The sequence below is a fragment of the Kovacikia sp. CALU 1929 genome, from assembly GCF_056784235.1.
Genome location: NZ_JBXBCF010000049.1, coordinates 1 through 115,343 on the forward strand (window position 1 = coordinate 1; position 115,343 = coordinate 115,343).

At 46.9% G+C, this 115,343-nt stretch carries 107 protein-coding genes and 2 pseudogenes (1 of these 109 running past the window's edge); 46 read left to right on the plus strand and 63 right to left on the minus strand.

What is annotated here, in order from left to right; genetic code table 11:
• Positions 1-40: 40 nt before the first annotated feature.
• From AC1S52_RS03735 to AC1S52_RS03765, 7 genes are all read right to left on the minus strand, one after another.
• Positions 41-325: a hypothetical protein gene (locus AC1S52_RS03735; protein ID WP_482027694.1), complete on the minus strand. Its 285-nt coding sequence runs from the start codon at positions 323-325 to the stop codon at positions 41-43.
• A gap of 148 nt (positions 326-473) precedes the next feature.
• The gene (locus AC1S52_RS03740; protein WP_482027695.1) at positions 474-1,172 is read right to left on the minus strand and encodes a hypothetical protein; all 699 of its coding nucleotides are present in this window, start codon (positions 1,170-1,172) and stop codon (positions 474-476) included.
• Between the two features lie 108 nt (positions 1,173-1,280).
• Positions 1,281-1,538: a hypothetical protein gene (locus tag AC1S52_RS03745; RefSeq protein WP_482027696.1), complete on the minus strand. Its 258-nt coding sequence runs from the start codon at positions 1,536-1,538 to the stop codon at positions 1,281-1,283.
• A gap of 102 nt (positions 1,539-1,640) precedes the next feature.
• Positions 1,641-2,462: a WGR domain-containing protein gene (locus AC1S52_RS03750; protein WP_482027697.1), complete on the minus strand. Its 822-nt coding sequence runs from the start codon at positions 2,460-2,462 to the stop codon at positions 1,641-1,643.
• A gap of 59 nt (positions 2,463-2,521) precedes the next feature.
• Entirely contained in the window at positions 2,522-4,207 is a 1,686-nt protein-coding gene (locus AC1S52_RS03755) for an AAA family ATPase (protein ID WP_482027698.1), read from the minus strand.
• Entirely contained in the window at positions 4,208-4,420 is a 213-nt protein-coding gene (locus AC1S52_RS03760; protein ID WP_482027699.1) for a DUF2997 domain-containing protein, read from the minus strand.
• Positions 4,421-4,431: 11 nt separating this feature from the next.
• Entirely contained in the window at positions 4,432-4,914 is a 483-nt protein-coding gene (locus AC1S52_RS03765; protein WP_482027700.1) for a hypothetical protein, read from the minus strand.
• Between the two features lie 446 nt (positions 4,915-5,360).
• Here AC1S52_RS03765 and AC1S52_RS03770 point away from each other — a divergent pair, with 446 nt between their 5' ends.
• The 4 genes from AC1S52_RS03770 to AC1S52_RS03785 all read left to right on the plus strand — a co-directional run bounded on the left by AC1S52_RS03770 (position 5,361) and on the right by AC1S52_RS03785 (position 8,278).
• A complete protein-coding gene (locus AC1S52_RS03770) occupies positions 5,361-5,519 on the plus strand; it encodes a hypothetical protein (RefSeq protein ID WP_482027701.1) in 159 nt (52 codons plus the stop codon).
• A gap of 118 nt (positions 5,520-5,637) precedes the next feature.
• On the plus strand, positions 5,638-7,011 hold the full coding sequence (locus tag AC1S52_RS03775) for a hypothetical protein (RefSeq protein WP_482027702.1): 1,374 nt from the start codon (positions 5,638-5,640) through the stop codon (positions 7,009-7,011).
• Between the two features lie 37 nt (positions 7,012-7,048).
• A complete protein-coding gene (locus tag AC1S52_RS03780) occupies positions 7,049-7,576 on the plus strand; it encodes a hypothetical protein (protein ID WP_482027703.1) in 528 nt (175 codons plus the stop codon).
• A gap of 33 nt (positions 7,577-7,609) precedes the next feature.
• Positions 7,610-8,278 (plus strand): hypothetical protein, encoded by a 669-nt coding sequence (locus AC1S52_RS03785; RefSeq protein ID WP_482027704.1) that lies wholly within the window; start codon positions 7,610-7,612, stop codon positions 8,276-8,278.
• Between the two features lie 95 nt (positions 8,279-8,373).
• Here the strand turns inward: AC1S52_RS03785 and AC1S52_RS03790 are convergent, their stop codons facing one another.
• From AC1S52_RS03790 to AC1S52_RS03800, 3 genes are read right to left on the minus strand one after another with little or no spacing between them, the layout of a single operon-like run.
• The gene (locus AC1S52_RS03790; protein WP_482027705.1) at positions 8,374-8,766 is read right to left on the minus strand and encodes a hypothetical protein; all 393 of its coding nucleotides are present in this window, start codon (positions 8,764-8,766) and stop codon (positions 8,374-8,376) included.
• Positions 8,753-9,007, minus strand: a complete 255-nt coding sequence (locus AC1S52_RS03795) for a hypothetical protein (RefSeq protein WP_482027706.1) — start codon at positions 9,005-9,007, stop codon at positions 8,753-8,755. The genes AC1S52_RS03790 and AC1S52_RS03795 overlap by 14 nt, the downstream gene beginning before the upstream one ends.
• 2 nt (positions 9,008-9,009) lie before the next feature.
• A complete protein-coding gene (locus tag AC1S52_RS03800) occupies positions 9,010-9,438 on the minus strand; it encodes a hypothetical protein (RefSeq protein WP_482027707.1) in 429 nt (142 codons plus the stop codon).
• A gap of 130 nt (positions 9,439-9,568) precedes the next feature.
• Between AC1S52_RS03800 and AC1S52_RS03805 the strand changes: the two genes are divergently transcribed.
• The gene (locus AC1S52_RS03805) at positions 9,569-9,811 is read left to right on the plus strand and encodes a hypothetical protein (protein ID WP_482027708.1); all 243 of its coding nucleotides are present in this window, start codon (positions 9,569-9,571) and stop codon (positions 9,809-9,811) included.
• 218 nt (positions 9,812-10,029) lie between these two features.
• Here AC1S52_RS03805 and AC1S52_RS03810 read toward each other — a convergent pair.
• Positions 10,030-11,141: pseudogene (locus AC1S52_RS03810) on the minus strand (ISAzo13 family transposase).
• 606 nt (positions 11,142-11,747) lie between these two features.
• Here AC1S52_RS03810 and AC1S52_RS03815 point away from each other — a divergent pair.
• A complete protein-coding gene (locus AC1S52_RS03815) occupies positions 11,748-13,847 on the plus strand; it encodes an AAA family ATPase (RefSeq protein ID WP_482027709.1) in 2,100 nt (699 codons plus the stop codon).
• A 138-nt stretch (positions 13,848-13,985) separates the two neighbouring features.
• Here AC1S52_RS03815 and topA read toward each other — a convergent pair whose 3' ends face one another.
• Positions 13,986-16,178 (minus strand): type I DNA topoisomerase, encoded by a 2,193-nt coding sequence (gene topA / locus AC1S52_RS03820; RefSeq protein WP_482027710.1) that lies wholly within the window; start codon positions 16,176-16,178, stop codon positions 13,986-13,988.
• Positions 16,179-16,318: 140 nt separating this feature from the next.
• Here topA and AC1S52_RS03825 point away from each other — a divergent pair, with 140 nt between their 5' ends.
• The gene (locus AC1S52_RS03825) at positions 16,319-17,248 is read left to right on the plus strand and encodes a cobalamin-binding protein (protein ID WP_482027711.1); all 930 of its coding nucleotides are present in this window, start codon (positions 16,319-16,321) and stop codon (positions 17,246-17,248) included.
• Here the strand turns inward: AC1S52_RS03825 and dinB are convergent.
• The 7 genes from dinB to AC1S52_RS03860 form a co-directional block, all read right to left on the minus strand.
• Positions 17,239-18,336, minus strand: a complete 1,098-nt coding sequence (gene dinB / locus AC1S52_RS03830) for a DNA polymerase IV (RefSeq protein ID WP_482027712.1) — start codon at positions 18,334-18,336, stop codon at positions 17,239-17,241. The genes AC1S52_RS03825 and dinB overlap by 10 nt on opposite strands.
• A 13-nt stretch (positions 18,337-18,349) precedes the next feature.
• Positions 18,350-18,955, minus strand: coding sequence for a hypothetical protein (locus AC1S52_RS03835; protein ID WP_482027713.1), 606 nt, complete (start codon positions 18,953-18,955; stop codon positions 18,350-18,352).
• 199 nt (positions 18,956-19,154) lie between these two features.
• Positions 19,155-21,050, minus strand: coding sequence for a hypothetical protein (locus tag AC1S52_RS03840; RefSeq protein ID WP_482027714.1), 1,896 nt, complete (start codon positions 21,048-21,050; stop codon positions 19,155-19,157).
• 845 nt (positions 21,051-21,895) lie between these two features.
• Positions 21,896-23,869, minus strand: a complete 1,974-nt coding sequence (locus AC1S52_RS03845; RefSeq protein WP_482027715.1) for a helix-turn-helix domain-containing protein — start codon at positions 23,867-23,869, stop codon at positions 21,896-21,898.
• Positions 23,870-23,956: 87 nt separating this feature from the next.
• On the minus strand, positions 23,957-25,060 hold the full coding sequence (locus AC1S52_RS03850) for a PDDEXK nuclease domain-containing protein (protein ID WP_482027716.1): 1,104 nt from the start codon (positions 25,058-25,060) through the stop codon (positions 23,957-23,959).
• 51 nt (positions 25,061-25,111) lie between these two features.
• The gene (locus tag AC1S52_RS03855) at positions 25,112-25,822 is read right to left on the minus strand and encodes a hypothetical protein (protein ID WP_482027717.1); all 711 of its coding nucleotides are present in this window, start codon (positions 25,820-25,822) and stop codon (positions 25,112-25,114) included.
• A gap of 89 nt (positions 25,823-25,911) precedes the next feature.
• The gene (locus AC1S52_RS03860) at positions 25,912-27,648 is read right to left on the minus strand and encodes a PAS domain S-box protein (RefSeq protein WP_482027718.1); all 1,737 of its coding nucleotides are present in this window, start codon (positions 27,646-27,648) and stop codon (positions 25,912-25,914) included.
• 314 nt (positions 27,649-27,962) lie between these two features.
• On the opposite strand from AC1S52_RS03860, the gene AC1S52_RS03865 reads away from it, so the two are divergent.
• From AC1S52_RS03865 to AC1S52_RS03875, 3 genes are all read left to right on the plus strand, one after another.
• Complete coding sequence (locus AC1S52_RS03865) at positions 27,963-29,285, plus strand: helix-turn-helix domain-containing protein (RefSeq protein ID WP_482027719.1); 1,323 nt, start codon at positions 27,963-27,965, stop codon at positions 29,283-29,285.
• A gap of 17 nt (positions 29,286-29,302) precedes the next feature.
• Positions 29,303-31,021, plus strand: coding sequence for a protein kinase domain-containing protein (locus AC1S52_RS03870; RefSeq protein ID WP_482027720.1), 1,719 nt, complete (start codon positions 29,303-29,305; stop codon positions 31,019-31,021).
• Positions 31,022-31,144: 123 nt separating this feature from the next.
• Positions 31,145-31,780: a hypothetical protein gene (locus tag AC1S52_RS03875; RefSeq protein WP_482027721.1), complete on the plus strand. Its 636-nt coding sequence runs from the start codon at positions 31,145-31,147 to the stop codon at positions 31,778-31,780.
• Between the two features lie 2 nt (positions 31,781-31,782).
• Here AC1S52_RS03875 and AC1S52_RS03880 read toward each other — a convergent pair whose 3' ends face one another.
• Complete coding sequence (locus tag AC1S52_RS03880) at positions 31,783-34,398, minus strand: CHAT domain-containing protein (protein WP_482027722.1); 2,616 nt, start codon at positions 34,396-34,398, stop codon at positions 31,783-31,785.
• Positions 34,399-34,698: 300 nt separating this feature from the next.
• On the opposite strand from AC1S52_RS03880, the gene AC1S52_RS03885 reads away from it, so the two are divergent.
• A complete protein-coding gene (locus AC1S52_RS03885; RefSeq protein ID WP_482027723.1) occupies positions 34,699-36,426 on the plus strand; it encodes a ShlB/FhaC/HecB family hemolysin secretion/activation protein in 1,728 nt (575 codons plus the stop codon).
• Positions 36,427-37,276: 850 nt separating this feature from the next.
• A complete protein-coding gene (locus tag AC1S52_RS03890; RefSeq protein ID WP_482027724.1) occupies positions 37,277-39,139 on the plus strand; it encodes a hypothetical protein in 1,863 nt (620 codons plus the stop codon).
• A 273-nt stretch (positions 39,140-39,412) separates the two neighbouring features.
• Here AC1S52_RS03890 and AC1S52_RS03895 read toward each other — a convergent pair whose 3' ends face one another.
• The 4 genes from AC1S52_RS03895 to AC1S52_RS03910 all read right to left on the minus strand — a co-directional run bounded on the left by AC1S52_RS03895 (position 39,413) and on the right by AC1S52_RS03910 (position 43,598).
• Positions 39,413-39,799, minus strand: coding sequence for a hypothetical protein (locus tag AC1S52_RS03895; protein ID WP_482027725.1), 387 nt, complete (start codon positions 39,797-39,799; stop codon positions 39,413-39,415).
• Between the two features lie 43 nt (positions 39,800-39,842).
• Positions 39,843-41,099: a ParB/RepB/Spo0J family partition protein gene (locus tag AC1S52_RS03900; RefSeq protein ID WP_482027726.1), complete on the minus strand. Its 1,257-nt coding sequence runs from the start codon at positions 41,097-41,099 to the stop codon at positions 39,843-39,845.
• Positions 41,100-41,117: 18 nt separating this feature from the next.
• On the minus strand, positions 41,118-41,963 hold the full coding sequence (locus tag AC1S52_RS03905) for a ParA family protein (RefSeq protein ID WP_482027727.1): 846 nt from the start codon (positions 41,961-41,963) through the stop codon (positions 41,118-41,120).
• Positions 41,964-42,467: 504 nt separating this feature from the next.
• A complete protein-coding gene (locus AC1S52_RS03910) occupies positions 42,468-43,598 on the minus strand; it encodes a tyrosine-type recombinase/integrase (RefSeq protein WP_482027728.1) in 1,131 nt (376 codons plus the stop codon).
• 173 nt (positions 43,599-43,771) lie between these two features.
• Here AC1S52_RS03910 and AC1S52_RS03915 point away from each other — a divergent pair, with 173 nt between their 5' ends.
• Positions 43,772-44,458, plus strand: a complete 687-nt coding sequence (locus AC1S52_RS03915; RefSeq protein WP_482027729.1) for a hypothetical protein — start codon at positions 43,772-43,774, stop codon at positions 44,456-44,458.
• A gap of 12 nt (positions 44,459-44,470) precedes the next feature.
• Positions 44,471-44,941 carry an SNF2-related protein gene (locus AC1S52_RS03920; RefSeq protein WP_482027937.1) on the plus strand — a complete coding sequence of 157 codons (471 nt, stop codon included), beginning with the start codon at positions 44,471-44,473 and terminating at the stop codon, positions 44,939-44,941.
• On the opposite strand, the gene AC1S52_RS03925 is transcribed toward AC1S52_RS03920, so the two are convergent.
• From AC1S52_RS03925 to AC1S52_RS03935, 3 genes are all read right to left on the minus strand, one after another.
• Positions 44,869-45,060 carry a HEPN domain-containing protein gene (locus AC1S52_RS03925; RefSeq protein ID WP_482027730.1) on the minus strand — a complete coding sequence of 64 codons (192 nt, stop codon included), beginning with the start codon at positions 45,058-45,060 and terminating at the stop codon, positions 44,869-44,871. The genes AC1S52_RS03920 and AC1S52_RS03925 overlap by 73 nt on opposite strands.
• Complete coding sequence (locus AC1S52_RS03930) at positions 45,057-45,392, minus strand: nucleotidyltransferase domain-containing protein (RefSeq protein WP_482027731.1); 336 nt, start codon at positions 45,390-45,392, stop codon at positions 45,057-45,059. Before AC1S52_RS03930 ends, AC1S52_RS03925 begins: the two co-directional genes overlap by 4 nt.
• 184 nt (positions 45,393-45,576) lie before the next feature.
• A complete protein-coding gene (locus AC1S52_RS03935) occupies positions 45,577-46,275 on the minus strand; it encodes a DUF4058 family protein (protein WP_482027732.1) in 699 nt (232 codons plus the stop codon).
• Between the two features lie 348 nt (positions 46,276-46,623).
• Between AC1S52_RS03935 and AC1S52_RS03940 the strand changes: the two genes are divergently transcribed.
• Together AC1S52_RS03940 and AC1S52_RS03945 are read left to right on the plus strand one after the other, a co-directional pair.
• Complete coding sequence (locus AC1S52_RS03940; protein WP_482027733.1) at positions 46,624-47,232, plus strand: Uma2 family endonuclease; 609 nt, start codon at positions 46,624-46,626, stop codon at positions 47,230-47,232.
• A gap of 222 nt (positions 47,233-47,454) precedes the next feature.
• Complete coding sequence (locus tag AC1S52_RS03945; RefSeq protein ID WP_482027734.1) at positions 47,455-48,039, plus strand: hypothetical protein; 585 nt, start codon at positions 47,455-47,457, stop codon at positions 48,037-48,039.
• 127 nt (positions 48,040-48,166) lie between these two features.
• Here the strand turns inward: AC1S52_RS03945 and AC1S52_RS03950 are convergent, their stop codons facing one another.
• A complete protein-coding gene (locus AC1S52_RS03950) occupies positions 48,167-48,595 on the minus strand; it encodes a hypothetical protein (protein ID WP_482027735.1) in 429 nt (142 codons plus the stop codon).
• Positions 48,596-49,286: 691 nt separating this feature from the next.
• Between AC1S52_RS03950 and AC1S52_RS03955 the strand changes: the two genes are divergently transcribed.
• From AC1S52_RS03955 to AC1S52_RS03965, 3 genes are read left to right on the plus strand one after another with little or no spacing between them, the layout of a single operon-like run.
• Positions 49,287-49,916 carry a hypothetical protein gene (locus tag AC1S52_RS03955; RefSeq protein ID WP_482027736.1) on the plus strand — a complete coding sequence of 210 codons (630 nt, stop codon included), beginning with the start codon at positions 49,287-49,289 and terminating at the stop codon, positions 49,914-49,916.
• Positions 49,903-50,664 carry a hypothetical protein gene (locus AC1S52_RS03960; protein ID WP_482027737.1) on the plus strand — a complete coding sequence of 254 codons (762 nt, stop codon included), beginning with the start codon at positions 49,903-49,905 and terminating at the stop codon, positions 50,662-50,664. The genes AC1S52_RS03955 and AC1S52_RS03960 overlap by 14 nt, the downstream gene beginning before the upstream one ends.
• Before the next feature lie 27 nt (positions 50,665-50,691).
• The gene (locus AC1S52_RS03965) at positions 50,692-51,759 is read left to right on the plus strand and encodes a Uma2 family endonuclease (RefSeq protein WP_482027738.1); all 1,068 of its coding nucleotides are present in this window, start codon (positions 50,692-50,694) and stop codon (positions 51,757-51,759) included.
• A 283-nt stretch (positions 51,760-52,042) separates the two neighbouring features.
• Here the strand turns inward: AC1S52_RS03965 and AC1S52_RS03970 are convergent, their stop codons facing one another.
• The 6 genes from AC1S52_RS03970 to AC1S52_RS03995 all read right to left on the minus strand — a co-directional run bounded on the left by AC1S52_RS03970 (position 52,043) and on the right by AC1S52_RS03995 (position 59,249).
• Complete coding sequence (locus AC1S52_RS03970) at positions 52,043-52,522, minus strand: ubiquitination-like system serine protease family protein (protein WP_482027739.1); 480 nt, start codon at positions 52,520-52,522, stop codon at positions 52,043-52,045.
• On the minus strand, positions 52,519-53,706 hold the full coding sequence (locus AC1S52_RS03975; RefSeq protein ID WP_482027740.1) for a ThiF family adenylyltransferase: 1,188 nt from the start codon (positions 53,704-53,706) through the stop codon (positions 52,519-52,521). The genes AC1S52_RS03970 and AC1S52_RS03975 overlap by 4 nt, the downstream gene beginning before the upstream one ends.
• The gene (locus tag AC1S52_RS03980) at positions 53,681-54,403 is read right to left on the minus strand and encodes a multiubiquitin domain-containing protein (protein ID WP_482027741.1); all 723 of its coding nucleotides are present in this window, start codon (positions 54,401-54,403) and stop codon (positions 53,681-53,683) included. The genes AC1S52_RS03975 and AC1S52_RS03980 overlap by 26 nt, the downstream gene beginning before the upstream one ends.
• Positions 54,404-54,467: 64 nt before the next feature.
• Positions 54,468-57,881, minus strand: coding sequence for a UvrD-helicase domain-containing protein (locus AC1S52_RS03985; protein ID WP_482027742.1), 3,414 nt, complete (start codon positions 57,879-57,881; stop codon positions 54,468-54,470).
• A 1-nt stretch (position 57,882) separates the two neighbouring features.
• On the minus strand, positions 57,883-58,464 hold the full coding sequence (locus AC1S52_RS03990) for a hypothetical protein (protein ID WP_482027743.1): 582 nt from the start codon (positions 58,462-58,464) through the stop codon (positions 57,883-57,885).
• Positions 58,461-59,249, minus strand: a complete 789-nt coding sequence (locus tag AC1S52_RS03995) for an RNA polymerase sigma factor (RefSeq protein ID WP_482027744.1) — start codon at positions 59,247-59,249, stop codon at positions 58,461-58,463. Before AC1S52_RS03995 ends, AC1S52_RS03990 begins: the two co-directional genes overlap by 4 nt.
• Before the next feature lie 343 nt (positions 59,250-59,592).
• Here AC1S52_RS03995 and AC1S52_RS04000 point away from each other — a divergent pair, with 343 nt between their 5' ends.
• Positions 59,593-60,396 (plus strand): N-formylglutamate amidohydrolase, encoded by an 804-nt coding sequence (locus AC1S52_RS04000; RefSeq protein ID WP_482027745.1) that lies wholly within the window; start codon positions 59,593-59,595, stop codon positions 60,394-60,396.
• Positions 60,397-60,539: 143 nt separating this feature from the next.
• Here the strand turns inward: AC1S52_RS04000 and AC1S52_RS04005 are convergent, their stop codons facing one another.
• Both AC1S52_RS04005 and AC1S52_RS04010 read right to left on the minus strand, forming a co-directional pair.
• The gene (locus AC1S52_RS04005; protein ID WP_482027746.1) at positions 60,540-61,142 is read right to left on the minus strand and encodes a TetR/AcrR family transcriptional regulator; all 603 of its coding nucleotides are present in this window, start codon (positions 61,140-61,142) and stop codon (positions 60,540-60,542) included.
• 6 nt (positions 61,143-61,148) lie between these two features.
• Positions 61,149-61,976, minus strand: a complete 828-nt coding sequence (locus AC1S52_RS04010; protein WP_482027747.1) for a class I SAM-dependent methyltransferase — start codon at positions 61,974-61,976, stop codon at positions 61,149-61,151.
• 85 nt (positions 61,977-62,061) lie between these two features.
• Here AC1S52_RS04010 and AC1S52_RS04015 point away from each other — a divergent pair, with 85 nt between their 5' ends.
• Genes AC1S52_RS04015 through AC1S52_RS04025 form a run of 3 tightly spaced genes read left to right on the plus strand, consistent with a single transcriptional unit; the run spans position 62,062 to position 64,121 of the window.
• The gene (locus tag AC1S52_RS04015; RefSeq protein WP_482027748.1) at positions 62,062-62,421 is read left to right on the plus strand and encodes a bleomycin resistance protein; all 360 of its coding nucleotides are present in this window, start codon (positions 62,062-62,064) and stop codon (positions 62,419-62,421) included.
• Positions 62,422-62,481: 60 nt separating this feature from the next.
• Entirely contained in the window at positions 62,482-63,960 is a 1,479-nt protein-coding gene (locus AC1S52_RS04020; protein WP_482027749.1) for an amidase, read from the plus strand.
• Positions 63,957-64,121, plus strand: a complete 165-nt coding sequence (locus AC1S52_RS04025) for a hypothetical protein (protein WP_482027750.1) — start codon at positions 63,957-63,959, stop codon at positions 64,119-64,121. Before AC1S52_RS04020 ends, AC1S52_RS04025 begins: the two co-directional genes overlap by 4 nt.
• Before the next feature lie 103 nt (positions 64,122-64,224).
• Here AC1S52_RS04025 and rppB read toward each other — a convergent pair whose 3' ends face one another.
• The 4 genes from rppB to AC1S52_RS04045 all read right to left on the minus strand — a co-directional run bounded on the left by rppB (position 64,225) and on the right by AC1S52_RS04045 (position 67,402).
• On the minus strand, positions 64,225-65,574 hold the full coding sequence (gene rppB, locus AC1S52_RS04030) for a two-component system sensor histidine kinase RppB (protein WP_482027751.1): 1,350 nt from the start codon (positions 65,572-65,574) through the stop codon (positions 64,225-64,227).
• The gene (gene rppA, locus AC1S52_RS04035; protein ID WP_482027752.1) at positions 65,561-66,265 is read right to left on the minus strand and encodes a two-component system response regulator RppA; all 705 of its coding nucleotides are present in this window, start codon (positions 66,263-66,265) and stop codon (positions 65,561-65,563) included. Before rppA ends, rppB begins: the two co-directional genes overlap by 14 nt.
• Positions 66,266-66,623: 358 nt before the next feature.
• Positions 66,624-66,980 carry a hypothetical protein gene (locus AC1S52_RS04040; protein WP_482027753.1) on the minus strand — a complete coding sequence of 119 codons (357 nt, stop codon included), beginning with the start codon at positions 66,978-66,980 and terminating at the stop codon, positions 66,624-66,626.
• Positions 66,981-67,024: 44 nt separating this feature from the next.
• Complete coding sequence (locus tag AC1S52_RS04045; protein WP_482027754.1) at positions 67,025-67,402, minus strand: hypothetical protein; 378 nt, start codon at positions 67,400-67,402, stop codon at positions 67,025-67,027.
• A gap of 313 nt (positions 67,403-67,715) precedes the next feature.
• Between AC1S52_RS04045 and AC1S52_RS04050 the strand changes: the two genes are divergently transcribed.
• Genes AC1S52_RS04050 through AC1S52_RS04060 form a run of 3 tightly spaced genes read left to right on the plus strand, consistent with a single transcriptional unit; the run spans position 67,716 to position 72,958 of the window.
• Positions 67,716-69,797, plus strand: a complete 2,082-nt coding sequence (locus AC1S52_RS04050) for a heavy metal translocating P-type ATPase (protein WP_482027755.1) — start codon at positions 67,716-67,718, stop codon at positions 69,795-69,797.
• 24 nt (positions 69,798-69,821) lie between these two features.
• Positions 69,822-71,735, plus strand: coding sequence for a copper resistance system multicopper oxidase (locus AC1S52_RS04055; protein ID WP_482027756.1), 1,914 nt, complete (start codon positions 69,822-69,824; stop codon positions 71,733-71,735).
• Positions 71,732-72,958, plus strand: coding sequence for a copper resistance protein B (locus AC1S52_RS04060; protein WP_482027757.1), 1,227 nt, complete (start codon positions 71,732-71,734; stop codon positions 72,956-72,958). Before AC1S52_RS04055 ends, AC1S52_RS04060 begins: the two co-directional genes overlap by 4 nt.
• 80 nt (positions 72,959-73,038) lie before the next feature.
• Here the strand turns inward: AC1S52_RS04060 and AC1S52_RS04065 are convergent, their stop codons facing one another.
• A complete protein-coding gene (locus tag AC1S52_RS04065; protein WP_482027758.1) occupies positions 73,039-73,332 on the minus strand; it encodes a PepSY domain-containing protein in 294 nt (97 codons plus the stop codon).
• 322 nt (positions 73,333-73,654) lie between these two features.
• Here AC1S52_RS04065 and AC1S52_RS04070 point away from each other — a divergent pair, with 322 nt between their 5' ends.
• Positions 73,655-74,029 (plus strand): response regulator, encoded by a 375-nt coding sequence (locus AC1S52_RS04070; protein ID WP_482027759.1) that lies wholly within the window; start codon positions 73,655-73,657, stop codon positions 74,027-74,029.
• 113 nt (positions 74,030-74,142) lie between these two features.
• On the opposite strand, the gene AC1S52_RS04075 is transcribed toward AC1S52_RS04070, so the two are convergent.
• Entirely contained in the window at positions 74,143-74,844 is a 702-nt protein-coding gene (locus tag AC1S52_RS04075) for a phosphatase PAP2 family protein (RefSeq protein ID WP_482027760.1), read from the minus strand.
• A gap of 439 nt (positions 74,845-75,283) precedes the next feature.
• Here AC1S52_RS04075 and AC1S52_RS04080 point away from each other — a divergent pair, with 439 nt between their 5' ends.
• The 3 genes from AC1S52_RS04080 (at position 75,284) to AC1S52_RS04090 (ending at position 77,257) form a co-directional block, all read left to right on the plus strand.
• The gene (locus AC1S52_RS04080; RefSeq protein WP_482027761.1) at positions 75,284-75,877 is read left to right on the plus strand and encodes a PepSY domain-containing protein; all 594 of its coding nucleotides are present in this window, start codon (positions 75,284-75,286) and stop codon (positions 75,875-75,877) included.
• Between the two features lie 219 nt (positions 75,878-76,096).
• The gene (locus tag AC1S52_RS04085) at positions 76,097-76,300 is read left to right on the plus strand and encodes a hypothetical protein (protein WP_482027762.1); all 204 of its coding nucleotides are present in this window, start codon (positions 76,097-76,099) and stop codon (positions 76,298-76,300) included.
• Positions 76,301-76,516: 216 nt separating this feature from the next.
• Positions 76,517-77,257 carry a COG4705 family protein gene (locus AC1S52_RS04090; protein WP_482027763.1) on the plus strand — a complete coding sequence of 247 codons (741 nt, stop codon included), beginning with the start codon at positions 76,517-76,519 and terminating at the stop codon, positions 77,255-77,257.
• A gap of 33 nt (positions 77,258-77,290) precedes the next feature.
• Here the strand turns inward: AC1S52_RS04090 and AC1S52_RS04095 are convergent, their stop codons facing one another.
• The gene (locus tag AC1S52_RS04095; protein WP_482027764.1) at positions 77,291-78,541 is read right to left on the minus strand and encodes a sensor histidine kinase; all 1,251 of its coding nucleotides are present in this window, start codon (positions 78,539-78,541) and stop codon (positions 77,291-77,293) included.
• Between the two features lie 28 nt (positions 78,542-78,569).
• Positions 78,570-79,244: a response regulator transcription factor gene (locus AC1S52_RS04100; RefSeq protein WP_482027765.1), complete on the minus strand. Its 675-nt coding sequence runs from the start codon at positions 79,242-79,244 to the stop codon at positions 78,570-78,572.
• A gap of 192 nt (positions 79,245-79,436) precedes the next feature.
• Between AC1S52_RS04100 and AC1S52_RS04105 the strand changes: the two genes are divergently transcribed.
• The 9 genes from AC1S52_RS04105 (at position 79,437) to AC1S52_RS04145 (ending at position 89,928) form a co-directional block, all read left to right on the plus strand.
• Positions 79,437-80,258 carry a squalene/phytoene synthase family protein gene (locus AC1S52_RS04105; RefSeq protein WP_482027766.1) on the plus strand — a complete coding sequence of 274 codons (822 nt, stop codon included), beginning with the start codon at positions 79,437-79,439 and terminating at the stop codon, positions 80,256-80,258.
• A 110-nt stretch (positions 80,259-80,368) separates the two neighbouring features.
• Positions 80,369-81,829, plus strand: coding sequence for a hopanoid biosynthesis associated radical SAM protein HpnJ (hpnJ, locus tag AC1S52_RS04110; RefSeq protein WP_482027767.1), 1,461 nt, complete (start codon positions 80,369-80,371; stop codon positions 81,827-81,829).
• A gap of 75 nt (positions 81,830-81,904) precedes the next feature.
• Positions 81,905-82,288 carry a peptidoglycan-binding domain-containing protein gene (locus AC1S52_RS04115; protein ID WP_482027768.1) on the plus strand — a complete coding sequence of 128 codons (384 nt, stop codon included), beginning with the start codon at positions 81,905-81,907 and terminating at the stop codon, positions 82,286-82,288.
• 47 nt (positions 82,289-82,335) lie between these two features.
• The gene (locus tag AC1S52_RS04120) at positions 82,336-83,187 is read left to right on the plus strand and encodes a hypothetical protein (RefSeq protein ID WP_482027769.1); all 852 of its coding nucleotides are present in this window, start codon (positions 82,336-82,338) and stop codon (positions 83,185-83,187) included.
• Positions 83,188-83,271: 84 nt separating this feature from the next.
• Positions 83,272-84,510: a bacteriohopanetetrol glucosamine biosynthesis glycosyltransferase HpnI gene (hpnI, locus tag AC1S52_RS04125; protein ID WP_482027770.1), complete on the plus strand. Its 1,239-nt coding sequence runs from the start codon at positions 83,272-83,274 to the stop codon at positions 84,508-84,510.
• 46 nt (positions 84,511-84,556) lie between these two features.
• Complete coding sequence (gene hpnK / locus AC1S52_RS04130; protein WP_482027771.1) at positions 84,557-85,471, plus strand: hopanoid biosynthesis-associated protein HpnK; 915 nt, start codon at positions 84,557-84,559, stop codon at positions 85,469-85,471.
• The gene (gene hpnI, locus AC1S52_RS04135) at positions 85,468-86,727 is read left to right on the plus strand and encodes a bacteriohopanetetrol glucosamine biosynthesis glycosyltransferase HpnI (RefSeq protein ID WP_482027772.1); all 1,260 of its coding nucleotides are present in this window, start codon (positions 85,468-85,470) and stop codon (positions 86,725-86,727) included. Before hpnK ends, hpnI (AC1S52_RS04135) begins: the two co-directional genes overlap by 4 nt.
• A gap of 96 nt (positions 86,728-86,823) precedes the next feature.
• Positions 86,824-88,854, plus strand: a complete 2,031-nt coding sequence (locus tag AC1S52_RS04140) for a BamA/TamA family outer membrane protein (RefSeq protein WP_482027773.1) — start codon at positions 86,824-86,826, stop codon at positions 88,852-88,854.
• Between the two features lie 99 nt (positions 88,855-88,953).
• Positions 88,954-89,928: an undecaprenyl-diphosphate phosphatase gene (locus AC1S52_RS04145; protein WP_482027774.1), complete on the plus strand. Its 975-nt coding sequence runs from the start codon at positions 88,954-88,956 to the stop codon at positions 89,926-89,928.
• A gap of 22 nt (positions 89,929-89,950) precedes the next feature.
• Here AC1S52_RS04145 and AC1S52_RS04150 read toward each other — a convergent pair whose 3' ends face one another.
• Genes AC1S52_RS04150 through AC1S52_RS04160 form a run of 3 tightly spaced genes read right to left on the minus strand, consistent with a single transcriptional unit; the run spans position 89,951 to position 91,404 of the window.
• Entirely contained in the window at positions 89,951-90,826 is an 876-nt protein-coding gene (locus AC1S52_RS04150) for an MFS transporter (protein WP_482027775.1), read from the minus strand.
• Positions 90,827-91,132 carry a hypothetical protein gene (locus AC1S52_RS04155; RefSeq protein WP_482027776.1) on the minus strand — a complete coding sequence of 102 codons (306 nt, stop codon included), beginning with the start codon at positions 91,130-91,132 and terminating at the stop codon, positions 90,827-90,829. It abuts the gene before it with no gap.
• Complete coding sequence (locus AC1S52_RS04160) at positions 91,126-91,404, minus strand: response regulator (protein WP_482027777.1); 279 nt, start codon at positions 91,402-91,404, stop codon at positions 91,126-91,128. The genes AC1S52_RS04155 and AC1S52_RS04160 overlap by 7 nt, the downstream gene beginning before the upstream one ends.
• 327 nt (positions 91,405-91,731) lie before the next feature.
• Between AC1S52_RS04160 and AC1S52_RS04165 the strand changes: the two genes are divergently transcribed.
• Entirely contained in the window at positions 91,732-94,386 is a 2,655-nt protein-coding gene (locus tag AC1S52_RS04165) for an efflux RND transporter permease subunit (RefSeq protein ID WP_482027778.1), read from the plus strand.
• Here the strand turns inward: AC1S52_RS04165 and lgt are convergent.
• A complete protein-coding gene (gene lgt / locus AC1S52_RS04170) occupies positions 94,364-95,230 on the minus strand; it encodes a prolipoprotein diacylglyceryl transferase (protein ID WP_482027779.1) in 867 nt (288 codons plus the stop codon). The genes AC1S52_RS04165 and lgt overlap by 23 nt on opposite strands.
• A 353-nt stretch (positions 95,231-95,583) precedes the next feature.
• Between lgt and crcB the strand changes: the two genes are divergently transcribed.
• Positions 95,584-95,967, plus strand: coding sequence for a fluoride efflux transporter CrcB (crcB, locus tag AC1S52_RS04175; protein WP_482027780.1), 384 nt, complete (start codon positions 95,584-95,586; stop codon positions 95,965-95,967).
• A 144-nt stretch (positions 95,968-96,111) separates the two neighbouring features.
• Here the strand turns inward: crcB and AC1S52_RS04180 are convergent, their stop codons facing one another.
• Positions 96,112-97,413 (minus strand): HhoA/HhoB/HtrA family serine endopeptidase, encoded by a 1,302-nt coding sequence (locus tag AC1S52_RS04180; RefSeq protein WP_482027781.1) that lies wholly within the window; start codon positions 97,411-97,413, stop codon positions 96,112-96,114.
• A gap of 333 nt (positions 97,414-97,746) precedes the next feature.
• Positions 97,747-98,211 carry a hypothetical protein gene (locus AC1S52_RS04185; RefSeq protein WP_482027782.1) on the minus strand — a complete coding sequence of 155 codons (465 nt, stop codon included), beginning with the start codon at positions 98,209-98,211 and terminating at the stop codon, positions 97,747-97,749.
• Between the two features lie 57 nt (positions 98,212-98,268).
• Here AC1S52_RS04185 and AC1S52_RS04190 point away from each other — a divergent pair.
• Positions 98,269-99,073 (plus strand): annotated as a pseudogene (locus AC1S52_RS04190) (IS5 family transposase).
• Here AC1S52_RS04190 and AC1S52_RS04195 read toward each other — a convergent pair.
• The 4 genes from AC1S52_RS04195 to AC1S52_RS04210 form a co-directional block, all read right to left on the minus strand.
• Positions 99,039-99,374, minus strand: a complete 336-nt coding sequence (locus AC1S52_RS04195) for a hypothetical protein (protein ID WP_482027783.1) — start codon at positions 99,372-99,374, stop codon at positions 99,039-99,041. The pseudogene AC1S52_RS04190 and the gene AC1S52_RS04195 sit on opposite strands and share 35 nt — an antisense overlap.
• 158 nt (positions 99,375-99,532) lie before the next feature.
• Positions 99,533-100,867: a glycosyltransferase gene (locus AC1S52_RS04200; RefSeq protein WP_482027784.1), complete on the minus strand. Its 1,335-nt coding sequence runs from the start codon at positions 100,865-100,867 to the stop codon at positions 99,533-99,535.
• A gap of 92 nt (positions 100,868-100,959) precedes the next feature.
• Positions 100,960-101,376, minus strand: a complete 417-nt coding sequence (locus tag AC1S52_RS04205) for a response regulator (protein WP_482027785.1) — start codon at positions 101,374-101,376, stop codon at positions 100,960-100,962.
• A gap of 220 nt (positions 101,377-101,596) precedes the next feature.
• Complete coding sequence (locus tag AC1S52_RS04210) at positions 101,597-102,271, minus strand: response regulator transcription factor (RefSeq protein WP_482027786.1); 675 nt, start codon at positions 102,269-102,271, stop codon at positions 101,597-101,599.
• Positions 102,272-102,386: 115 nt separating this feature from the next.
• On the opposite strand from AC1S52_RS04210, the gene AC1S52_RS04215 reads away from it, so the two are divergent.
• From AC1S52_RS04215 to AC1S52_RS04230, 4 genes are all read left to right on the plus strand, one after another.
• Complete coding sequence (locus tag AC1S52_RS04215; RefSeq protein ID WP_482027787.1) at positions 102,387-103,790, plus strand: sensor histidine kinase; 1,404 nt, start codon at positions 102,387-102,389, stop codon at positions 103,788-103,790.
• Between the two features lie 157 nt (positions 103,791-103,947).
• Positions 103,948-104,793 (plus strand): sulfite exporter TauE/SafE family protein, encoded by an 846-nt coding sequence (locus AC1S52_RS04220; protein WP_482027788.1) that lies wholly within the window; start codon positions 103,948-103,950, stop codon positions 104,791-104,793.
• 1 nt (position 104,794) lies between these two features.
• Positions 104,795-105,184, plus strand: a complete 390-nt coding sequence (locus AC1S52_RS04225; protein WP_482027789.1) for a DUF1634 domain-containing protein — start codon at positions 104,795-104,797, stop codon at positions 105,182-105,184.
• A 200-nt stretch (positions 105,185-105,384) separates the two neighbouring features.
• On the plus strand, positions 105,385-106,032 hold the full coding sequence (locus AC1S52_RS04230) for a DUF1345 domain-containing protein (protein WP_482027790.1): 648 nt from the start codon (positions 105,385-105,387) through the stop codon (positions 106,030-106,032).
• Here AC1S52_RS04230 and AC1S52_RS04235 read toward each other — a convergent pair whose 3' ends face one another.
• From AC1S52_RS04235 to AC1S52_RS04275, 9 genes are all read right to left on the minus strand, one after another.
• Positions 106,033-107,718, minus strand: a complete 1,686-nt coding sequence (locus tag AC1S52_RS04235) for a phosphatidylglycerol lysyltransferase domain-containing protein (RefSeq protein ID WP_482027791.1) — start codon at positions 107,716-107,718, stop codon at positions 106,033-106,035. It abuts the gene before it with no gap.
• Positions 107,718-108,686 (minus strand): alpha/beta hydrolase, encoded by a 969-nt coding sequence (locus AC1S52_RS04240; protein ID WP_482027792.1) that lies wholly within the window; start codon positions 108,684-108,686, stop codon positions 107,718-107,720. Before AC1S52_RS04240 ends, AC1S52_RS04235 begins: the two co-directional genes overlap by 1 nt.
• Before the next feature lie 69 nt (positions 108,687-108,755).
• Positions 108,756-109,526, minus strand: a complete 771-nt coding sequence (locus AC1S52_RS04245; RefSeq protein ID WP_482027793.1) for a COG4705 family protein — start codon at positions 109,524-109,526, stop codon at positions 108,756-108,758.
• A gap of 323 nt (positions 109,527-109,849) precedes the next feature.
• A complete protein-coding gene (locus AC1S52_RS04250) occupies positions 109,850-110,980 on the minus strand; it encodes a VIT1/CCC1 transporter family protein (protein WP_482027794.1) in 1,131 nt (376 codons plus the stop codon).
• A 23-nt stretch (positions 110,981-111,003) separates the two neighbouring features.
• On the minus strand, positions 111,004-112,839 hold the full coding sequence (locus AC1S52_RS04255; protein ID WP_482027795.1) for an APC family permease: 1,836 nt from the start codon (positions 112,837-112,839) through the stop codon (positions 111,004-111,006).
• Positions 112,840-113,001: 162 nt separating this feature from the next.
• Positions 113,002-113,571 carry a DUF1003 domain-containing protein gene (locus AC1S52_RS04260; RefSeq protein ID WP_482027796.1) on the minus strand — a complete coding sequence of 190 codons (570 nt, stop codon included), beginning with the start codon at positions 113,569-113,571 and terminating at the stop codon, positions 113,002-113,004.
• Between the two features lie 84 nt (positions 113,572-113,655).
• Positions 113,656-114,210, minus strand: coding sequence for a hypothetical protein (locus AC1S52_RS04265; RefSeq protein ID WP_482027797.1), 555 nt, complete (start codon positions 114,208-114,210; stop codon positions 113,656-113,658).
• A gap of 122 nt (positions 114,211-114,332) precedes the next feature.
• Positions 114,333-115,085: a hypothetical protein gene (locus tag AC1S52_RS04270; RefSeq protein WP_482027798.1), complete on the minus strand. Its 753-nt coding sequence runs from the start codon at positions 115,083-115,085 to the stop codon at positions 114,333-114,335.
• 67 nt (positions 115,086-115,152) lie between these two features.
• Positions 115,153-115,343 carry the 3' portion of a hypothetical protein gene (locus tag AC1S52_RS04275; RefSeq protein ID WP_482027799.1) on the minus strand. It continues 13 nt past the right edge of the window, so only the last 191 of its 204 coding nucleotides appear in the window; its start codon lies off the right edge, out of view; it ends in the stop codon at positions 115,153-115,155.

Below are 115,343 nucleotides of genomic sequence, written 5' to 3' on the forward strand. Positions count from 1 at the left end.
CATCATTTGTGCCAGAAACCCTATTAAAGTAGAGGTAGAGCTACTCATCCTCTTGTTGCAAAGTTGTCAGAGCATTTTGGATGAGTGATAGTGCGTCTTCGTCAGAAACAGGTACGAGTCGATAAATTCGAGTATTTTGGGCGGTGTAGCCAAAGTCTTCAATTAAGGATGCAACCAGTTCTGCTGCACGTTGAAGCGTACCGTAAGTGTGGGGTTCCTCTGTTGGCAAAATAGGATAGAAAGTTTCCTGCTCTGACCACGGCAAAGGTTCATCGACCTTAACCACTACGAAAGTTGGAGGATTTGAGTTTAGCGATTCAGGCATAGACCTCTCCAGATTAGTAAACGGGCGAGGGCATGTAGACACTGTTTAAAGTTGTCAGCCCGCCTACTCTGTCTAGAGCGGAAGCTCTACCGCGACGCGATAGCCTATCTGTGCTGCACCACTCATCCTCACCAACACCTCTGAGAATTCAGAACAAACTGACCTGCTCCGATTGACTTGATGCTTGAGTTGGATCAACTGCATTCGGCTTTGCCGTCTCGCAGAGAATCGATTTTTCTTTCGCCCGATTGCGCCGTTTTCCCCATCCCTGTTGAGCCGCGTGTTTCACCACACTTTGACGAATTGATCGGCTCAAGGTATGAAATTCAGTTTTGACAGTGTTGAACTCAATTACGTGACTACCAGTCAATTCGTAAAAATTGTCAGCTCCTTCTGGTAGTTTTTTATGCTTCCGCATTACCTCATTGCCTGCCCAGATGTAAAGGTCAGAATAGTCCCGGTGCATTGGAGCTTCAAAACTAGCAGGCATCATGTAGGTCAGCACTTCAGTGGGTGTCGCGTAATCCCCGACTTGATCTTGTTCATATTCATTAAGGATGAGTTCCAGGCGATCGTGAATGCAGGCAACCTTCAACCAACTTGGAGTCGCGTCACCCCACAAACTACGATGCAAAACCAATGGTCCTGCCAAATATCGGACGTGGTGAATCGAAAATTCTGCCATTTCCAACATACATGCTAATAGTTCTTTGGGAGTATCGAGGGATGCTAAAAGCCGCAACATTTCCAGAGTGCTGGTTGAGAAACGAGTATCTTGGTTAGCAGCCTCTTTACCGACTTGAATGGTTCGCACTAACTCTTCAGAAATCAAACTCAGTTGATCCATCGTGCAAATCTCCTATAGCAACATCGCTACAACCAGCAAGCAGGCTGGAGCAACGAACTTTTACAGCACTCGGTTTACAGAAATAGATTTGTTAGCAGAACAAACACATTAACGATTTTGTCTGCGATCTAAATTGCGGAGCTGTAATTCTTGCCACCAGGTTGTGCTCCTTTCTGTCAGTCCTTCTAATCGATATAGCCATTGATAGATTTGTTCTTCCGTTTGTACGCACCACATTCCTACAATGGTTCCAACTTCCTTAGTTGTTTTGACTTTAACGATTTGGAAGAATGAAAACTCCGGCATTGGAACCGTTGGATTCAACACTGGGACTGCGCGTGTAGAATCATTTGATTGCACTGTCATTAGTAGATGCCTCGAATTGTCTTAAATGCATCAATCAACCAGCCAGCAGGCTGGAGCGTATTGTCCATCTGGTCAAGGGTGCTACTGAGTCAAGCTTTGTTTTTATTCCCAAATAACACCAAGTGCGCGATCGTCGGTATAGCGAGTTGGATTTGAGGGATTTGCTGGAATAGATTCCATGTCTCCCCAAATAACCCAGGTACTGCGATCTTGTTTTTCAGCTTGTGTGAGATTGGTCAGTGCCGTCTGGATGAGCTGGCGAACCTGAGCAATTTGATCAAGCGCCCAGTCTAAGATTTCTAGCACTTGCTCTTGCTGAATGATTTTGCTAGAGGCTCCCAAAAGTTCGCTCGTGTTGAGCCTGCGTCCAACGGGCATTGGTATGAGTTGGATGTAGTTCAACACGCTTTCTGCAAAACGAGGATCTGAAATTTCCTGATGGTAAGCTACCCGTGCTAATACTTCCCGTGCCTGAGCGATCGCATGAGGGGTAATGGCTCCACATTGGCTTATGAACATGCCTCGGTGAACATCAAACTCAACACTGGTGTAAGGCTTAATCGTATCGAATCGAGCCTGAATTTGAGCAATCTGTTGCTGAATATCGGCTGCGATTGAGCCAAGGGCGGCATAATTGAGAGAGTCTTGTTGAGTGGGAGGCTTTCCTGGTTCATACCCTTTTCGGCTTTTCTCGCTAATTAGGGAGCGGAGCTTGTTCTGAGCGACTGAAACAGTTCCACACTCATAAACGTGAACACTGGGCTTCTTGCATCCAATCCGTCCGTACTCCACGTAAATGTATCCTTCTGATGCAACCCAAGCCGCCCAGAATTTGTAGTGGTTTTCACCTTCGTCCGCACAGCGTAAATAAACAGTTTCAATTGGATCGGTCGGTTTTGGGAGAGTTGGTTTTGATTTAGCCATGACTGGTTGAGGATTAAGCGAACTGAGGAGGCAATCAACCCACCTCCTCAGTGGATTGATTAGTTGTCGTCGGGGGTTTCGAGACTGCTGGCATCCCAGACAACTTCGCGATCGCCTGTTACAGCACTATGTTGCTGAAGGGCATCGGGGTCAACGAATGCTGCATGTCCTGCGGCTGCCCATTCTCGAAGCTGCTTGAGACGCGGTGGGTTGTTGCGGAACTGAGCCGGAGTCTGGTCAATTTCGGCATAGAATTCTTCCAATGACACTTGCCCTGGTCGTCCCTGAGCGTAGGCATTGGTGGCACAGATGGTCACGATTAGCTGAATCTCGTCACCACTGAAGTCAGCCGAGCGCCGGGAGAGCAGTTCCAATCGGGCTTCATCAAAGGGTTGCAGACGACGCTTTTGCATCTGGACTCTGAAGATATCCTTGCGGGCGGCGGTACTGGGCAAATCAATGTAGAACCGTTGGGTGAACCGTCGTAGGAGTTCGGGTTTGAATCCCCAAGGTTCGTTTGCGGTTGCCGCAACAAACACCTGGCGATCGTGGTTTTGGAACCATTGGATGAAGTAGCCAAACATCCGTCTGCCAGTATCGCCATCCCCAGAGCCAGATGGCAGCATTTTGTCGATCTCGTCGATAAACAAGATGCAGGGTGACATCGATTCTGCGGCGGCAATCGTGTCTCGCAGATTCTTTTCAGAGGCTCCTAACTCCTTCTGCATCAACTTGGACGTGTCTAGCAGGATGACCGGGAGTCCCCATACCTGGGCAACACACCGCACCGCTAACGTTTTGCCTGTGCCTGCTTCACCGACTAGAAGAGCACCGCGAGGGAAATCAAGACTCCACTCCTCTTTGGCACTGGGTTCAAGCAAACTGAGCTGCGTTCTTGCCCATTCTTCCAGGATTGGCATTCCCTGAACTGGAACGTCCGGGGGTTGGGCGTACTCAATTCCGCGGGCGGCAAACTGCCGCTTCTTGCGCTCCAGAATCTTGGGGATGAGGTCAGCATCAATCTTGCCATGCTGAATGGCTGCCAGTTGAATTGCATCATCCATGCCTTCGGGTGTCATTCCCCGCAGTGCACGGATCAGTTTCTTCGTATCGTCCTCAGAAAGCTGATTTCTCAACTTCCTGGAGCCTGCACTTTTCAGGAGAGCCGCGATTCGTCGTTCTAGAATATCGTGGGTTTCGGACTCTGAGGGGAGGGGGTTTTCTGTCTCTTCAACCAAGTCTCGAAATTGGGTTGGCAGCTTAATGTTTTCATGGAACAGGATCATGCGATGACGCGATCGCTTGAGTGCTTTGCAGGTGTTGATAAAAGCCCGTTCAATTCCGGTGTCTGTGTTGCGTTCTGCGATAAACGGGTAGAGGTCTTGAAATAGGAACAGGGTGGGAGTTGGAGGTGTGTGATCCGTGATAAATTTTTGGCACTGCTCGGTGACAAACCTCAAGACGCTGAGAACCGGATGTCCCTTGATTTCAAACGTAGAACCTTCGCTGCGGACGATTCTGCCTTGATCATCGAGTGCCAGTTTTTGTAGCCGTCCTCGGTTGTTCTGCCCCACATCCTTGGATAGATCTGCATCCCAAATCAACACGTCCATGTTGCGAGGTTTGGCGAACTCCATCAGCAGGTGGGCGATCGCCACATCTTCGGAAACCGTGCGGGTGTTAATGGCAATGGTTCCAAGTCCAGAGTTGGAAAGCTGGGCAATCTCTGTTGTATTTAGTGCCATCTACCAACCCTCCGCGTTGACGGATGTGGATTGGGGGACTGTTTCAGTGACTTCTCTGTAATAGTCAGCGGTGGGTGTCATTTCAACCTTACCCATCGCTTCTAGGGGTTTCGTAATTTGGGTGCAAGCGGCTCCTTGAACTCCAAAGACTTTCACCTGCATGGGTTTGCCGGGGGTAAAGGTGACTTCAACGGTTGGTCTTGTTGTTTCCATGATTCAACTCCTTACCAGGCTGCGACGGTTTCAATGTTGGGCTTACCATGCATCACCAGACGTATGGAGCCATCGGGCAGGTGCTCTAGCGCTTCGTAGTCCCAAAGCTGGACTGGAAACTGAGTTTCAACAAAGGCGCGTTCCGTTTCGATTTGCACTTGCTGCATGAAGGTTTGCAGGTCACCGAACTGCTGCCCAAGCAAGTTGCGCTGAAAGTCCCAGGCATCAATTTGAAGCTGGAAGATGCCGGAATCATCCTGTAAAAAGCCGATGTCGATCAGAGCTTGCCGATCTTCTGTGTTGAGGTACTGACGGCGAATTATCAGGTGTGCATATTTTTGATCGCGGCGATCATAGTGGTTGATCAACAGGGCAGGTGTTTCGTGGTCTTCAATTGGGGCTTGAATTTTGTAAGCTTCTAAAACACGAGTTAACCCCGTCTTGAGGCTGGCGCGATCGTTGAGAACGGTGCTGATGCTTGAGAAGTGACTCATGGGTAATGGGTTTGAAAGTAGATGTGATAAGTGGTTAGCACTGAATTGACAAACAAAGGTGTTAACCGTTTATCGCAAGCTGTACAGCCTAGCCCGACGGTAGTCGGGTCAGTTTAGGCAAATCTTGAATGTCTTTGTGCTACAAAGTGATCGCATTTAGAAATGCGCGAATTACTGAAATGAGAAAGCAACCGCAGAGTGAGAAGGCAAATGGCTGTTTTGCTTGTCGATTCTTGAAAAGAGCAAGGGTTTCTAATAAGAAATGTTAATGGCAGCACTGAGAAGGGAATAAGGGGGGCATTAAGTTGTATTGCTCTCTACCCAACTCATAGGAGGCGATTACGCTACGAACCTATAAGGCTGCCTTTTGGGCATGATTTAGGATTGCTGGTGGAACCATAACGTAGTATTCTCTCAATAGATTTATCTGCTTGGGTCTGCCCCCGATGTCTGATTCTGTGGAGGGTTTCCATGCGCCAGCCAGCCGCGATCGCCATTCTGATTCTCCTCACAGCCTTTCCTCTTCCTGTCCTCGCTCAGAACAGAAGATTGGTAAGTTCTGGTTGTCGGCAAGGATTCTGTTGGGAGACTTACGTTATTGGTAAGAAGGTTATCCGTCAAGATCAGTCGAACGGGAAACCACAAACTGTCTATCTAGTCGATTCAGAAAGCAAAACCTCTCGTGGAACAGATCAACGGCAAGACTGGGTACAGTGTTCTACCATGCAACCCTTTGTCGCTTTTACTTCACCTGTAATCGATCCAGATAAAGTTTATGTCAACTTTATTAATCCTGGTGATGATCAACTGCCTAACGCTGTAATTGGCTCTCATTTGATGTATTGGGCAATTTGCCATGATGAATGGGAACCAAACCTAAGCAGTATGGCAGGAAAGGCAAAGTTATTAGGGTATTCTTTGCAGTTGAGAACCGATTACCAACAAGTTGCTAAAGCAGAATTTATTGCTTCGATACCAGTAGCCTCACCAGTTCTTCCCAATTCTTCTGCCCAATCAGAATTATCCAGCAGTCAATCAAATCAAGGGAATTCCACTGGTGTTTCCGACACTCCGCTTTCGGGGGAAGTAGACGGTAAAGAAGTCACTGTGAGTGAAACTAAGGGGGAAGTAACAGTAGAAGTTCGATACAATGACTCTCCATCAAGGTGTAAACAAGCTGGACAAAAAATTACTGTAAAACATAGCGCATCCGGCTTTGTTGAAGGTGGTGTTAGCTATAGGCTCCCCGGTTGCTTTAAAGGAATTAGGATTGTTAATCTTGATTCCGACATTAAGGTTTTTGGTAAAGAATACAATGAAGTGATTCTAGATTATCAACACTTTGATGGCAGTACCGGAGTGATAATTTACGATGGGTGTGGTGACTGTAATAGTGTAGGAGCAATTCAAGTTCGTAATTTCGAGAAAAAGTTTAGATCAGGTTATTACTTGGAGGATGCAGATAATGATGGTGCCTTAGAAATTATTACTGATGACCTTCCAGTTGAAATAGGACAATTCAGCACAGTTCAAATAGAAGGGCGGAAATATCAAGCACAGGTAACTGATGTAACCAGAGATAAGTTTCCTGTTTGGTATGCGCGTGAGACAGCACGCCGACTACGAGAGGACTACCCTGGTTGGAGGGATAAACTTCTCGGCTGTCCTTGCACTGCGGACGTTGCTGCTAGAAAAACTGCTGCGTTCGTTGAATCAAATGCTGCTGAACGTTTAATTGAGGGTGACTACCATCCAGGAGCAGTAAGATTCTTTCGATCAGCCAGTCCGGAGACATACACAAGTCCAACAGGGAAAGAATTACAACCCGGACAACAGTGCGTCTATGATGCTACGGGGAAATTAATTACAGATGGAGCGGGGGCAGGAACGCCTGATGCATTTGCTCCTGTAGGTACTCCTTCGTTCTCCAACTTACACATGAACACAGATGTACATCCCTTTGATATTCTCAAGGAGCATTTTTTCGTTACCTATGAAAAGTTGGATGAAGGTTGGAAGGAATACCAACAAACTTGGAAGCCCGACAAAGGCAGGGATGATAAAGGTAATGTTTGTCCAACTAATAAAGTGCCTTAAGCCTTCAACAAAACAAAAGTAAAAGGAGATAGCAAGATTGCAATACGTAAAAAAGATTGGATTCATAACTAAATCATTTATCCAAAAGCAAAGTTCTATGATGCACAATACAGGAAAAGGATTTTCAGTTGGCGTAGCAGTTTTTTCATCAATCGTACTTGCCGCTTATCCCAGTCTTGCTGACCCAAGTAGTTCATCTGCTGGAGTGATTCAAGGCAAGTTGTCTTACCCCTCAGACTTTATTCCAGCAATGACTGTTTGCGCTCAGTCTGCCAGCAATTATCAACAACTGACTTGCATTCGCACAAAAGAAGGACAACGCACCTTTAAACTGCCTGTTAAGGCTGGAGAATACTTCGTCTTCAGTCAAGTAAAAGGAAGTTTCACCGACGGAGCTACTGGACAAGTTTACGATGCATTTTTCTACTATGCGAAGAACCGTGCTCCAATCCCCGTGCAGGTAACTGCTGGTAAAACAATCAGCGGTGTTTCTCTAAATAATCAAAGAGTTTGTCACTATGGTCTTCCCGCTGCCGCCTATTGCGTAACACCCTCCACTAATTAGGAAACCTTCTTTTAACTACCAGGAAAACCTCTAATGAGTGAAGAAGAAAAAGACAAAAAATCTAAGCTTGCTGGTTGGATAGCACTGATAGGAGCCATTGCAGCTTTGCTAACAGCGATAGGCTTCAATCAATTTTTTCCTGGTTTAGTGAATCGGTTTCTCTCATCTTCTCCATCTCCTTCACTTCCAGCAGTAGGAACAAGCCCTTCACCATCGTCACAACCTCCTCCAAGCACACCTAGTTCTCCTTCTCCACCTCCTTCCGCTGCGCCTCCCTCTTCTCCAGCACCTGCAAAAATCGCAGCAGTTGAAAAAGACTTTTTTAAGTTTCAACTGCAAGAGTGCCAGAGAAGCGGAGAAGATGTTCAATGTAGTCTTTTGGTAACGAATCTAGCCAATGGAGACAGAGAATTTGCATTGAGTGGCAATTACGGTAGCCTCAGTAGAGGCATTGATGTTTCTGGCAATGAGTATGCTGCTACGCCTTATTCTCAACTAGGTCAAGCGCAAGGAAGCCCAATGTATGGTTTTGCCAAGGTGAAATTAATTCCAGATATTCCGATCAAAGGAAATCTTTATTTTACTGGCATACCACAGAACGTTAGCAAACTCGCATTACTTGAAGTAGGCTACATTGTTTACGGTCCCTATGCTGATTATCGCAGTGTTAAATTTCGTGATATAGACGTTGTATCTAAGTAGAAATTTGGTGTGCTTATAAAGCTTTAAGGGTTTAACAACAAGCGATCGTCTCACTCTACAGAGCGATCGCCCCATCTCTGACTTCCACACGACCCTCAAATCAAATTTAGTTGTTCTGCCTCTGGTGCTGCTTCGGACTGCTCCTCCCATTCCTCAGCAAGGTCAGAGTATAACTCCACTAACTCCGTACCCTTTGCCTCCTGATAAGCCTCATACTCCTCACCAGGGTTCTCTGCAACGGCCTCCGCAGGTGAAATATCTCCCCAATCCACCGCATCATAGCCAGGAAAATCAGGCTCCCATCCCGTCAGCAGCTTCTCCTCGGCTTCCCAGAACATCAGCCCGTTCCGCATGATTTTGTACTCTCGGCTATCTCGCTTTGGTCGGGAGCTAAACACATCCCAGGCTTCAAGCGTGCCATTCAGGGTGTAGCGAAACGCGATCGCGCCACGCTCAAACTTTGAAATGTGGGGTTTAGCCGTTGTCATCGCTGTCACCGTCCCAATGGTGCAAACATTTACCCGACTTGTTACTCCGCTTGTCCTGATGCACGGCTTCCTCTGGACAACCTGGCTCCTGGCACTGGGAGTCTTCCCGCTTTTTGTACTCCTTATCCAACTCCTTCTTAGTTTTGGAGTCGGAACTATGATACTGCTTCCATTCTGCATCCGATCGCTCCGCTTTGTAATTAGAGCTTTTGGGAGACAGCTTTCGTTTTTCATCACTCATGGTTAGAAACCTCCCGGTTGTCGGTTATTGAATGTGAAGTCGTAGTGCTGAAAAGTTACTGCCCGGTCATACTCCAAGACCAGCCAGGTACTGGGATCAAACGCCATTGGATAGGCATCGCGACGAGGGGCATACATAGTGGGAGCGAGTTGGCAGTAAGGCGTACCAATCACTTGAACAACCTCCTCCCAGAGCGCTCCTCGCCACAGTTGCATGACGATTTCAAGTTGTTTACGGCTAATTCGGGCACTGGTTCGCCGCATCTGAACCCAAGGCTCTGCCTGTCCTGCCACAGCAGGGGCGGCAGGAATAAGGATGAAAAGCTGGGTTGCTAGGGCTAAACCTGTAGAGAAAAATGCGAACTTTTGACCGTTGAAAATGCCACAAACGTCCCAACCGTTGGAATTTGAACATGCTGAATTGACAGGCATAACGCCCTCCACAAAATGCGATAAGCAGGTTCAGCTACCTGTCATTGCAGTATAGCAAAACAGCAAAATAGCAATACTGTAATTTGGCTTTTCTTCTATGCCAGAATTAACCCTTGTTTTGGATACTGCAATGGCTGAAGGTAAACCAGTTCAGTTTCGGGCACAGGTTCCGCCGGAGATTGATTTCTTGATGCGAGCGATCGTGCCCCTGAAGAATACCGGAAAGGACTGGACGATTAGCGATGTGGCAACAGAAGCTTTTATTGACTGGTTGAGGAAGCCAGAAAACCGACAGTTAGTAGAACAGCACAATCTGTTGCAGGCGCTAGAGCGGCGCGGTCTCTCGACAGATATCTATGAGACGGAGGGTTAATCAAGTTAAGGAAAACTGAATGGGCTGCTTGGAGCCTCTAAACATCGCTTTCATTCAGCGAATGGCGGCAGCCACAGAACTGAGCCAATGTCACTTGCATGACGATTTAAGGGAATTGTGGGTGTGATGCTTAAAGGCTGTGCGATCGCCCGACGTGCCAAGCAAGTGCGGGATAGCTTGCAGCAGAGTGAGTCTTTAGGAGATTTCTGAGAACAAAACTACCCACAAATAGGTCGAATCAAGATGTCCCATTTGGGTAAATCTGGATTGCGCTCCAACCGATTCTCAACCTCACGCATGGCTGTCTTTGACAGAGAGATTCCCTTGGCATAGGGTCGTTGATTTAATACGACGATAGGATGAATACCTTTCCAGGTCATACTGGTTGCCCATTGCAGCATGGTGTTGACATCTTTGAGTTGAGTGCCATTCCAGTGTTGTTCTAATATTCCCCAACAGCGCTCAATTGGATTGTATTTACTGTGATAAGGCGGATAGTAAAGCAGTTGAATCGGCTTGCCAATCTGGTCACAAAACTCCACCATCCGCTTGAGAAATTGAGTGCGAACTCCACTACTTTCGGGTCCGTTATCGACTTTCAGTTGGAGCAGGGTGGTTTGGGCTTGTTGAGTTGCACTCAAGTTTGTCCACCAAGCCTCCAGGGTATCGACGATGAAGTCACTGGTTTTACACGAACTGCCAAAGTAGATGGACAATTGCCCACTATCCTCATCCACCATGCCACAAGGAATGTACTTTTCTTGGCAACCTAAATCATGGTCACTCGCCTGATTGTCCCCCCGGGTTCGCCCACCACGAGAATACTCACCGATGTTGACGGTGGCTTTGCAATCGATGCTCACTCGTTTGACACGGCCATCGTCTGACTTGCGGTCTTTGGTTTGAATGTTGGCAAAAATCGCATCCGTTTCTGGCAGTTTTTTTGTGGTTTGGCTTTGACCACCGCTTGCAGTCGATAACCCATGCGATTGAGAATCACAGCCATGGTGCTGGGTGCAGGCAATTGCTCACGCACAAATCCTTGCTGGTGCAATTGAGTAACCGCTTCTTGAGCAGTTAAGCGGGTATAGGCAATCGAGGTTTGAAACGTTGGATCTTGTTGAGCATGCGCCTCGGCTAGCGCTCGCAGGGCTGCTGCTGCTTCCGGTTGCCGCTCTTCCCAGCGTTTGGCTCCCCCATACCCTGATTGTGCTCCCACACACACAATCCCGGTTCGCTTTTCTGCCAGTCCCACTTCGACGCTCTCTCGTCCCCATCCAAACACCCGCTCAGCCATGCGAGCACTGCCATGACAATACTTCAGGGTCATCTGCGCTTGAAAACTGCGCCGTTCGACTCCACGCAGTTTAGATGCAGCCAAACACAGATCTGCGATCTGCGACGAGCTAAGGGGTCTTTCGACTTGAGGAGAGGGTTCCAATGTTCTACTTCCTTTCTTGTTGGAACAACTGGAAGAATTTTACCCTTGGGTAGTTTCTTTGTCAGAAATCTCCTTAGGATGTTTGATGTGAAGCATCTCTCATTCCGTCTTTTGCAGCTTTATCCGGTAGCTGATAGCGCTATTGGTTTTTGACCTAATGAATCGCCCTAACCATATCTGCATCACAAAACCTGGGCCAGATTAGCCGGATTAAATCAGCAGCCCAGATGGCTGAAGGAAAGGGAGATCGTCTAATGTCATAAATCTGCTTGTTAGAATAGAAACTGACCGTTGTTTACCTGAACGAAAGAGAAGAGGATTGGACTCAATCCAGCAAACACTTGCCAGAAAACAGTTGTGAGTTAAGCCTCAAAGATTTTGATAAAGGATAGCTGTTTTATATAAGTACTCTTATACTACTTAATTAAGGATAAGCCTCACCCTGATGAATCAGCGTCAATTTGATTAAATGTATCAATGATAAGTGGTGTAGAGATGTTAAAACTTATTGGCTTTCGAGTTACGAGCTTTCGATCTGTTGATGATAGTGGCTGGATTGACGTAAGTAAGGTGACCTCGCTTATCGGTACGAACGAGTCTGGTAAAACGAATCTTCTTCTTCCACTTTGGAAGTTAAATCCAGCAAAAGATGGAGAAATTAACCCAATAGCTGACTATCCACGAAAGCAATATAACGAAATCCGTCAGACAAAACCCAAACCAGTGTTTATCGAAGCTCGTTTTGAGTTAACAGATTATCTTGCAGAGAGGATCGCTAAGGTAACTGGTTCGGTAGCGTCTGAAGTCAAAATCGCTATTGTCAAACGAAACTTTAGTGGTGAACATCAGGTCAGCTTCCCAGATGCTATACCTAAACGCCATGTACCAAAGGCAGATGTTACGCAGCTTTTCTCTGAAGCCTTGACCGCAATCTCTGATTTAACGGTAGCAGGGAAAAGTGAGGAGCCATTGAAGGCTGAGATCCTCAATGTTCTTGAAACAGCAATAACGCGGGTGAAGGATGTAGACAAAGAGGTTGAAGAAGAATCACTCAAGAGTCTTAAAACCTTACTCGACGGTGTCAGTCTTGAAAACACACTCAAACGCTCAATCATAGTACCTCGTTTTGGACAAGTCATTGATTCGATTAGTGAAATGATTGGTAGTATCACAAAGCCACACCCGAAAGACTCTAAAGAAGCTAAAGACTGGGTTATCAATAACCTGCCAGCTTTTGTTTACTATTCCAACTATGGAAACCTAGACTCTGAAATCTACTTGCCCCATGTAATCGACAACATGAAGCGAACAGGATTGGGTAACCGTGAGGAAGCGAAAGCAAGAACGCTGAAAGTTCTTTTTGAATTTGTGAAGTTAAATCCTCAAGAAATTTTGGACTTAGGGCAGGATTTTCCAACCAATCAGGGACAGCCTAGTGAGCAACAGATTAAAGAAATTAGAGAGAAGAAAAAAGAACGAGAGATTCTCTTGCAGTCAGCAGGAACAAAGCTTACACAAAGCTTCCGAGATTGGTGGAAGCAGGGGGAGTATCGTTTTCGCTTTCAAGCAGATGGTGATCACTTTCGCATCTGGGTATCTGATGACAAGCGCCCTGAAGAAATTGAGTTGGAAGGACGAAGCACTGGATTGCAATGGTTCCTGAGTTTTTATCTAATTTTTCTAGTTGAAAGTGCTGATAGTCATGATGGGGCAATTTTGCTCCTTGATGAACCAGGAATGACATTACATCCAATCGCACAGCGGGATCTCTCTGATTTCTTCGCAAACTTGGCAGAAACTAATCAACTTGTTTACACTACGCATTCTCCATTCTTAGTGAATCCTGATCATCTTGATCGTGTAAAGGCAGTGTACATCAACGATGATGGAACGACAGCAATATCAGCTGACTTAAGGGCAGGCGAAAAAAATCCTGCTCAAACAAAATCTATTTATCCTGTCCATGCAGCTTTAGGTTTGAGTGTTTCCGAGACTCTTTTTCAAGGATGTCAAGCAATTGTTGTAGAAGGACCTGCTGATCAGCACTACTTAAGTGCTATCAAAAACTATTTGATTGGGAGAGGAGTAATTACACCAAAGCGAGAAATCATCTTCGTTCCCGCAGGAGGGGTTAAAGGTGTAAGTGCCGTTGTTTCACTGCTAACAGCAAAAGATGAGGCACTGCCCTACGTCATTTTTGATTCAGATACTCCAGGGCAAAATATGGCAAAGCAGCTTTCAAGCAACCTTTACAACGGAGCAAACGACCGAATTATTATGATCGGTGATATTTGTTCTATGGCAAATGCAGAGATTGAAGATTTGCTCCCCACTGACATTTTAGTTAAAATCCTTACGAGGCTTTATTTCAGGGATATTGATGACGATTTTGGAGATGCCATTGAGGAAGAAAGACCAATTGTTCCACAAATACAGGAGTATGCTCAGAAGCATGACTTAAGTCTTCAACTTGGTTGGAAGGTGGATGTTGCAATACAAGCAAAAACTCGTCTTCTTAAAGACAACGATCCGATGAAGAAGCATGAGAATCTTGTGGAAATTTGGAAACAACTATTTGAAAAAATACAACCGTAATGTGGTTGCTGTCCTGAATCTGCTCATTATGGCCCCTCTTGTTATAGACTGAACCGGAAGTCATCTCACGGGAAAGGCGAACACCGTTTTTGGAAGTTGTAATCGCCGAGGGAACATGAAGGTACGATCTCTCCCCCCTTACTTCACCAAATCCAACTTCAACGTCCCAAACTTCGGCGACCAAAACCCGTCCCGCCCCTCAAAAAACGCTACCTCCTTACACTTGCCCCGTCGATTCTCCAACAGCGAACATCGCAACATCACCTTCTCCTTCCCCTCCTTTGTGTAAGGATAACGCTCCAACAATGCCCCACATACCGGACAGGGAACATCTGTAAATGCCTCTGGATCAGGCGTGCGTTGAGCATAAGGCAACTCATAGCGCTTCCCTTGCGGATTCCAAAGCATCACCGTGCCACAGCCTGCCGCGCCACACTTGAGAAAATGATTTGCCTTCAGCTTCTTGGATTTCGAGGGAACCTTACTCATCGCCTCCCCACATTTGGGACAGGCGGTTTTCGTTACTGTTGCCTGGGACTTTGGCTTGCTTGAGTCAGGCGATCGCGTAACAGTCCCTTGGGAAGATCGCGCTTCACTCCCATTTATTTTTTGAACACCATTGGCTTGCAGCCGTTGACCCGCTTTCTCCAACGCTGGTGCAAAATAGGTGCGGTGCCAATCGAGCAGATACGATTCCCAATCTTGCTTTCCCTGAGCGATCGCGTCCAATGCTGACTCCATTTGCGCTGTAAACTCTGGTTGAATCAACTCTGGTAGCAACTTTTCCAATGCCCCATCCAATTCCAGTCCTAGTGCGGTTGGCTGGAGCTTGCCTTTCTCAACCTGCACATACTCCCGCTCCTTCAGCGTCTTGATAGTGGGTGCATAGGTGCTGGGTCGCCCTACTCCTTTGCGTTCCATCAACTGCACCAGTTTCGGTTCCGTATAACGCGGTGGGGGTTGGGTTTGCTTTTTGTCAGCAGCTGCCTGCTTCAGGGTGAGCGACTGTCCCTGCTGCAAAGTGGGAAGTTGGCTATCGGCACTTAAGTTGTTCCAGTAGCGGGTATAGCCAGGAAACTCGACTACCTGTCCGTTCGCTTCCCATTGCACGGCACCCGATTTCGTGACCACCCGCGTTTTCCGCAAGCGAGCAGGACAACATTGAGATGCCACGGCTCGATTCCAGATCAACTCATACAGTTTTACTTCCTCTGCACTTGCTTGCAACTGTTTGGGCGATCGCTTTACATCCGTGGGGCGAATCGCTTCATGGGCTTCCTGTGCTCCTTTGACGGCTCGATGTCGGGTTGTTTTGCTTGGCACATTGGTGGAATCATGTTCTTCCAGATATTGGCGCACCGCAAGACAAAATGGTTCGGCTAAAGTCACTGAATCAGTTCGCATGTAGGTGATGTGACCCGCTTCATAGAGTGCTTGCGCTACTTTCATCGTTTTATCGGGACTAAAGCGCAGTTTTGCCCCTGCTGCCTGCTGCAAGGTGGAAGTAATGAAAGGAGGGGGTGGCGATTGATGGGCAACTTTACCCTCAATGGCGACGACCTGATGCGGATTGGAACGAGCGATCGCCACTAACCGATCAGCTTCTGCTTGACTGCTCACGCGATCGGACTCTTGACTTTCTTTGCCTTCCGTTGCATCATCAGCGGCTTCAGTGGCGCTTGCTGGGTTAGCATTCAGTTTGGCACGGTAGAACGCCTTAAATCCTTCCTGATACTCCACCCAAACGCTCCAGTAATCTTGGGGTTTGAACGCTTGAATTTCTTTTTCCCGCGTACACAGTAGATGCAGCGTTGCACTCTGCACCCGACCCATTGACTTCGCCCCAATACCCAGTCTCCACACCACATGCTTACTGCCCTTGTAGCCCACCAGTTTATCCAGACAATCTCGCGCCCGTCCAGCGGCAATCAGAGATTGATCAAGCGATCGCGGTTGGGCGATCGCAGCTCTCACAGCTTGCGGTGTAATTTCGCTGTAGACCACCCGACGCGGATTTTTCAGTCGCAATTCCTGCTGTAAATGCCAACCAATGGTTTCCCCTTCGCGATCCGGGTCAGTAGCGATGTAGACCGCATCCGCTTGTTTCACGGCTTGCCGCAGGTCTGACAACACCTTCTTGCCTTTGGCTCCTCTCGGTTCATAGCGGCATTCGATGTGGCGATCGTGCAAATCAAAGCCCAACGCATCCTCACCATCGTCCGCCAATTCTCGCACATGTCCCATGCTGGCTTTCACAATCCAGCCCGAACCCAAAATCTGACTCAATTTTTTGGACTTGCCCGGACTTTCAATCAATAGCAGGTTTGCCATCGGTCAGTTTCCAACTCGTATCTTCATAGTACAGACGATCTAGAAAAGAGAAAACGGTACTCAGGCTGCCCCGCTGGAGAACCTCTGTTGATGATTCTCCTTTAGACTACAAACGGGTGGCTTTCGAGGACAGAAACCGTATGCCTGAATCATTGCCAAGAATTGTCTCGCTCTTGCCCAGTGCGACTGAGATTTTAGCCGCGCTGGGATTAACTGAGTATGTTGTTGGGCGGAGTCACGAGTGTGATTATCCACCTGGGATTGAAACTCGCCCCATTTGTACCGCTGCCAGACTCAAAGTTCAAAAGCCAAGTGTTCAAATTGATGCGGATGTGCAGACGCTGTTGCGATCGACCTTGAGCCTCTATGACATTAAGCTGGACGTGCTGGCAGCGCTCCAACCAACGCATATCGTGACGCAAGACCAGTGTGATGTGTGCGCCGTCAATTTCTCTCTGGTCGAAGCAGCGGTTGCCACTCTCAGCCACCCCCAGCCGCAGGTCATTTCGCTGCAACCCCAGACGTTGACCGATATATGGGCAGACATTCAACGAGTGGCTGATCGGTTGGAAGTTGATGCAACGCCTGTGCTGACGAAATTGCAAACTCGTATTGAGGCGTGTCAGCAGAAAACCTCTGCCATTCCATCGGACGATCGCCCAAAGGTGGCGGCGATCGAATGGATTGATCCGCTCATGGGCAGTGGCAACTGGATACCTGAATTAGTGGAGTTCGCGGGTGGACATAACCTGTTTGGAACAGTCGGGCAGCACTCCCCCTACCTCTCTTGGGAAGCCCTGATTGAAGCAGATCCGGATGTCATTATCGTCATGCCCTGTGGCTTTGATTTACCGCGCACTCACCAGGAGATGCACCAGGCAATGGCAACTCATTCGCAATGGCAACAGCTACGAGCAGTCCGGCAACATCAGCTTTACCTCACCGATGGCAATGCCTACTTCAATCGCCCTGGTCCTCGTTTAGTTGACTCACTGGAAATTCTGGCGGAAATTCTGCATCCAACTTTGTTTGATGCCAGGTACAAAGGCAGTGGATGGAATCAATACTGAGAGTAGGTGGGAAATTCAAAACACAACTGCACATAGCTCAAGGACGGGGATGGCTCCAGCAAGTTGGAAACCGTAATACCTAATAATCTGACTTTTCGCTGCGTATCAAGATGGAGCAACAGTAATTCCTTTGCCAGGTTGTAAATGACCTCCGCCTCCTGTAGCAGTCGATCTACGGTTCGACTCCGAGTGATTTGCTCATAATCGGCGTATTTCACTTTCAATGTAAGTGTATACCCATAGCGTTGATGCCGATCCATGCGCTCTTTGACCTGTCTGGAAAGATCCGCCAACTCGGTGGACATGGTTTCCAAATCACCCAAATCTTGGGCAAACGATTGCTCGGCTCCAATGGATTTACGGACCCGATTGGGATTTACCGCGCGATCGTCCTGGCCTCTGGCAACGCGATAATAGAATTGCCCTGCTTTGCCAAACCGCTCCATCAAATCTGCCTCTGACCACTGCTTCAAATCTGCGCCTGTATGAATCCCCAATGCCTTCATCTTGGTTGCAGTTGCGTCACCCACACCGTAAAACTTCTCAATCGGCAAGGTTTCCACAAATGCCTCAGCCCGATCGGGTGGAATCAAGGTGAGTCCATCGGGTTTATTCAGTCCAGAGGCAATCTTTGCCAGAAACTTGTTGATCGAGACTCCGGCTGAAGCGGTTAGATGAGTTTCTGACCGAATGGCTTGCTTGATCTCGCGGGCAATCGTGGTCGCCAGGGGAATGTCCGATTTGTTGCTCGTCACATCCAGGTAGGCTTCATCGAGGGACAGTGGTTCAACCAGATCGGTGTAGCGATGGAAGATGTCTCGAATCTGCTGCGAAACTTGCTTGTAAACCTCAAATCGCGGTTTGACAAAGATGAGATGCGGACACCGCTGCTTGGCGATACGGGAAGGCATGGCAGAATGAATGCCGTACTTCCGTGCCTCATAGCTAGCAGCCGCTACCGCGCCCCGCTGTTCAGGTCTGCCTCCCACCACAATAGGCTTGCCCTGGTACACAGGGTTATCCCGCTGTTCCACAGACGCGAAGAACGCATCCATATCAATGTGGATAATTTTGCGAGGAGCAAACATACAACCGTCAATTCTACTTCGCGGCTTCTGACTTTCTTCGTCCTCTCGTTGACGGTGATTTGGTAGTTGCTTTGGCTGTTGAGGATTTGCGGGTGCGGGATTGCCGAGTGCTAGTTTCGCTCGTAGCTTTCGTTTTAGTGGCAGCCGATTTCGCTGTCTCAGCCGACTGTGCTCGCCCCCTTCTTGCCTTAGTAGAAGCGGGTGTCGGTTCTGCCATTACCTCATTGGGAGGGGTTTCTAATGTAGAGGTTTCTGATGATTCTTGAGGAGAAATTGCTTCTTCTGAAGCTGGTGCGAAAGCATCTGCTTCACCAATGGATTTTTTGGCTCGTTTCGCTTTGGTTTTCGCTGTTTGCCGCTTACCGGATGGAACGTAGTTCTTGAGGGTCAAGGCGCTGATTTTGATGCCTTTCTCAGATAGCATTTTTGCCAAATCTTCATAGTTATATCCTTTAGCAAGTGCTGCCTTAAGGGGGTCTTGCATCTGCTTGACTGCTTCTCGTAAGGATAGGTCTTCCTTTTGCTTTTCCGGCAACTCTTGCAGGAAAGCACTTGCCGGTCCAACAAGTTCTTGATTTACAGCCGTTGCTCTCGGACGTTTACGAGTTGCAGTTGCCATCTTTAAAAAGTCTAAAATGCCAACCCTATTCTATGCGCTTAATTCCAAAGTGAACACAATTTTATTGCGATGAAAATGCTGGTGCAACGATAAGTGCATAAAAAACGAACAAAGAAAATATTGCATTGAAAATGATGAACCGACTTCTATGTAATGATCCTGGTGATGGGATTAAATAATCATCGTGAATTTCTCTTTTTTAGACCAATTGATTCTCCAGCCATAATTTCCATTGAGTCAACTCAGCATCCGTCAGCATTGTTTGAGAGCATTTACCAAAGAGTTCAAACAGGCGATCGCTCACCTGCTGCGGTGTCAGTCTCAATCGCTCAATCTGAAGCGTAATTGCTGCTAACTCCCTTAACCGCCTATTTTCTAATGGTTGTGCCAGAACCTCATCCATTAGAGGAAGTTGTCGCTGATTTATATCAAGAATGCCTGGGTTGACCTGTGCCCATGCCAGGGCCTCTGCCATCAAAATGGGATCTCCTGAATCTAAATAGTGCTGCATCCGCTCCACATATTTCGTCTGAGACGCTTCTCGCTTAATTTGCTGATGGTGTTGCTGCGCCAATCTTGATGCCTCTTGGCGAGCTTCCTGCTGGGCTTTGAGGTCAAATAACACCTGCTGGACGTACTGAATCCCGTGAGATAAATCCAAACTAGAATTGCTGAATTCCACTTGAGCTGGTGGATTACTGCCCGTCGAGGGACTCATTGAGAGTTTTGAACTATCAGAACCATTGCTAGAAGGGTCATCACCGTCTGTGGTAGGTAATAAGCTTGGGGGATTGTGCCAGTTAGATGCGTCCTCAACGCGATCTAACTGGCTATCCACTTGCAGATCAGGGGGGTTCGGGGGGATTTCCACAAGGTAACTGGGGTGCCACAGATCTCGATGACGATAGAGCGAACCACCACCAATGTTGTGTTGCAGCAAGGCGTGAAACCGAGCAGTCGCTTTGACTGGTAATGATCCTTGTTCAAGTAAATCCGCGATCGCTCTGCGAATCCTATCCCTGGTTGCTTCTGACTGGCGTTGATTCCAGGTCGGCAGTTGTTCAATTGCGTCGTCAATTTCCTTTGCTTTGAATTTGCCACTGGGATCGCCGTAGTGGAAATAATGACTATTTTCAATACACCGTACCCATTCCTCAACTCGGTGTTCAATCTCATGTTGATGCTGGCACCATTCTTGGTAGCCTGGAAGGGCTTGCGCTGTTTCAACAATAGTGTCAATGAGTGATTGCCCTTCTAAGGGTTCACCACCGGAAAGGACATGGTGAAAGATGTACTCTCGCATGGTGATGCGTCCGAGTAAACGATTGGTTTGTCCATAGCCAGTCCATCCCAGTTCAATTTCAGCATTGAGATCATTGATGAACTTTTCGGCTTTACCAGAGATGTGAAACTGTCGTCGCTTTGCTTGTTTGAGAATTTGCTTCAGCGTTGCTTTATCGATGTCATTGCGTTGTTGAGATAAATTCCACTGTTGAATAAAGCTTTTTTGACTCGTCCAGATGGGTTGAGAGTCCTCATTCAGAAGGTAAGAGCCTGCTTGCAAAGGAAGACGGTGGGCGTTGAAGAGGCTAGGAGCACCATCGACAATGTAAGGTTTCGGGTTTGGAAAGACTTCCAGATGTCCGGGAAAAAGCTTGAAGCCAGCATTTTCTAGCAGTGCAGCAAGGACGATCGCCAATTGCCAACTGCTTTGAGGTTGTTGGAATGGCAAATAGACGTGTAAACCACCGCTATAACTGGAAGTACAGGCGATGATACTAACGAGTCCCAAGGGCTCGAGTGCTGCAATGATGCGCTGTAGTGCAAACGGATCTTGCTTTGGGTGGTAGGGACTCCCAATGTCAATATCAAGTAAGCCGTAGCAAGTTTCTGCCCCGAACCGCACACCATAAAGATAGGCTCCCTGTCGAATTAAGCGATCGCTCAACGGATGGCGGCTCTCTGTTTTCCAGTCTGGTGATGTTCCAGCGACCGGATGCTCTGCCCAAATATAGTCAAACCGATGGGGGAAGAGCAGGAGAAATTCATCATCCCATTCCTGAACGTATTGAAATTGAGAGAGTGCTGTTTGCATAGCGGCTCCTAGATCACGGGAGCCGGGACTAAGTCACGGTTTCTCTAGCCTAAATAGAGCTTCTGCTGATTAGACCTGACGATCACAAACACTACGATCGCAACAGCAAGTCATCCTGTCCTCGGAAATGCATAGCTCTATGAGTCTGCTAAATGGCAGGAAAAATTGCACATAACAAAACTGCTACCTCTTGCACATTGTGATAGAGATAGTATCCTGAATACAGATGCACAAAAACATCCCACCAATTCTGAAACGACTCTCGTTTCAGAAACGGCTAGGAAACCGGGATAAAGGAGGCTTTGGCGAGACTCTGTCCCGGTTTTCTGTTGTTAATAACTGAAGTTTCAAGTACTGCTGAGTGTGCTGCTTACCTCCCCTGTTCCTGTTCTATGGCTTCATCTGTAACTACGCATAACTGTAGTTAGCTGCGTGCCATTCTACTTAGCCAGTACAAACGCTCACTTTGTTTACTGGCGATCAAGATCATATAGATCATTAGGTTTGTTTACTATTTCTGAAAGCTTTTAGCTGAAAGGGTTTCGGAGATCCAAAAAATAGTTTTGTCCCCTGGGTTCGGGGTTTTTACCCCCTGGGTTCGGGCTTGCAGTCCCCTGGGTTCGGATAAGTTGCCCTCTAGGGGCGGGGTAGTTTGCCCCTGGGGATCGGGGTAATGTCCCCCAGGTTCGGGAATCTGTTTACAACTCAAAATGTTTGCCAGGATTGACTTGGCTGGATTTGAATAGTAACGCTGTAAACAGTAGTGATGTGTTGTTTACTGTTTACTTGTTTACTCATCCACCTGTTTACACTGTTTACTGTTTACTTTGGAAGCCTACAAACTTTTACGTATCTAACCCCAGAACAGCACGTAACTGGCTAGCATCCTCAGGTTTGATACTGCGTTTACCCCGCTCGATAAGACTAATCCACATCTTGGTTTTGCCTAGCTTCCTGCCCAACTCTTCCTGACTCCAGCCCTTAATCTCTCTAGCGGCTTTAATCTGTTCGCCGCCAAAGGTGGAGCCTGCTCTAATTGGCTTGGGGGAAACTGGACGACTTTCCACATCAATGGTTCGTTTCTTACGCTGAAGTTTAGCAATCCCATCAGCAATCTCTTTGGGAGGATGGATGAATAGGCGACTGTTGCGGAGTTGTTCCCAGAAGCCTTTGGGACGCTTTTTCTCACCGCGTCCTCCCTCCTTCCAGTCGGGTTGAATTTCAGGTGGATAGGTGACGGGGTCAAACTCGATCGCTAACCCTGCTTCATGCAGCACCAAAAGATCTCGATCCCAAGTATTCGCAAGTTCACTACGCAGGTCGCGATCTCGTTGGGCAGCAGTAACTTTTTCTGCACCGTAAGCAACTTCCATCAGGGTTGAGGTCAGCATGACCTGATTGGTGCTAACCCGCATTCTGAAGGACAGCCACGCCAGCATTCGGGCGGCTCCTTCGCTGTGCTGCCAAACACGAGTAATCGTTTGCAGAAGCGTCTTAGACAGAACACCGTACTGATAGAAGGCGTTGCCTTCGTCTGAACCTCGCTTGTTGAGGAAATACTTTGCCCACATCCCCGCCCGACAACGGATCGTCAGCCCGGTACATTTGATGTCACCAAAAAGGTCTCGTTGCCCGTGATATCCGATCGCTACCTCCCACAGGCGGCTTTTCTCCACATAAAAGCTCTCGATATTTCCCTGCTGCGGCCAGTGCAAGAAGGTGAGAATTTGAGCCGGTTGCTCGGAGATCCGTTCAATCAGCTTGAGTCGCTGCTCTTTGGTTAAATCTTTCCGTTTATCAAGTCCCATATAGGATGAGATTTGAGCATCATCAATCACAAACTCCTCTTCCCAAGGGCGATCAAGCGTAGTGACGTGAGCCGCGTAGATCAAGTGCATACACGCAGCCCGAATGTCAAACGTCTCAATCACTGCCAAGGCCGCTTCTCCTGCCAAAGCTTCCGGGTACTGTTCCTCTGGACTGTCAGTGACCCAAAATATCAGCCGCCCCCTACCATCTTTGAGCGTGCTGGTATAGGTCAACTTGCCGTCTTCATCGGGTTGCCACTGGAGGTCACTACGCTGCGTCAAAATATTGACGCTTTCCCAGAGCAGCTTACAGGTTGCAAAATTACTGCTGATACCATTGGCAAATAGATCGGGATTGGTTGCCGGAGCCTTTGGAACGGCTTTTTGTTGCCCTAAGCCCGACAGCCACTCCAATTCCTGGAGGGTTTTACTGGGCAAATCATATTTATTGAGAATGAGTTGAACGGCTTGGTCAATATAAACTTGCAAAACGGAGGAAAAGTTGGACTTGAGCGAATCGGAGGCATCATCAAAAATGTAGCGGTAAAGCGCCTTCAACCGCGTCTGCGAATCCATCTGTTCTAATGCAATCTGGCCCAAATCTTTTTCCATCTCCGCAAACGCCATTTTGGTTAAGTCAAACCACATATAGGAGGCGGAAGACTCCCAGAAATTTAACGCCTTAAACAAATGTTCTACCTGTTCTTCAGCCGCAGCAGATTTACGCGGGGCTTCGGTTGTTCGAGCGAGCGCGACCGTGTACTTGCCGTCTTTGCTTTTCTTGACATCAAGATAGGAAGACTGAATCTTACGACGCTCAATCTCTCGTGAGTTCAGGGCAAGCTCAACCCGCTGGCGGTAAACCTCGATGATTTGTTGCGAAATTTGAATGGCAACGAGCTGGAGAATGGGCGATCGCGAAAGTTCCTCCTTAAACTTTGCCTCCCACTCGTCTGGAATGGAAGCAAGGAGGGTCTGTCTATCGATCGCGAGTGGGTTGTCGAGTGCCATGACCTTAACCGCCTGCTGTGTTCGCTATCTTACAGCAATCTATAAAAAAGCTCAGTGCCCTTTATCTTTGGTACATAGCTTATCGCTTCATTCCTCTCTCAATATTGTAGGATCAGCAAACAGGGAAAGCTGTTCCACTTCCTGAGATGCCAGGGTCTGTTCCACTTCGGCAGCGATCGCCTCAATTTCTTCCTCCAGATCTGAGATCGTTGGTAGGTTTCTTTGAAGCTCCTCTGGCAGAGGGGTGCCCATGTGATAGGTAGAAATTCCAATCGGTTTGTGAACATCCCGCAGAGCGTACTCGGCAACCGTCTTGCTCTTTGTGCGACAGAGGATAATACCGATCGTCGGTTTATCGTCAGCACTCCGCAGCAAGTCATCCACGGCTGAAACGTAAAAGTTCATCTTGCCAGAAAACTCCGGCTCAAACTCCACCACCTTCAGGTCGATCACCACAAAGCAGTGCAACCGAAAATGGTAAAACAACAGGTCGATTCTGTATTCCTTCCCATCCACCACGAGCGGGTACTGGCTGCCGACAAAGGAAAAACCAACCCCCAACTCCAACAAAAACTCTCGAATATGCTGAATCAGAGCACTTTCCAACTCTCGCTCTAACGCCTCTTTGCCCAAACTGAGAAAATCAAATGAATAGGGATTTTTAATGACCTGCTGTGCCAATTCGGATTGAGGATCGGGGAGTACGCGACTAAAATTAGTGATCGCACTGCCCTGGCGACGGTAAAGTTGGCTATCCATCTGGTGGATCAAGATATTGCGGCTCCAGCCGTACTGGATTGTTTGCTGGATGTACCACATTCGCTCCTCCGAGGTCTTCACCGCGTCTAAAATCCGTACATTGTGCCCCCAAGGAATTAGTGCAACAACCTGTTGCACAATTGCCTCGTCCGAGTAAGCTTCTGCAAACGCCCGCATGTAGTTGAGGTTGCGAGCAGAGAACCCTTTGATATCGGGAAACGCTTTGCGAAGATCATTAGCTAATCGATTAATGACTTTCGATCCCCATCCTTGCTGCTGCTGTCGGAACAGAATCTCGTTGCCAATCTGCCAGTAAAGAAGCACCAGTTCCCGGTTAACTGCCAGCGCTGCTCGCACCTGAGCATTACGAATGCGCTCCTTTAGCTCCCGCAAGAACTCCTCATAGCCTAACTTCAGGTGCCGCTCATCCATCTTACCTACTTGCCTAACGACCTACTTACCTAGCCACGTATAGCTCCGCTCTTAGTATGCTTGAATTTGTTTGGTATGGGTGGCTCGATGCCCAGAATCGCTAGAGCTACCTGGGGTAACTGTTGGGATTCGAGTCGAAGTGGTTGGAGGGCGGAGTTCACTCGCTTTAGACTCTTTAATGGGTTGAATATCCAGAAGCTCGGTAATAGTTACGGGTTCACAGGTGAACTCTTCATAATCAAATGTGATTGCGCGAATTGCATCCGCGATCGCGCCCAGGGAGCTAAATGAAATGTTTTCAACTCTACCCCGGCAAATGCTGTTGATAGTTTTAAGAGAGATCTTGGACTGAATCACATCAGATTGATTGGTTCTACTGTTTTGGCTCTCAAGTGCCTTGGCTCGCATCTGCCCTTCTTCGGCAACTTGCATCTGAGGAATGTCTTTCTCGTTCAGTTTTTGTTGAACTTTAAACACAAGTTCAAGCTTTGGGGCGCGGCTCCAGCGTTTAGTCCCAGGGTCAGGCGCATCTGCAAAGTCAACTAGTTGGGAGAGCGATTTCAGATGAAAAAACTGACAGACGACGACAAGTCCAGTTTGATGGATGCGATCGAGATTACTCGCCAGCATAAGTCGAGCAGTAGACTCTCCAAAATTGCCAACGACCTGCGGATATTTTGCCCGTATTCTGGACAACAGTACTCTGGGACTATCAATGCCACGCTCTTCCATTAGCGTGTCCAGTTTCCACCGCCACAACATTTCTTTACCCGCCTGTGAATACTTCTGCAATCATAAATTGATTTCATGATACTCAAATAACAGGCAGGATATTAAAGCTCAACTAAATTTCATTCTAGTGGTGTAGCAAAAGAGGGCAGGTCAACAAGAGTGACGGGTAGTTGCACCTTCAGCCGAACGGCAGGCTGTAGAGGGCTATTACAGTCGATTTTTCCGCAATGGATAGACTCGATGATGTATCGACTGAGCAGAAGTCCGGTTGAGGTGTCTAATTGGTCTATTGGCTGAGAGGAAACAGTTGTCGCAGAACCGGGAGAATGGGTGCTAGATGGGTGGGATTGAAGGGTGATTTGGATCTGATCATTTGGTAGGGGTCGGGTTTGAATTAGAAGGCAAGGGTGTCTTTGGAGATTGAACGCTAGCCGCTCAATGGTGTAATGAAAAAGTTGAAGGAGAGCCTGATATAGTTGTTCGGGATGGCACTGAATATGTTGCGGTCCACCATGCTGTAGAACGACTTCGCTGACTTGATAGGCTTGGAATCTAGAGCGGAAGCGATGGATTAAGTGATTGAGGCAGCGCTGGATGTCAATCCTTCTCGGCGCTGAAATGGGAACGCGGGCTAGGGTCTGGAGGAATAGCGCAAAATCATTGGCTTGTTCAAGTCGATTGTGGGTGCGGCGAACAAGGTGAGGGATCTCGGTGATGAGCGTCTGTGGATCGACAAGAGAACGCTCGTACTCAATTTCTTCAACTGTTCGAGGGTAGTACTGCTCGTAGAGACAGAGCAGTGACAGGATTTTATGAAAGTCTTCGTCGATGACTCCAATTTGAGTCCTAAGCTGAAATAATATCTCCTGAAATTCTTTGGCAACTCCAGTAATCAGGGTTCCCAGTTGAACCAGAGGTTTGGTTTGCTGAAGCTGTGTTCGAGTCTGGTGAAGCTGCCGAGTCAGAGATTGGAGTTGCTGATCGTGGTTTTCTATTTGTGATTGGGAGGAGCGTAAGGCAGCCTGGGCGTTTCTGTAATTGGTAATATCACGGACGATCGCAAGGGTTTCGGTGCTATTGCAGGCAACTACTCGCGTCTCGTAGTAGTTGCGTATTCCATGCAGGATAAGGTCGTACTCGCAGATTTGCGTTTGGTTCGTGAGGATTGCCTGGGATATGGCAGTTTGTAAAGTTTCAGCAACAGGTTGGGGGAGAACTTCTCGAATCGATTTCCCTAGAAACTGATTTGGAGAGGTGTAGGGCTGGAGATGTTTGGCAGGAACGTAATCAAGGTATATTCCGTTGTAGTCGTAATGGAAGATCATGTCAGGCAGAGCTTCTAGGATTGCTCTGTTCTTCGCCTCACTCCGTTGCAGGGCTTCGAGAGCCTGTTTCCGATCAGAAATGTCCTCAATCATTGCCAGGCTGTAGAGCGGCACTCCGGCATCATCACGAATTAAGGCTGCGGTCATATTGACCCAAATCCAGTTTCCATTTTTCGCTTTGAAGCGCTTCTCAATTTGAAATCGGGAAATCTCGTTGTCTAATAGCTGTCCAAATTTCTGTAGCTCTGCTTCAGTATCATCGGGGTGGGTGAGATTGAGAAAGGTAAAGTTCTCAATCTCGTCAGGGGAATATCCCAGGATTTGGTGGTAGACGGGATTGGTGCGGATAATTCGGTGGGTTTTGACACAAGCGAGCGCAATCCCGATTGGGGCAAACTCACAGATAGAACGAAATATTTCACAACTCTGCCGTAGGATACCTTCGAGATTTAAGGATGATTGGGTGGGAAGGATGGGGTTTGGGTGATGCGGGTGAATGGAAGTAGATGGTGGTGCAGAGTTGGTTAGCATAGGGGCGAACGAGGTTTAGACAGGGCTAAATGACTGCTTCGTGATGAACTATAGATATTTCAAAAAGTATGCAAGCAGACTTACTTTTTATAATCCAACTTTAGTTAGATTTAATAAGCAAGTAAATTTGTTATCAGGGAGACGATCTTCTCTGAAAAAGACTTCTTTGGCTACATTGAATATTTCAATAAAGAGGTGTTTGACAGTGCGTTGTTTTCTAGAAAGGAGTAATATACTTTTTTTAGTCAAAATACTTACTTTTTTTAGTTTAAGTACTTACCTTTTTACGGCAAAATTTTCTTCCTGGGCATCTTATGCAGACCGTAGACGATATGCTTACCTACGTCGATCAGTTGTTGCTGAATCAGTACAACCGTCGCTTGAATGCGCCTGAACGACTGATTTTGACTGCTGCGTGGGAAGACGAGACCTATGAGGAAGTGGTCAAGAAGACTAAAATTGGCTACAAGATCAATACGATTCAACGCGCGATCGCTCCTGGACTATGGACATTATTGAGCAAACTGTTAGGGCAGCCTGTCGGGAAAAAGTCTTTCCGTACAGTGATTACGGCTGTTTACAACCGAGAGCAAGGCATGGAGCTTTCTCGGCTTGTAGGTGCCCAGATTCCAGAGATATCAAAATTTTACGGTCGTCAGCGAGAGCTTGATGAGTTACGCCAGTTGGTTGTGACCCATCGGTGTGTCGTCTTAGTAGGAGTGACCGGCATTGGCAAGCGATCGCTGGTAGCGAAATTGATCGACTCTGAGCCGCAGTTACCATTTCAGCAAATTTTGTGGAAACCTGTCCACTACGCTCCTGATCCGTTGCAGTTAGTCTGTGATGTTCTTCAGTTGCTTGGACATTCTGTGTCTCAAGCACAGAGGTTGGATGCCCAACTATCTGACCTGATCGCCATTTTGAAAACGCGCCGGTGTTTGCTAGTCTTTGATACGGCAGATGCGTTGCTGTCGAATGGTTCAATGGGGTTTAAGCAATTATCCGAGGGCTATCTAAGTTTGTTTCGACGGGTGATTGAAGAAACCCAGAGTTGTGTGTTACTCACATCTCAAGAACCAATTCCTGATATTGAAACATTTGCTTTGCGTGGGCTTCCTCTGATTTCGTATTCCTTGGAAGGGCTAACTGTGGCAGATGCAAGGGAAATCTTTGAAGAGGCAGGACTATTAGATGAACCTTTATGGGATGCACTTATTCAGTCCCTTGGACGGCATCCGCTCTTACTGCGTCAGATTGCAAATTGGATCAAAATACGGTTGGGAGGAAGCCTAAATAGTCTGAGTCGGGCAACTATGCAATTAGGTATTGTGCAGTATTGGTTTGACCATCTGTTTGGTGATTCCCTTTATTTATCAACTGAAGATCGGCAGACCCTGCTTGCTCTGGCAACCTTGCTCACAGAGCGGCAGTCTGCGGTTCCCATTTCAGAGCTATTAGAGCAGGAAGGAATTTCGTCAGCTTCAGTTGAACGACTGATCCAATCTGCGCTGATAGAGACAAGCCTAGATTCAACAACTCATGAGCAACTGCTTAGTTTGTGGACCTTGTTGCAGAAGTATCTTTTGAAAGATCCGCGTGGACTCGTCAAACAACCAATATTAATGAAATCTGCTTGAGTAGGGGGGTATCCAATGTGTCGTCGCTCTGTATCAACTTCCGTTGTCTGGAAAAGAATCCAGATAGTGTAGATCATTGTCAGCGTTGTGGTGCATCACTGCTTGTTCGCGATCGCTATCGAGCTATTCGATCGCTGCGCCCGTTGACCCAGTCTTACCTCTCGCAAATCTTTGAGGTCGAAGATCAGTCCACCAGGACTCGCAAGGTATTGAGGGTGTTGAACTCGAATGAGCCGGAAGTTGTTGAACCATTAATGGTGATGACATTGGCACTGCGCCGGATTCACTCGCTAGGAGCAGTACCCGGCATTCCACGACTTGAGTCCGATAGTTTTTTCCCCTGGCGTGTTCTCCCTGAGATGCCAGAATCCCATTGCCTGGTGATGGAGAAAATTGAAGGAGAGAACTTAGACCAATGGCTATCGCGTCAGGGTCGGATTTCTCAGAGTCGGGCGATCGAGTGGTTGGTTCAATTGGTCGAACTGGTCGGTCGATTTCACCAACTTGGTTTTTTGCACCGTGATATTAAGCCTGACAATTTGATTGTGCAACCCAATGGGCGGCTTGCTTTGGTGGATTTTGACACCGTTTGTCGGCTTGATCCCCAGTATTTGGCGCGGCTAGGAGGGGTTGGAGTGGGGCTGATTAGTAAAGCAGATGCGTTGACTCCAGGAACTCCTGGTTATTCCTCTCCTGAGCAAAACGATGGGAAGGCAGTTCCAGCCTCTGACTTCTTTTCGATTGGACGTACATTTTGTCACCTGTTGACTGGGAAGCACCCGATTGATTTGCCCAGAAACTCACAGACGGGAATGCTAATTTGGCGAAAGGAGGCTTCCCAGGTTGATCCACTGCTGTTGAATTTCATCGATCAGTTGATGGCACCGAATCCGGTTGAGCGTCCCTGCCAACCAGATCAAATTGTTCAATATCTGAACCAGCTTCCCAAGCGTTTGCAGCGAAGGGCGATACTGCGTTCCAAGCCGTTTCAAGTAGCCGCAGCATTGCTTGGTGGAGTTATGGTGGTTGGTGCTGTTCGAGGAGCAACGGCGATCGCGGGAAATCATTTTCTAGTTGAGGGGAACCGATTGCAGGCAACCGAAGACTGGAAGGGGGCAAAAGCTCAGTATGAACGGGCGCTTTGGTTTGAGCCACACAATCCAGATATTTATAGCAGCCTTGGTATATCGTGCTTGCAGACGAGGGATGACCAATGCGCGGTTCGTTATTTCCAAAAGGCGATCGCGGTGGATGCTAACCATGCTCCAGCCCATTACAATTTGGCAAATGTTTATGAGCAAGAAGGGGAGTATCGGCTGGCGGAGGATCATTACCGGGTAGCAGCTAGTTCTACAATGCCGCTGCGAAGCGATGCAATCAACAATCTCGCCCGCTTACAAATTCTCCAGGGGTATTTTCAAGTAGCAGAAACAATGTTACAGCAAGAAACAAAGGCGACAAAGGACCCGCAAACACTAGGTGCGATTTACAAGAACCTTGGCTGGATAGCTCTTGAGCAGGGGTCATTCCAGCGCTCACTGAATTGGCTACAGCAAGCATCGAATAAAGACCCGGAACGAGCAGATGCTTACTGTCTGATGGCGCAGGCGAAGGAAAAGCTGCATCAAGATGCATCGGCTGATTGGACAACTTGTTTGATGCTGCCAGCTCCTGTAGGACAACCGGAGGTGCAGCAGTGGAAGGCACACGTTCTTCAGCGAGTTCAAATTCGGTAATCGATACTGCTTCAATTGATAAAACAATCAGCCCAAAGGTTGTTGAGCTGTAATAGAACAGTCGCCATGATTCGTGTAGAGTGCCTGGTAACAGGTAAGAATTGTAATAATGTGAGTAATTTCATGGGTTGTAGCCAGAGTCCGTGTGCAACTTCTTGGCGTGGTTTAGCGCCTGTGTTGGCAATATTCTTCGCGGTTGCAGGTCTGCCCATTTCTGGGACAGCAGACCCTGCCCGCCGTTGTATTCCCATTGGTCGGATTGTGGGTAGTGGTAATGGGAGTGTTGCCAACGGACGAATTATCTGCCTAAATGAGCAGTTGAATTTGCCTGATCGTTCAATCAGACTTTTGTGTTTTGCAAACCGTGAAACTGTAACGTTGCAGGGGCGGATTCAAGTGGATGAGCGAACCTGTAGTCCACGTGGGTTTGCAACAAAGTCCTGTGGAGCAAGCAGATGTTTTCGCCCAAAGGGTCCAGGAGACAATGAGTTTCGGATTATTCAGCCCGGGACGACAGCATTAATGGATCAACGTCCGACTATTTCCTGGAATCCAGTTCCTAATGCCACAGACTATGTTGTGTGGATTGTTGGAAATGGAGTGCGATGGGAAAAACGTGTATCAGAAACAGCGTTGTTGTACCCTGTGGACGAAGCGGATTTACAGATGGGCAATGCTTACCGGATTGTTGTGATAGCCAGACGCAATGGCAAAACACTGAGTACAACGGAAACGGTGTTGAATATTGTTCGCTTGTAATACTACAACCAGCTACCGACCAGTATAAAGGGTGCCCAGTAATAGGGGTGGTTGAAAGCCGGACTTTGAATCAAACTGATTTGGGCTTGCCGGAGTGCTTCTGATTTGGGTAGACGATTTTGCAATCCCCGGTAAAACTCGTCCATCAAGGCTGCTGTACTGTCTGCATCAACCAGCCACAGGGTAGCAACCGTACTTCGGGCACCAGATTGAGCAGCGATTCCTGCAATTCCCAAAGTTGAGCGGCGATCGCCCTTGGCAGTCTGACATGCGCTGAGGACTAATAATTCAATGCCTGATTGTCCTCCCTGCTTCGGTGCTTTCAATAGCTGATTAAGTTGGAAAGCATCAATTAACCGATCCCAGGACAACAAAAGAGTCCGGTTTGGATCAGATGAGAACTGACCGTGGGTTGTTACATGCACGATTGGAAAAACGGTGTTACTAATTTCTGATTGAAACCGTTCTGCTGTGAAGTTTTCATTCAATAGTTGAACAGAGTCGGTAAGGTGCTGCTGAATGCTTTTAACTTCTACTTCGACTTCAGGGAGTGGACTGAGTCCTTTTGGGGCGCGTGGATCTTGAAAGCTAGGACTGGCTTTACTAAGTCCGGCAATCAAGGCTTTTAACTGATTGGGAGAGAGTGATTGGGGTTCCCGAATTTGAAAACCAGGGGCTACCGAGATGCTGTAGGTTTCCACTAGAAAATACTGCCCATCGTACAGCAGTCCCATTGGAATATTTTGCAGTAGGGTATCAAGAACAAAAACCAGGGAGCCAGTCGGTGGAAGCATGCCTTGTTCTCTAGCTGGTTGTAAAATTATTTGGTACAGGGTTTTGGCGTATTTCAGAAACACAGCGGGATCTGTTTGGGGAAGTTGTTCAGACTGTAGGTTAGCTAGCAAGTTCTCGGCTGTATCTTTGAGTAATTTTGAGTTGATAGTATAGTGCTGGAGAGTATGATCGATCGATTGCACAATGACACCGATGGTGTCACCCAAATCAATCACATGCACAATTGCAGGTTGATTTTTAGGTGTGACAATCTGATTGAGCGGCACTAAATCGAGTTTGCCACACTGAAGAAAGTTTTCTAGTTCAGCAATCTGCCGTGACTCATTTACTTGAACAACTTCTGATAGGTTTGGTTGAGATTGTGACAGCAAGAACCGCATATATTGTCGGTAGGCAGGTTCTACTTTCTCCTTAAATGAAAACTGTAGATCTGGGTTGATGGTTGTTAAGTTCCCTCGAACCTGATCCAAACTTTTAATTGCTGCATGATAAGCTGTCGTAGCCTTGGTGTGATCGCCCTGATCTTGATAGATTTGTCCCAACTCCCGCTGCCACTGGTAAGCAATATCCCAGGCTTGTACAGATTGTGCTAGGGCTAATGCTTGCTCGTAATTAGCCTGGATTTCAATCGGAGAGGCTTGAGTTTGGGTAAGCAATCGAGCTAATGTGCCAAGGGCATAGGATTGCGATCTCGGATTATTGATTTGCTGGGCTTGCGTTAGTGCCTGGTCTACGAGGGAGCGTAACTGCTGCCAAGTCGGAGTTAAATGGTGACTGAGTAAGGCTTGATTGAATTGCAGAGCTTGACGGCTCTTCAGCATAGTTGCTACCAGGTTTAGTCGTGCATAGATAGCATTGATCGTGTGTAACGAATCGAAAGATGTGGGCTTTTGCAGAAGGTCGGTAGCATAATCCACAGCCTGCGGTAGTAGGGTATTTAGCAATTCGTTAAGCTGGATCGACCTCCAGGGAACAACGTGCTGTAGCCAATAATTGAGTTCTACAACCAAACTCAAGGCATTCAGCTTTGCCTGTAGTGCCGTCGTGCTGTCGGAAGGGGGAGATAGGGCGATCGCCTGTTTGTACAACGTGACTGCCTGGTTCGCATGGTGTTTGATTTGACTAATGTTGTCCTCTTTGAGATTGGGGTCGTCGCTGCGTAAGTAGTTGTCGCGGGATTGGTTGAATAGTAGCCGATGGGTATTTGCGAGTTCTAGCAGAACCTTTGCCTGTTCAGATGGATTGTTAAGCTGGCTGGCAACGTGTTGGGCATGGGTTAACACCGTTATAGATTCGGGAAGTTTTCCTAATGAGCGGAGGACATCACCGAGGTTTTGTAATCCGATCAGTCTGACACGAGTTGGAGGATGTTTAGAGAACAGGTCAGTGAGCGCTTTTGATGAATCGAGGGAAGTAGAAATGTTTTGTTGGAAAGGGAGGCAGAGCCAGTCTGGGGCTTCAATGGATTCAATTAAAGTGGTACAGGCACGTGGGTAGAACCCTAATGCTTGCATCGCCAAGGACTGATTGATTTGAGTACCAATCACCCCATCCTGGCTGCCAATTTTTCGGTACAGTCGTGTGGCTGTTTGCCAGGTGGATAGTGCCTCGTTCGGTCGTCCCTGATGGAGTAGCGCAAACCCATCCTGATTTGCTTGCCGTGCTTGCTGCTGAATAGCAGCCTGCGGGGGTTGAGCGACAGTGGTTGAGGATAACGAGAATAGTGAAATTAGAACACTGAGCAGTAAAGTGCAGATCCATCCTAGTAGAGCAAACAGGTAAAGCCGCATGGGACGGAGGTTGCGCCGAAGTTGTTGAAACATGCTAGGGCAGAGGGAGAATGAGAAATCAGGTTGAACGAGCAACGAGACTTGGCAGCGAGGCAGCGCTGAAAGTGTAGATTGCCAATTCAAACGATCAATCGTTGGAATCAGATTTAACATCCTCCTACGGACAGGTTAAAATGCTTGTTCTTTCCCATAAGCTTCTTAGTCTTACTTTGGAATTTTTAGTTCTTCTCAGATCAGGGAACGGTTGGTATCATTTTTTCTTTAAACTGTATATTAATACTGGGATAACAATCCGTAGAGAAAGGCTTCTGATAAAGCAGGTTTTTAAGATTCATGCGATCGTGTGCGCTGTGGATAGTAGTTGGGGCTTCATTAACCATAGGATGGAATGGATCAAGTGCTCAGTCAGTAGAAATTGCTCAAAAGCTTGTACCCGTTGTTCCTCCTGAGCGACCAATTACTCTGCCTACTCCTACTCCGCAGCCCAGTTCTTCTCCAGACTTATTGAATCCAGAGGTTCCAGCAATTCCCTCTCCTGTCCCGGAACTGGCTCCCAGTGAAGGAACCGTTTTTGTTAAAGCGTTTAGATTTGAAGGAAACACCGTTTTTACCGCAGAGCAGTTGGAGGTTGTTACTGCTCCCTATGCGAACCGGAAACTAACATTTACTGAACTACTACAGGCGCGATCGGCGGTTACTGACTTTTATGTCCGAGCAGGATACGTAACATCAGGTGCGTATCTTCCGGTTGAGATGAACCAGTTTTTAGATCCAGATGCAGCAGTGTTCACGATTCGGGTAATTGAGGGCAAGGTTGAGGCGATCGACGTTGTGGGAGACAGACGACTGAGTCGGTATGTCCGGTCTCGATTGAAGCAGGCAACAGAACCTGTCCTAAACCGCTTTCAGTTGGAGGAAGCACTGCGGTTGCTGCAAATTGATCCGTTGATTGAGAGTGTTTCTGCCAATTTATCGACTGGGTCTCAAGCTAATCTGAGCGTGTTGACAGTACAGGTTAAGCAAGTTCCCCCGTTGAATGCCCAGGTGCAACTTAATAACGGACGGTCTCCTACAGTTGGCACACTGGAACGTGGAGTACAGATTAGTGCTGTAAATCTATTGGGACAGGGAGACTCATTCAGTGTTAACTACCGCAATACAGACGGCAGTAATGGAGTGGACACTGACTTCACGATTCCCTTGAGTGCTCGTAATGGAACTGTTTCATTTCGCTACAGTAACCTGCAAAGTCGAATTGTAGAATCTCCGTTTGACCAACTTGATATTCAAAGCAGTAGCCGGATCTACGAACTCAGTGTGCGCCAACCACTGGTCCAGCAAGTACACGAGACCTCTGTGGAAGAGTTTTCATTGGGTTTAACAGCTTCTCGCTTAGAAAGCGAAACAACACTGCTGGACATCCCATTCCCATTATCTGCGGGGGCAGACAATGAAGGTAAAACACGAATTACAGCGTTGCGGTTTTTTCAGGAGTACCTCCGCCGCAGCGAGAAGTCGGTGTTTATTGCCCGCTCCCAATTAAGTTTTGGATTGGATGCATTAGGTTCAACGATTAATGAGGCAAGCCCTGATAGCCGCTTCTTCGTCTGGCGTGGGCAAATGGCTTGGTTTCAGAGAGTTTTAGGCGACTCGCGGCTATTGGTGCGGACTGATTTACAGCTAGCCGATCGACCATTGGTTCCGTTGGAGCAGTTCAGTTTAGGAGGTCCCAGTACTGTGCGGGGTTATCGTCAAGATGCCATTATTAGCGACAATGGATTCTTTTCAACCGTTGAATTGCAGATCCCATTGCTGAACACAAATCGTTTACGGCTTGATATTGTGCCGTTTGTAGATATTGGAACAACCTGGAATAGTGGAAAAAGCCTCAATCCTGATCCCAGAACATTAGCCTCTACAGGTTTGGGATTACAGTTTCAGCATGGTGGTTTGTTGGTTCGCATTAATTATGCGCTCCCTTTTGTTGATCTTGATAGTGAGAGGCGATCTCTGCAAGAGCAGGGATTTAATTTTGTTCTGCGCTATTACTGGCGGTTTTGATAATAAGGGTCAGTTTTCTGATTATCAATTGTTGTACGAAGCTGTTGCAGGTTCAAGATTGTATTTTGATATAAAGCGAGTGCAGTTGATAGCTTCCCTATTGAGAGAATGATGCTACATACGACTTTTATGTACATACTAACGTGACTCTACAACGATTTTTTGAGAAGATTTTTTGGATGTATCGATCAAAAAAGATCTCTTTCTATGAGATCACGTAAGATGAATGAGATGCTCATTCTTCCTTGAAGTGGTGAACTTAGTAGTTCTTTGTGAGAGGCTAAATACCCTTCTCAGGCAAGCTTATAGCCGTAGCTAGTTTAATTACATAGTTACTCAGTTACGTACCTCTATCTTCGCAAGAGTAACAGCCCTCTCAACGAGTCGGAGTGATAAGACGAGCCGTAATTCTATTTGAGATCTTTCTCTCTGAGTCGTTTAAGAACAACGGCATCACTTCGTACATACCGAGTTGAGATTAAAGTACTCGGTACTGAGTGTCATCGCTAAAAAAGTTCGTGAAGTAGATAAAGGATTTTGCTGATATGGAGGTGACTGCAATGGAGTGCCTTTAAAGGCTCAACCCTTAACTGTTCAAGCAGTTGAGGGTTGAGCCTGTATACACATTTTTGTTTGGGATAGAGCCAGGGAACCTAACTAAAGCTTTGGGAAGGCATCGTTAGGAACCCCTACTTTGATATGCCAATTTTATGTGCATTTCGACGAGATGTGCAACTTTTTAGATGGAAAAATTCTAAAAAGCTGCCGCAGTTGCTCTATTCCAATGCTGCTGTTCAAACGAGGTAGGGCTTATTGGCTCTGCCTCTAGAGGTTATTGGGTTTTAGAGCAATGAATCAGCAAGAGCGATCGCGGCATTGCCCTTCGGAGCCATTACCGGCTGATCCGTTGGGCAAACGCTTGTGTCAGATATTTACATACCTATGGCAGGCAATTGTCAAGGCAAACGATCCTGACTCGCCCTGGGAAACACTTACAAAGTATCCACTCCGACCCCGCAAGCTTTGGAACCTCTGGCAAGATGCTGCTCAGATTGTAGGAGTGCGGTTTGGAGTCACCACGACGTATGCGCTGATTGATTTAGATGTGGCAGGAATTTACCACCCTCGCCAAGACTCGACTGCGTTGCAACGTCTTCGCGCAAGTTTAGAGACGATCGGTATTTGCCGTACCTTTTTAACCCAATCGAGTTGGAGTGGTGGGTTGCACTTGTGGATTCCGCTGCCGTTGGAAGTTCCTACCTTTTGGCTAGCAGCGGCTCTAAAGCAATGTTTAGAAGCGCAAGGCTTTGTCTTGAAGCAAGGCTGGCTGGAAATTTTTCCCAACTGTAAAGCCTATGCTCGACAGGGCGAGTTTACGGAGTACCAGGGACACCGTTTACCCTTGCAACCCACCTCCGGATCACTTCTGCTCAATGACGATCTGCAACCTGTTCCAGGTGGTCTAGCGCAGTTTTTTGATCGGTGGGATTATTGTGCGCATGGACAGATGGCCGAGGAGTTGTGTCGGGCGATTGCCCAAGCGAAGTCTAATTTCAAAAGTCGTCCTGCACATCGTAATTCCTCAGTGGTGGAATCCTGGCGTAATGATCTGGAACTGGAGATTGAAGAGGGCTGGACGGATTATGGGCAGACAAATCACCTGCTTAAGACAATTGCCTGTTATGGTGTTGTATTCGAGCGGCTCAAAGATGAGGAATTGAGCGATTATGTGAAGCGGATTGCTACGTCCCGTCCTGGTTATACCGAATTCTGTCGCCACCAGCATGAAATAGAGATGCGCTGTACAGTCTGGGCACGGGCAGCCGGAAAGTACTATTGGGCGTTGGGAACTGAAGGGACACGTCGAGGCAACACTCACCAGGATGGGATTGTTAACAAGATTGCGTCTTTCAATCAGCAGAGATCTCAAGATGCTCAAAACCGAATTCGTGCAGCCGTTGATCAGTTGGAAACAGATGGTTGTCTACCGTTGACCATTACTGCCAGGGAGAATGCCATTGTTGCGATCGCTCATTGCAGTAAGCAAACCCTTCGCAAACACCTTGAGCTATGGCACCCCGATCACTACAGAGTCAAGCAGGATTCTACAAAATCAGAGCAGTTGGTGTGTACTCCTGATTCTAAGTCAGATTCGTCCAGATCGAGTTTGGGTTTACCTTCAGAGTCTCAATCCCAGAAATCCATACCAGATAAGGAAATACACACTTCTCCCTATATGAAGGGTTTAGTTCCTCTGATTGACGCGGGGTCGAAATTTTTTCATACTTTTCCCCAACAGGGGGGTCTGGGGGGATTATCCACAGATTCAGAGGTGGAACAAGAGACTTGGACAAATCAACCTGATACTTCAAAGCAAGTTGAAGCCGATGCTGCTACTCCTTCAACATCGGCAACCAGTATCGCCCCAATTGGGGGAGTAGACAACTTCATAGCCAACTCTGCGGCTACTGGCGAAACCCAGGTGGACGAAACTAAAGTCTGTCAAAATGCAGACTCTTCCATTGTAGCGATCGCGGATCAAATGACTAAAAGTGATGACAAAAAGCATCATGCTGAGTTCTGGAATAATCCACAATCTATCCAGCGGCGTGAAGCTTATCGATTGAAGATGCAGCGATGGTTAGAGTCGGGAGATCCAATTTTAATGACTGAAGCACAGCGGTGGTTTGAAGGGCAGTCAGAATTGCTTTGATTAGGGATGTTCAGTAATCTCCATTTCATTGCTGTGGTATCAAGTTTGAAATTCCGTCCAATCGACGGAGTTTTATAAACTCACGGAAGCGATCGCGCAATTTTATGGCTATTCGCATTAGCTTGGTTGATAATCTAGAAAAATTAATATATCTTTCGTCCAGAAATCTACGAGCAACAAGATCTAACTGAGACTCTTTCGATTAGTCTTACACTTAGAGAACTGGATATGCTGCGCTTTATCCAGCAACGAACTGGAACCACTCCAGAGCAATTAATAGAAGGCTTTATCGGAGATTTGTGTTGTTCGTGGCGTAGTGGGGGATCGGATGAACGTTACTTGCCAATCCCCTGGTGTAAACATTCCAGATAGCATCGCTACAACTTGTTGCCGCAGAGAGCTATTGATATCCTTTGTTTGAAGACTATCTGCTAGCAACGTATTGAGCAATGCTTGTTGATTTGGAGTGGGATTTGCTAAGTGAGCGCGAACAAAACGACAAGAGAACGTACAAGTTCTCTCAAATCCTGCACCTAATCCCCACTTGTTCATCCAACGGTGTAGTTCGGTAAACAGAATGGATTGTATATGCATCTGCTGCCGTGCTTGCTGCATCTGATTCAGTGCGAGTGTGTTAATCGTCTGCTGATAGTCTTGCATTACCAAATCGGCTTCGACTTGTCCGCCATACTCGTCTTCAATATTACGATTCTTTGCTTAAAAGTGTCTGGATCTCTTTCATCTTGCGATTAAAAAGTTGTTGGCAAAGTCGAAGTTCGTCAGGAGCTAATTTGGAGAAGTCTGTTTTCTCCAAATTGCTGACCTCTTTAGGAAGTTTAGGCTTTTCCTGTTCGGTATTGGGGTTGTGTTGTGCAAGAATCTCCTGAACGTGTTTGGTAATGTCAGAGACACTCCAGTTGTTTGCAATAGCTTCTTGGATTGCAGCCATCCGGATTTTTCTGACCTTTTCTTCAGGTAGTCCAAGTGTTTTGGTGTTCAGTTGGCTGAGGACTCGGAGTTTTTTGGGTTCCACTCCCGAATCCCATACAGCTTGTTTGAGTTCCTTAGGTAGCTTCAGTAAGGGAAAAACGTGGCGAGAAACGTTTGCGGGACTCTGTTGATAGCTCAAGATAATGTCCAGAACGGCTCGTCCGCTATCCTCAAGCGAGGCATCTGCTAGCCACTGAAGTTGGGTATTTCGTTCTGCGGTGACGATAGTGGTTAGCTCAGTTAGTTTGCCGTTTCGCTTTAAGCGAGTTAGAGCAGTATTAAGTGCTCTAGGTAGCTCAATATCCAGTGCCTCATCGAGCGCTTCCTTTAAATGCGGATATCGGTGGTTCACCTGAGAAATGAGAACTTGGGCTAATTCCAGGTCATGAAGCTTTTTCTGATGAATGCTGGTTGAGGCTGCCCTGGACTGAATTTCTAGGAGATTGACAGATTCTTGGGGGGGCATGATGACAGCCTTGAGCTTCTCCAGTCCTGCAAATGGACCAGATCGCCAACGGCGCTCTCCATCGAACAAAATGTAGGGGCAATCGATATCAAACAAGGCTTGGTTAAGTTCAAATAATCCTTGTTCTGCATACTGCTGTAATTGCAGTCGGATTCCATCGGTTAATTCAAGGAGTAGAACTGGATCAAGCTGCCCTTCTTCTCTCAAGACATTTGTGAAGGCTTGCTGCTCAGTTTGAGTAAAGATAATTCGAGGTTGAAGGGGGTTACGGGTAATTTCCTCAAAAGGAATGTGTTTTACTCCTTCGCTTTGAGCCAATTCTTGAACCAAGGATTGAATCTTGGATTCAAGTTCAAGTTTTTCTTCCGAACTAAAACCGGCAGCTTTAAGCGTGGCAATTTCTGCCTCTAAATCTTCAACTTGCTTTTTGAAACGAAATACTTGTTGGCTCTGACCTGCGTCAGCAAACATTGAAGCGGGACTGACGGGTTGATGTTTAGGCATAACTTTACGCTCCTCAAATTACTTCTTCTTCAAAACTGCGACAATTTTTTCTACGATTGGGTCGAAGGACTTGGTAATTCTGTCCCCTGAGCGGTAGATGTGGACAGGGATGCCTGCCCCACTGGCGCTGAGGAAGTAGCCGGACTCCCTGATAGGTGGAAAGCAGGTGATTTCTAACTGGTTGAGCTGGTAGGGAATTGTATGCACTGGATCGATTTTTTCATGTGTAGAACCGTCTGAGTTCAGTCCAAGTAGGTTACGGTGAACTGCCAAATCGAGATCTACCCGTGATGGGACAAATCCTAAAATCTCTGGGTAGGGGCGCAGGCGAAGAGAATCTACCTTCTCATAGAACCAATCGAGCATATCCGACGCTCCCCATGAGTCTTTAAACTCAGGTTTGATTGCTGCTAAGAAATGAGTGCAGGCAGCAAGACCAACCAACCCCATTGGTTCAATCGATGCAGGAGTATCAATGATAATGACATCTGCATCGAGAGGATAGTCTTCCAGTCGGTGCTTTAACACCTCATAGGGTCGATCATGCTGGTGTAAGCTTCTGATGGAGGTATGTAACGGAGGTCCACCCCTGATTATCTGAACAGAGTTGGTATGCTCTGTCCATACGGGTATAAGCGGATAGTTGCCCTTAAACTGCTTTTCAAAAATAGCTGCTATCGAATCTTGGATCTGATCAGCTTTTAGTTTTGGTAACCCTGTGAATAGAGCGATCGAGCCATTGGGATCAAGCTCGATTAAAACTACTCGAAAGCCTTTGCTGCCAAGGACATAGGCAAGGTGAGTTGCCAAAGTGGTTTTTCCAGAGCCACCTGTATTGCTCTCAATTGTTAATCGGATTTGCATTTGAAGTTCTCAATTTCTGCCGACTGGTTGATTTGATGTTCACGTTGCATTCTTTTCAATGACACATTCCATGCAACGCCTTGTTTTTGTCTTAAGCTTCTTGTACCGAACCGGTTCAGTACAGATTGTGCTGAGGGAAGATTCTAAGTGCAACAAATATTTGTCTCCATATAGTAGTTCATTTGTCTTTTCTCGCAGCACTTAAGTTTGATATTTTTTTGCGAATCCGTTTAGCTTTTCTTGGGGACAAGTGTACTTAATTGGCAACGGATGTAGCTGACTGGTCTGTTTGAGCCGCCTCTGACTTAATCTTAAGGGGAGTTGCTAACGGTGAAAGTTTTGTACTGAACCGGTTCGGTACAAGCGGAACTTTAACCTGCAAAACGGAAATCAAGTTCACCAAAATTGCTGAAGCTGCTAAGTTTCGTGGAATCCTAGCCAAAATCGTGAAGTGTAATAAAACGGTGGACGTTAACAATTCCGCGTAAGCTTTAATGAACCTGGTTAAGAAAAGTAGTCTGATGTGCTCTCAAAAAGCTTGCCTGTTTGTGGGTCTTCCCCAATTGCTCGATAGTATGCCTTGATTGCCTCCTCTTGCTCTACTGCTTTGACATAGCGACGAAACGATCTCTCATCTTTGTGCCCCGTGAGAATTTTGGCATAGATTGGGTCAACTCCTGACCTCAAAAGGTTGGTGGCATAGGTATGGCGGAATCGGTGCGGGTGCAGCGTGGGAATCTCGGCATACACTCCGATTTTCTCTACAACTAGATACACGCCGTGATAGCTCAGCCGTTGCCCTTTCCAAGCAGGGTTTGGGTGCATTGAAAGAAATAGCGGAGAGGTTGGGGTCAGAAGTTCCCTCTGTTGCTGTCGCTCTTGCAAGTATTGGGCGATCGCCGCTCTACAATCCTGGCTGAGTGGCACTTGGCGCTGCTCGTTGTTTTTACTCTTGGCGATAAACAGTTGGTGCTGCTCCAGAATTGAACCGAGGTTGAGTGACAAGGCTTCATCCGATCTCAGCCCATGATTTAAGACATGGATCAGTGCCGTATCCCTGACTCGCGTTTCTCCAAGAAAGGTGAGTGCAGTCCATACCCGTGCCAACTCTTTGTCAGACAAAGCTTGAGCACCCAGCTCCGTCACCTTCAACAGGTCAAGTCCCCGCATCGGATTTTTGGTTAATAGATCCTCGTGAGTGATTTCTAACCACTCAAAAAAGGTTCGCAGGGCTGAGAGTGCCACATTGACGCTACTGCCTTTTAGTGGAGTCGTCTCTTCTCCATCTGCTGTTTGGCGTTTGCGCCAGGGGGAGTCAACCAAATAGTCCCGGTAATGACTCAGGTGATTGGTTGTTAACTCACGAAACGACAGTTCAGTCCAGCTTAAGAATCGCAGTAACTCCCGTTCGTAGTTTCTGCGGGTGTTGGTAGACAACTGCTTACTCCGCAAAAACTCATTCACAATGGGTCGGCGAATGTCAGCAAGATCGGTTGGAATCAGGCGAGGCTTTCCTCTTCTCACGGGAACTTGGCTCTGAGTTGCTTGTTCCCCCACTTCTGCCTGTACCAACTGCGGTAAAGGATGGCTAGAAGGTGGTAGTGAGCGATCAGGAAGTGGCGGGAAGGGACGCATGATTTGGGTTCCTCTAAAGTCATAATGAGTAACAATTCCATCCTTCGTCCTTGACCTTTTAGTAATAAATAAGGATTAGAGTAAGGAGCAGATCGGGGAATTCTACAGAGTGTCTATAATTTGCTTGAGATTTTAACAGGCAAACAGGTGATAGTGAGAAAGCGAGAACACTGATGAAACCGATCTTTAAACTCAAAGACTTACTTCGGCAAGATAGTAGTTCGATCAGTTCGATCGGGACTTTACTGGGGCAAGGAATGGCAATTTTAGATTGCACCGGAGTTGAGTCGGTTTCGGAGCGTCACCTGCCACTTTTATTCTCAAGTATGCTACCGAATGGGCTTTCTGAAGAGCCGTTTGAGATGGTAGACAAGGATTCTTTAACAGCAACTTTAGCAGAGCAGATTAATCGATGGCTGGATCAGCAAACTCACCCATCGGAATCGGTTCGATCTGACTACGAGAATGTTCAGGAAATTGTAAGCTCCATTCAGCCAGGGAGTCTGAGCCTAGAGGGTCTTAAGCCTGGAGTTATCCTGCGTGGGTCAATGTTCCCAGAACCAGTACAGGTGATTGTCGCAAGTGCAATGGGAAACTCTATTCGCTTGACTGGTAAAGGCTTACAAACAAATCAGGTTTATGAACCCATTTTGACGGTGGCGCAATTGGCGCAGTTGGAGGCGAGTCCAGACCGAGAACCTTTTGATGGCGATCCTTTACGGTTTCGCCTCGGAATTGAAGCCTTGAGACTGGGGTTGGCTTATGAATATGATCCCTTCTTTGCGCTGACGATCGCCCGCGTTGATCCATTGCCTCACCAGCTTGAAGCTGTTTATAACTATTTCTTGAAACAACCATGAATTCGATTTCTGCTGGCGGATGATCCGGGGGCGGGCAAAACCATTACGGAGGGGCTGTTACTTAAAGAACTAAAGGTGCGAGGACTGGCGCAAAGAACGCTGATTGTCGCTCCAGCCAACTTGACCTTTCAGTGGCAGCGAGAGATGAAAGACAAATTTCGCGAAGATTTTGAGGTCGTCCGAGGCGATGTGTTGCGGGCAAATTATGGGATGAATCCCTGGCAGGAAAAGAATCAAGTGGTCACTTCTGTGTCGTGGATCTCGCGGGTTGAAGATGCGAAAGATAGTTTGCTGCGATCGCACTGGGACCTGATTATTGTGGACGAAGCCCACAAAATGAGTGCCTATAGTGCAGACAAAAAAACGTTGGCGTATCAACTGGGCGAATCCTTATCTGAAATGACGGATCATTATTTGCTGATGACGGCAACATGGCTGGAGAAAGAGAATCCTTCTTGGTCAAGCAGCGCTTCTGCAACATAGAACATTGCATAATAGGCACGGGAAACCGCAAAGTCATAGAATCCTTGCTCAATTAAGCTTTGTGCGGCTTCCAGGCTACGCTGGGCTTTGTCAATCAGGGCTTGTTGTTCTGGAGTCATAGAACAATTCCCTCAGAGCGAATATTCCGCAGCAATGGTGAATTTTCAGTTTCAAAACGAGATCGCGGCATAAAGAGCCGGGAAATGAGTAGATTATGTTCTAGACACAGTTGAGCAATAAACTGGCTGGTTCGCTCGAGTTCTACACTTGCATTGACTGGATCGTGCAGCATAATCAGCACATCAACGTCAGAATCTGCGGTTGCATCACCTCTTGCCCGTGACCCAAAAAGGATGATGCGATCGAAGCGGTCTTGGTATTCTTGCTTAAGGTAGTCCCGCAGGGGGATCAGAATGTCTAAAGTTTCATGGTTAGTCTCAGTTGTAGGCACTTGCACCTCTCAAACTTGAATTAAATTCTACTTAGGGATCTGCACGAAAATATAGCGTTTTCCAATGTGCTGAGGTACAGCGTAATCCCTTGACTCCTTGACTCCTTAAATGGATCTGTACTTCACTTGATTGAAAATTGCATAAGATATCTCAGAGCAGGGGATATCGATTGACCGCAATAGCTTAAAGGATGCGCTGCCGAGCACAGGTTGCTTGATAGGTGTTCTCCAAATTGATGGGCAAACACAATCCTCCTTTGAGGTAGAGCGGCAAAATCGGCAAACTCATTCCAAGCGTCAGTGTCTCTTGCCAGAGTTCCAGATGAAACGCCTGGTCGATTTCGGCAACTCGATAGGAGATGGCATAAAGATCCGTGACGAGTGCTTCGGTCTCTAACCGCAATCGTTCCATTAATTCGTTGTGTAAGTTGGCGTTGAGTGTGGTGACAATATCCACGACGACTAGCCCGATGCCTTGCTGTAGGTAGGTTTGACACTTGGATGTAAACGCATCGCGGGAAGCAGGGCGATCTTTATTGGCAGGACTAATGAGTTCGATCGCTCCAACTAGCGTCGGTCCTGCCTGCGTGCTGAAAACTTGAACCTCAACCACGTCGGTTGTTGGCTGAAAGGGTAGCGTGGCGGTCGGTGCTTGCGGAGTCCACTGGCTCATCTCTGATTGCTGCATCACCGGAATGGAACCTTTCTCACGATAGGTGGCAACATCGATTTCAATCCCAAATTGGGCACTGGGTTCGGCAAAATAGCCTTCTGGAAGAACTTCGTTCAATGTCTCAGACAAATAGGTTGACCAGGCATTATGAAAACTGTGCCAATGCCGTCTTGTGCTGAGTGGAGGGCGAAAGTGGTCCAGCAGTCCCATAAGCCTGAGGCAGGAAGAGTGTAATTCTAAGATAGTCGAATCGAGTCGCTGCTAAAACTTCGTCAAGCGATTGAGCCACCTATAAACCTTAACTTAAAATGTAGTCAGTGTACTGCTTTTAGAAAGCCCCTTTATCATGGCGAGCGCGAACTTTGGATGAGGAGCGAACAGCGTCACATGGGTTTAGAAACAACGGTTGGGCATCCGCAGCCCGAGAATATAGTGCAGTCGTGGCAAAAAGACTCTGTGCGAGGGCTAGGATCTGAGCCAACGCCTGTGTTAGAACCGGAGTCGGAAACCCAGATCGATCTCCCAGAAAGGACTAGGATTTTAGTGGAAGTGATCCCTATGCAAACTCAAACTCGGCAAACTCAAACCCGAATCTACACTCCTGAAGAATATCTGGAGCTAGAAGCCGCTGCTGACTATAAAAGTGAATACCGCGACGGAGAAATCGTCCCGATGACCGGAGGCACTACCAACCATAATGAAATTGCTGGCAATTTATACGCTCATCTTAAATTCGCACTGCGCGGGCAAACTTACAAAGTTTATATCGGCGATGTACGGCTGTGGGTTCCGCGCTATCGACAATACACCTATCCCGATATCATGGTGGTGCAAGGACAACCCATTTACACAGGCACAAATACCACAACGATTACCAATCCTCAGATCATTGTCGAAGTCCTTTCACCCTCTACCCAAAATTACGATCAAGGCGATAAGTTTATGTACTATCGCTCCATCCCTGAGATGCGGGAATACATTTTGATCGACCAGAGGCAGTTCTACGTCATGCAGCACACCAAAACCTCAGAGGGTAAGTGGTTACTGACTGAATATGCAGGGGAAGAATCAATATTAGAGTTGGACACGATCGAATTTCAGATCGCATTTCAAGATCTCTATCAAGGCGTAGATTTCAGCAACATTGAAGCGTTTAGTGAAGAGTAAGTAGGAGTCGCATAGCACTCAAACCCTGGCATACTGTCGTCAATCCCCGTCCCGATCTATGCGAGGGTAAGCCCACCGATGCCTCCGAGTTGCCGCTCACCTGGATCAAGTCCGGGCAGAAGCTGCACCCGACGATTATCAGAAACCCGATCGCTTCTTTGAGCGCACTTACCTGACTCGTAACCTGACTGAACTCGCCACCGAAGTCCATCCGTCGCCTCAGTGGTGAAACAAAAACAACAAATTGCTGATCCACCACGCCTTGCCCAACTCATGATTTCTCCCCAACACGCCCAACTTGAACCTGGAATCAAGCAAGCCTTCACCGCTAAAGAGCTAGACCAATATGGGAACGAATGGGCAGTCTCTGCTCCTGAATGGAATGCAACAGGCGGCAGCATCGCCTCAGACGGAGTACTCCAGGCAGGTTCAGATATTGGCAATTTTACCGTTACAGCAACAATAGACAGCATCACCGCGATCGCAACTTTTAGTATTATTGCAACGGCTGTCAAGGATAGAGAGGGCAGCTACAGCACAGGGACAACCACAGATACTAGCGCCGATCTAACAGACACCCCTTCACTCGCTGTCCCGACTCATCTAAATTGGAGTGGAGAAATTCCAACTCAAAAGTGGATGAACTTTTACTCCCGTGTGTTATCTCGCTTTGCTGCCGATCCAGGCTTGTCACTAACCCTCAAAGTCGAGTTCTCGGCAAACGGAGAGGTGTCTGAGCAAAAGCTGCAAGAAACTAAAGTTGCACTGCAAGAGCTTGGCTTGGATGACAACGTTCAAATTCAGTAGGCATCAAACGTAAACCAAATCTGGATCAACCCCAAATTCCCTTAAACACGCTGCTATCTAGCGGCTCTCTGTTCCGCAGCTTCCGCTCGTTGTTGATCAAGGTTTAGGTTCTAGCTAATTTCAAGAATCAAGAGCTAGAACCTACCCTTTCATCCTCTAGTGGCGCAGTAGCCAGTGCTGCCGCTCGTTCCAACGCCGCTTCTGCCATCTGTAGCTGAGTTCGGATCTGGGTCAATCGATTCCGGTGTTCAATTCCTAACCGCCCTTCCCTGTTTCGCGGGTCATCGTCATAGCTCAAGTGAATCACCCGTACTTTCTCCTCTTTCACCACCGGCTCAAAAAGGGCTTCCACTGCGGTCAGTTTGTTGTACCAGTAGATGCCTCCGGGTCGTTTCACATTGTAGCGGTGGGCCTCACATCCCTCCGGCGCGATGTAAGACCCCTCAAACTGGGACAGGTGAGATCGCACGGTCTCCAAGTGAATGGCGATCGCCTCCAAAGGTGCGGTTACACCCAAACTTTCGGGGGTTTGAGGACAGCCTCGCATTGTCAACATCACGACGGCAGCTTCGCGTCGAGTAACTCGAAATTGCTCCTGAACCCGTTCCCACTCCTGTCTTGCCTGTTCTTGCGCCTCCTCCGCCTGTTGACGTTGAACTTCTCAAACCCGGACGAGTTCTACTTGCTCCTCTGGGGTTAACTCAGTTGCAGACCCACAGGTGCGATAGTTTGGACAATCACCAGGGTCGATACCTGGTTGCATGAGCATGGCTCCGCAATTAAAGCCGAAGCCGCATTTTTTCCTGGGCATAGGGTCATAAAGTTCTAGCTTTAATCTCTAATTAAAAGCTAGAACCAACCACAACACAATCGTAGAACCGGTAATGCTGCTCGTAAACTGATTAACAACAGGCTGAAAGGACGACTTGATCGTAGCCGAGCGTTCGCTTAAGGGCTGAATGGGCTGAACTAACCCTAGTAGTCTTGGCCCATCAACTCCCCCTACGTTCCGGTCGGTAAAACCTGTCCAATTGGTCAACTTACGAATAAAGTCACGTACTTTGAAACCATTAAGTGAAAAAGCGAGGGGTAGAACGTAAGATAATTTGCCTTATCTTACATCGGACTATATCAGACTATATTCAGAAATTCTTTGTGTCTGGTATCCTAAATAGGAAGCTGAATTTCCCGCTAGGGTTGATTTAGAGGGTTGGGGAATTGGGCGATCGCTCCTTTAGTTACTGGCTATGCCGCGAACTCAGAACGACAAATGCCGACTGTGTGCCAAGCTTTCCACGGAGGAGGCACGGGAGTTGCATGGGGCAAATGGAGATGGTTGTTGGACGGAGACGCGCTGTCCCGATCGCCGCTATAGCTACCGAAATCGGGCGGAACGGAATCAGCGACGGCGACAGCGGCACCAGGAACGCAAGCAAGGAGGAGCGATCTCGCCTGTAGCGATGGCTACACCAGCGGTAACTAATGTTGAATCGGAGGAGTTAGTCCTATCAGTGCCAGCGGCTCCCTATGCGGTGCTTCACTGGTATCGCTATCAGGACAATGACCGCATCCATGCGCTGGGTGGAGAACTGTGGGCGAACGACCAGCGGATTTCAGTGTTTGGTCCGGTGCATCTGCTAGGGAACACGCCGACTCAGGTAAAGACGCTGGTGGCTCAACTGCTGCAAGGATTTTCGGAGACGGCTGAGCGAAAATTTGGGATGAAGTTGGTAGGCTTTGCGTTTAAGCGGGAACTTTCGGCTTCCCAATGTCCGGCGTTCGATTGTCCCTTGCGGTCGCGTCCGGTAGATGCACGGCAGTTGTTAAGTGATGCGTTGCCCATTTCTGCGACAGGAGATATGCATGATTCTGAATGAGTGGGAGAATTCGTTATCTCCAAGCGAACAAATTGAGCAGCTAGAGTTGGAACTGTGGCGATCGTGCAATACGGGCTATCAGTTTCCTCTGACGGCTGATCGTCAGCACATTCAGCATACTTGTGACACCTTGGCGTTGGTGGTTGAACCGTTGCCATTGGCAGAACAGATGGAACTGGCTGGGGAGATTTTGGTGCGATTATCCGAGACCTTGTGGCAGCGCACCAATCAGTTTGTGGAAGCTTGGGAGCAGCGGTATAACCCGATAGAGCCAAGCTGGGACGAGGAGTTAGCAGAGTTTTTAGATGGGTTGACCATCAAGACCACGAGTGTGGATGCGGATGAGTTTGTGCTGCCACCGGAGTATTCACCTTACCCAGAATACCGTAAATCTGCTTCACCTTCGACGGAGACTGCTGCTGAAGAGGTTGAGTCTTTATTACCAGAGGATAACTTGTCAGAGCTTCTCGTGTTAACTCCAGAAGAAGTGCGGCAGCAGGTTGAAAGGTTGGCTCATGATGAGGATATTCAGGGCTGGTCTACCACCGTGTGCCATTATTTACGATCGCAATCCTGTGGGCAAGGGATGCCGTTATTGGAATTGGTTGGGGCAACTGGATTATCGTTGGTTGAGGTGTGGTTAGCATTGCTTCTGGGAAACAGCGAGTATGGGTTGGTGCAGCCAGAAGCGGACTTTTATCGGTTGTCGGAGGTGCGAGTCGTGGCATGGGAATCGTTGAATGGGTAATGGGTCGGTGTTTATCAACTAACTATTGTGAGCGCGATAAAATTAGACTTGAGAACACCTGGGCATGAGGTGGCAACGGTTCCAACGGCTGGCAAACGCATCGTGACTGGTAGTGCAATCCATATCGAGCAGGGTGATCCGCCGCGATCGCCCAAAGAGGTGCTACCCACGATGTATGATCTGCCCAGCGAAGATCCGGAGCAAACACATTCTCTTTGTCGCAGCTTTGCTGCCGGGGAGAATGTGTTTGAGCCTGGTTTGCCTGATGAGTTTCACGATCTGCAACCGCAGTTGTTGAGCCGCACCCTCAGCTTGACCGGGTACAGTCGGGACAATTACTTTACGGCATCGGATCTCAACATTTACTATCATGTGCGCCAACCGATGTGGCATAAACGTCCTGACTGGTTTTTGGTGGTGGATGTGCCGCGTCTGTATGAGCAGCGAGATTTGCGACGTAGCTATGTGCTCTGGCAGGAAGGGAAACTGCCGGATGTGGTGGTAGAGTTTTTGTCGCCAGGAACCGAAGCGGAAGATTTGGGACGCTTCTATAATGAGAGCGCGACAGTTGTGGGGGCGGATGCGATCGTCTCAACACCTCCCTCTCCTGTAGAGTCTGGTGAAACGCCCGTCAAAGCGATGCCTCCAGGGAAATTTGAGGTATATGAACGGTATTTGCGAGTGTCGCACTATTTGGTCTACAGCCGCTACACGGGGCGTTTACGTTACTTCAAGTTAGAAGGTGGGCAGTATCAAGAGCAATCCCTTAATGCAGAAAATCCGTTAGTGTGGCTAGATGAGCTAGAGATTGGCTTGGGGGTGTGGCAGGGAGAATTTGAAGGCGTGACGGCGAGCTGGTTGCGCTGGTGTGCGCCGCAAAGCGGATCCGTACCGGATCGCCAGGACAACTGGTTGCTGACGGATACCGAACTAGCTCAACAGCAATTGGAACAAGAACGACAGGCGAAGGAACAAGCACAGACGCAACTGCTGCAAGCGACGCGAAATTTGTTAGCAACAGGAATGGATTTAGCGCAGGTGGCTCAGGTCTTGAACTTAACCGAGGCACAGGTTGAAGCCTTACGACTGGGCTGAGTTCAAACCTGTCTCATGATTTGAGGGCTGTGGCACAAAAATGGTAGAGCGGAGAGATTGGTTTCTTTATTATTAACTAAATGGCATCCCAGACCCGGTTCAAATGGCAGCGCTTTCTGCCTGAGATTATCTTGCTGAATACCCAGTGGTATTAATTAGTTTTATTGCAGGGAGAGATTGTGAGTAAACAGTAGAAATGTTCCTCAATATAACCATTAAAATAACTGTAAAGCTTGCAAAGAAAATGAAGTTTCAAGTTGAAACAGCGCAGAAGAAGCGGCAGTTAGAAAAACTGTTTCACGAACCTAAAGCATCGCTGGATGAGCAACAGCAGCCGCTTTAATGGTGAATGAATCTTCGATATCTTTGTTTGGTGTGATTTATCAGTAGAGGATTGGACGGCAGCGGATCGCTCATGTGCGTCATAGTAGATCGCCTTTGCAGCTTTATCTCTATGACGTTCGGTCTTAACCTGCTCGTCCGTCCAGGTTGCAGCTTCAATCACGCGCCCATTTTGAACGAAGTAGTGGGAGCGGCAGGCAAAATTCCAGTTTCCGATCGACGGCGACAATGAAACTGTCTCTCCGTCAAACGTCATCTTCCAGTCAGTCGGCGTGAAGGGCGTGACCACCTCTTCACCACAACCGCAGCAACAGCAATGGACGGCTGTGGCGTACTCCATGGAAATATAAAGCACGCTCGATGTCAGGCATTCTGGAATATTTTCAACGAACCGATGTTCAAGACGGGTATAGCGCATCATGAGAATTCAGAATTGGTCAGGAGGTTACCATCGGTCGTATACATGCAGTGATGCTCTCGCTCTAGATCCCGATAGAATTCCCGAATCTTTTTCCACTTGATGACGGCCATTACTGCGTTCAAGGCATTCAGGTCAGCAACTTGAATGTTGGAAGCGTAGAGGTCATCTTCACCGCCACCCGAGAAGTCGATCTTACCTTGATGGACATGCTCTCGCTTGTCCGGAGTACTTGCTGTGACCCGCAAAATACCGCCCAGCGACCCGTCGTTCAATTCAAGCCCCATGCCGACATCAATAAAGGACACACCCAGAGCCTCCAGCTTCTGAACGATTAGCCGCTTCTCTAGTCCGCCATCAATGCAGATGAATACAAAGCTAAGGCCCTCAAGCAAGTGGAGGTTGTCAGCACCGATCCGGACTGCATGAGGCACAATTTTGCGGTGCATCTTCGAGTAGATGTTTGCTAGATAATCAACTTTCTTGGGGGCTTCCCGCAACTCATCAATTGACGGTGCCCCAGGCGCACGAAAAGCGTTGTGCTGTAGGAAGGGGTCGTTGTCAAACAAGTGAATCTCCTGCACCGGTGTTTTAGCAACAAAATCGAGGATATACGATCCAGTTCCACCCAATCCAATGAGACCTACCTTCTCAGCCGCTAAGCGCTGGGTCAGGGCACCGATGCCTGCCCGACCAGACGCTGTCTCTAAGTAGTTAAAGACACTGTGTTCCTCTTCATCAGGTACACGAAAGTTTCGTGCGCTTGCACCTGGCTGCAAGACTGCTGCGGGACCTGAGAGAATCGCCGCATAGGTTGTCATTTTGTCGTAGTAGTCCTTATAGCCGTCGGGTGGTTTACTTGAGAAGGAGTGTTCTGCCGTGATGCCGTGACCAAGATCCACGCGATTGCTTGAATGTCTAATCGAGTCGATTGGCATACCATCAGCCTTGCAGGGGAACTCACCATCAAAGGAGACCACATGGTCTCCAGCGTATTGGGTCACATCTCCAGCCATGTTCAAACTGGAGATGAGCGTTCCGGTTCGCACTTGGCGCTGGGCATTAACGTAAGGAACCTCCCGTAGGAGAAGGAGCGCACCTGCGCCTAGACCTAAGATCTGGACGTAATAGCCGTCTTCGCGCAAGCGCTTGAGGTCGGGACTATGATTTAATAGTTCTTGTGACATTGAAGATAGTTCCTTGCTTAATTTTGACAACGCCACCAGCACCCAGTTCCCCCTCAGAAGGCACGGAAGCGGACTTGCGGTAGGTGATGGAGAACACGGTGTTTGAATCGTGCGAGCCGGGGAAGGCAAGTTGCACGACCTCCTCAAATGTCACTTGCGAACTCGATACCGCCCGTGACCGACCATTAATGATGATCTCGATCGTAGTCGTCGGACGGGGCGCGGTAATGAAATGTTCAACACCAGGCGCGGTTAGGTCGATCGCCTCTTGTGGCGTGATCAATCGGTCTTCGCCACCGCGAACTTCAATAAATACCGCTTGTTCATCGCCAACGTTGGCAAGCTTGTAGAGGTCAGAACCGTTGATAGCAGGCTTGCCCCAGGTAATTTGACGGTCGTCGAGCGTTAGCTTGAAGGCACGATCGCTGTGGAAAGCTACAAATTGCTCAACGCCGCGTCCACGCAAATCGAATGATTCGTCAAGGCGAATATCCTCAAAGTCGCCTGATGGCAAAATTGCGAATAAGCCGTAATTGCTCCGCGTGTCGAGTCCGGCAGCGGTCAGAATTTGGTGACCCAACGGCACAGGATCTGCTAGCTCAATACTGCGGAAGTTTAGGTTGTCTAAAGCAAACTGAATATGGTAGCTGCGGACATTTCCTCGATCACTACCAGCAGAGATTTCTCCGTTCATCATCCTTATTTTTCCTCCTTAGAGCCTAAAGATAGTTGGCTCTAAAGGGTTAATCGGAGTCGCTTTGTCAAATCGGTAAATCAGTCCTAAAATTTTTTCGCAGCGTTCCTGCTGGAGTCGGACCACAGATAAAAAAGGCAGGGCAACTGGGGCAGGTACGGGCTGAAGGTTCGGTTGGGAAGCTCCCTTGCCGAATGGCTTCGACGAAACCTGCCAGTTTCTTGCGCTTACTATCAAGATCCTTCTGCAATGGAGCAACGGGTTGCACGGTTTGATCCGTGAGGTAAAGAAATTCTACAATGGCATCTGGGAAAGCCTGTTGAGCAGCAAGTACGAAGGCGGCAGTTCCAACCTCCTTGCTCTCTGCCGATCTCAACCGACCTGTCCGAATCCGCCTGAGCGTCCTTTTGCCGTCCGGTCTGATCAAAACATCGTCAGGTCGGACGGTAATTTCCTCATTGCCAATGGTGAAACTGAGAGTGTTTGGTGCTTCTGGGATGTATTCTGCACGACTGGCAACAAAGAATCGAACTAGGTCGATCGCGAAGATCTTCAATTGCTCAGCGCAACCGTGATCTGTCAGTCCGTAGCCAGTCATCGCTTCCCCAACCTGCTGTTCAAGGTAGGCATCATCAACATCAGCTATATTCTGGGTGATCAGTGCTTGAGTAACTGCCCGCACAGCCTCGTGCGTTTGCGTAAAGGCTGTCTCCACTCGACGACCACCCAGTTGCAGCACGTGGGTGTAGAAGAAGCGGCGCGGGCAAGACTCGTACTGGGAAATCTGCAATGCACTGAGTCGTAGACTGCCTTCGATAACAAGTTCGATATTCCCGTCAAGCACTTCCGGCAGAACTCGTTGAGGCGTGACATGCCTCCGCTTAAGGTTCTGCCCTAAACGATCCAGAAATGGGGACAGACTCCATCGGTGTCCGTTGGACTTCTTAGTGGGTGCGTAAAGGAAGAGGCGATCGCGGGCACGCGAAAGTGCCACATAAAACAGGCATTCCTGCTCCAGTTCCTGCACAACGCGAAACACTTCTCGTGCCGTACCAGCGATTCCTTCCACCATCCCTTCAGGGGGCGGGCATGGAGGGGCGGGTGGAACCCTCGGTAGGGTCCCTGCGTTCAGTCCTGGAAGATGTACCACTGTAAATTCCAGTCCTTTAGCTCCGTGAATCGTCATTAATCGCACTGCATCGAGGCTTTGAGCGGCTGCTGGCAGTTGACGCAGGTCGCGATCATCGCCTAATCTCACCAAACGCCGAACGCGATTCAGTAGCTGTGCGATTGGCAATCCCTGATTAGAGGGCTGAGCGCGGATAAAGTTCATCAACTGCCAGAGAGCAATGCCACGACCTCGCTCATAAGCGTTGCTCTGAGCGGCAATTTTAGCTGCAATCCGGGTTCGTTCTAATAGTACAGTGGCTAGAATCATCCAGGGCGATGAGTGCTCATCAAACCCATCTAGCGTCCTGGCGATATTGGTGAGAGCAGTGCGACCTTGCTCAGACAGATTTGGAATGGCGGCCAGTTCATGTAGCCACTCATCTTCACTCTCTTTATACCGGAGGTGGTCAATTACTGTTGCTACATCAGATATGGGCATGGCAAATTCAGACCAGCAGGCAAGACGGACGAGTCCTGTGCCACGTCGATCGGTGAGCATCGATAGGAGTGCAAAGGCATCTTTAACTTCCGACCGCTCAAAAAGGCTGCCCAAAAATAGAACCGGCACACCCAAACGCTCAAGCTCCTGAGCCAGTTTCGAGAGTTTTTCGTTGCCAGTACAGAGTACAGCTTGGTTGCGGTAGGAATGACCTTCAGCATGCATCGCCTGGATTGTGTCAGCAAGTGCCACTGTTTGCTGGTGGGATTGATCGACTGTGCAGAGTTCCGGTTCATACCCACAAGAACCTCGTTGAGATTCAAGTCCGCTGGTACGATCGCTAACAGCCATGCCTTTGGCAAAGGTGGAGAAGGCATTTACCACCTCTTCGACCGAGCGATAATTTTCCTCGAGCCGACCGCGCTCACCATCTGGGAAATCCTCTTTCCCAAAGCGGTTCATATTGAACGAGGAAGCTCCTCGAAATCGGTAGATAGACTGCTTTGCGTCCCCTACTGCCCAGAGGTTCTCTCCATCACCGCATAAAGCTTTGAGCAGGCGAATACTACTGCGATTGACATCCTGATATTCATCCACGAGCACGTGATCATACTGGCTTCCGAGATGACTTCGGATTGTATCGTTCCCCTCCAACAGCAGCACCGGTAGCAACACCAAATCGCCGAAATCAATGCAGCCTGCTTGCTGCTTCAAAGTTTCATACGCCTGATAGACCCGTGCAACCTCGATCGCCTTTTCTGCTGCCAGTTGCTCTTCAGGTGTTGCAGCCGTTTCAAGCATTGCCGCTGCTAGTTCTGCATATCTTTGCTGATCGACTACTTCGTCCTTAGCACGAGAAATGGCTGTCAGAATGTCTGCGATGTTTTGAGTTGGATCGTAGAGATTGCGATAATGCACTAGATCTAGACGGGGAAACTCTTGCTCAAGGAGTTCAATTGCATTAGTGCGGTCTAGCAACTGAGGATTCTGCGGGAGTCTCAACTCAACATGGAAGCGCCGAATTAAATCCAGCCCGAAGGCATGGAACGTTCCAATCCACATTGCACCAGCGGCAACCCGATCCTTAAGCGCAACGCGCGCAGCCATCTCCCCCGCTGCCTTGTTTGAGAATGTCAGCAGCAAAATACGGCGCGGATCTACCCCATCGGTGAGCAAACTCTCCACACGGGCAGTCAGTGTCTGGGTTTTCCCTGTTCCAGGACCCGCTTCAAGCAGGTAGGCTCGTCCTCGATGATTTACGGCATTGACTTGCAGCAGATTAAGCTGACACTCTGACCTTTCAGCTTCCGGCAACAAGGTGACTGGCGGCAAGAGCAAGGCATCCAATAGCTGCTGAGCTACCACCTCGAAGGGCGCGCCAAATCTTGTCGCAATTTGGGAAGCCGTAAGCCCCTCTTCAACATGAAGTTTTCGCACCACATAACGCGGCATGAGAAATTCGCGGGCAAACAAGTCCATTTGAATCTCACGTCGTTGTCGTGGGCTGTAGTCTACAACGCGATCAATTCCAATTGGAGAGGGTTCAGAAGACCGCGTTGGATCAATGTGGCGTACAGGCTCAGAATCAGGATCGTCGCCAAGTTCGACATGACCGATTTCATGGGCAACCAGGAAAGCCTGTTCAAAGAGCGTCCCAGCGTTCTCGTGAAGAATAAGAGCATCATTGGGGATAAAGGTTGCTCGTCCGCCATCTAACACAGCGGCACCGGGAGTCGTCGGCTCAACGTCTATGTCCCGATGCAGTGCCTCGGCTACTACAAACGCATATGGGTACTGAGGGTCTTTCCCTCTGGCAACAGCCTCAGTGTGAAGGGTAGTGGCTATTTGGCGGGCAAGCTCGATTCCATCCATCTTAGCTTTCGTCTGTCATCAACAACGCTCGTTTATCGGGAGGCACATTGGCTTCGATCAGGAGTTGCTCAAACGTTACCGATGTTGGAGCCTTGGGTTTGCTGTCTGCCTTATAACTGCGTGTTAATCCTGGCTCTGGCGGAAGTGCAAGAGCCGTTCTGAGTATCTCGACCGTGCTGTTCATCTCAGCCGCCAACCGGTCTAGAAATAAGGATGGCACGGAGGTAAGTTCAACCCGGCGCTCACGAAAGGCTGTGATTACCTGGCGCGGCACGTCAAGACGCTGAGCGAGATGTCGCTGCTCTGTTGTTGTCAGTGCTACAAATGGGTCCATCATTTCTGTGGGCGCGGCTTCAACATGTCGTTGCCATGCCTTGTCAATCCATGCTTGATCTTCGGCTGATAGGGGCATCTCATTCTGCTGGACTTCGCATGATAGTTCGTATGATAGGTCGATCAGTTCAGCCGCATACTCTGGGAAGTCTCGAAGGTATTGTTCAAGAATGTCACGCCCCGAATCTGGTTCCATTGCGAAGGCGTACAATACTTCTTCACGGGAAGGTTGGGAGTCAGCAGACTTCATACCGTTTCTCCTGCAGTCAGGGCAGTGCGTAGAGCAGCATATGCTTTGTCACGATAAGTTCGGATTGTTTTCTCAGATTTGCCGAGCGCTTTTGCGATCGTCATCACATCAGGTTTCGTTGAGTATATAGGAAAGTCTAGTTGAAGCATCACGATGATCCTCCGTTCAATCGGTGGTAAAGCATTAATCGCTTCCCTCAATGCAAAACGGTAACCTTCACTGGAGAATTTAGACGTATCGAATGGATCAAAGCCTCCAGCAGCACGCTCCACCTCAGCCGTTGGCTCGCCTGTCTCCTGGTCGTCGAGAGTGGTCAAGTGATTCTGACTCCGCCAGACCTGCTCTTTGACATCGAAACGCATGGTCTGCAATGCTTTATTGAAGCGCACCTCAAAAAAATCGAGTTGTTCCGAGTAACCACTGCGATCAATGGCAAGCAGTTCTGCAAACCGCCCGATTACCTCCTCTCGGATCATGCTTGGGGTCAGAAATGTTTTCGTACCGTCAGAACTTTCTCCTCTGGGGAGGCTATGCAAGATGCGCTCGACTAGAAGTTTATAGAGTGTTTCAAAGTGAACGTCTGCTTTGTTCGCTCGATTCGCGCGGATGAAATAGAGTAGGCACTCGCTCGGAATATAGACTGGATCACTCTTCTGCCGTATTGTGCAACGAGCGACGAGTTCATCGCGGGAGAGCGACGCTAGTTCAATAATTTTTGCCTCGATCCTGGGAAGACGGGTGTACGGCTCTCCATGACGTGTACGCTTCCTGAGTGGAGTTATCAAAACTTCCTATCCTCCAATGTCGTCCTTGAAAGGTTGTACTGAGGCAAGAGTATTTTTATGCGACTCTCCCCTTGAAGGATTCCCCTACCCCTTGAAGGATTCCCCTAATTACATCCCAAATCACAATCATTTAACTTTTAGCGCTCAAAATATTACTAGAGCTGAGGTTTGAGCAGAGCGATCGCGGGGGGAATAGACGGAAATGAGTAACCCAAATGGATGAGGATGGAAATGGAAAAGCTTGTGAGCGACTGCCACAACAACTTAACTTTTATGGTCAGCCAGGTAGTATTGAGCTTACCCTGTGCAACGCTCGAGCAATTTTTTCTCTGATAAGTCAGCAATGCCAAGCCCTTTTATCCTTCATTTGCCAACCACTTCAGCCACTCCTGTCATTGCGAGTCTGCCTCATAGTGGATTGCTTGTACCGAAGGACATTGCTAACAACCTGCAAGCTTCTTGCCAGCACTATCTACCGAATCAAGATTGGCATCTCGACAAGCTCTATGATTTCCTGCCCAACCTGGGTATAACTGTCTTGCAAGCTGTCTATAGTCGCTATGTGGTTGACCTCAATCGATCGCTCCAAGAACCACTCTTCGGTAATTTTTGGCAATCGGTCATTGCTGAAAAGACTGCATTCAACACATCGATTTATCGAACTTTGCCTTTGAGAGAAGAAATTGAGCAGCGAGTTGAGCAATACTATCGTCCCTATCACCAGGAGCTTCAACGCCTGCTGAACGAACAGATTGAACAATTTGGCAAGGTATATCTATTGGATTTACACAGTTTCTTTGGGTTGATCGAGGACGAAATTTGCTTGGGCAACGGGAATGGTAGTACGTGTTCTGAGCGCTTCATTTCGATCGTTGAGACTGCCTTTTGCTCGAATGGTTATCAAGTCGTTCGGAATAAGGTGTTCAGCGGCGGCTACATCACCCAGCACTATGGACAAGTGCCACAGGTGGAGGCGCTGCAAATTGAAGTTCGCTATCCGGTTTACCTAAATGCAACACAGTTGGATGACGCTTCTATACCAAGTTGGCAGGTGCCAGAGTTCGATCGCGCCAAACACCAGTTTAAGACAATCTTTGAGCAAATCACCGAGGCTCTGTTGGCTGATCAACTTCACCGCTCTCGATAAGTTAGATTAGGAAGAATTTGTAGCAAGCTCGTCTAACCCCAATTTCATCAACGTTCCTCTCAGCCCAATGTGAGCAGGGATAGGGGCACGACCTGACGTATTGGCTAACACCGTGGCCCGCCTATTCCACGACCAAGTCCACTCTACTGAAAACTACTGTAGGAATTTTGAATATGTGCGATCGCCACCAGTAATGCATCCAGCATGACTTCATAACTGATATCAGCAGAACGATCAAGCGTCATCAACTCTGACTGCTCTCGCATAATAAAACCATAAGTCGCAGCATTAACCATTCGCATCACATCGATCAATGCCTCATCGCTTAATTCATACAATTGTAAAAATTTCTGAAATAAGTGAAGTGAGTCTTGAATCATTTCAGCTTCTTCTGGATCAATCGGTCGCATCTGGTAATGCATCATGACGCTGTATTGGGCGGGATGCGATCGCGCAAAATTGCGAGTGGCACGAGCACTGACACGGAATAATTCTTGCGGCTCCGTAATGCCTGTGGTTTGCTGGCGACACTGGGTTAAATAATTTCGCCAAATCGTTAAAGCTACGGCTCGTCGTAGCCCAGTGTTTCCCTCTAGATGCTTGTAAATCGCAGGTGGTTTGATGCCCAATTCTCGTGCTACTCGATTCACACCCAGCGCCGATTCTCCTTCTTGGTCAAGGCAGGCGATCGCCGCTGCAATCACATCTTGTCGAGTCAATGAATTTTCCTTCGTTGGACGACCCATAGAGATTTACTTTGGTCGAACAATGTGAAAAGCAGAGACATAAGATAGTTGAACCGTATCACCATTCTGCTCCAGCACCTGTCGTAATCCCTCAAATAATGGCTGCTTCTGCTGTGGTTCCAGTTTCAGATGAGGCGAATAAGTATTCAACAGCAGCAGATATTGATCCACGGAATAGGTTACTTCTACCTTCGTCTGTCCAGATACCATATTTTTGAAGTAACCAGACTCGATCGCCATTTGTCCCAACTGGTCGAGAATGGCTGCTTGTGTCGCACTATCTTCATAAGCACCGTTGAGAGTGGGTGCATGAGTTTGATAGACCTTTGCTAGCTGCTGATAAACCTCGTGGCAGGGCTGAAGTTCCTTATTCCACAGCAAGATTAGCACTCCCTCTGGATGCAATGCTGCCGCTGCTTTGGAGTAACCAACTTCTGGCGAAATCCAATGAAATGAACTCGCTGCTAATACTGCATCGAATTTTCCAGGTTCTAATTCCCACTCTTCAAACAAGCAATTTCGCAGTTCCACTTTTGGGTAGGATTCACAGGTTTGCCGCGCCAGACGATAAAAATCGGGATTCGGTTCAACGCAAACCATGCTGCAACCCAGAGCAGCGAATGCAGGGGTCGCGATCGCCGGACCACACCCAACTTCCAGCACTGTCGAGTCAGTGGAAAGTCGCGCGATGTTCACGACTTGGTCGATGATTACCTGCGGGTAGCGAGGTCTAACCTGATAGTATGCCTCTGCTGCGGGCGAATACCAGTGTTTGCGTTGTTCAAGATCCCTGCCATAGCACTCGTTGCGAAGGGTTTGTTTCAGGTCTTTCATGATGAATTCAAGCGAATTTAGTTAACTATATTAACTTTATCCGGGTATGATTAACTTTACTGTTGGATTCAGAATACGAGGTGAAATGAGTGACCCAACGCTAAGTTCAGCTGTCCCAATCCTGGCTTCGCTAAATATCACTAAAACTATTCAGTTCTATTGTTCTGTGTTTGGTTTTACCAAAGTTTATGAAGAGCCGTCAGTCTACGGTATCGTTCAGCGAGATGCAGTACAAATTCACTTTTGGGCATGTTCTGAAAAACACGTTGCTGAAAACACCGCATGTCGTGTCAAGGTGACAGGAATCAGCACGCTGTACGCTGAATACCAACTCAAGGGGGTCATTCACCCCAATGCGCCATTGCAGGAGAAGCCCTGGGGGACTCGTGAGTTTGGTGTCGTGGATGAAGATGGCAACCTGATCACTTTTTTTGAGGAAATTTAACAAGATCAGTGATTATTTTAAGTTCGGTAGACGATTGCAACTCTTAGTAGTGGGAGGGTCATGAATAATCTTGTGTTTACCTCTGCTGTTGAACTTGCCCAGATGCTCCGCGATCGCACCATTTCATCAGTTGAAGTGTTGGATGCTCACTTGGATCAAATCGCTAAACACAACACCAAGCTGAACGCCATCTGCACTCTTGACGAAGCCAACGCTCGTGTCAAAGCCAAGCAAGCCGATGAAGCGTTAGCCAAAGGAGAAAACTGGGGTGCGTTGCATGGCGTTCCCATCACCATCAAAGACATTTTTGAAACAGCAGGACTTCGCACCACCGCAGGCTACATTCCCCTCAAAGACTACGTGCCTCAGCAGGATGCCACCGCTGTTGCGAGGTTGCCATCGGTAGGAGCAATCATCATCGGCAAAACCAACATGGCAGAATTGGCAGGTGATTATCAAAGTACCAATTCTCTGTTTCCACAAGTGAATAATCCCTGGAATGTGGACTACACAGCAGGCGGCAGTTCGGGGGGCAGTGCCGCTGCCGTTGCTGCCGGACTCTCACCGCTCGATCTGGGTAATGATTTCGGAGGTTCGATACGGCAACCCGCTCATTTCTGTGGTGTATATGGCTTGAAACCGACCGATCATCGCGTCTCCACCGCTGGACAAATTCCAGAAGTACCGGGAATGCCCCACTGTCTGCAGCAAATGATGACCACAGGTTGTTTAGCGCGATCGCTTGAAGACATCCGCCTCTGCTTTTCCCTCATTGCAGGTGCTGATCCGCGTCGTCCTGATGTACCGCCGATTCCGCTGGATGTGCCGTCCGAGAAATCTTTACCGGATCTCAAGATTGCCTGGATTGACCAATGGCAAGAAGTGCCTGTGAGTCGTGAAACTTGCGCTGCTATGCAAACGGTGAGACACACGCTAGAACAAGCAGGAACCAAGATCGATCGCTGGCTACCGCCCGACTTTGATTTGTCGATGATGCTGAATCTCTACAATCGCATGACAGCCTTCCTCAACAACTACGCCCAACCCAAAGATCGCTACAACATCCGTCGCAGTCTGACCTTACTCTTTCGTACCGCCACTCAGGGCGATCCTGAACTACGGCAGTTAGGCAACTTTAGTCGCTATTTGCCTGAGTTTCTGAATCCCAGCTTAAAGGGCTACTTTGAAGCATTGACCGAGCGCGATCGCTTTATTGCCCAAATGGATGCAGCATTAGACTCTTGGGATGTCTGGCTGACTCCCGTTGCTGCCACCCCTGCCTTTACCCATCGTCCCGCTTGGAGTGCGATCGAGATTGACAGCAGAGCTTATCCACACGGAGTGGCAAACGGAGCTTACACCATGCCCTTTAATCTGAGTGGGCATCCTACCGTGGTGATTCCCATTGGGCAAACGCAAAACGAATTACCAATTGGAATGCAGATTGTTGGAAAACGCTGGCGGGAGATGGAATTACTGGCGATTGCCCAACAAATTGATACCACCATTGGCGGATTTCAATTGCCATCAGGCTATTGAACCACAAACTACTTTCCTCACGATCGCTGTCTGCTCAACTTCAGCGCTCCATTGCAGTTGATTCAGTAGGGGATCTGCTGCATAGAGAAGCTCAAGTGTTTGCTGAGGAGCGATCGCGTAATGAAGTCATTCGGCTGTCGTTATGCGAGCGTCTCCTTTAACTGTGGATTAGCTGCATATTGGGAATAGTCCAGTTACACCTGAAGGTCTACAAAGCAAAGCCTCTAATTGACTTATAACATTGATAATCAGAGGGTTTGACTTTCAAGAATTGGCATTTGATTTCAAGGGTAGGCGAATGATAAACGTGCTACCTTTTCCTAACTCACTTTGAACGTCAAGGCTACCTTTATGCGTTTTGACGATCGCCTTGGCAATCGCCAACCCCAATCCGCTCCCACCTGTGTGTCGGGAGCGATCGCTGTTAACTCGGTAGAATCGATCAAAAATTCGAGTTTGATTTGCTGGAGCAATGCCAATTCCTGTATCTTGAACATGAATCAAAGCATGGTGATCATCCCGCTCTAAAATAACGGTGACTTCTCCTCCATCAGGTGTGTATTGCAACGCATTCGTGATCAAGTTTGAAACTAAACGGCTCAACTGAGCTTCGTCCCCCATCACCCACAAAGGCTTGTTGACGCAAATTTTCTGGGTTAGTTTAATAGGTGCTGCAATTTCTAACACAACCAATTCTTCAACTAGATCAGCTACAAGGTCATTTAAGCAGCAGGCAGAGTGCTTGAGCGAATCCGTTTGTTGATCCATTCGCGAGAGCAACAGCAAATCTTGAACTAATTGAGCCAATCGCTTGTTTTGGCGGGCAACGACCGCTAGCGTATCCTGGATTTCCGCTTCAGAGAGTGGGTGTATATCTTGTGCCGCTTCTACGGTTGCACGAATGGCTGCTACAGGGGTGCGTAATTCATGGGCAGCATCTGCTGTAAATTGCTGCATTCGCTCGTAGGATTGATAAATTGGCTTCATGGATAGCCCTGCCAACCACCAACCCGTTCCTCCTACCAAAACGATACCTGCTGGCAGCCCAATCAAAAACAACCACCACAACGTGGTGAGATGGTCATCATATTCTTTGAGCGATCGCCCCACTTGCATATATCCCCACGGGGTTCCATCTGCTGTTTTGAGCAATAAGGAGATTTGCTGATAACGGGTGCCGTCGCTGTCTTTCACGGTCTTCCAACCTTCTTGGATGTCTGCCGAAGTTTCATCAGGGAATTGCCCCAACAGGGCGATCGCTTGCCCAGATTGGTCTAAAAAGCGTAAGTAATAGCCGTTTTGTTGCACAATTCCTAAAACGTGCCGTCCAGCATTGCCTGTTTGCTGGGAACAATTTTGATTCGCTAAACATAAACCTGGTAAAGCAGCCTCCACACTCGGTTCAAGTTTTCCAGGTTGTTTCAGCTTTGATTCCAAGTTATCGTGCAAGGTTCCAGAAACAGACTCTAACTCCTGTTCCACCGCGTGCCAGTGGGAATAAGCAACCATTTGATAGGTTGTCAATCCGCTCAAGCTTAAAGTCACACCCATGACGGCCGCGTACCAGCCTGCCAGTCGTCCACGGGTTTGGTTGAATAGTTTATTTTGATGCATCTGGAACGTTAAAGCGGTAGCCCATACCGTGAACCGTTTCGATTAGTCCTTCGTACCCTGTTTCTGCCAGTTTACGCCGCAGGAGGCGAATTTGGGCGGCAACCGCGTTACTGGTTGGTTCTGCGACCGATTCCCACAGTTGATTCATCAATTGTTCACTGCTGACAATCTGACCCGCATGTTGCATCAGGTACTCCAGAGTCTGAAATTCTTTGGCAGTCAGCGTAATGGTTTGACTGGTTTGGTGAGGTGTTTGCTTGAGTAACGTGCGAGTGCCATAGTCGAGAATTAAATTGCCAATCTGCAATTGTGGGGGCTGGATTTGAGGTGATCGTCGTTGGAGGGCGCGAATCCGAGCCAGTAACTCTGCCATGCCAAACGGTTTAACTAAGTAATCATCGGCTCCGGCATCGAGTCCGGCGACTTTATCCTCCATGCGATCGCGAGCGGTCAGCATCAGGATGGGCAAGGGATTGTTACGCGATCGCAACCGCTGACAGAGTTCAATCCCTGTGATTCCCGGCACCATCCAATCCAGGATGGCTAACTTGTACTCAACTTGCGGGCGATCGAGATAATTCCACGCCTCTGTGCCATCCTGTACCCAGTCCACGATGTACCGTTCCCGATGCAACACGCGATGAATGGCAGATCCTAAATCTGGCTCGTCTTCCACCAGCAAAATTTTCATGCAAACTTTACCCATCTCCTCACTTCATAGTTTGACACTCCAAAATGAAATCAAGATGAAATTTGTATTGCGGTACTAACGACGATCTAATCCTGTAGAGGGGTGATTGGAAAGCGTTGGGAGATTATTTTGGTTGGTTGACCTTCTCAGGAGTTTTAGAAGTGGCAGACAGTTGTTGCAGACACATGGCTCTTATATTACGCCAAACCACATTATGATTTTATTCCTTGTCTTATTAATTTATAGGATTGACTTCAATTGGAGGCAAGCTTCTTGCACAAATCACAAAAAGGTTTGATAGATAGTTTTTCACCTATTGTGCAAGAGCTTACCAACTAGCAAAATCTCAGGTGAAAATTCAGGTGCCGTACTTACACTTATACAAAGCTTCGTTGTACTCAAAATCTCCGGGTTTAACCCAGGATAGCAGCGATTCGCAGTAAGCCGGATAAGCATCATCCAACTTTGAATTTGGCTTTTCTGCTTGATCGGTTTTTTCTAACTTGGTGTTCCTTTCATTAAGTGCCTCATCGGTAGATGGTTTTGCTGGAACTGGTGTTTCAGGAGATGATGGATTTTTTGGTTTGGATTGAGCTTCTAGATGCGTTCTAACTGCCCCTCCTGAGGTTTCTACAGAGTTTGCGCTTGCTTGAGCAATTGGAATTGTTGCAAGAAATGCGAGAGACAATGCAGTGGTATAGATGCAGCGTTTCATGGCGGTTCTCCTTGGATCGATTGATGAGTCATTCTTGTGGGGCGTTAACGCCCTGATCTGCACTTAGCCATTGCTTCCAGAGCTTCTCGCACAGAACCTCCGGTTGTTCCTGTTGCCCGGAATAATGAGCAGGTATCTGGGGTAGGAGGATTGCTGCTTGAGCGAACCTGTTCTGGATTGTTGATTATCTTTGCTCTAGTCACTGGTGTTGACTGTTGGCTGGTGGCTTGAGAATTGATGGATGACTGATTCTTACATTTTGCAGCCGCTTCTAACTGTTCTCGAATCGCTCCACCAGTCGTTGCTGGTCGGATTGCTTGCTGGCAGGTATCGGCGATGGCAGGATTTGCCATTACTAAATTGACAGGAGTAGCTGCAAAAAATGCCAGCGCAAAGGAAGCTGTATAAATCAGCTTTTTCATGATGGTTCTCCCGAATGAAACTCTCAGATTTAATCAGTTTTAATCTGATATTTACTATCGTGTCAGACGCAAATGAAAACTTGATGAAAATTCAGTTTATGAATGACTTTTAATTGTTAATTAAAATAACTTTTCAAATTAAATCTAGAGCCAGCAAGGAATAGCAAGTATTGTCTAGCAGTATTTACTTTGATTGATGTATCGGAATGCTTATAAAGATGTGTAATTGCCTCAAAATTTCATCTTGATTTCATAACTGTGTGCCAAACTACCCGCATGGCGGTCGAAGTCCACTTCAATGGAAATTTGAGCAATGCGGCATCACCATTATGAGCATCCTGACCCAGAAAACTCCACCAGTCCTGGATCGCACATCAGACATGCTGATCATGCAGCGCAGCTTGATAATGCAACCCATGTCGGACATTCTGGACATGATAAACACGCAGGGCATAGTCCAGAGATTTTCAAACGACGTTTTTTTATCTGCTTGCTACTGACACTGCCAGTCCTCTACTACTCGTCGCACTTTCAAGAGTGGTTTGGCTATCAGACGATTCAATTTCCGGGTTCTGAGTGGGTTGCTCCAGTTTTGGCAACAGTAATTTACTTCTATGGTGGTTGGGTCTTCCTACGGGGTGCGTGGCGTGAATTGCATAGCAAAATTGGCATGATGACGCTGATTGCATTGGCAATCACAGTTGCGTTTGTTTATAGTGTGGCAGTTTCTCTGGGGCTAAAAGGGGAACCCTTTTACTGGGAATTGGCAACACTGGTAGTTGTCATGTTGCTGGGGCACTGGATTGAGATGGCATCGGTGCAGGGAGCCAGCCGCGCATTAGAGCATCTGGCAGATTTGGTGCCTTCTGTGGCACACAAATTTGTCAACGGGCGAACCGAGGATGTGCCCGTGAATGGGCTGAAAGAAGAAGATTTGATTCTGATTCGTCCCGGTGAACAAGTTCCGATCGATGGAGAGGTTACAGAGGGAACTTCCAGCGTGAATGAAGCTTTTCTAACGGGTGAATCTCGTCCAGTGGTCAAGCAAATGGGGGATGAAGTCGTGGCGGGTGCTGTCAATGGTGAGGGAGCGTTGACGGTTAAAGTCACTCGTACAGGCGACCAAACCACTCTTAGCCAGATTATGCGCTTGGTGGAAGAAGCGCAATCCTCTAGAAGTCGCTATCAAGCATTGGCAGACCAACTTGCCTACTGGTTAACAATGATTGCGATCGCGGTCGGCTCTCTTACCTTCATTGTTTGGCAAGCGGTTGGACCGGATTTGGCATTTGCGATTAATCGGGCAGTGACCGTGCTGGTGATTACTTGTCCTCATGCTTTGGGCTTAGCGATTCCTTTGGTGATTGTCAACGCCACTGCCATGTCTGCGAAACACGGCATCTTAGTCCGGAGTCGAGAGGCGTTTGAACGAGCCAGAAACATTCAAGCGATCGCCTTTGATAAAACCGGAACCTTGACCGAAGGGCAATTTGGCGTACAGCGGATTTATGCGGATGGTATTGAGGAAACAGAGGCACTGGCGATCGCGGCTGCCCTAGAAGCCCTTTCTGAACATCCTCTGGCTCAAGCGATGGTTAAAGAAGCTGATCACCGTTCCTTACAACTGACAAAAGCAACCGATTTCCAAGCAATTCCGGGAAGTGGTGTGGAAGGGCAGGTCAACAGTCAACGTTATCGAGTTGGACGACCAGAGTGGGCAAAAGAACTCAAGGTGCAGTTTCCTGAAGCATTGCAACACGGTTTGGAGCAGGCTGAATCTCGTGGTGAAAGTGCGATCGTCCTGATGAATGAGCGTCAAGTATTAGCGGTATTCGGACTAGCGGATCAGGTGCGAGAACAGGCACGAGAGGCGGTTGAGAAATTGCGGGAGATGAATGTTGAGGTGGTGATGATTACGGGAGATGCGGAAGCGGTTGCTAAGACTGTTGCTGATGATTTGGGGATCGATCGCTATTACGCCCGTGTTTTGCCCCAAGACAAAGCCTCAATCATTCGTCGGTTGAAGCAGGAGAAACCGACCGCCTTTGTGGGAGATGGTATCAATGATGCTCCCGCGTTGACCGAATCCGATTTGGGGATTGCGATCGGGGCGGGAACCAATGTGGCGATCGAGTCAGCCGATTTGGTGCTAGTCAAAAGCAATCCATTGGATGCAACCTATGCGCTCAAACTTGCAAAAGCAACCTACAACAAGATGACCCAAAACCTTTTTTGGGCAACAGGTTACAACGTCGTTGGTATTCCGTTGGCGGCTGGAGTTGCTGCACCCTTTGGAATTTTGCTCTCACCTGCTGTGGGTGCGATTTTCATGAGCGTTTCTACTGTAGTTGTGTCAATTAACGCAATGCTGTTGCGTCGAGTCAATTTAGGATAATTTGGATCGAGGAAAAATCAAAAGATGTATCGTAGAATCAATGCATTAACTAGGCGTAGCTTCCTGCGATTCAGTGCTGGAGTTGGCTTAACAATTGGGTTAGATAGTTTTTTACCTGCTTACGCACGAGAGGCACTAAATAACAGCCAGCCCAAACAAGGGCAACAGTATCCCGATATTATTAATCTGGAAATTGACGAGTCAACCCTCAAAGTTGCTGGGCGTGGTGCCCGTCCTGTGACTGTTAACGACTCTATACCCGGACCTCTAATTCGTCTGCGCGAGGGGCAGGATGTTTCCATTCGAGTCACCAATCGTCTAAAGGAAGTTAGCTCCATTCACTGGCATGGCATTTTGCTTCCTGCCAATATGGATGGTGTTCCTGGGGTTAGCTTTGCAGGGATTAAGCCTGGAGAAACTTTCACCTACCGCTTTCTAGTGAATCAGAGTGGTACTTATTGGTATCACAGTCACAGTGGAGCACAAGAGCAACTGGGACTTTATGGTCCGTTGATTATTGATCCTGCTCAACCCGACCCAATTACCTACGATCGCGAGTATGTTGTAGTGCTTTCTGATTGGATGTTTGAGAATCCCAATAAAGCACTGGCGAATTTAAAGAAAATGGGTAGCTATTACAACTACCAGCAGCTTACGGGATTTGATGTCTTTCGTAATTCGGAGTGGAGCCGGATGCGAATGCAGCCAACAGACATTGCTGATATTACGGGTGGAACGTATACCTATCTGATGAACGGGGTGGCACCGGATGGGAATTGGACTGGATTATTTCAGCCGGGAGAACGAGTACGGCTGCGGTTCATCAATGCAGCCGCTATGACCTACTTTGATATTCGCATTCCCGGACTCAAGATGACCGTTGTTCAAGCCGATGGACAAAATGTGCAGCCTGTGACAGTGGATGAATTTCGGATTGCGATCGCTGAAACCTATGATGTCATCGTACAGCCCACCGAGGAAAATGCTTACGCCATTTTTGCAGAAACAATGGCTCGCGATGGGTATGCCCGTGGCACACTAGCACCCCGACAGGGAATGACCGCTCCCATTCCCGAACGTCGGAAACCCCCTGTACGGACTATGGCAGATATGGGCATGGATCAAAATATGCCCGGAATGAATATGGATTCTGGCGGAAGCAAGCCTCCAACAATGCCAGATATGAAAAATATGCCAAATATGAAGCCGGATGGTAGCACCCCATCCCACAATATGCCCGGAATGAACATGAATGGTGGTGGCAAGCCTCAAACGATGCCGAGTATGGATCACAATATGCCCGACATGAACATGGATGGTGGCGGCACTAAGTCCTCTGATATGCCTGGGATGAACCTGAATTCCGGTAGTAACACAATGCCAAACATGGCTGCTGTTCCTCATGGACCTGATACTCACGGACCTGGCAATTCGAGTGTTCCTATGATGACCCGTAGCCGACTGAATGAACCAGGCATTGGTCTTGAGAATACAGGGACTCGTGTACTAGTTTACACCGATTTACGGAGTCTGTCGCTCCGTGATGACCAGCGCAAACCAGAACGAGAGATTGAGCTACATCTGACGGGCAATATGGATCGCTATATGTGGTCATTTGATGGAAAGAAATATTCTCAAGCTAAAGAGCCAATTCCTTTGCGGATGGGTGAACGACTGCGCCTAACACTCGTGAATGACACCATGATGGAACATCCAATCCATCTACATGGAATGTGGATGGAACTGGACAACGGCAATGATACATATAACCCCCGTAAGCACACCATTAATGTCAAACCAGCGGAGCGCTTATCCCTAAATATAAGTGTGGATGCGCCAGGTGAATGGGCGTTTCATTGCCATCTGTTGTTTCACATGGAAATGGGAATGTTCCGTAGAGTAGCAGTCAGCGATCGCGCAATTGGGGGAAAATCATGAAAATTGGGCACCAGAGTTATTGCTTTGCACTGGTGGGAGTGGTTAGCATTGCTAGTCTGATTGGTTATGCATCGGAGCTATATGCAGAGGAAAAAGGTGTGATATTAGGCGAGGAAGAACAGCTAAAAATAGTAGATTGGACAATCTCACCTCACAAATATAGACCTAAACTAGATGACTTATCACAAGTAGAAAGCATTAACCCAGCAAGGTTTCCAAACACGCTTAGTGATGACCTCGGTACTCTCACTCTCATTATCAGTGAACAGGAATGGTTGATGCCACCAATCGAATTGGAAGATGAGCATGACGCATATTTGTCAATTAAAGCTACCACTAGTGAATTGAGCACAGAATTGCTTGCAAGTGACCCAATCGATCAGAGTCAACTCGTTGGAAAAGATTCCAAAATTTTTACATCTGTCAATCATGCCTCAAATGGTTTTTACAAGAACGATTTACCATTCTCAGCCCTACAAAGCCAAGCTTCAAAACTTGGATCGGGGTTTGAAATTTCAGGAAGGTTAGAGCAGACACAAAGTACAATCGATAAAAAAGATTGGCCCTCGCCCGTTGAGGATAGCCAAACCTATTGGTTTGTGCTGTTTGACCAGTTTGAATATCGCAGTAGTAATGGCGGAGCATTCAATTGGGAAGGATTAGGATGGATTGGTGGAGATTACAATCGGCTCTGGCTGAAAACCCGAGGAGATGCTCGATTTAGAGATGGTAGTGGGAGTGCTGAACTACAGGTTCTATACGGTCGGCTGATTTCGTCTTTCTTTGACTTTCAAGTTGGGGTGCGGTACGACCAACTCTTTGGTTCAAATTCTAATCGCGGTCGAGCCTTTGGAGTCATTGGGATTCAAGGCATAGCTCCCTACCTGTTTGATGTTGATGCTGCGCTATTTATTAGCGAGGATGGTGATGTTTCGGCACGTTTTTCTACTCTCTATAATTGGCGGCTTACTCAACGGCTAGTGTTACAGCCAACTTTTGAGGTGAATGTCGCAGCCCAGCAAGTTCGAGATTTTGGTATTGGCTCAGGTTTGAATGACATCGACTTGGGACTACGATTGCGTTACGAGATTACTCGTGGATTCGCACCCTATATTGGTGTCTCATGGACCCGCTTACTAGGTCGTACTGCTGACTTTGCACGGCAAGGTGGGGAAAATGTTGACAACCTTACTTTTGTAACAGGGGTGCGGTTTTTGTTTTAACTCATGTTTCCAAATAGACTAAAGCCATTCTCTAAAATAGATTTTGGAGAATGGCTAAGAACTGCAAAATCTAATTAGATTTAGCTTTGATCTGCGCGTTTAATTGAACGACGACGAGACCAGAGCCACATACTGATTCCTGTAACTGCTAGGGTTAAAATCCCTGCTGCATTGAGGAATACATAAATGCTTTCTAAGTTAATTATTCCGAGATGACCTACATGCATCTCTAATAGCCACTTGAACTCTTCACCCTTGCCTGTTAAATCAGCAATCTGATAAAGCGAACCTGTTACAAGACTGTTGATAACAGGCAAGATCATGATTGGAGCAAGGACACGATGCAATTGACGAAAACGAGTCTGTTTATTCATCTAATTCAAAAATCTCCATCAGGCACTGATTGTAGCTTGCGAGCTTCTTAAGCTTATTCTTTGGCAGCGATTAACTTCGCCGTAAAGGTAGCAGTCTACTTTCACATTAGCGGGTAGATATGAAATTGAGATGAAATCCGCTAGATGTTAGAGAATTTGCCCATTCTTCGGAATTTGAAGTCTGACTATCCTTTAAATAAATTCTATTAGAATTTCAATTTGTTCCTATTTTTACTCAAATTAGATGCTCCTACTTTAACTTTTTTCATACTAGTTTCATTTCGGTTTGTCATTTTAGATATTAGAAGCTAGAGATTGATTTATGAGACAAGGAATTACTGTCCTAGTTATTGAGGATGATGAATTTATGCGAAAAAGCACACTCATATCCCTAAATCATCAGGGATTTAATGCGATCGGTGCTGAAGATGGAGAATCTGGAATAGAAATGATAAAGCAGCTTCTTCCAGAGATAATTTTGTGTGATATAAATATGCCTCGACTGAATGGATTTGAGGTTCTCAAAAAAGTGCGACAAGACCCTGCTACAGCAAATATCCCTTTCATTTTCCTTAGTGCAAGTATCTGTGAAAGCGATATTACTTACGGTTTAGCACTTGGAGCAGATTGCTATTTGAAGAAGCCAATCACGTTGGCTAGCTTACTAGAAGCAATCTCAGTTCAATTTGGACAGTAAGTCCTATTGAATTGTGTACGGTGCTTAGAACACTGTTGATTGTCTATTCACTCAGAAAGTTAAGCATAGATTGTAGTGTGGGTGAGCGCAGTTACGGCAGAAATGGAACCCTATCAGTGGTTGGCAGGCTCTGTACTTTTCATTTGTGTTTGGAGTTTGAGCATCGTGATGCAGGTCATCAGCCATAAAAATCCAACTCCATAACCTGCCAATACGTCGCTGGGCCAGTGAACGCCTAGATATAAGCGGCTGAGTCCAATCGCTGCAATTAAAACAACTGCGATCGCGTAAATAAAGCGGGAATTCCTGGGAAATGTAGCTGCCAAAATGAATGCCAAAAATCCATACAAAACGAGCGACCCTAATGCATGACCACTGGGGAAGCTAAAGGATTTTTCTGAGATGAGCCGTGTCCAGAGTTCAGGACGAGATTTAGCAAAGAATAATTTCATCCCTTGGTTGAGAATGATTGCACCCATGCAGGCGATCGCGAACATCCTCAACTCCGCAAAACGCCGCTTCCACCCCAACCAGACAAAGCTGCCAGCAACGATACCAATTACTGTTGCTGGATTACCGAGACGAGTGATGTTGAGCATAAGCCAATCTAAAGCTGGATTAGACCACTGATGCAGCCAAAGCAGCAGTGTTTTATCAAAACTAAATGCCTCTTTCTCCCATACTTCTTGGCTGAGCCAGCTTACTCCTAACAAAGTCAGTAAGCATATAAGTAGCCCCACAGTCCCAATACTAGCTATTAATGAAGCGAGGCGGGGATGAATATGACGAATCCAGAAATTAGTCAAACGGTTCATTTGAAGATGTAATTTTGCAGCGATGAAACCAATTTAGCTGAATCAGCTTTTCCCTTGAAGCAAAATTTGAGGATTTGATCAGGTGAAAACCCTTGATCCCTATTTTGCATGAGGGAAACATCAGAATTTCTTCAGTTTGAACTATACCATCACATTATCCAGAATCTGTAAAGATGACAATCATTGTTTAAAGCTGCATCTTTCCGAGTTCTTGATATTTATCAAGTATGTTTTTGTCGTGAATAAAAGATAGGTCACTTTTTACTCCTCAAACCAGGTAAGCCCTCAGTTTCTCTATGTTACTGAAGGCTTTTTTAAAGTTAGACAGATTATTCTCGATGAGGCGAATCCATTTTGCAAAGCCAGTTCATCTTTCCAACTTCTTGACCTTCCTTGCTTACAGTGAAATAGCAAACTTAGATTCGAGGAATTTCCCACAATGAGAAACTCAACAAAGACTGCTCTTGTTGCTGCTGCTATTGGTATCGTCGGTTTGGGCGGGCTCGCTAAAATTGTCTCTGCGGCTCAATCACAACCCCAGCAGGTTGCGGTCATGTCTCAGCATAGTGGCATGAAAATGGCTGAGGCGAGTGACGGAGATGGAGAGGTGAATGATGCGGTTGAAGCTTCCCAATCAGTTCAACCTTCTCAGTTGATGGCTAAAGCTACTGTTCGTAATCAAGTTTCTGAAGCTAGTGATGGCGATGGAGAGACAAACGATGATGTAAAAGATCAACAAGAATCTGCCAAACTTCAACCACTTGCCAAAATTACCCCTCAACAGGCTCAACAATCTGCTGAACAAGTTGCAGGTGGTAAAGCGAGCAGTGTAAAGCTGGAAAATGAGGACGGCAACCTGGTTTATGCCGTTGTCATTGGTCAGCAGGAAGTGAAGGTGGATGCTGGCAATGGAAAGGTTCTCTATACTGACAGAGAAGGCAGTGAGCAGAATGAAAGTACTCGTCCCCGCAGCAGCATTCAGGTAACTCAATCCAATGGCGATGGTGATGGTGAAACCAATGATGATGGTTGATCAGAGGTTGATACATCAACGTCAAAAATTTCATTCTAATTTCATCACAAAGTGTCATGCTGATTAGTTAGCCTCCACAAACCTTTCGTTTCGTCAGCGGGATTGATTGAGATAATGACACTCAACAATCTCGCTTTCTAATTTGCGTTTCCATTGGTTTGATTTGGCAGAACGATTAGCAAGGAATTGACGACAAATTTTCTCCATAAGGAGACACAAATGACTGCTTCTAATGTCCGCCTCCGTCGCCTTCACCGTGCCCTTGCTCCATTGATGGCAATCCCTCTGCTTCTAACACTGATTACAGGGTGTCTTTACCAGTTTGTAGATCTAGCTGGTAAAGGAGATACCTTTGGATGGTTGCTGGCGCTTCACAAGGGGCATTTCGGTGCCTTCAACCTAGAATTCGTCTATCTTTTTTGAATGCTTTAGGCTTGCTGACCTTGCTAGTTACTGGTACTACCTTGTGGTTACAGAGCAGGCATCGTCGTAGAAGACGCTCAGACGAGATTGGACATTAAATCCACTGGTTCTGGTGTGATTTGGTTGACCAGCTCTCAAGATTAATGAATAGTAATCTCTGTTTGCTGAGGGTCAGAATGGCTGGAATGATAAATTATCTATCTCAACGAGAAGAGAATGAATAAGGTCGCACAGGTTACAATTTTTTTCTGGATCATGAAGATTCTTGCCACTACACTTGGCGAGACGGCAGGTGATTTTATCTCAATGTCGCTAGGATTAGGATATTATGCAGCGTTTGCTGTAACAATTACCCTCTTAGTAATCATCTTGTTTGCTCAGATTAGAAGAAACAGATACAATCCTGCCTTGTATTGGACAGCGATCGTTGCTACAACCACAGCCGGAACCGAAGTCTCAGACTTGATGGATCGATCACTTGGACTGGGCTACATGGCAGGCTCACTTATCCTTGTGACTGGACTTCTAACTACCCTTGCAATTTGGTACTACCGAGATCGAGATCTGAGTTTTTACCCCATTGTCCGGAAAGATGCAGAGACAATGTATTGGACTGCAATTGTGTTCTCCAATAGCTTGGGGACAGCTTTCGGTGATTTTTTGACGAGCAATATGGGGTTAAGTTATGTGCAAGGAGCCTTAATTACAGCCGCTGTTATTGGAATTGTTATAGCCCTTCATTACCTGACAAATTTGAATGATATTCTTTTGTTTTGGGTGGCGTTCATATTCACTCGCCCCTTTGGAGCCACCTTTGGTGATTTTCTTACCAAGCCAATTGCTAATGGCGGTCTAAATTTGTCAAGGGGCTACGCTTCAGTTATTACCTTGATTCTGTTGGCAATTGTTCTGTTTATCTCGATCCGAACCAAAAAAAGAAGACATCGCTTGAGCTAAGTGATGTCCTTAAGGACTCAAAATTGCAGCATTTCAGGTATTTCTTAGACTTGTTTTCGTAGGAAGTTGAATGATAAAGCAACTTCCTTTTCCTAACTCGCTGGTGACGGTAATGGAACCGCCATGCTGTTGCACGATCGCTTGTGCGATCGCCAAGCCCAGCCCCGATCCCCCTGCTTTATGAGAGCGCGATTGCTCTGCCTGCCAGAATCGATCAAACACCCGCTCTAAATGTTCAGGAGCGATGCCAACTCCAGTATCTTGCACACTGACCCGTACCTGATGATTACTGTTATGAGTTTGAATTTTGACATTGCCTTTGTCAGGGGTATACCGAAGTGCATTTTCGATTAAATTAGAAAATACCCGGTTGAGTTGCGCTGCATCTCCCAAGACTTCTAAATCATTCGTAAGTTGAGCAAACAACTGAATTTGCTTCGCATTGGCTTGAGGCTGGTAGAGTACAACGAGATGATTCAGCACATCGGCTAAATTCACCATTTTGGGTTTGAAATTAGCAACCTGGTCGGTCCGCGCCAGCAGTAACAGGTCTTCAGTGAGGCAAATCATTTGGTTTGTAGCACTGGCAATTGCCTGAAACTTCTCTTGGTCTGAGGGACGTATTCCCGCCGGATACTTCAAAGCTACGGCTGCATTACTCTTGATCGCGGTAAGGGGACTACGAAGTTCATGAGAAGCATCTGCTGTGAATTGCTTCAACCGTTGAAAACTTGCTTCAGCGGGTTTTATTGCCTGCCGGGTTAGCCAAAGCCCTCCAATTCCGCTCAATGCCAACGCAACTAGAATGCCGCTTCCCAACCCCCAATCCAATTTCTGGATAGTTTTTTCTACAGAATCTAGTGATTCACTCGCTCTTACATATCCAATAAGTTGATGATTATCGCTACTAATAATGGGTAGCGTGACGGCTAGAATCCTTTCCTGACTATTCTGAATTTGAATCGCCTGACCCCTAATCAGTGGTAGTGTCACAAAATCCTCACCCTGTTGAGCAATCATTCTCCCATTGAGGTCAAACCATTGCAGCGCTTCATCCCGAGAAGTTAAGTTATTTGTAGAAAACTCGTCTCCGACTGAAAGGCGACCATGATCAAATTCAGCAGTGGCAGCCGCAGATTTTGCCAAAATTGTTAGTTCCTCTCGTTGTTGAGAATCTAAACTATGAGCGAAAGCTAGGCGGACAGCGATCGCAAACACCATCAAAATTCCTGCAAGAACGGCTAGATAAGAGAGGAGTAGCTGATAGCGAATTTTCTGAAACACAGGTGAAAAGGATGTTCTTAAAGGTTTTCTAGAGGCTATGAAGACGGTATCCTATGCCGTACACAGTTTCAATCAAATCATTTGGGCTACCTACTTCCTTGAGCTTACGGCGCAAATTCGTGATGTGGGTTTTGACGGTCTGTTCCCCAGAGACCTGGTCAAACTCCCATAACTTATCCAACAGAGCTGAACGGGTTAACACTTGAGTTGGATTTCGCATGAAACACTCCAGAATCATATATTCCTTTGAGGTTAGAGCAACTGGTTCCCTGGCATAGGTCACTGTGCAGGTGCTAGGATCAAGCTGAAGTGAACCATGCGTGAGAATGGGTTGCTGAAAATCTTGAGGTCTACGGGATAAGGCACGAATACGAGCAGCTAGTTCGTCAATTTCAAAGGGTTTAACCAGGTAGTCATCTGCCCCAGCATCCAGCCCAATAATCTTATCGCTGGTCGTATCGCGTGCAGTCAGCATCAAAATGAAGGCTTTGCAGCCAATACTGCGTAGTCGTTTACATAGCTCAATCCCATTCAAACGGGGCAGCATCAAGTCCAAGAGAATTAAATCGTAGGGCACTGCCTGAGCGCACTCCCATCCCTCCATGCCGTCGCCAGCAATGTCTACGGCATGATTTTGATAGCGCAGGTCTTCAGCCAACGGCATAGAGATCCGGTCATCATCTTCAACGAGTAGGATTCTCATAACGCTCTACCGTGCAACATCCTCTGAATCTAAACTTGCGAATTTCATTCTAGCCAGCAATCGTCAAGAACTGGGAAAGATTCAGACTCAGCAACATCTTTCCGAGTTCTTGACCTTTTCCTTCTATGGTTATCTCTCGCCTGGGTTTTGAAGACTATTGATGAGTGATGAAAATCTTTAAGAAGGCAATCAATGAATTCCTGTAGACACGCATTGGAGATTTTAGAAGAGACTAGCCGGACTTTTTATATTCCGATTAGCCGTTTACCATCTGGCTTACAAGAAGCGGTTGCATCCGCTTATCTCTGTATGCGTGCCCTGGATGAGATTGAAGATCATCCAGAGTTGAACAATCAGACTAAAGCTAAATTATTAGCGGCAATTAGCTTTGACTTACAATCGGCAGGGAATGAACTGACGGTTGATCGGTTTTTGACTTGCTCAAAACCTTATCAACACGTTTTAGCAGCGGTATCGCTCCGAGTTAGAGAATGGGCGATGCTGGCACCTTCCTCCGTTGCGCCTCGAATTTGGGATGCAACCGCTGCAATGGCAAATCGGATGGCTGGTTGGGCAGGTCAAAACTGGAATATTCATACTGAATCTGATCTAGATTGCTACACCTTTGGAGTCGCAGGCACCGTAGGACTGTTGCTCTCTGACTTATGGGCGTGGTATGACGGAACGCAAACAAATCGTGTTCATGCGGTTGGCTTTGGTCGAGGTCTACAAGCTGTGAATATTCTGCGTAATCAGGATGAAGACGGGGCGCGGGGAGTTGATTTCTTTCCAGATGACTGGAGTGAGGAGCAGATGCGAGGCTATGCCTATCGTAATCTGTTGCTGGCAAAGGCTTATGTCACAGCACTTCCACCGGGTCCGGCGCTCGATTTTTGCCAAATTCCATTGACCCTGGCGTATGGGACTCTTGATGCTCTGTCAACTGGCAAAGCCAAGCTCGATCGTCATCAGGTATTAATGCTGGTGTCACAGGTGACGGGTATAACCCCGTAATCGGAATGTGTAATCCAACCTGTGACATGAATGGAGAGAACGCATGAAATAGGGTCTTCCTAGACGCTCTCTTCTCAGCACTGAATCGGTTTGATAATAGGAGAGATAGTGTGAAAAAAACATTGTTTTTAGGTCCGCCCTCTTTTGATGGATTTGATGGAGGGGCAGGGGCACGATACCAGGCAAAGCGAGAAATTAAATCCTTCTGGTATCCTACCTGGTTAGCCCAACCCGCTGCTCTGGTTTCAGGCAGCCAGTTGGTGGATGCGCCACCGCACGGGCAGACGGTCAAGGATGTGCTGAATATCGCCAGAGACTATGAACTGGTAATTCTGCACACCAGCACCCCATCCCTGGCAAATGATATTAAGTGTGCAGAGGCGATTAAGGTACAAAATCCCAATACCCAAGTTGGTTTAATCGGTGCTCATGTAGCCGTTTTACCAGAACAAACCCTGCGTGATCATCCAATCATTGATTTTGTCTGCCGTCATGAGTTTGACTACACCTGCAAGGAACTAGCAGAGGGTAAATCTTGGGAACATATTAAGGGCTTAAGCTATCGGGATAGATTCGGAAACTTACACCACACAGAAGATCGAGAGGTAATTCATGACTGGGATGCCATGCCCAGTGTGTTGCCTGTTTATGCTCATGACCTGGACATCACTAAATACTTTATTGGCTATTTACAGCATCCTTACGTCTCGTTCTATACAGGGCGCGGCTGTCCGGCAAAGTGTAGCTTTTGTCTCTGGCCCCAAACGATTGGAGGACATCAGTACCGCACTAAAAGTCCGGCTGTGGTGGGACGGGAAATGGAAGAGGCGAAGGCTCTGTTTGGCGATCGCGTTCGTGAATATATGTTTGATGATGATACGTTTACCATCGATAAGCAACGGGCGATCGCCATTAGTAAACACATGAAGCGACTGAAGCTGACCTGGAGTTGCAATGCTCGTGCTAATTTAGACTACGATACGCTCAAACAGCTTCGAGATAATGGTCTACGTCTGCTGTTAGTAGGATTTGAATCCGGCAATCAGCAAATTCTCAACACGATCCGAAAGGGCATTCAATTGGATGTTGCCCGTCGATTTATGCGTGATTGTCATGATTTGGGGATTACAGTTCATGGCACATTTATCATTGGTCTACCCATTGAAACCCACGAAACCATTGAAGAAACGATCCGCTTTGCCTGCGAGATCAGCCCCCACACGATTCAAGTGTCGATCGCAGCCCCTTATCCTGGTACAGAATTATACGCACAAGCCCAGGCAAACGCCTGGTTTGCCAATCATTCTTTAGTCGGTCATTCGGGTATTCAAACCTCAACGCTACAGTATCCCGATTTATCCAGTGCTGAGATTGAGGATGCGGTCGAGCAGATGTACCGTCGCTTCTACTTTCGTCCGAAAGTAATTTTGCCCATTGTTCGCGAAATGTTGAGGGAACGCCAGATGCTTGTGCGTCGTTTGCGAGAGGGAAAAGAATTCTTCTCCTATTTGAAGGAACGTCGCACTCAGGTATCTGCTCATACACAGGTTAAGCAGCCCGTTGAAGTGTAATGCTTAGTTGCACAAACTCGTTTTTGATTCGCCTGGTAACCATCCATCATTCAACTAAAATCGGAGTTTTCAACTATGATGATCAAAATTTCTAAATCAAGTTTTCTAGCCTTTACGACTGTTGGTTTTACTTCAATCGCACTTCTGAGCGTAGGCAGTATTCAATCTGCGCTCGCAGCTCCTCCCAAAGCTTCAGTTGCGTCTCCAGCTAAGTCTGCTCCTACCATGTCTGGGGTTAAGCAACCTCTGACTAAAGTGCCAGTTCTAAAGATAGGAAGTAAAGGTCAGGCAGTGAAAGAACTTCAGACCTTACTCAAAGCCGCTGGAGTTTATCAAGGTACGGCGGATGGAGTTTTTGGAAAGCAGACCCAAACAGCCGTGATCCAATTTCAGCAGTCTAAGCCGCTAAAGGCAGATGGTGTTGTTGGCACAAAGACTTGGGCAGCGCTGCATGGTTAACAGGTCTAGGGCATACTCCTTCTATATCGCTGAGTGCAGGTCAACCTGTGAATAAATTTGGCGTTCTTGCACTTCTAGTAATATTTCAAGTGGTGGGAGATGGTTGGTTGAGTCGCGGAATGCGGCAGGTTGGCGCAATTGACAGGCTGAATCCTGCTACTCTACTGCTGCTGGGCTGGCAAATATTCACGAATCCCTGGATTCTTCTAGGAATCTTTTTTCTGACTGCTGCGTTACTACTTTATCTCGCAGCTATTTCACGGTTTGACCTCAGCTACGTTTTACCAATGACGGCATCTAGCTATCTGCTATCAGCGGTATTTGCCTGGTCTGTGTTGAATGAAACGGTTTCTGCAACTCGGTGGGTGGGAACGGCAATCATTACCAGTGGTGTTTTGCTGGTGGGGCTGAGTGAAGAGAAATTGAATCGATCGCGAACTCAGCCTACGAAACGCAAGGATTTTCCCGTACTCGTATTTTTCCCACCCTCACTTTTTCTGTCATTTTCCTTGGGGCTTTCTTTTGCTTTCTCAAGATGGTGGATAGTAGGCACTCTCATGGTTTTAGTAAATTCGGCTGGAGATCTGTTGCTGTCCACTGGTATGAAGCAGGTGGGTGAAGTGTCTACCTTACACTTGCGATCGCTGCTTCGGATAGCTCGTCGAGTATTGTTGAATTCTTACATTGGGTTAGGCATTCTTTGTATGGCAATTGCCTTCTTTATGTTCATCACACTGTTGAGTTGGGCAGATTTTAGCCTGGTAATGCCCATCACTGCATTCACTTATCCTGCCAGCATTCTAGGGACTCGATTTTTCTTAAAGGAGAAAGTCAACTCTGAGCGTTTAATCGGTGCTAGCTTAATTGCGGTTGGTATAGGATTCATTTCTTTTAGCTGAACGACTTAGTTAACCTAACCAACCTATCGGCTTGATTTCTCGACAATGCTAAGTCATCTTCTAAGCTCCTCATCACTGTTGACTATGATTGATCTACCGCTATTACAGACAGTATTTATTGCGACTCCGGCTTTATGGAACACGACTGAGCATCTTCTTGAGTTTCTCTTTTTTGTCCTATCCCTGTTGGCAATTGCCTACTATAGCTATGCCATGTTTGCCGCCATCACTTTCTTCTCAAAGTCAGATCTCTTTGATGTAGACTTTCACCCGCCAATCAGTATTCTTAAACCCATTTGTGGCTACGACAGCACCACTTACAGTAACCTTGCCTCTTTTTGTCAGCAACACTATCAAACTTACCAGATCATCTTTGGTGTACAAGATGCCAATGATCCCAGTCTAGAAATTGTGCGGGAGATTATGCAGGATTTTCCTGCCGTTGATATTCAGGTCGTGACTAGTGGCTATCCTTTGGGCACCAATCGAAAAGTCAGCAATCTCGCTAGCGCAATGATAAAGGCTAAATATGATATTTTGCTGCTGGCAGATAGCGATGTTCGTGTCGAATCTGACTATTTACAAAAGATTATTCAGCCGCTTAAGAATCCCAGCGTTGGGGTCGTAACCTGCCTCTACCGTTCCCTCACAAAAGGCTGGCTTACCCACTTTGAAGCCTTAAGTACCTCGACTGACTTTCTACCAGGTGTATTGGTTAGCACAAAATTGGAAGGGATTCAATTCGCGATGGGGCAAACCATTTTGATCCGTAAGTCCGCATTGAATGCTATTGGTGGATTTGCCGCAATCTCCGACTATTTAGCCGATGACTTTCTATTGGGTTACTTGCCCGCCCAGGCTGGCTATGAAGTAGTGCTTTCACACCACATCATTAACCACGTGCTAACCCAGAGCACCATGAAGGATTTTTTGCATCGCCAAAGCCGTTGGATGATGGGCATCCGAGTTTCACGCCCTTGGGGCTATGCGGGCTTAATCATCACCTATGGCACCGTCACTAGTCTGCTATTTTTGCTGCTAACGAGCGGATCGCTCATAGGCTGGATCGTTCTAGGGTCTACGTGGAGCAGTCGATTGCTCATGGCATGGTTAATTGGGGTAAAAAGCCTGCGTGATCCAGTCGCTCGGCAGTGGCTCTGGTTAGTGCCATTACGCGATGTGATTAGCTTTGCATTATGGTGTTATGGCTTCATTAGCAACCGAATTGAGTGGCGTGGTCAGCAGTTTAAGCTCACTCAACAAGGAGAACTAGTTGCAATGGCTCCGCTTCCGCAAGAACAAATCAAATCGACTGTTAGTTAAGTATTGATTCGTTGAGCATTATTGGTTGAGGCATTCGGAGCGCTCTATGAATATCCTATTGAATAAAAATAGGCATCGGATTCAGCATTTGACTAGTCCTCGGTGGATGATCATCAATGGCGATGACTTTGGGTTTTCCTCCGGAGTAAATCATGCCATTGTTGAAGCCCACGATCGCGGTGTGTTGACGAGTGCAAGCCTTATGGTTACTGGAGAAGCTTTTGAGGAAGCGGTTGCTCTTGCCAAAGCACGACCTACCTTAGCGGTTGGATTGCATCTGGTGTTAACCTGTGGAAGGGCAGTGCTGTCTTCAGAGCAAATCCCCCATTTAGTCAATGCTCAAGGATTTTTTGCAGATCAGCCCAATCGCCTGGGTTGGTACTACCAGTTTAGTTCAGCAGCTCGACATGAGTTGCGACTCGAAATTCGTGCCCAGTTAGAAAAATTCCGCCAAACAGGGTTGCCGCTTTCTCATGTAGATGGACATTTGCATCTGCATTTGCACCCGGTAGTGTTGCATGATTTAGTCGAACTAAAAGCTGAGTTTAATATTCAATTTATCCGACTCCCTTCTGAAGAAGTCAGCATTGCATTGGCAATTGACCGCTCGAATCGATTCGCTAAAGTATTTTGGTCAGTCATTTTTTCAAGTTTGTGCCATTACGGTAGGTATTTGCTAACTACGAATGGGATTCAGTCTGTCGATCGTGTTTATGGATTTCTTCAAAGCGGACGAATGACGGAGGAATACTTGCTAAAACTGATTCCCAAAATTCAAGCCAACTGGGTCGAAATATATTCTCATCCTGCAAGGTCGATCACTGGTGAACCATCCAATAGTCCGTGGGGTTTGGGAACAACCGAACTGGAAGCCTTGCTGAGTGATCGTGTGCGAGATCAATTGATGCAAAGTAATTTCACGTTGACCAATTACCGCAAGCAACAGGTAATTTCTGTATGAGTCAGCTTGATTTTAGCCTTAGTGTGGTAATTGATTCTATACATCTGTTTTCATTTTTGCCCAGATCTCACCTACTTAACATGGGGCATCATGCTTTGATGTTACTGTTGCTGCTGCTGTGTCTATCAGCCATTGGCTATTATGGATTTGCGATCTATGCGGCATCTGCTTTTTTCTCGCAGCCAGCGATCATTGATTTAGATTTTCACCCACCCGTCAGCATCCTCAAACCAATCTGCGGCAGCGATGCCTACACCTATGCAAACCTTGCCTCCTGTTGCCAGCAAGACTATCCTACTTACCAAGTTATTTTCGGGGTACAAGATTCAGCGGATACCAGCATTACGATTGTGAGGCAATTGATCCAAGACTTTCCTACGGTTGATATTCATCTGGTCATTTGCGATCGTGTGGTTGGTATGAATCGCAAAATTAGTAACTTAGCTAATGCGGAAGCTGTTTCAAAGTATTCGATTTTGTTGCTTGCTGATAGTGACATTCACGTTCAACCTGACTACTTGCAACAAGTGGTTCAACCATTGCATGACCAGTCAGTTGGTATCGTCACGTGTCTCTATCGTTCACAGGTTCATGGCTGGCTAGCTACCTTTGAAGCATTGAGTGTGTCCACCGAATTTTTGCCCAGTGTATTTTGTTCTAGGATGCTCGAAGGAATGCGGTCTGCGTTAGGTGCGACTATTGTGATTCGACGATCAGTTTTAGAGGAAATTGGTGGATTCTCAGTGATCGCTAATTGTTTGGTAGACGACTTTGAACTGGGTAATTTAGTCTCTGCCCGTCATCGCATTGTTTTGTCCAGGTATGTGGTCGATCATGTTATGGCAGCCGAGCAACTTTCTGATGTTCTGCATCGTCAGATTCGTTGGATTCAAGGCATTCGATTTACACGTCCCCTCGGCTATATCAGTTTAATCTTCACCCACGGCATTGCTGCTAGCCTGCTACTTTTACTAGTAACTGGAGGATCTAGTTGGGGTTGGATGATCTTGGGCATTACTGGGGTCAGTCGCTTGGTCATGGCTCGGTTGATTGGGGTGAAATGGCTTCACGACCCCGTTGCAATTGATTGGCTATGGCTGGTGCCGTTGCGCGATCTGGTTAGCTTTGCCCTCTGGTGCTACTGCTTTACCGACAACAAAATTCAGTGGCGTGGTCAGCAGTTCTGCCTTACTTCTGGTGGCAAGCTGCTTGCCCTACCAGACTATGCCTCCATTGCTAGTCCTGACGTGAGTTGATGCATCGCAATATTAGCGCGGTTACCTCCATTGGCGAGAGACCAAATTGAATGGCGATTAATTAGATTCAAGTTTTTGAGATCACGGGAGTCGTTGATGAAAAACATTTATGCTCAAACAAGTGCAATCATCACTACTGCCTTAGCACTGGCACTTCTAGTTGTTCGTGCAGAAGCTCAAGTACCTGCTACTTCTGGTAAAATCCCAAGCGGCACAAAGACTCCTTCCAGCACATCCGATCCAGCAGAACGAGGCGTTGTTCCTGCCCAGTCACCTCAGCGTCAACTCACGCCTGAGTCTCCGACTCCAGGTCAACCAGAATCGCGAGTCCTAGTTGCAGAAGTCGCAATCACAGGTGTTGAGGGGAGTTTGCTAAACGAGATTTATAAAGTGATTAAAACGCAGCCCGGAAAAACAACAACGAGATCGCAGTTACAAGAAGACATTAATGCTGTTTTTGCCACAGGCTATTTTGCAAATGTCCGTGCGGTCCCCGAAGACACGCCTTTGGGTGTTCGTGTGACCTTCGCGGTGCAACCCAATCCAGTGCTGCGATCGGTTCAACTACAAGGTAATCAAGTCATTCCAGCAAGCGTTGTCAAAGAAAGCTTTAGCGGCCAGTATGGCAGTGTGCTTAATTTACGACAACTTCAGGAAGGAATTAAAAAGCTCAATCAATGGTATCAAGACAATGGCTATGTCTTAGCACAGGTAGTTAATGCACCTCAAATTTCAGCGGATGGAACTGTGACTTTAGACGTAGCAGAGGGTATTGTAGAGGCTATTCAGGTGCGATTCCTGAGTCAGGACGGTGAGAATAAAGATGCCAATGGAAAACCTATTCGAGGTCACACACGAGATTTTATTATTACCCGTGAAATGCAGTTGAAGGCTGGTGATGTCTTCAATAGAAAACAGGTCGAAAGAGATTTGCAACGAGTGTTCAACTTGGGGATTTTTGAGGATGTAAAGCTGTTACTTGATCCTGGACAAGATCCGCGTAAAGCAATTGTGATTGTAAATGTCATTGAGCGCAGCAAGTTTTCTCTTTCACCTAGTGCTGGTTATAGTTCTGCTAGTGGCTTGTTTGCTGCTGGAAGTGTCCAAGTGGGTAATTTAGGTGGCAACAATCAGAATCTTTCAGGAGAGGTGCAAATCGCTCAACGTGGGTTGTTGTTTGATGCGAACTTTACTGATCCCTGGATAGGAGGTGATCCATTTCGTACTTCCTACAGTGTCAACGCATTTAAGCGACAAACAACCTCGTTAGTTTTTGATGGTGGTAAGAATCGAGTGAAATTGCCCAATGGCGATCGGCCACGAGTTGATCGTATCGGTGGGGGGGTTATCTTTACCCGTCCCTTGACCAAAAATGTATTTGAGAAGCCTGAATGGGTCGCCAGTGTTGGTTTGCAATATCAACGAGTGAGTATCCGCGATAGCAGCGGTAACATCAGCCCCAAGGATGTAAAAGGTGATGCTCTCAGTTTCAGTGGTAGTGGCACTGATGATTTGCTAACTATTCCATTGGGATTTGTACGTGATCAGCGAAATGATGGACTTCGACCAACTCAAGGATCTCTATTACGTTTGAGTACAGAGCAATCTATCCCTATTGGTGCAGGTCATCTTTTGTTCAACCGACTGCGAGGTAATTATAGTTTCTTCATACCTACTCAGTTGCTTCACTTTACTCAAGGATGTCAAAAACCGAATCCTACAGCTAGTGACTGCCCTCAAACCCTTGCCTTCAATATTCAAGGTGGAACGGTTTTCGGAGATTTGCCGCCTTACGATGCTTTCGCACTGGGGGGAAGTAATTCAGTCCGGGGATACGATGAAGGCGATCTGGGTAGCGCTCGCAGCTTTTTGCAGGCGACAGCTGAATACCGATTTCCAATTTTTTCCATCATTAGCGGAGCACTGTTTTTTGATGCTGCAACAGACTTTAGCTCCGGCGGTAGTGTTTTAGGTGATCCGGCTGGGATCCGAGGTAAGCCAGGTAGTGGCTATGCCTATGGTTTAGGGGTACGAATTCAATCTCCAGTGGGGCCAATTCGACTAGATTATGGTGTCAGTGATCAAGGCGATCAACGACTTCAGTTTGGTATCGGTGAGCGTTTCTAGGATATTCAATCAGTACCGGACAGGCTAATGTGTTAGCGAGAAACGAAGATTGAGCATCTTAATAAAGATGCTTCAATCTAAAGGGAAATGTAGGAAAGTATGATAAGTCCACGACATCGGTGGTTGCAACTTTTTGGTCTCAGTGCTTTGATTGCGCTCAATACCGCACCATTGAAGGCGTTGGATACTGCTTTGGCAGACAATTCGATAGCAATCACTGCCAACCCACTGACTCAAGTGAGTCTTTTGCAAGCTGTGGTACTTGGCATTGTGCAAGGATTAACAGAGTTTTTGCCCATCAGCAGCACAGGACATTTAATTGCAGTATCAATAGCGTTCGGCTGGGGTATCCCAAGCGTTGCCTTGACTGCTGTTCTGGAACTGGGCAGTATTGCGGCTGTGCTCTGGTATTTCTGGGCTGACTTGAGGCGGATCATCGGTGGAACCATTAAAGCCATCCGGGTGGCTGACTATCAGTCTCATGATTTCCGCCTCAGCTTAGGAATTGGATTAGGAACCTTACCCATCATTGTGTTTGGACTGCTGCTCAAAAAACTGATTCCTGACCTGGAGCATTCACCACTCCGCAGTTTAATCGCGATCGCGATCTCCTCTATCATTATGGCTGTCTTGCTAGGAGCCGCAGAGCTACTCAGCAAAGACCAACGTAACTTTGAGCAGGTGCGGGTTCAAGATGGCATCTGGATGGGACTCGCACAAGCGATGGCAGTGATTCCTGGGGTCTCGCGATCTGGTTCCACGTTAACCGCTGGATTGTTTCTGGGTCTAGAACGAGCCGTCACCGCTCGGTTTTCGTTTCTTCTGGCGATTCCGGCAATTACATTAGCAGGTTTATTAGGCGTAATCGACGTGTTACAGACAGGACTTGGAGGATCTGAACTGTTTTCCATGCTAATCGGTGGAATCGCCTCAACGGTTGTCTCCTATGCTGCGATCGCTTGGCTACTCAAGTATCTGCAAACCCAAACAACCTGGATTTTTGTCTGGTATCGCTTAGCCTTTGGGATAGCAATTTTAGTAACGAGCGCGGTAGGACTCGTAAAGAATGTTTGAGTTGATTAGCAACACAATGATGTTATGGTCTCTCCCACCTATAAAAAAAGAGCAGCAGGGCGATCGCAGCCACTGCAAAAAAACTTCCAGCCCAAAAGGCGGCACCTGGATAAATCGCTTGCCACAAAAGACCGGCGAGTAGGCTAGCAGGTAGCAAAGCAATGCCTGTTGCCAAGTTCAGAAACCCAAATGCTGTTCCTCGAAGATGTGATGGAACTTCGTCCGCGACTAATGCCAACAACAATCCCTGACTCATCCCTGACTGTACCCCATACAAACCAAATAATCCCCAAATGTGCCAGGGAGCTTGAGCAACAGCAAAACCTAAATAAATCAGAGCATAGAGTGTCAGGCTACAAAGGAATAGTTTCTGCCGTCCAACTCGATCTGACAAAATACCTAGCGGGTAAGCGGAGAGTGAATAAGTCAAGTTCATAACAACTAACATCAGTGGCACATGTGGAATCGGAATACCAATTTGCTGTGCTCGCAGTAACAGAAAAGCATCGCTGGAATTCCCTAAGTTGTAAAGGAGTGCCGTTGCCACCAAAATCCAATAGCCTTTCCCCAGACTCTGTAACGTTGACCATTGCAAAGGGTTAGTTGGCTGATGACTCATGTTTGACTGTGGCTCTCTGATTCCAAGCACCAGTAAGCAAACAGCTACTATTCCTGGAAGCACTGCCACCCAAAACACCAATCGAAAATTCTGGGCAAACTGGGTGAGCAGCACAAATGCGATGAGCGGACCCAGAAGTGCGCCGATCGTATCAAGCGACTGGCGCAATCCATAAGCTGCTCCTCTATTCGTGGGATTGGTTACGTCGGCAACGAGCGCATCACGAGGGGCTACACGAATGCCTTTGCCCGTGCGATCGCCAAAGCGAGCCAGTAACACCTATTCTGGACTGGTTGCTAGGGCAAATAGTGGCTTAACACAAGTAGACAGTCCATAGCCTGCGATCGCCAATCCCTTACGATTTCCCCAGTAGTCGCTCAATACTCCTGAGAATACTTTCACGACTGAAGCGGTTGCCTCTGCGATTCCCTCAATTAACCCAACGGTGACTAAACTGGTTCCTAAGACCGATACCAGGAATGAGGGCAGCACCGAGTGGATCATCTCAGAACTGACATCTGTGAACAGGCTCACAAATCCCAGCATCCAGACATTTCGAGGAACTTTCCGAAGAGCCTTTACCATGAAAAACTATCCAAAAAAGATTCAACTGTTAGGAAAGCAAAAGGGATATCGGATGTCGTACCATCTTCTCTCAATTGCCTTAAAATTTCGTGTTCATTCAGTTGGAGCATATTAACGCCGCAAATAATCAAGTCAGGATGAAGTTCCTTCGCAATCTGTAAGCCTTGCAAACCATCTTTTGCTGTCGTAACATCATGCCCTTTTATTGTAAGCAAATCAGAAATCATCAGGCGGAAGAAAGGGTTGCCTTCAATGACAACGATTTTGTGCATTCTAAAGTCCTCATAAGCGATTTGTAAGCCAGTTGGCTAGAGATACTGAGAAACACACTTTGAGTAACTGATTTAGATGAATTAGACACTAACAGGAACCATTGGTTGGAAATTTCATTTATGTCAAGTCGAGGGGATTTTAGCGGCTAAATGTCAAGAACTGGGAAAGATACTCGATGGAGTATGATGTGAGATGTAACGATTGTTCGGTCTTTCCCAGTTCTTGACTTTCTTGTTCTATCGTTAGATGTCTAACTTGGACTCTTTTCAAGTTACTGCTGGCTGCATTTTATATACGCCAAGCTCGTGTATGTTTCAAGGTATCTAATGGTTCACCTTACTTCTCGCCAATCCTTGCGAGTGCGTTTTAACCTATCGCGACTAGCAATTCAATATCCCTGGTTTACATTTGGCTTCTGGATTGCTGTCATGATTGCGGGGCTACTGGCGTTTAGTTCTCTCAAGTATGCATTGTTTCCTGATGTTACTTTTCCGGTTGTTGTTGTGAATGCGACGGTTCCACCGACAAGCGCACCGGACACGATTATGAAGTTAACTCAACCCATTGAGCAAGATCTCCAGGTGCTGAAAAATCAGGGACTTGAAGATATGAAGTCCTCAACCTATCCGGGGCAGACGATTTTGCGGCTGTCTTTTGCGGTTGGAACTAGCCTGGAACAGTCTGCAAATCAGGTGAAAACGGTTCTTAAACAAGCTGTGTTACCTTCTGGAGCCACGTATCAAGTCACATCTATTGATCTGAATGAATCATCGGTGATCAGCTACGCCATCAAAAGTTCAAATCATACATTGCCACAACTAGTAGAAATTGCTCAGTCTAAAATTGTCCCTGAGATCGCTCACGTTCCAGGTGTGCTTCAGGTCAAGCTGCTAGGGGCACCTACGGGAACAGTGGTAAATTCTTCAACCCCTCAGAGTACTGCAAAAGCGATCGTGCAATCACCCGGAACCTCCGCTGTGCGGCTCGATCGTCAAGATGGGCTAGCAGTGGAGGTAATTAAACGTAAGGATGCCAATGCACTGGAAGTTGTTCAAGCGGTGGAAACGGTGGTGCAACAATTGCAGACGGAACAACCCGATGTGCGATTCAATTTAGCTGCGACTCAAGCCAAGTTCATTCGTGAATCCACCCAAGCAACTCTCGAAGCATTAGGTTTAGCGATCGCTCTATCAGTACTAGTAATCTTCTCGTTCTTGTGGAACTGGAAAGCGACGTTAATTTCTGCGTTAGCCATTCCCACCTCGTTGCTAGGCACCTTTATTGTCATGGCGACCTGTGGGTTCCGCCTAGAGACGATTACACTACTGGCACTGGCGCTCGTGGTTGGCATTATTGTCGATGATGCGATCGTGGATGTGGAGAATATTGCGCGTCATATTGAAGCAGGAGAGCCGCCTAAGCAAGCCGCAATCAATGCAACAGATGAAATTGGACTAACTGTGACTGCTGCCACCTTCGCGATCGTGGCTGTGTTTTTACCCGTTGGGTTCATCCAAGGTGTTTTAGGGCAGTTTTTTCGCCCCTTTGGAATTACGGTTTCTGCGGCAGTCATTATCTCACTCCTAGTAGCGCGGACGCTTTCCCCACTCCTCGCGGCTCACTGGCTGCGTTCAACGTCAAGTCATTCGCTCCAGGGTTTTGGTTTTAATATTCTTCCAGTTTATCAGTGGTTGCTGGGTTGGGCGTTGAAGCATCGAGCGATTGTAGTCGGTGTCGCGCTAATCAGTTTTATTGCTGGGATAGCATTGATTCCCTTTGTCCCAAAAGGGTTTATTCCTAGAATTGATCATGGTGAATTCACAATTACCTATACCATCCCTTTATCAGATTCAAACTTGGTTTCAGGTGCAGCAACTTCTGACGTGGATTCAACGACTTTAACTGCTTTGCCAATCAATCCCTTGAAAGAGTCTTTAGCCGTCGCAAAAACATTGGAAGCATTTGCATTCCAATCGCCGGAGGTTCAGTCGGTATTCACAACTATTGGGCAAGATGGTCAGCCTAATAAAGGAACGCTCTATGTGACCCTCCGACCTGATCGCATCACTAGCACCTCCGCCTTACAAGATCAGTTCCGCCGCCAGCGTCCAACCATTCCCCAAGTCGCTATCAATATCGAAGATCTTCCCATTATTGCTGCACCCGGCGAGAAACCGCTTCAAGTGGCACTGGTTGGGAATGATTCAAAAGTACTTCAGCAAACCGCAGAGGTGGTTAGACAGAGGTTGAGCGGTCTGGCAGGATTTAGCGATGTCATGATTTCGGGTGTAGCTAGTAAAAACGGCAGAATGCTGGAACTGAGCCGTCTCAACTCCCAGCCAGTTATTTATATCAATGCTGATCTGGAACAAGGGTTTGCACTGGGAGCCGCAACCGATCAGGTGGTCGAAATCGCCAACAGTCTTAAACCTGCAACCGTCTCAGTGAAGCTAGGTGGAGATTCTGCCAAAATGGCAGAAGTGTTTGACAGTTTTGGGGTAACGCTAGGGTTATCTATGGTGTGTATTTTGCTGGTGCTAGGACTACTGTTTCGCAGCAAAACCGATCCCCTGGTGATTGTGTTTTCACTGCCGCTTGCGCTCGTCGGAGCGTTGGTGGCAACCTTGCTAACTCGCAGTGAGTTTGGCATTATTTCTGTGATTGGCATTGTTTTTCTGCTGGGATTGACCAACAAAAATGCCATTTTACTAGTAGACTACACTAACCAACTGCGTCACACTGGATTATCTTGTATAGAGGCGATTTTACAAGCGGCACCTATTCGCCTGCGTCCCATTTTGATGACAACCACCGCCATGATTTTGGGAATGATGCCGATCGCCTTAGGGCTAGGTGCTGGATCTGAGCTACGTGCACCAATGGCGATCTCGATTATTGGTGGATTAATCACCTCTACTTTGCTCAGTTTACTTGTCGTTCCAGTAATCTACGCGCTGATTAGTGATCGATATGTTGATTAGTGATAACCACATCTGGTAATGGGCGATCGCGCCAATATAGCCACCCCAATCCTGCCAAACCCAGTCCAATGCCAGCCAGACTGACAACTTGGGCAATTCGCAACGGTCCTAGCATTAAACTATCCGTGCGTAATCCCTCAATCCAAAAGCGTCCCAAACTGTAACCCACTAAATACACCAAAAATATTGTGCCAACTTTCACGCTTGGCTTCGGCTCTAATGCTCGAAGGAACAGCACCATGAGAATTACAAACACCATGATGTTCCACAGTGATTCGTAAAGAAAAGTGGGATGAAAATAGCTGAATTGTTCGTACCCAGGTAGACGGTGCTCAGGCGGGATATAAAGCTTCCAGGGCAAATCTGTTGGACGACCAAAAGCCTCTGAATTGAAAAAATTGCCCCACCGACCGATCGCCTGTCCTAAAATCAACGAGGGTGCAACCAGATCAGCCAACTGCCAAAAGGAAATCTGTTTGAGCTTTGCAAAAATTAGAGCCGCAACCAATCCACCTAACACGGCTCCGTGAATCGCAATTCCACCCCGCCATATTTGCAGAATTTGGTCAGGGTGTTGGGCATAGTCCTGCCACTGAAATAGCACATAGTAAAGACGGGCAGATGGAATCGCTGTAATCACCAGCCAAATGACAAGTGTATCAATGAGGTCGGGCTTAATTCCCCGCAATTTTGCCAAATAGCGCGATAAGCTCACCCCAATAAGCACCGCTGAGGCAATTAATAGTCCATACCAACGAAGTTGCAGTCCGCCCCACTGGATGAAAAAAGGCCCGGGAGAAGTGAATTGAAAACCAAGTGAAGCAGGAAAGATGTCAAGCAGCATAAAAGCCTTATCTCAGATCTAATCACTTGCATAGGGTATCAGATAGTTCTTTTGAAAATCTCTCCCAGTCCCTTTCCATTAGACTTGTCGGGTAATAATAAGAAAAATGGCTGAAAACCTTGCTATGAAGGGGATACAGCCATTTTTGACGAAAATCGCTAGAATGCTTGCTGGATAAAGCTCTCAAGGGTTTTCGGGCTTATTTCCAGAAAACTCTAATGGCATCCCTAAACTAAAGCGGATCATTGCTCACAGTGAGCTAGCAAAAAAGAATTTTTCGCTAACCACAACAACGAAAATCCTGAGTTAACCCATCTGACGGAAGATAGAGGTAGTGTCACAGAAATCAAGTCATGGACAAGTTAGTTTGGATTGGAATCGGTGGTTTTATCGGCTCTGTTTGCCGCTATTGGGTCAGTAGCTATGTGCAACAAATTACCCGTAGCACGGGTTTTCCCTATAGTACCCTGACGGTTAATCTTGTGGGCTGTTTCTTCATCGGGTTGTTAGCGCATCTAGTAGATACACGCGGCATCCTATCTATTGAAATGCGAGCATTCGTGTTCATCGGCTTCTTAGGCGGATTCACCACGTTTTCAACCTTCGGCAATGAAACCCTAAATCTGTTCCGCAGTGGCTTAAATTTCCTAGCATTGGTCAACATTGGAGCACAAATCATACTCGGTTTAAGCACAGTCTGGGCAGGACGCGCTCTGGCTGACCTGATCTGGAAATGAGTTAACGATAACGGCGATCTCGCTTATACAATGAACAGACTCGATGGTTTTCGCAATCGCCCAAAAGTGAAAGCTGAATGTTTGCGATTGTTAGCCACACTAAAGTTAGACCCAGCTATTAATCCTGTCAGGTCAGTGTCAAAGTTAGGGAGATTGACTGAGTTGTGGTTGAGGTGCAGGCATTGAGGCTGTTTTGACTATCAATGACAAGGGTTGATTGCCGCGATATAGGCTGACTTGCAAATCATTACCGACTTTGCTTTGCTCCACAATTTGTTGCACTGAATTGGCATCCTTCATAACTTGTCCGTTGATTTTGTCAATCACATCCCCAGTGCGTAATCCTGCTGTTGCGGCTGGAGAATCTGTTATGACTTTGGCAACAAGTATACCCTGGCTGCGATCGACCGTCAGATTACTGTTTGGATCATTATTAATCTGCTTTTGAACATCAGGTGTCAATGCCACCATTTGAATTCCCAGGTAGGGATGTTCGACTTTGCCATTCGCAATTAGCTGATTTGCGATCGTCTTGGCTGTGCTGATGGGAATCGCAAAACCCAATCCCTGAGCACCCTGGATAATTGCAGTGTTCATCCCAATGACTTGTCCCTGAGCATTTAATAGAGGACCACCAGAGTTACCAGGATTGATTGCGGCATCTGTTTGAATAAAACTAACCCGCTCGTTTGGAACACCTACATCACCGCTAGAGCGACCTGTAGCGCTGATAATTCCAGATGTCACTGTGTTGTCCAAACCAAGGGGATTACCGATTGCGATCGCCCATTCACCTGGTTTCAGTTGGTTGGAGTTACCCAATGAGATGGTCGGTAAGTTGTCTGCCTGGATTTTAACGACTGCCACATCAGTGACGGGATCAGTTCCTACCACTTTTCCTTTAAACGTCCGTCCATCTTTAAGGGTCACTGTTACAGTATCGGCTCCATTGACGACATGGGCATTCGTTAAAACTTCTCCATTAGAGTTGATAATGAAGCCTGAGCCAATCCCTCGCACGATTTCCTTTGAGGGCGGCATTGGAATTTCAGCACCGAAAAATTGACGAAAAGAAGGATCGTTGAATACATCTGGAATTGGGTTATTAACCGTTTGGGTTGAGTCGATACGAACAACCGCTGGTCCTGCTTTATCTACAACCTGTGTGATGAAATTGGAAGAAGTTGACGATGGTGGACTGATAAGTGCTGAATTACCTGGAACGGATGTCAAAGCTGGTTGCTGAGGCGTAGAAAAGGGAGGATTTCCCGTTACCCAATAATTCGCAGCCACCACACCTCCAGCACCTAACACAACTAGACTGATGGAAGTCAATAGCTTCTTTTGGAAAAACCGTTTGCTTTTACGGTTCTGTTGGGGCGTTGAATCAAACTCAAGTGTACTGAATTGAAGTCCATTTTGAGATTCGTGATTCTCGGTTTTCATAGAATTGTTCTCCAGTGTTTAAGCCTAAGCCATTCAAGATCTTGAAGCGATTATTAGACTTAGTATTTAGTTAGACTATAGACAACAAAAGTCAAGAACTTGAAAAGAGTAAATAACCCCAGAAAAATTTGGCATTGCTTGGCTTCTGTTAACAGGTGATTATTAAATCCTTTTCGATCATTGTTAGTCTAAGAGGGTATTATGTCATTCTCATCGCGAAAATATGATAGGGTCGTGAACTTTCATCCTTTTTGCCGTTATCTGTTGAAGTGTTGTGACATAAAAGCGAGTAGTCCCCAACAATCAGTTGCTGGGGACGGGGGTGCCAGAGTTCTACACTGAAAGTTGAAACAGGTGTTGGAGATTGTTCACCTCAGCTAAAAGAGGAGTGGCAAGGAGGCTATATTCGGTTGGTGAAGTAGCGGTCTGAACGAGGGCAAAGAGAGTGTCATCAAACTTTTGAACTTGACTGAGAGCAGCATGAGTTTGAACTTCAGGGCGTAAGGTTGCCCATGTTTGTTGAATCTGATCAGCAACTGCTTTCAACTTAGTTGGATTGCTACGCTCTGACCAAATTTCCAGTTCTCGACTATAGTAGTCCAGCATTGCAACCTCTTTAGGTATTTGAGGTTCAGACGATATTGCTAATTGAGTTGCAATCATTGCTAATTGATTAGCCGTATCCATTGCTGAGTTCTGCCTTGCAATAATCAGGTTTTCTAAAGGCGTGATCAGTGAATCGAACTTAGCAAGTTCTATTTTACTGATCTCAGAATTGACCTTAAGAGATTGAGTCATTGTCTGGATTGATGCTAGAGCGTGTTATGAACTTTCAGGTTTCGTTACAGTAGGAGTATGAATCGAAAGCCATATCCTACAGATGTAAGCGATGGAGAATGGGCATTTGTCGCTCCATACCTAACTTTGATGACGGAAGAAGCTCCGCAACGAGAACATAGTCTACGAGAAGTGTTCAATGGACTACGATGGGTGATTCGCTCAGGCAGTGCTTGGCGCTTGATGCCCCATGATTTGCCGCCTTGGGCTGCTGTCTTATCAACAGACCCAACGATGGTTCAACGCAGGGGTATTTGAAGCCATCGTTGATGATTTGAGAGAGCTACTGAGGTTAGCAGTCGGACGCAATGAGCAACCGTCCGCAGTCATTCTCGATAGTCGCACCTTGCAGTCTACTCCTGAGAGTGGTGGACGGGGTGGATATGACGGTGGTAAGCGTAAAAAAGGGAGTAAAGTTCACATTGCTGTTGATACATTGGGATACTTGTTGGGACTCGTTGTGACTCCAGCGAATGAACAAGACCGAGCACAAGTACAAGAACTCGCGCAACAGGTGCAAGACATGACTGGGGAGACGGTTGAAATTGCCTTTGTGGACCAAGGGTATAGCGGAGAACAAGCGGCTCAGGATGCAGCAGCAGAGGGAATTCAATTGGAAGTGGTCAAGCTCCCGGAGGCGAAGAAGGGATTCGTACTCCTACCGCGTCGGTGGGTAGTGGAGCGAAGTTTTGCTTGGACTGGTCGATTCAGACGGTTGGCAAGAGACTATGAACGATTACAGGAAACGCTGGTTGGCTTACATCTGGTTGCCTTTGCCATTCTTATGCTTAGACGGTTTGTTGAGTTGGCAGAAAGTTCATAACACTTTCTAGATGCTTGTTTGCTTCTGCCCAGTTGCCTGCTTTTACAAAGCTATAGATAGTTTTGGCAGAGCCTGCCATCTGCTTGAGTGTTGAAAGTTTATCGTCAACTGGTGAAGTAGAGCGATCGCTCCCTCTTCCTAAAGTTGCTTCTTCAGACTTTGAATTTTCGTCCACATCACGCACTTCAGCACTTTGCTCTTCAGACGTTGATGGATCGGCAGATACGGGCTGTACTGACGTGTTCAGGGTGAAAATTCCAGCCAATAGAATGATTGTAATCAGGTTGATTCTGAATTTCATGATGAGATAAACTCCTTGATGACATCTCTGTGAATTCATCGGTTTAGCCATATGAACGGAGGTGGTCTAACGCTCCTGCTGAGGGGCTTCAAATAATCTTGGCAACTCAATCACAATAATTTTGTAGCCCGCTCTAACAAGAACGTTAGCTGGAGTGCTTACCTAATGCCGATTGAAATGTGATTCTGAGCCACTTTTAGTTTTTCTGCGAGTGCGACAGAACGATAGAGGTCATGCATTTGGATCGATACAGCAGTATAGCTGAAGCGTGACCTGACCCAATGCTCGCCTGCCAGCCCATAAATACACCAACGGGTGGGATTCGCGATCGCGTCCCAAATGGCGGTTGATAGAACGTCTGGGTTGAAAGGAGGCACTAATAGTCCAGTATGACCATGTCTTACTACGTAGCGCAGTTCCCCAATCTCACTTGCAATTACCGGGGTTCCCGCTGCCATCGATTCCAATGCGACCAAACCCGATGCTCCATGATAATTGGGTATCACGCACACATTCGCTGCCGCATAGTAGGTGGGTAACTGCGATCGCGGTACTGTTTCAACGAAGACAACTTGGTCCTCCAGGTCCATTTGCTTGACTAGAGTTTTGATAAACTCCTGCTCCCCAACATCAGCCGTATCTTCATTGCTGTTGCTAACCAGGTAGACCTGAAAAGGCTTTGGTAAAAGAGCGCAAGCTTCTATCAGAGTATCAACCCCCTGAAGCAAACCAAACTGCCCCACATGAAGAATCAAGCGTTCCTCTAACGAGATGCCTAACTGATGGCGAGCGGCAACCCGTGAGCGTGAACCAAAATGTTGAGTATCGACACCGTGGGGAACCACTTTGATTTGTCCACAAGAGTTTATTGTCTGGTGTAACTCTACGACATCTAGAGGACTAGTCGCGACAATGCAGTCGGCTTTCTCTAAACACGACTGCTCTATACTGTGGCGAATGGACATAGTGTGGGCGGTTTCCTGCCACAAATATTTCAAAGCGCTGAGCGCATAGCTAGTATGCACGAGCGGCAACTGCAACCGATTTCGTAGTTGCAGCCCCACCCAGCCAGAGAGCCAGTCACTAGTTTGAAATAGCACATAATTTCGACTTGATCGATGCTGAAAATCTAACCAGGCATCCACAAAGGCGGGAAGATATTCTAGTGCCTGATGGTAAGGAACCCGCTTTACAGGACCCGCAGTTAGCCGAATGACTCGATATCCTGGTTGATGTTCTATAACTTGAGGTTGATTGGGATATTCTTGGCGAGTAAATAAATCTACTTGACATCCTTGCTTTGCCAGAGCCAACCCCAGTTGATGCAGATAAAGGAATTGCCGATCCATTTCATCCGTATCAAGCTCTGATTGAACACCACTCTGAATAGCAAGAAAGGCATAGACTGGTTGAGTTGATTGTGCGATCGCAGAACTCACTGAAGAACTCAGTTCTAAATCGCTAACTGCGTCATGTTGCACGGTAGTAGTCATCTTTGTTGTACCTCTAAACTTGATTGAGCAATTAAATCAGGTTAGGGCGAGTACTTAACCCCTGCTGATTAAGGACTAAGTACTCACATCCTCTATGACAAGGAACACGCTACAATCTCAGCTTTGTTGGTCACTGGAGACTGCTGTCTAGCAAGTTGTTGCTGAATTGAGTGTATTAACTTAGCGGAATTTACAGGCTTGCTCAAACAATCATCCACATTTAATTGTTTGCTTTTGAGTTGAAGAGGCACATTGGGTTCAGCCGTGAGAAAAATAACTGGAATTTTGGCAGTGTTTACATCTTCTCGAAGCACCTCTAGGAAGGCATAGCCATCCATCCCTGGCATATTGACATCCGTGAGGACTAAATCAGGATTAGACTGTCGAACAGCTTCTAGTCCTGCTTTGCCATTGCAAGCGCACTCAGTTTGATAGCCAAATGCTTCTATGAATTCGCAGAGTAAACTCTGCATATTGCTGTTGTCTTCAATCACCAAAATCTTTGACATAATTCCTCCTAAATTATTGCTTCTGCAATGATCTCAGTGTTCAAAACTGAAGTAGAGATCCGGGTTGCACATTTCATTGATTGGAAACCTGGTGATGAAACGAATGTCTTGAACACTTACCCATTTAGATTAACGAGTGGGAATTGAGATTCTTGACAGAACGTGTGCAGGAATTGTGCAGATTCTTCTTTGTCGTTGAAGGAACGATTTTTAGGCGTAACTAAATCTGTTTGAGCCGGTATCCAACACCATGTACAGTTTCGATCAAATTTTCAGGTGCTCCAGCCTCTTTGAGTTTCTGCCGTAAGCCGCGAATATGAGATCGCACCGTTTCCTCAGTAGGGGAGTCTTCCAGTGACCAGAGTCGCTCAATAATTCCTGATCGACTCAAGACTCGCCGACCATTTGCAATCAGTAGTTCTAATAAAATAAATTCTTTGGGGGTGAGCAGTAGTGGCTGATTAACATAGACAGCCTCATGGGTATTTGCATTTAGACACAGGTTGCCCCAACTCATACCGGGAGTTTCTATGGCACTCCCCCGCCGTAAAAGTGCCCGTACCCGTGCCATTAACTCAGGCATTTCAAAGGGCTTGACCATGTAGTCATCTGCCCCTGCATCTAACCCTGTTATCTTGTCAGAGAGCATATCGCGTGCGGTTAACATGAGTACAGGCAGCTTGGTGTTCTGCGATCGCAATCGTTGGCAAAAGCTGATGCCATTCAGCTTCGGTAAGGTTACATCTAGCACAATCAAGTCATAATCTGCCGTTTGTACCCATTCCCAAGCATCTTCTCCATCCTGAGCTGCATCCACTACATACTGACAAGCCGTGAGTGCCTCTTGCAGCATTGCGGCTAACCGGAGATCGTCCTCTACGACTAAAATACGCATTACCCGCTACTCCTAATTCATGCCGAGAGTTTTCATCATCAGCCGACAGCTATCTTAGCGCAACGATAACTCAAACCATGACCAACAGTGCTTTATCGTAACGAGTGAGAAATTTATGAAACTATCGAGCGAAGCAAAATGGATGACCGGAGCTTTTGGTCTAGCAATGTTGCTGACTGGATTTTCTAGCTTCATCTCCTATCAAAATACGACCCAGCTAATGAGAAATACCCATAGGGTAGAACATACTCGCATGGTGCTGATTGGCTTGACTGATATTGTTGCCACAATGCTCAGTGCAGACACAGAACGTCGAAACTATCTTCAATTTAAAGAAAAGGAAGATTTAAATGATTACAACATGGCTATCCAAACCCTTGACAGCCATATCCATCAGTTGCGCTTGGAGAAGCTGGATGATCCAGCGCAACAACAAAGATTGACGGTACTGGAGTCTTTAGTCACCCAATGGCGCTCTAGTCTGGATCAGCCTCTTCGTTCAGACCAACAAAATCAAGCACCAGTTTTAACATCTGACACTTTACGAAATCAGAGCCAACAGTTTCGCACTGAAATTCAGCAGATGATTGATGAAATGCAAACCAGTGAAACGGATCGGTTGCAGCAGTGGATCAAACAGGTTCAGAAGAACACGCACTACCAAATTTTGACTGAAATCTCCAGCACGATTTTAAGTTTTTCCATTCTTGTGGGGACGGTTGGGTTACTTCATCGACAAATGATAAAACGCCAACAAGCGGATATAAAGCGTCAGCAGGCGGAATCATATCAGCGTACTTTGGCTCAAGAAAAGGAACTTAGCGAACTGAAGGTACGCTTTTTTTCAATGGTGTCTCATGAATTTCGGACTCCTTTAAGCCTTATTTTGGGTTCGGCACAATTACTCACGACGGGAAATGATTATAACTGGCTATCAGAACAAAAGAGGAATAACTTGGAACGTATTCAATCTGCTGCTCGTAACATGAATCAGTTGCTCACAGATCTGCTTACCATTACTAGAGCAGATGCTGGAAAACTAGAGGTTTCTCCAAAATTGATGGATGTGGAATCGTTTTGTCTAAACTTAATTGAAGATCTCAAAATTTTAAGTGAGCCAAGCCACCGTATAGAATTTATTAGCCTAAAGTATTGCCCTCCTGCTTGTTTAGATGAGAAGTTACTATATTCAATTTTCAGTAATTTACTATCGAATGCAATTAAGTATTCACCCGAAGGAGGCATTATTCAGTTTAAGTTAGATTGCACGTCCCAAGTAATTATTTTTGAAATCAGAGATCAGGGAATTGGTATTCCAGTAGAAACTCAACAGAATTTGTATGAACCCTTTCATCGTGCTAGTAATGTCGGAATGATTTCTGGAACCGGACTGGGATTAGCAGTGGTAAGAAAATGTTTGGATCTACATCAAGGGGAAATTTTTGTGGAGAGCAATGTTGGAGTTGGAACAATGGTCATGATTCGTATTCCCTTGGTGTTTAAGCCAGCCAAGAACTAAACCGAATATGCCTAAAGTATGAGGCTGAGGTTAATGTGTGTTTAATATCTTATTAAGTTTAAAGTGTTCTGTTTACTAGGGAATAAAGCTTTTCTGAATAGACATTTCAGTCCAGTTCTGAGAGTATGTTGGCAAGTTTAATGAATTGACCAGGGTGATGCCACAGTTAACTGTTTTCGGACTTACAGTATTGCTTGCTCTGGGTTCAATTGGGGCAGGTTTTCTAGGTGCTCTGACTGGACTAGGGGGCGGTGTTGTCCTGGTGCCGTTACTGACTCTCGTTTTTGGAGTAGATATTCGTTATGCGATCGGCGCTTCTCTAATTTCGGTGATTGCGACCTCTTCAGGAGCCGCTGCTGCTTACGTCAAAGAAGGCTACACCAATATCCGAATTGGGATGTTTTTGGAAGTGGCAACAACGATTGGTGCTTTAGTGGGTGCATTTCTGGCAGCTAAACTATCCACATCAGTCATAGCAGTAATCTTTGGTGTTGTCTTGCTGTATTCTGCCTATCTCTCTAACAAACGCCATCATGATCATCCACTTGATGTCCAACCTGATCCGATCGCAACTCGCCTACGGCTGGATGGCACCTATCCCACACCTGAAGGATCACAATCCTATCATGTACAACGTGTTCCCCTGGGATTTAGCTTGATGTTCACCGCAGGAACCTTATCTGGCTTGCTGGGCATTGGCTCAGGAGCCGTTAAAGTCTTGGCGATGGATCAAGTCATGCAGCTTCCATTTAAGGTATCAACTACCACCAGCAACTTTATGATTGGGGTGACAGCCGCAGCGGGTGCAGGTGTCTATTTAAGTCGAGGTTATATTGATCCTGGTTTGTCGATGCCTGTAATGTTAGGTGTGTTGGCAGGGTCGCTGTTGGGGGCGCGAACGCTGGTTTACACTAGACCGCAACTGCTCCGTAAGGTCTTTAGTGTGGTTATTTTTATTTTGGCAATTCAGATGATTTTCAATGGCTTAACTGGCAGGTTGTGAAATGCGTAGACGGACTCAAACATGGAGTGATGAACGGATCGAGCAAACCGTTGGGAACCTGCTCCGATTTGGAGTGCTATTGGCGGCTGGAGTTGTTGCATTGGGTGGTGTTCTGTACTTATTTCGTTACGGCAACATGACTCCGGACTATCATGTTTTTCGAGGTGAACCGCTGAGCTTACGATCTCCCACAGGTGTTGTCTCAGATGCCTTGATGCTCAAACGACGAGCACTCATTCAACTGGGTTTGTTGCTATTAATTGCGACTCCGATTGCACGGGTTACTTTTTCAGCGATCGCATTTTGGAAACAGCGAGACTATCTTTATGTAGCAATTACACTGGTTGTACTAGGAATCTTGTGCGTTAGCCTAACTGGGATGGCAATTTGAGAAATTCGATTGGGATATGTTGTGTGCAGTCAAGCATTCACTCTGCACTAACAAAACGCTTTTCAGTAGCACTTATTCACTTGGCTTGAAGTTGTCGAGATTGCGCTCACCCGGAGGATGATACCGATGCTGGTAGAAGCCATCATTTGATTATGTACTTACTGTGGAGATAGTGAGCTTCTGGAAGGAGTGCGATTTTGATGACTGGTCTCAATGCCCGAACTCGGTTGTTGGTTGCGATCGGGGTTGGAGTTTTTGTTTTTATTCTTCTACCACCTTGGATGCATCTAGCTGCACGTATCCTCTGCGCTTGGGATGCCTGGATGGTTTGTTTTTTGGCACTCACCTGGACGGTTATGTTAAAAGCAACCCCCAAGTCGATGCGGCAAACTGCCCAGCAGCAAGATCCGAGAAGAGTGATAATCCTCAGTCTGATTACAACGGCAGCCTGTGTCAGTTTGTTGGCGATCGGCTTTATGCTCAACAGTGCCAAAGGAGCGCCTCAATTGACTTTGATTTTTTATGTTGCCATTGCAGCATCGACTATTGTTGGTTCCTGGTTGTTAGTGCATACGATATTTGCCTTGCACTATGCACATGGTTATTATGGGGACGGTAGAGACTTGACTGAGATTGCAGCAGGGTTGGAATTTCCAGAGGATCGCCAACCTGATTACTGGGACTTTCTCTATTTCTCGTTTGTCATTGGTATGACCAGTCAGGTATCGGATGTTGCCATTTCTTCTATGCCGTTGAGAAGACTAGCACTCCTGCATGGCATTCTGTCATTCTTCTTCAATACAACAATCCTGGCAATGAGCATCAACATCATTGCAGGATTAATTTGATCAGGTGCCTGGTTTCAGATAGTCAAGCAAGCGATCGCCCGAATCTGCCCGGACCAACCCAACCACAACATCGGGTAACGTTGCCCAACCTGGATAGGCAAGATAGCGGGGTTCCCATCGAGGATGGAATTTTTCCTTAAAGTTGTGTAATCCCTGAAAATTGTAGAATTGATTTAAGTGATTAGATAAATAATGCAACGCCTTTTCCGCTCGTTTAGAATTGGGAGCTTCCCCCACTCCTGCTAATGGGGAAAGACTAAAGTTAAATCGCTCCCATCCCTGCTGCTGTAGACATTGTAAAACTGATACAAAAAGACATTCCATTGTGCCATTGGGAAGATTACTTCGATAGCGCATTAAATCAACGGTGACTTCTGATTGATGATAACCCGACATCATACTAATAAATGCGACTGCTTCTCTTTCTGGGTTATACATAGCACCAATCAAACATTCTCGTAAGTATTCAGTATCAAACCAACCGATGGAAAACTGCTTTTCCGCGCCCTGCTTGTCTTTAAGCCATTCATTACTAATGGGTTTTAGCTGTTGCAGTAATTCGTCGGAAATCGGCGGCTGATGTACTTGAATAACATAACCTGATTTGCTTAATTTATTGAGGGCAGTTCTAAGGTTCTGATTTGATTTTCCTTTCAGCGAAAATGTCTTGAGATCGACGATCGCCTCTTCTCCAACTTGTAAGAATTGGAATCCTAGTGAGTGGTATAAATCAAGTTGAGAGGGTGAAATTTCGTAAAATGCGGCAAACCAATCGTTGCGATTGCAAAACTGTTGAAAGCTAATAATTGTTTCTTGCCGATCTGCGATTGGACCAATCGGATCACCAAGTGCGATCGCAGCACGCCCCTTTGCCACATACGCCACAACGGTTTGATTGGACGGGCTGAAGTAATAAGCTTTATCCTTCAATAAGGACAATCGTGCCAGGGAGGTTTGTCCATGTTGGTCAATAATCTCTCTAGCATGTTGTCTAGCGGCAGCAGTTGCTGGGTCACCTCGTAACAATACTGGACGCAGCAGCATGAATAGAGCAACGGCAAGCGTTACAGCACCCACTATGTAGATAGAATCGGCAAAAAACGTGGCAAACCGTCCCTGAGGTTCCAGTCCAGCATTATCTTCTGTGAAGAACATTGCCAGCGTTTGGAGAATCGACTGGGTAAAACCAAAATTGACAGGCTTACCATCGACATTGAAATGTCCATCTAAGATGTAAAAGCCTGCTGTCCCGTATGCCAGAGTGAAGATCAGTGCTGCTAGTAAAACACGTACTCCTTGAGCAATGGATGGGCGATCGGATCGAGCAGTAAAGACATGCCGCATCAACAGAAGCTGAGTGAGCAGTAGGGCTGAAAGGATTCCCTCTTCGTAGTCTAATCCTTTGATCAGGTTACTGAAGATGGAGACAACCAGCAAACCAATTGTGATCAACCAGGCAATGCGCTTACGGCGTAGTAAATAGGCAGCAAGTACTAACAGAATAAAGCCGCTGAGTGCCGCGAATAAATGTCCACTTGCTCGGATGGAGAAGGGAAAGATTTCTCGCAATATTTCTACCCGTTCTGGCACGCTAGGAGTGACTGCCGATAATAAATTAACAATACCAACTGCTGCTGTGAGTAAAACAGTAGCCCAAAGTCCAATTCTAGTTCGACGTGTCAACATTAACAGGTTCCCGGATTGAAGTTAGTTTTAGAACGGTTTGGTATTGAAGTGTAAGATTCGCTTGGTTGACTCAACGTTGTTTTAAACTGCTGACCGACGTAGCTCAACGAATTAGACAAATGTTTGTGCCAGTAATTCCAACCTGTATCACTGCCAATAATGCCATGGCCACCGGGAAACTCGTTAAATTGATTAGTAATTCCTAACTGATTTAAGCGTTGATGGAATTCTTGGGATGAAGCTAAAAACTCTCCATCTTGTTGTCCAGCATCTAGATAAATCCGTAGTTGTTTTTGCATTACTACAGGGAGTTGCTGCACAAGATCAAGCGGACTATTATTTAAACCACTTTTGCTGGTGAAGTAACCACTGTGGCTAAACATGATATTAAAGTGATTGACGTGGTGTAAGCCAATGTTTAGGGCACCCCACCCTCCCGATGACAATCCACCGATCGCCCAAAGTGCTGGATCATCAAACGCGCGGTAACGCGATTTCACCACCTTGACCAGTTCTGAACCAATTAAAGTACCAACCTTGCCATTAGCTCCGTCGTAATAGTCAGGGTCCCAAAAGGGGCTACTCCCTCGCTGGTCATTCCCATCTGGGGTAATCACGATCGAGGGTGGAAGCTTTCCTTCCTGGTACAAATCATGGAGTACAGAGGTTAGTAGGGCTTTATCCTGATAATCTCGTTCACTTCCGTGTCCACCATGAAGTAGAACAATTACTGGATAACGTTTCTCCGGATGTTGGTGGTAGCCAGGTGGCAAAATCAAGCCATAGTTTCGAGCTGATTGCATTGCCTGACTATTGAAGGCTTCTACTTGAAATTGTAAGCCTGTATTTTTCTCAGCTTGAGGTGCGTCAAACTGGGGTGCGCCTGCAACAAACACATACCAGTAACTGCTAGTGCCCAACACCACTAGCACACCAAGACACACCACGACCAGTCGAGAAAATTTCACAAACACTCTTCTATCATTGCCACAATGCTACAACCATATTGACAAATTCTAAAACCAAGCGTTGCCGAATTAGCGTTTAGCTGTGTCTTTTCGGCTCAAGGTCAAGTAAACAATCAGGCTCACGATGATGGAGAGGAAAAGCATACTGGTTCCAACTGTGCCAAAGTCGAGTCCTCCTTTTGCTGTAGGTTGCGACAGGAAGTCGCCTGTGGATGCTCCTAGAGGACGGGTTAGAATGTAGGCTAGCCAAAATGCTAGCACTTCGTTTAAGCGGAAATAGTAGTAGCCAATGGCAACGGCTGCAATTAAAGCACTAAACACCAATGCGGATGGTGCATAACCCAGTCCTGCTGCTTCGGCTAGAAGGTCTCCTGCTGACGTGCCTAAAGCAAAGGTAAACAGAATAGCTGCCCAGTAAAATAGCTCTCTTTTAGCAGTGCGAATGGAGTGCATTGCTAGTGTTCTTTCACGTAAGTACCAAGTGGTAAAAACTGTTATCAAGATGGTGCTAAAGACAATTGTGGTTGTTACCAAGCTGACTCCAAGATCGTCTACTAACTTGTCAGAAATTAAGGTGCCAACGACGCTAACCAAAACAACTACAAGCCAGTAATTTGCTGGAACATACCGTTTGAGTCTAAATTGGTTTAGCAGTGCAAGCAGCAACAAACTACTCATAAGGTATGCTGTAACGGTTAAGCCAAGGTTCAGCGTTGTTGACAAATAATCTGCTGCTGTTTCGCCGACTGTTGTTGCCAAAACCTTGATAATCCAGAAGTAAACGGTAACTTCTGGAACTCTAGTCAATGCCTTCGGAACTTTATCTAAAGTCTGTTCCACGGTACTTCTCCTGGAAATATTTTCAATAGCATCCGGCTCATTTGCAAGCTCAGAGTAGTGCAAATGTATGTCTAACTAGAAAAGCTTGAAAGTTTCTAAGTTACGTTTGACTATAGGGAGCGATCGTCAAGAACTCGAAAAGATTAGGCAGTAAGCTGATGCCTGAGAATTGACAGAGAGTTTGTAGCAATAGCTAAATTGGAGCAAACCTTTCTAGTTTTGTAATTGTGCATCAAGCATTGGTGGAGAATGTCTTGTTGTGTGGCACTCTCTGTATCGATTGGCTCAAGAAAAATATCATTTACTGGCATAGAATTTGGCATTTATCCACCCAGTGAAACTCCTAGGAAGCGTCCAGTACCAAAGGTAATACCAGCCGCAACCAACCCAAACAAAACTTGGCGAATACCTGAAAATAAAACACTACGTCCAGTTAATAGCGTGATACCTGCACCGATGAGAAACAATGCTAAACCACTAAGTAATAAAGTTGCCCACAGCGCGATCGTGCCCTGCAAAAACAGAAACGGGATGATGGGAATAATTGCTCCGATCGCGAACAGAACAAACGAAGTCATTGCCGCGATCCATGCAGATCCACCTAACTCACTAGGATCTATTCCTAATTCCTCGCGTGAGAGAGTGTTCAGTGCCATTGCTTGATTCTGCATGATTCGAGCTGCTAAAGTCCGTGCTTGGGCTGTAGGTAATCCCTTTGCTTCATAAATTAGCGCAAGTTCCTCTTCCTCTTCTGCTGGTGCTTCTTCTAGCTCTTGCCGTTCAATCCGAATTTGCCGCTCATACAGTTCGCGAGAACTCTGGACAGAGAGCCATTCTCCCAACGCCATTGAGCAAGCACCTGCCAGTAACCCAGCAAATCCAGTAAGTAAAATCGCTTGTTCCGAAGAATTTGCTCCTGCCACACCCATGACTAAACTCAGATTAGACAATAGTCCATCGTTTGCGCCTAAAACAGCGGCTCGTAGTGTGTTACCGCTGGTAGCGCGATGGCGACCTTCCATCTGTGCAACGCTACTGCCTTCCATTCCAGCATCCGAGATACGAGTGATCGCACTGAGTAGTCGCGCATGAGACCGCTCTTGATTGGGGAGGGGGGTATCGTGAGTGTCAGATTGCTGATGGTAAGTATGGCTGTCTACCTGTTCCATTGCGTTGATTGTTGGTAGAACGAATTGGGAACCAAGCCACTTCGCGAGTTGTGCCAGAACCTTAGTTCTCCAAGTAATTCTTCGTCGAGGAACGGGATAGTTGATTTGGAGCAATTTTTCTTGCCAAAATTGAGCATGGTCTTCCTCTGTTTGTGCGAGACGACGGTAGACCTCTGCCAAAGCAGGTTGAGTTTCTGCTTCGGCAAGAACACGATATAGGTAGGCACTATTGATTTCGTCTTGCCAATTCTCTAAGTAACGAGTGATTTGACGTTGGTCCACCATGTTTTGAGCAACTTGTTGATGAGCTAAAAATAGTATCGCACCATTGTCACGACCCGGCTTCTACGATCGCGCAGTGCTGCTCTTAGAAAGTAGGCACTTTGATTATGCAGCAAGTTTTCCCACCAATGTCGAGTGACAAAAGTAGGAATGATCACAGTTGAAAAAATGCCTGGGTGTCGTGCTTCATAATCGCTAACGAAATTTGTTAAGGGTTCAATGATAGAGCGGTAGGGAGAATTTAAGATCACCAACGGGATATCAGATTCAAGCTGTTGCCATTGAAATTGTAGTTGCATCTGATTGGTGTAGCCAATGTCAACGTGAACAGCAACAATTTCATCGGCGATCGTGCGAGCATAATCCAGAGCTTCGACAGTTCCTTTGTGCAATTGCCCGATTAGTACGATCGCTGGATGAGTCACAGCACCCAACTGAGGTCGAGGCGCATACACTTTTGGTTCAGCATTTTCTATGCCGAGGCAACGTGCAATATAGTGATAATGTCGTCGAATCGCGATGAACAAAACAACGATGAGTGGAATTGCAATTACAATTAACCAGGCACCGAATGCAAACTTGGTTATAACAATCACGGAAAGCACAATCAAAGTTGCGATCGCACCAATCCCATTAATCACTGCACTTACTTCCCATCCTGGAGTCCGTTCTCTGAACCAATGACGCACCATACCTGCTTGAGACAGTGTGAAAGAGGTGAAGACTCCCACGGCATACAAGGGGATAATTGCATTGACATTCCCTCTGAACGCTATAATTAAAAACGCGGCTAATACACTTAGTAAAATAATCCCATTCGAGAAGACGAGGCGATCGCCCAACAACATCAGTTGGCGCGGCAAAAATGAATCTTTTGCCAGCAATGAAGATAAGCGTGGGAAGTCTGAATAACTGGTATTGGCAGCCAGCAATAAGATTAAAAGCGTCGTAGCTTGCAAAAAGTAATAGAGCGGACTGTTTCCGAAAACTTGGCGACCTAGTAATGACAGAACAGTTTGATCTGAGGTCGGTAAAATTCGGTACTGATGAGCAAGGTAAGTGATTCCCAGAAACATTGCACCTAAGATTCCGCTCATGTAGAGCATAGTTAATCGAGCATTCTTCCACTCAGGCGGTTTAAACACCATCACACCGTTAGAAATTGCTTCTACACCTGTCATTGCTGTACAACCAGACGCGAAGGCTCTGAATAACAGAAATAGACTAAAGGACTCTTGAACCGGAAGCGCAGGATAGACGGATGGGGTTACTCCCGAAGCAGGTTGAACAAATCCGACTACCATTAGTAGAAGGATACTCAGAACGAAGGCATAGGTTGGAAGCATAAACAGCTTGCCTGCCTCTCGTAAGCCTCGTAAATTCGCAATCATCAGTAGAAAAATGCTTATGACACAGAGTTTGACGGTATAAGACTGAAGAGAGGGAATGGCTGATGTGAGGGCAGCGATCCCAGCCGCAACACTTACGGTAACTGTGAGAATATAGTCAATCATCAAAGCGGCAGCGGCAATTAATCCCGGATATAACCCTAAGTTCTCGTGGGCTACAGTATAAGCTCCGCCACCAGATGGATATGCCCGAATGGTTTGACGGTAAGAAAGGGTGACGATCGCGAGAAGTGACGTGATTGCGATCGCAATGGGAATTGATAACCCTAAAACGCTGTTTCCTGCTAGTACTAAAACTCTTAGTGTTTCCTCGGTCGCATAGGCAACGGAAGAAAGTGCGTCTGATGAAAGAATCGCTAATCCTGCTGCATTTGTGACGCGCTCTGAGGTTTGGGCGCTTGTAGGTAGAGATTGACCAATAAGTTGACGCTTCAGCTTTGCCAAAAAGGTCATAGAGGTTCGACTGATGATTTGATTAACAAGTCTAATAGTACAAGCGCGCTGTTAAAAATCTGAAGACAAATAGCCTCGACTACGAGGTTGATTTCGTTGCATAGGGCTGCTTTTGGATAGGTGATTAAAATCATGATATTTCAAAGCAACTGTATGGTCTAGTCAGCCCTTGACCTCAATTTGCCCTGCCAAATGATCGCTTTGAGGAATTTGCTGATTCAGCAACGCCTTCAGATCTTCAAGCTGATCCTGTTGTAATCGTAGAAGCTGCAAAACTTCTACAATCTCCTCTTCTCGCAATAGATTGATCTTGTCGTGCAGTAATTCAATCTCCAGCTCTGCTTTCAGATTCACTTCATAATCATGTTTCGCTTCTTGGCGATCAGTTGCTGATTGACGATTCTGGCTCATCATAAGAATAGGAGCTGTATAGGCAGCTTGAAAAGACAGCATTAGATTGAGCAGAATGAAGGGATAAGGGTCCCAATGGTGAAGATAAGCAGTGACGTTGAGCATGATCCAAAGTGCCAAGAGGCTGCTTTGGATGATAATGAACCGCCATGAACCAACGGTTGCTGCAACTGCATCTGCAAGGCGCTCTCCTGATGTTAGAGAGGGCTTAGGTGGGTTCTGGGCAGGGCTTTGCTCCCGCAAGTGCTGGATTAGTTGATACTCTTCAGTCGTAACGTTTGAACGTCGATGTTGAAAAGATGATTGCTTTAGATTGGTCACAACTTTTTACCTCAATTTTCACTAACCCTATTTAGCAAGTGTCAAGAACTTAGAAAGATTTTGTGCTTGTTTCTAATTTGTTTCTCAATCAAGGAATTCAACTTCTATCCAATCCATCTCATCAATGAGAATAGCAACGCCTGCCCCAGATGCTGGTAGTGCCAGTAACACGAGTAAGGCTCCACCAATGAGAACAGGTTTTGATTGACGATTCAGCCAACTTATCCAAGGAGACTGAATTGTTTCAAGGGTAGAGCCTCCATCGAGTGCATCTATCTCTGCCAGCAATTCTAAAGCTTGTGGTTCTCTCAAGTAACTCTCTACGACATGGCTTTCTCCTACATAGAGTTTACGGGTGCTACGATCTAGCAGCAGATAATGCTGCATAGGTTGACCGTCATTTCCTAAGTGATAGGGTTGAAGCGCAGACTTGACTTCAGGATGAGTGCAAAATAATTGCCACGCGACTTCGTTCCCTGCGTTAACTGTTTCTCCATCGATGTAGCATACTTGGTTTAGCTCTGGCTCCCAATACAACCCCAGCCAGCGAGATTTTCCCAAGTATCCCATTGTTTCCTCCAAACACTGTGGTGCTATCAATTCAACGCGGTGTAATGAAAATCTTGTTTCTCCCTGCATAGGTATTTAATTAATCTCCGATATTTTTGCCGATCAATATTCAGGAAATGCTGAACTACACTGTGTTCCCCTCACTGGTCAAAGGATGAGAGTGAGGGGCTGAAGAATGCTTGAAACACGATTTACTTGAAAATGACTTCAAGTTGATCTACGGCATCTAAAATTGGGGTTGCTAGATGACTATAAGCAGCAGGCGATTTCGCTGTATTAACACGAGCAACCAAATTATCAAATTGGTGAGCCTTGGTTCTTCCTCCACGCCTTAGAATGTCTGGACGTACTGCCTTCCAAGTGTGCTTCAATTCTTGAACAGTTTTTTCTAGTTTTGTTGGATTGACTGGAGTTGACCAAATTTCAAGTTCGCGCCCATAGTAGTCCAATAAGGTAATGTCAGTCGGGATTTTTGGCTCAAAAGGTTTGGTCATCTGAGCTACGATTAGAGTCACTTGATTGGCATTATGCATTGTAACTGGACGATCCTCAGTGGCGATCGCACGTTCTAGAACGTTTACTTGAGAGGTTAGCCGAACAATCTCACTCCGAAGAATATTTTGTTCAGTGTCTAACTGCTTTACAGCCTTTTGCAGATTGAGTAGGCTGATTTTTGCTTTTGTCCAATTGCTCGCCTTTGCCAAGTCATAAATGTCTTCACCGTATTCCCCAACCTGAATGAGAGAAGTTGGAACTTTTTCATCCTGCACTTCTCTGTCGTTGTCATTGGCTGGATCAACTTTTTCAGCCAATTGAGTTGAAAAATGAGTAGGCGCATATACAGGTTGCTGAGATTGAACTGCATTTACAGTACGAGCAAGCCCAGTTGTACCAAGAATGCCCAGAAGGGCTGTTGCCAGAATGAGTTGTGTAGATGCTTTCATTGATTGAGTCCTCCAATGCTGAATGCTAATTTTTCTGAGTTGTGCTGTGATTGAGAGAGGCACATTCTTATCTGCCACGTCTCAGGTCGTAGATTACTTTTTCCAGATACCAAGTCTCCGACTTGCCAGGTTGTCTGTAGCGTTCGGTCGAAATTAATCGATCGGCAGTATTTTGTTCTGCATGAACTAGGGTCAAAAGTTCTCGTCGTAGGCTGTTCAGTTTTGCCGTCTCAGAAACTTGTTGATACCAATTTGAGA

Excerpts from the sequence above, each read along its gene's own strand:
- AC1S52_RS03735 (WP_482027694.1), bottom strand. The coding sequence starts at position 325 with ATGCCTGAATCGCTAAACTCAAATCCTCCAACTTTCGTAGTGGTTAAG.
- AC1S52_RS03740 (WP_482027695.1), bottom strand. The coding sequence starts at position 1,172 with ATGGATCAACTGAGTTTGATTTCTGAAGAGTTAGTGCGAACCATTCAA.
- AC1S52_RS03745 (WP_482027696.1), bottom strand. The coding sequence starts at position 1,538 with ATGACAGTGCAATCAAATGATTCTACACGCGCAGTCCCAGTGTTGAAT.
- AC1S52_RS03750 (WP_482027697.1), bottom strand. The coding sequence starts at position 2,462 with ATGGCTAAATCAAAACCAACTCTCCCAAAACCGACCGATCCAATTGAA.
- AC1S52_RS03755 (WP_482027698.1), bottom strand. The coding sequence starts at position 4,207 with ATGGCACTAAATACAACAGAGATTGCCCAGCTTTCCAACTCTGGACTT.
- AC1S52_RS03760 (WP_482027699.1), bottom strand. The coding sequence starts at position 4,420 with ATGGAAACAACAAGACCAACCGTTGAAGTCACCTTTACCCCCGGCAAA.
- AC1S52_RS03765 (WP_482027700.1), bottom strand. The coding sequence starts at position 4,914 with ATGAGTCACTTCTCAAGCATCAGCACCGTTCTCAACGATCGCGCCAGC.
- AC1S52_RS03770 (WP_482027701.1), top strand. The coding sequence starts at position 5,361 with ATGTCTGATTCTGTGGAGGGTTTCCATGCGCCAGCCAGCCGCGATCGC.
- AC1S52_RS03775 (WP_482027702.1), top strand. The coding sequence starts at position 5,638 with ATGCAACCCTTTGTCGCTTTTACTTCACCTGTAATCGATCCAGATAAA.
- AC1S52_RS03785 (WP_482027704.1), top strand. The coding sequence starts at position 7,610 with ATGAGTGAAGAAGAAAAAGACAAAAAATCTAAGCTTGCTGGTTGGATA.
- AC1S52_RS03790 (WP_482027705.1), bottom strand. The coding sequence starts at position 8,766 with ATGACAACGGCTAAACCCCACATTTCAAAGTTTGAGCGTGGCGCGATC.
- AC1S52_RS03795 (WP_482027706.1), bottom strand. The coding sequence starts at position 9,007 with ATGAGTGATGAAAAACGAAAGCTGTCTCCCAAAAGCTCTAATTACAAA.
- AC1S52_RS03800 (WP_482027707.1), bottom strand. The coding sequence starts at position 9,438 with ATGCCTGTCAATTCAGCATGTTCAAATTCCAACGGTTGGGACGTTTGT.
- AC1S52_RS03805 (WP_482027708.1), top strand. The coding sequence starts at position 9,569 with ATGGCTGAAGGTAAACCAGTTCAGTTTCGGGCACAGGTTCCGCCGGAG.
- AC1S52_RS03815 (WP_482027709.1), top strand. The coding sequence starts at position 11,748 with ATGTTAAAACTTATTGGCTTTCGAGTTACGAGCTTTCGATCTGTTGAT.
- topA (WP_482027710.1), bottom strand. The coding sequence starts at position 16,178 with ATGGCAAACCTGCTATTGATTGAAAGTCCGGGCAAGTCCAAAAAATTG.
- AC1S52_RS03825 (WP_482027711.1), top strand. The coding sequence starts at position 16,319 with ATGCCTGAATCATTGCCAAGAATTGTCTCGCTCTTGCCCAGTGCGACT.
- dinB (WP_482027712.1), bottom strand. The coding sequence starts at position 18,336 with ATGTTTGCTCCTCGCAAAATTATCCACATTGATATGGATGCGTTCTTC.
- AC1S52_RS03835 (WP_482027713.1), bottom strand. The coding sequence starts at position 18,955 with ATGGCAACTGCAACTCGTAAACGTCCGAGAGCAACGGCTGTAAATCAA.
- AC1S52_RS03840 (WP_482027714.1), bottom strand. The coding sequence starts at position 21,050 with ATGCAAACAGCACTCTCTCAATTTCAATACGTTCAGGAATGGGATGAT.
- AC1S52_RS03845 (WP_482027715.1), bottom strand. The coding sequence starts at position 23,869 with ATGGCACTCGACAACCCACTCGCGATCGATAGACAGACCCTCCTTGCT.
- AC1S52_RS03850 (WP_482027716.1), bottom strand. The coding sequence starts at position 25,060 with ATGGATGAGCGGCACCTGAAGTTAGGCTATGAGGAGTTCTTGCGGGAG.
- AC1S52_RS03855 (WP_482027717.1), bottom strand. The coding sequence starts at position 25,822 with ATGTTGTGGCGGTGGAAACTGGACACGCTAATGGAAGAGCGTGGCATT.
- AC1S52_RS03860 (WP_482027718.1), bottom strand. The coding sequence starts at position 27,648 with ATGCTAACCAACTCTGCACCACCATCTACTTCCATTCACCCGCATCAC.
- AC1S52_RS03865 (WP_482027719.1), top strand. The coding sequence starts at position 27,963 with ATGCAGACCGTAGACGATATGCTTACCTACGTCGATCAGTTGTTGCTG.
- AC1S52_RS03875 (WP_482027721.1), top strand. The coding sequence starts at position 31,145 with ATGGGTTGTAGCCAGAGTCCGTGTGCAACTTCTTGGCGTGGTTTAGCG.
- AC1S52_RS03880 (WP_482027722.1), bottom strand. The coding sequence starts at position 34,398 with ATGTTTCAACAACTTCGGCGCAACCTCCGTCCCATGCGGCTTTACCTG.
- AC1S52_RS03885 (WP_482027723.1), top strand. The coding sequence starts at position 34,699 with ATGCGATCGTGTGCGCTGTGGATAGTAGTTGGGGCTTCATTAACCATA.
- AC1S52_RS03890 (WP_482027724.1), top strand. The coding sequence starts at position 37,277 with ATGAATCAGCAAGAGCGATCGCGGCATTGCCCTTCGGAGCCATTACCG.
- AC1S52_RS03895 (WP_482027725.1), bottom strand. The coding sequence starts at position 39,799 with ATGCAAGACTATCAGCAGACGATTAACACACTCGCACTGAATCAGATG.
- AC1S52_RS03900 (WP_482027726.1), bottom strand. The coding sequence starts at position 41,099 with ATGCCTAAACATCAACCCGTCAGTCCCGCTTCAATGTTTGCTGACGCA.
- AC1S52_RS03905 (WP_482027727.1), bottom strand. The coding sequence starts at position 41,963 with ATGCAAATCCGATTAACAATTGAGAGCAATACAGGTGGCTCTGGAAAA.
- AC1S52_RS03910 (WP_482027728.1), bottom strand. The coding sequence starts at position 43,598 with ATGCGTCCCTTCCCGCCACTTCCTGATCGCTCACTACCACCTTCTAGC.
- AC1S52_RS03915 (WP_482027729.1), top strand. The coding sequence starts at position 43,772 with ATGAAACCGATCTTTAAACTCAAAGACTTACTTCGGCAAGATAGTAGT.
- AC1S52_RS03925 (WP_482027730.1), bottom strand. The coding sequence starts at position 45,060 with ATGACTCCAGAACAACAAGCCCTGATTGACAAAGCCCAGCGTAGCCTG.
- AC1S52_RS03935 (WP_482027732.1), bottom strand. The coding sequence starts at position 46,275 with ATGGGACTGCTGGACCACTTTCGCCCTCCACTCAGCACAAGACGGCAT.
- AC1S52_RS03940 (WP_482027733.1), top strand. The coding sequence starts at position 46,624 with ATGCAAACTCAAACTCGGCAAACTCAAACCCGAATCTACACTCCTGAA.
- AC1S52_RS03950 (WP_482027735.1), bottom strand. The coding sequence starts at position 48,595 with ATGTTGACAATGCGAGGCTGTCCTCAAACCCCCGAAAGTTTGGGTGTA.
- AC1S52_RS03955 (WP_482027736.1), top strand. The coding sequence starts at position 49,287 with ATGCCGCGAACTCAGAACGACAAATGCCGACTGTGTGCCAAGCTTTCC.
- AC1S52_RS03960 (WP_482027737.1), top strand. The coding sequence starts at position 49,903 with ATGATTCTGAATGAGTGGGAGAATTCGTTATCTCCAAGCGAACAAATT.
- AC1S52_RS03970 (WP_482027739.1), bottom strand. The coding sequence starts at position 52,522 with ATGATGCGCTATACCCGTCTTGAACATCGGTTCGTTGAAAATATTCCA.
- AC1S52_RS03975 (WP_482027740.1), bottom strand. The coding sequence starts at position 53,706 with ATGTCACAAGAACTATTAAATCATAGTCCCGACCTCAAGCGCTTGCGC.
- AC1S52_RS03980 (WP_482027741.1), bottom strand. The coding sequence starts at position 54,403 with ATGATGAACGGAGAAATCTCTGCTGGTAGTGATCGAGGAAATGTCCGC.
- AC1S52_RS03985 (WP_482027742.1), bottom strand. The coding sequence starts at position 57,881 with ATGGATGGAATCGAGCTTGCCCGCCAAATAGCCACTACCCTTCACACT.
- AC1S52_RS03990 (WP_482027743.1), bottom strand. The coding sequence starts at position 58,464 with ATGAAGTCTGCTGACTCCCAACCTTCCCGTGAAGAAGTATTGTACGCC.
- AC1S52_RS04000 (WP_482027745.1), top strand. The coding sequence starts at position 59,593 with ATGCCAAGCCCTTTTATCCTTCATTTGCCAACCACTTCAGCCACTCCT.
- AC1S52_RS04005 (WP_482027746.1), bottom strand. The coding sequence starts at position 61,142 with ATGGGTCGTCCAACGAAGGAAAATTCATTGACTCGACAAGATGTGATT.
- AC1S52_RS04010 (WP_482027747.1), bottom strand. The coding sequence starts at position 61,976 with ATGAAAGACCTGAAACAAACCCTTCGCAACGAGTGCTATGGCAGGGAT.
- AC1S52_RS04015 (WP_482027748.1), top strand. The coding sequence starts at position 62,062 with ATGAGTGACCCAACGCTAAGTTCAGCTGTCCCAATCCTGGCTTCGCTA.
- AC1S52_RS04020 (WP_482027749.1), top strand. The coding sequence starts at position 62,482 with ATGAATAATCTTGTGTTTACCTCTGCTGTTGAACTTGCCCAGATGCTC.
- rppB (WP_482027751.1), bottom strand. The coding sequence starts at position 65,574 with ATGCATCAAAATAAACTATTCAACCAAACCCGTGGACGACTGGCAGGC.
- rppA (WP_482027752.1), bottom strand. The coding sequence starts at position 66,265 with ATGAAAATTTTGCTGGTGGAAGACGAGCCAGATTTAGGATCTGCCATT.
- AC1S52_RS04040 (WP_482027753.1), bottom strand. The coding sequence starts at position 66,980 with ATGAAACGCTGCATCTATACCACTGCATTGTCTCTCGCATTTCTTGCA.
- AC1S52_RS04045 (WP_482027754.1), bottom strand. The coding sequence starts at position 67,402 with ATGAAAAAGCTGATTTATACAGCTTCCTTTGCGCTGGCATTTTTTGCA.
- AC1S52_RS04050 (WP_482027755.1), top strand. The coding sequence starts at position 67,716 with ATGCGGCATCACCATTATGAGCATCCTGACCCAGAAAACTCCACCAGT.
- AC1S52_RS04055 (WP_482027756.1), top strand. The coding sequence starts at position 69,822 with ATGTATCGTAGAATCAATGCATTAACTAGGCGTAGCTTCCTGCGATTC.
- AC1S52_RS04060 (WP_482027757.1), top strand. The coding sequence starts at position 71,732 with ATGAAAATTGGGCACCAGAGTTATTGCTTTGCACTGGTGGGAGTGGTT.
- AC1S52_RS04065 (WP_482027758.1), bottom strand. The coding sequence starts at position 73,332 with ATGAATAAACAGACTCGTTTTCGTCAATTGCATCGTGTCCTTGCTCCA.
- AC1S52_RS04070 (WP_482027759.1), top strand. The coding sequence starts at position 73,655 with ATGAGACAAGGAATTACTGTCCTAGTTATTGAGGATGATGAATTTATG.
- AC1S52_RS04075 (WP_482027760.1), bottom strand. The coding sequence starts at position 74,844 with ATGAACCGTTTGACTAATTTCTGGATTCGTCATATTCATCCCCGCCTC.
- AC1S52_RS04080 (WP_482027761.1), top strand. The coding sequence starts at position 75,284 with ATGAGAAACTCAACAAAGACTGCTCTTGTTGCTGCTGCTATTGGTATC.
- AC1S52_RS04085 (WP_482027762.1), top strand. The coding sequence starts at position 76,097 with ATGACTGCTTCTAATGTCCGCCTCCGTCGCCTTCACCGTGCCCTTGCT.
- AC1S52_RS04090 (WP_482027763.1), top strand. The coding sequence starts at position 76,517 with ATGAATAAGGTCGCACAGGTTACAATTTTTTTCTGGATCATGAAGATT.
- AC1S52_RS04100 (WP_482027765.1), bottom strand. The coding sequence starts at position 79,244 with ATGAGAATCCTACTCGTTGAAGATGATGACCGGATCTCTATGCCGTTG.
- AC1S52_RS04105 (WP_482027766.1), top strand. The coding sequence starts at position 79,437 with ATGAATTCCTGTAGACACGCATTGGAGATTTTAGAAGAGACTAGCCGG.
- AC1S52_RS04115 (WP_482027768.1), top strand. The coding sequence starts at position 81,905 with ATGATGATCAAAATTTCTAAATCAAGTTTTCTAGCCTTTACGACTGTT.
- hpnI (WP_482027770.1), top strand. The coding sequence starts at position 83,272 with ATGATTGATCTACCGCTATTACAGACAGTATTTATTGCGACTCCGGCT.
- hpnK (WP_482027771.1), top strand. The coding sequence starts at position 84,557 with ATGAATATCCTATTGAATAAAAATAGGCATCGGATTCAGCATTTGACT.
- hpnI (WP_482027772.1), top strand. The coding sequence starts at position 85,468 with ATGAGTCAGCTTGATTTTAGCCTTAGTGTGGTAATTGATTCTATACAT.
- AC1S52_RS04140 (WP_482027773.1), top strand. The coding sequence starts at position 86,824 with ATGAAAAACATTTATGCTCAAACAAGTGCAATCATCACTACTGCCTTA.
- AC1S52_RS04145 (WP_482027774.1), top strand. The coding sequence starts at position 88,954 with ATGATAAGTCCACGACATCGGTGGTTGCAACTTTTTGGTCTCAGTGCT.
- AC1S52_RS04155 (WP_482027776.1), bottom strand. The coding sequence starts at position 91,132 with ATGGTAAAGGCTCTTCGGAAAGTTCCTCGAAATGTCTGGATGCTGGGA.
- AC1S52_RS04160 (WP_482027777.1), bottom strand. The coding sequence starts at position 91,404 with ATGCACAAAATCGTTGTCATTGAAGGCAACCCTTTCTTCCGCCTGATG.
- AC1S52_RS04165 (WP_482027778.1), top strand. The coding sequence starts at position 91,732 with ATGGTTCACCTTACTTCTCGCCAATCCTTGCGAGTGCGTTTTAACCTA.
- lgt (WP_482027779.1), bottom strand. The coding sequence starts at position 95,230 with ATGCTGCTTGACATCTTTCCTGCTTCACTTGGTTTTCAATTCACTTCT.
- crcB (WP_482027780.1), top strand. The coding sequence starts at position 95,584 with ATGGACAAGTTAGTTTGGATTGGAATCGGTGGTTTTATCGGCTCTGTT.
- AC1S52_RS04180 (WP_482027781.1), bottom strand. The coding sequence starts at position 97,413 with ATGAAAACCGAGAATCACGAATCTCAAAATGGACTTCAATTCAGTACA.
- AC1S52_RS04185 (WP_482027782.1), bottom strand. The coding sequence starts at position 98,211 with ATGACTCAATCTCTTAAGGTCAATTCTGAGATCAGTAAAATAGAACTT.
- AC1S52_RS04195 (WP_482027783.1), bottom strand. The coding sequence starts at position 99,374 with ATGAAATTCAGAATCAACCTGATTACAATCATTCTATTGGCTGGAATT.
- AC1S52_RS04200 (WP_482027784.1), bottom strand. The coding sequence starts at position 100,867 with ATGACTACTACCGTGCAACATGACGCAGTTAGCGATTTAGAACTGAGT.
- AC1S52_RS04205 (WP_482027785.1), bottom strand. The coding sequence starts at position 101,376 with ATGTCAAAGATTTTGGTGATTGAAGACAACAGCAATATGCAGAGTTTA.
- AC1S52_RS04210 (WP_482027786.1), bottom strand. The coding sequence starts at position 102,271 with ATGCGTATTTTAGTCGTAGAGGACGATCTCCGGTTAGCCGCAATGCTG.
- AC1S52_RS04215 (WP_482027787.1), top strand. The coding sequence starts at position 102,387 with ATGAAACTATCGAGCGAAGCAAAATGGATGACCGGAGCTTTTGGTCTA.
- AC1S52_RS04220 (WP_482027788.1), top strand. The coding sequence starts at position 103,948 with ATGCCACAGTTAACTGTTTTCGGACTTACAGTATTGCTTGCTCTGGGT.
- AC1S52_RS04225 (WP_482027789.1), top strand. The coding sequence starts at position 104,795 with ATGCGTAGACGGACTCAAACATGGAGTGATGAACGGATCGAGCAAACC.
- AC1S52_RS04230 (WP_482027790.1), top strand. The coding sequence starts at position 105,385 with ATGACTGGTCTCAATGCCCGAACTCGGTTGTTGGTTGCGATCGGGGTT.
- AC1S52_RS04235 (WP_482027791.1), bottom strand. The coding sequence starts at position 107,718 with ATGTTGACACGTCGAACTAGAATTGGACTTTGGGCTACTGTTTTACTC.
- AC1S52_RS04250 (WP_482027794.1), bottom strand. The coding sequence starts at position 110,980 with ATGGTGGACCAACGTCAAATCACTCGTTACTTAGAGAATTGGCAAGAC.
- AC1S52_RS04255 (WP_482027795.1), bottom strand. The coding sequence starts at position 112,839 with ATGACCTTTTTGGCAAAGCTGAAGCGTCAACTTATTGGTCAATCTCTA.
- AC1S52_RS04265 (WP_482027797.1), bottom strand. The coding sequence starts at position 114,210 with ATGCAGGGAGAAACAAGATTTTCATTACACCGCGTTGAATTGATAGCA.
- AC1S52_RS04270 (WP_482027798.1), bottom strand. The coding sequence starts at position 115,085 with ATGAAAGCATCTACACAACTCATTCTGGCAACAGCCCTTCTGGGCATT.